The organism is Helicobacter pylori oki112, from assembly GCF_000600085.1.
Taxonomy (GTDB): Bacteria; Campylobacterota; Campylobacteria; order Campylobacterales; family Helicobacteraceae; genus Helicobacter; species Helicobacter pylori_CY.
The window spans coordinates 173,015-288,357 of record NZ_CP006821.1 but is presented as its reverse complement, the minus strand read 5'-3'; the positions used below and the strand labels follow the sequence as shown (position 1 = coordinate 288,357).

General features: G+C 39.2%; 109 protein-coding genes, 1 tRNA gene and 5 pseudogenes (2 of these 115 running past the window's edge). 50 read left to right on the top strand and 65 right to left on the bottom strand.

The window, feature by feature from the left end:
* Positions 1 to 185, top strand: partial view of a Sel1-like repeat protein HcpE gene (hcpE, locus tag HPOKI112_RS01395; RefSeq protein WP_025309619.1) — the 3' end only. Its footprint begins 883 nt before the window's first position; the window shows 185 of its 1,068 coding nt (coding positions 884-1,068); its start codon lies off the left edge, out of view; it ends in the stop codon at positions 183 to 185.
* A 292-nt stretch (positions 186 to 477) separates the two neighbouring features.
* Positions 478 to 600 carry a hypothetical protein gene (locus tag HPOKI112_RS08540; protein ID WP_268744240.1) on the top strand — a complete coding sequence of 41 codons (123 nt, stop codon included), beginning with the start codon at positions 478 to 480 and terminating at the stop codon, positions 598 to 600.
* A gap of 354 nt (positions 601 to 954) precedes the next feature.
* Here the strand turns inward: HPOKI112_RS08540 and HPOKI112_RS01390 are convergent, their stop codons facing one another.
* Genes HPOKI112_RS01390 through dsbK form a run of 4 tightly spaced genes read right to left on the bottom strand, consistent with a single transcriptional unit; the run spans position 955 to position 4,141 of the window.
* On the bottom strand, positions 955 to 1,485 hold the full coding sequence (locus HPOKI112_RS01390) for a PepSY-associated TM helix domain-containing protein (RefSeq protein WP_025309618.1): 531 nt from the start codon (positions 1,483 to 1,485) through the stop codon (positions 955 to 957).
* Positions 1,485 to 2,657, bottom strand: a complete 1,173-nt coding sequence (locus HPOKI112_RS01385) for a glutathionylspermidine synthase family protein (protein ID WP_025309617.1) — start codon at positions 2,655 to 2,657, stop codon at positions 1,485 to 1,487. Before HPOKI112_RS01385 ends, HPOKI112_RS01390 begins: the two co-directional genes overlap by 1 nt.
* A gap of 20 nt (positions 2,658 to 2,677) precedes the next feature.
* The gene (locus tag HPOKI112_RS01380) at positions 2,678 to 3,328 is read right to left on the bottom strand and encodes a UPF0323 family lipoprotein (protein WP_025309616.1); all 651 of its coding nucleotides are present in this window, start codon (positions 3,326 to 3,328) and stop codon (positions 2,678 to 2,680) included.
* A gap of 15 nt (positions 3,329 to 3,343) precedes the next feature.
* Positions 3,344 to 4,141, bottom strand: coding sequence for a protein disulfide-isomerase DsbK (dsbK, locus tag HPOKI112_RS01375; protein ID WP_025309615.1), 798 nt, complete (start codon positions 4,139 to 4,141; stop codon positions 3,344 to 3,346).
* 112 nt (positions 4,142 to 4,253) lie between these two features.
* Here dsbK and kdsB point away from each other — a divergent pair, with 112 nt between their 5' ends.
* The 3 genes from kdsB (at position 4,254) to HPOKI112_RS01360 (ending at position 6,821) form a co-directional block, all read left to right on the top strand.
* Complete coding sequence (gene kdsB, locus HPOKI112_RS01370; protein ID WP_025275615.1) at positions 4,254 to 4,979, top strand: 3-deoxy-manno-octulosonate cytidylyltransferase; 726 nt, start codon at positions 4,254 to 4,256, stop codon at positions 4,977 to 4,979.
* Between the two features lie 194 nt (positions 4,980 to 5,173).
* Positions 5,174 to 6,625: a porin HopA gene (gene hopA, locus HPOKI112_RS01365; protein WP_025275614.1), complete on the top strand. Its 1,452-nt coding sequence runs from the start codon at positions 5,174 to 5,176 to the stop codon at positions 6,623 to 6,625.
* Between the two features lie 121 nt (positions 6,626 to 6,746).
* Positions 6,747 to 6,821: transfer RNA gene (locus HPOKI112_RS01360), tRNA-Asn, on the top strand.
* 34 nt (positions 6,822 to 6,855) lie between these two features.
* Here HPOKI112_RS01360 and HPOKI112_RS01355 read toward each other — a convergent pair.
* Positions 6,856 to 8,013 carry a SulP family inorganic anion transporter gene (locus HPOKI112_RS01355; protein ID WP_025309614.1) on the bottom strand — a complete coding sequence of 386 codons (1,158 nt, stop codon included), beginning with the start codon at positions 8,011 to 8,013 and terminating at the stop codon, positions 6,856 to 6,858.
* 272 nt (positions 8,014 to 8,285) lie between these two features.
* Here HPOKI112_RS01355 and sabA point away from each other — a divergent pair, with 272 nt between their 5' ends.
* Entirely contained in the window at positions 8,286 to 10,373 is a 2,088-nt protein-coding gene (sabA, locus tag HPOKI112_RS01350) for a Hop family adhesin SabA/HopD (protein WP_025309613.1), read from the top strand.
* 252 nt (positions 10,374 to 10,625) lie between these two features.
* Entirely contained in the window at positions 10,626 to 11,426 is an 801-nt protein-coding gene (locus HPOKI112_RS01345) for a sulfite exporter TauE/SafE family protein (protein ID WP_327062196.1), read from the top strand.
* Between the two features lie 293 nt (positions 11,427 to 11,719).
* Here the strand turns inward: HPOKI112_RS01345 and msrB are convergent, their stop codons facing one another.
* From msrB to HPOKI112_RS01315, 6 genes are all read right to left on the bottom strand, one after another.
* A complete protein-coding gene (msrB, locus tag HPOKI112_RS01340) occupies positions 11,720 to 12,799 on the bottom strand; it encodes a peptide-methionine (R)-S-oxide reductase MsrB (RefSeq protein ID WP_025275610.1) in 1,080 nt (359 codons plus the stop codon).
* A 123-nt stretch (positions 12,800 to 12,922) separates the two neighbouring features.
* Entirely contained in the window at positions 12,923 to 14,269 is a 1,347-nt protein-coding gene (gene radA / locus HPOKI112_RS01335) for a DNA repair protein RadA (protein WP_025309611.1), read from the bottom strand.
* Between the two features lie 111 nt (positions 14,270 to 14,380).
* Positions 14,381 to 14,614 (bottom strand): ribbon-helix-helix domain-containing protein, encoded by a 234-nt coding sequence (locus tag HPOKI112_RS01330; RefSeq protein WP_000858680.1) that lies wholly within the window; start codon positions 14,612 to 14,614, stop codon positions 14,381 to 14,383.
* Positions 14,615 to 14,770: 156 nt separating this feature from the next.
* The gene (locus HPOKI112_RS01325) at positions 14,771 to 15,751 is read right to left on the bottom strand and encodes an iron-sulfur cluster assembly scaffold protein NifU (RefSeq protein WP_001052009.1); all 981 of its coding nucleotides are present in this window, start codon (positions 15,749 to 15,751) and stop codon (positions 14,771 to 14,773) included.
* Positions 15,752 to 15,772: 21 nt separating this feature from the next.
* A complete protein-coding gene (locus tag HPOKI112_RS01320; RefSeq protein WP_025276657.1) occupies positions 15,773 to 16,936 on the bottom strand; it encodes a NifS family cysteine desulfurase in 1,164 nt (387 codons plus the stop codon).
* A gap of 172 nt (positions 16,937 to 17,108) precedes the next feature.
* Complete coding sequence (locus HPOKI112_RS01315; protein ID WP_014726967.1) at positions 17,109 to 17,570, bottom strand: helix-turn-helix domain-containing protein; 462 nt, start codon at positions 17,568 to 17,570, stop codon at positions 17,109 to 17,111.
* Between the two features lie 81 nt (positions 17,571 to 17,651).
* Here HPOKI112_RS01315 and HPOKI112_RS01310 point away from each other — a divergent pair, with 81 nt between their 5' ends.
* A complete protein-coding gene (locus tag HPOKI112_RS01310) occupies positions 17,652 to 18,266 on the top strand; it encodes a YbhB/YbcL family Raf kinase inhibitor-like protein (RefSeq protein ID WP_162471593.1) in 615 nt (204 codons plus the stop codon).
* Between the two features lie 180 nt (positions 18,267 to 18,446).
* Here HPOKI112_RS01310 and dxr read toward each other — a convergent pair whose 3' ends face one another.
* From dxr to HPOKI112_RS01295, 3 genes are read right to left on the bottom strand one after another with little or no spacing between them, the layout of a single operon-like run.
* Complete coding sequence (gene dxr / locus HPOKI112_RS01305; protein WP_025276653.1) at positions 18,447 to 19,547, bottom strand: 1-deoxy-D-xylulose-5-phosphate reductoisomerase; 1,101 nt, start codon at positions 19,545 to 19,547, stop codon at positions 18,447 to 18,449.
* The gene (locus tag HPOKI112_RS01300) at positions 19,548 to 20,348 is read right to left on the bottom strand and encodes a phosphatidate cytidylyltransferase (RefSeq protein ID WP_025309609.1); all 801 of its coding nucleotides are present in this window, start codon (positions 20,346 to 20,348) and stop codon (positions 19,548 to 19,550) included. It abuts the gene before it with no gap.
* 12 nt (positions 20,349 to 20,360) lie between these two features.
* Positions 20,361 to 22,019, bottom strand: a complete 1,659-nt coding sequence (locus HPOKI112_RS01295; RefSeq protein WP_025309608.1) for an SLC13 family permease — start codon at positions 22,017 to 22,019, stop codon at positions 20,361 to 20,363.
* A 95-nt stretch (positions 22,020 to 22,114) separates the two neighbouring features.
* Here HPOKI112_RS01295 and mnmG point away from each other — a divergent pair, with 95 nt between their 5' ends.
* From mnmG to hcpA, 3 genes are all read left to right on the top strand, one after another.
* On the top strand, positions 22,115 to 23,980 hold the full coding sequence (gene mnmG, locus HPOKI112_RS01290) for a tRNA uridine-5-carboxymethylaminomethyl(34) synthesis enzyme MnmG (protein WP_025275603.1): 1,866 nt from the start codon (positions 22,115 to 22,117) through the stop codon (positions 23,978 to 23,980).
* 10 nt (positions 23,981 to 23,990) lie between these two features.
* A complete protein-coding gene (gene dapE / locus HPOKI112_RS01285) occupies positions 23,991 to 25,172 on the top strand; it encodes a succinyl-diaminopimelate desuccinylase (protein WP_025275602.1) in 1,182 nt (393 codons plus the stop codon).
* A gap of 85 nt (positions 25,173 to 25,257) precedes the next feature.
* Positions 25,258 to 26,010 (top strand): Sel1-like repeat protein HcpA, encoded by a 753-nt coding sequence (hcpA, locus tag HPOKI112_RS01280; RefSeq protein ID WP_025275601.1) that lies wholly within the window; start codon positions 25,258 to 25,260, stop codon positions 26,008 to 26,010.
* 200 nt (positions 26,011 to 26,210) lie between these two features.
* Here the strand turns inward: hcpA and htpG are convergent, their stop codons facing one another.
* The gene (gene htpG / locus HPOKI112_RS01275) at positions 26,211 to 28,076 is read right to left on the bottom strand and encodes a molecular chaperone HtpG (RefSeq protein WP_025275600.1); all 1,866 of its coding nucleotides are present in this window, start codon (positions 28,074 to 28,076) and stop codon (positions 26,211 to 26,213) included.
* A gap of 103 nt (positions 28,077 to 28,179) precedes the next feature.
* Positions 28,180 to 29,532 (bottom strand): outer membrane beta-barrel protein HofA, encoded by a 1,353-nt coding sequence (hofA, locus tag HPOKI112_RS01270; RefSeq protein ID WP_025309607.1) that lies wholly within the window; start codon positions 29,530 to 29,532, stop codon positions 28,180 to 28,182.
* Between the two features lie 170 nt (positions 29,533 to 29,702).
* On the opposite strand from hofA, the gene HPOKI112_RS08415 reads away from it, so the two are divergent.
* Positions 29,703 to 29,831 carry a glycosyltransferase family 8 protein gene (locus HPOKI112_RS08415; RefSeq protein WP_025309606.1) on the top strand — a complete coding sequence of 43 codons (129 nt, stop codon included), beginning with the start codon at positions 29,703 to 29,705 and terminating at the stop codon, positions 29,829 to 29,831.
* A gap of 13 nt (positions 29,832 to 29,844) precedes the next feature.
* Complete coding sequence (locus tag HPOKI112_RS01260; protein ID WP_235181156.1) at positions 29,845 to 30,948, top strand: glycosyltransferase family 8 protein; 1,104 nt, start codon at positions 29,845 to 29,847, stop codon at positions 30,946 to 30,948.
* Positions 30,949 to 30,961: 13 nt separating this feature from the next.
* Here HPOKI112_RS01260 and HPOKI112_RS01255 read toward each other — a convergent pair.
* Positions 30,962 to 32,202: pseudogene (locus tag HPOKI112_RS01255) on the bottom strand (Mrp/NBP35 family ATP-binding protein).
* Here HPOKI112_RS01255 and HPOKI112_RS08190 point away from each other — a divergent pair.
* Both HPOKI112_RS08190 and HPOKI112_RS08410 read left to right on the top strand, forming a co-directional pair.
* A pseudogene (locus HPOKI112_RS08190) lies at positions 32,167 to 35,342 on the top strand (AAA family ATPase). The pseudogenes HPOKI112_RS01255 and HPOKI112_RS08190 overlap by 36 nt on opposite strands.
* A gap of 15 nt (positions 35,343 to 35,357) precedes the next feature.
* Entirely contained in the window at positions 35,358 to 35,741 is a 384-nt protein-coding gene (locus tag HPOKI112_RS08410) for a hypothetical protein (protein ID WP_025275595.1), read from the top strand.
* Positions 35,742 to 36,372: 631 nt separating this feature from the next.
* On the opposite strand, the gene HPOKI112_RS01240 is transcribed toward HPOKI112_RS08410, so the two are convergent.
* The 10 genes from HPOKI112_RS01240 to HPOKI112_RS01195 all read right to left on the bottom strand — a co-directional run bounded on the left by HPOKI112_RS01240 (position 36,373) and on the right by HPOKI112_RS01195 (position 43,619).
* Positions 36,373 to 36,675: a hypothetical protein gene (locus HPOKI112_RS01240; RefSeq protein WP_001877260.1), complete on the bottom strand. Its 303-nt coding sequence runs from the start codon at positions 36,673 to 36,675 to the stop codon at positions 36,373 to 36,375.
* A gap of 21 nt (positions 36,676 to 36,696) precedes the next feature.
* Positions 36,697 to 37,692, bottom strand: a complete 996-nt coding sequence (fabH, locus tag HPOKI112_RS01235; protein WP_025309604.1) for a ketoacyl-ACP synthase III — start codon at positions 37,690 to 37,692, stop codon at positions 36,697 to 36,699.
* A 24-nt stretch (positions 37,693 to 37,716) separates the two neighbouring features.
* Entirely contained in the window at positions 37,717 to 38,736 is a 1,020-nt protein-coding gene (gene plsX, locus HPOKI112_RS01230) for a phosphate acyltransferase PlsX (RefSeq protein ID WP_025309603.1), read from the bottom strand.
* 77 nt (positions 38,737 to 38,813) lie between these two features.
* Positions 38,814 to 38,960: a 50S ribosomal protein L32 gene (rpmF, locus tag HPOKI112_RS01225; protein ID WP_025275592.1), complete on the bottom strand. Its 147-nt coding sequence runs from the start codon at positions 38,958 to 38,960 to the stop codon at positions 38,814 to 38,816.
* A 15-nt stretch (positions 38,961 to 38,975) separates the two neighbouring features.
* A complete protein-coding gene (locus HPOKI112_RS01220) occupies positions 38,976 to 39,332 on the bottom strand; it encodes a hypothetical protein (RefSeq protein ID WP_025275591.1) in 357 nt (118 codons plus the stop codon).
* A gap of 24 nt (positions 39,333 to 39,356) precedes the next feature.
* On the bottom strand, positions 39,357 to 39,770 hold the full coding sequence (ndk, locus tag HPOKI112_RS01215; protein WP_025275590.1) for a nucleoside-diphosphate kinase: 414 nt from the start codon (positions 39,768 to 39,770) through the stop codon (positions 39,357 to 39,359).
* A gap of 65 nt (positions 39,771 to 39,835) precedes the next feature.
* Positions 39,836 to 40,993 (bottom strand): methionine adenosyltransferase, encoded by a 1,158-nt coding sequence (gene metK, locus HPOKI112_RS01210; protein WP_025309602.1) that lies wholly within the window; start codon positions 40,991 to 40,993, stop codon positions 39,836 to 39,838.
* A 64-nt stretch (positions 40,994 to 41,057) separates the two neighbouring features.
* Entirely contained in the window at positions 41,058 to 42,068 is a 1,011-nt protein-coding gene (lpxD, locus tag HPOKI112_RS01205; protein WP_025309601.1) for a UDP-3-O-(3-hydroxymyristoyl)glucosamine N-acyltransferase, read from the bottom strand.
* Between the two features lie 9 nt (positions 42,069 to 42,077).
* Positions 42,078 to 42,905: an enoyl-ACP reductase FabI gene (gene fabI / locus HPOKI112_RS01200; protein WP_025309600.1), complete on the bottom strand. Its 828-nt coding sequence runs from the start codon at positions 42,903 to 42,905 to the stop codon at positions 42,078 to 42,080.
* Positions 42,906 to 42,914: 9 nt separating this feature from the next.
* Positions 42,915 to 43,619: a triose-phosphate isomerase gene (locus HPOKI112_RS01195; RefSeq protein WP_025309599.1), complete on the bottom strand. Its 705-nt coding sequence runs from the start codon at positions 43,617 to 43,619 to the stop codon at positions 42,915 to 42,917.
* A gap of 214 nt (positions 43,620 to 43,833) precedes the next feature.
* Between HPOKI112_RS01195 and HPOKI112_RS01190 the strand changes: the two genes are divergently transcribed.
* The 4 genes from HPOKI112_RS01190 to clsC are packed head-to-tail and all read left to right on the top strand — an operon-like array spanning position 43,834 to position 49,015.
* Entirely contained in the window at positions 43,834 to 44,601 is a 768-nt protein-coding gene (locus HPOKI112_RS01190; protein WP_025309598.1) for a fumarate reductase cytochrome b subunit, read from the top strand.
* A 9-nt stretch (positions 44,602 to 44,610) separates the two neighbouring features.
* Complete coding sequence (locus tag HPOKI112_RS01185) at positions 44,611 to 46,755, top strand: fumarate reductase flavoprotein subunit (RefSeq protein WP_025275586.1); 2,145 nt, start codon at positions 44,611 to 44,613, stop codon at positions 46,753 to 46,755.
* Entirely contained in the window at positions 46,748 to 47,485 is a 738-nt protein-coding gene (locus HPOKI112_RS01180) for a fumarate reductase iron-sulfur subunit (RefSeq protein ID WP_025309597.1), read from the top strand. The genes HPOKI112_RS01185 and HPOKI112_RS01180 overlap by 8 nt, the downstream gene beginning before the upstream one ends.
* Before the next feature lie 21 nt (positions 47,486 to 47,506).
* The gene (clsC, locus tag HPOKI112_RS01175) at positions 47,507 to 49,015 is read left to right on the top strand and encodes a cardiolipin synthase ClsC (RefSeq protein WP_025309596.1); all 1,509 of its coding nucleotides are present in this window, start codon (positions 47,507 to 47,509) and stop codon (positions 49,013 to 49,015) included.
* Positions 49,016 to 49,020: 5 nt separating this feature from the next.
* Here the strand turns inward: clsC and HPOKI112_RS01170 are convergent, their stop codons facing one another.
* From HPOKI112_RS01170 to HPOKI112_RS01145, 6 genes are all read right to left on the bottom strand, one after another.
* Positions 49,021 to 49,554, bottom strand: coding sequence for a TIGR00645 family protein (locus tag HPOKI112_RS01170; protein ID WP_025275584.1), 534 nt, complete (start codon positions 49,552 to 49,554; stop codon positions 49,021 to 49,023).
* Between the two features lie 513 nt (positions 49,555 to 50,067).
* Entirely contained in the window at positions 50,068 to 50,877 is an 810-nt protein-coding gene (locus HPOKI112_RS01165; RefSeq protein ID WP_025309595.1) for an SPOR domain-containing protein, read from the bottom strand.
* A 21-nt stretch (positions 50,878 to 50,898) separates the two neighbouring features.
* Complete coding sequence (locus HPOKI112_RS01160) at positions 50,899 to 51,441, bottom strand: DUF1882 domain-containing protein (protein WP_000138088.1); 543 nt, start codon at positions 51,439 to 51,441, stop codon at positions 50,899 to 50,901.
* Between the two features lie 10 nt (positions 51,442 to 51,451).
* Entirely contained in the window at positions 51,452 to 52,702 is a 1,251-nt protein-coding gene (locus HPOKI112_RS01155) for a serine hydroxymethyltransferase (RefSeq protein ID WP_025309594.1), read from the bottom strand.
* Positions 52,702 to 54,207, bottom strand: a complete 1,506-nt coding sequence (lysS, locus tag HPOKI112_RS01150) for a lysine--tRNA ligase (RefSeq protein ID WP_025275581.1) — start codon at positions 54,205 to 54,207, stop codon at positions 52,702 to 52,704. Before lysS ends, HPOKI112_RS01155 begins: the two co-directional genes overlap by 1 nt.
* Positions 54,208 to 54,216: 9 nt before the next feature.
* Entirely contained in the window at positions 54,217 to 54,918 is a 702-nt protein-coding gene (locus HPOKI112_RS01145; RefSeq protein WP_025309593.1) for a CvpA family protein, read from the bottom strand.
* 224 nt (positions 54,919 to 55,142) lie between these two features.
* Between HPOKI112_RS01145 and HPOKI112_RS01140 the strand changes: the two genes are divergently transcribed.
* From HPOKI112_RS01140 to pseI, 3 genes are read left to right on the top strand one after another with little or no spacing between them, the layout of a single operon-like run.
* Positions 55,143 to 56,417: an apolipoprotein N-acyltransferase gene (locus tag HPOKI112_RS01140; protein ID WP_025275579.1), complete on the top strand. Its 1,275-nt coding sequence runs from the start codon at positions 55,143 to 55,145 to the stop codon at positions 56,415 to 56,417.
* On the top strand, positions 56,417 to 57,058 hold the full coding sequence (locus tag HPOKI112_RS01135) for an ABC transporter ATP-binding protein (protein ID WP_025275578.1): 642 nt from the start codon (positions 56,417 to 56,419) through the stop codon (positions 57,056 to 57,058). Before HPOKI112_RS01140 ends, HPOKI112_RS01135 begins: the two co-directional genes overlap by 1 nt.
* Positions 57,059 to 57,061: 3 nt before the next feature.
* Complete coding sequence (gene pseI / locus HPOKI112_RS01130; protein ID WP_025275577.1) at positions 57,062 to 58,084, top strand: pseudaminic acid synthase; 1,023 nt, start codon at positions 57,062 to 57,064, stop codon at positions 58,082 to 58,084.
* Between the two features lie 493 nt (positions 58,085 to 58,577).
* Here the strand turns inward: pseI and efp are convergent, their stop codons facing one another.
* The 3 genes from efp to cbf2 are packed head-to-tail and all read right to left on the bottom strand — an operon-like array spanning position 58,578 to position 61,002.
* Positions 58,578 to 59,141 carry an elongation factor P gene (gene efp / locus HPOKI112_RS01125; RefSeq protein ID WP_025276630.1) on the bottom strand — a complete coding sequence of 188 codons (564 nt, stop codon included), beginning with the start codon at positions 59,139 to 59,141 and terminating at the stop codon, positions 58,578 to 58,580.
* Between the two features lie 21 nt (positions 59,142 to 59,162).
* On the bottom strand, positions 59,163 to 60,086 hold the full coding sequence (locus tag HPOKI112_RS01120; protein ID WP_000960439.1) for a class II fructose-bisphosphate aldolase: 924 nt from the start codon (positions 60,084 to 60,086) through the stop codon (positions 59,163 to 59,165).
* A 16-nt stretch (positions 60,087 to 60,102) separates the two neighbouring features.
* The gene (gene cbf2, locus HPOKI112_RS01115) at positions 60,103 to 61,002 is read right to left on the bottom strand and encodes a peptidylprolyl isomerase CBF2 (protein ID WP_000739430.1); all 900 of its coding nucleotides are present in this window, start codon (positions 61,000 to 61,002) and stop codon (positions 60,103 to 60,105) included.
* 150 nt (positions 61,003 to 61,152) lie between these two features.
* Here cbf2 and HPOKI112_RS08405 point away from each other — a divergent pair, with 150 nt between their 5' ends.
* The 13 genes from HPOKI112_RS08405 to HPOKI112_RS01050 all read left to right on the top strand — a co-directional run bounded on the left by HPOKI112_RS08405 (position 61,153) and on the right by HPOKI112_RS01050 (position 72,131).
* Positions 61,153 to 61,371 carry a hypothetical protein gene (locus HPOKI112_RS08405; RefSeq protein ID WP_025275576.1) on the top strand — a complete coding sequence of 73 codons (219 nt, stop codon included), beginning with the start codon at positions 61,153 to 61,155 and terminating at the stop codon, positions 61,369 to 61,371.
* 118 nt (positions 61,372 to 61,489) lie between these two features.
* On the top strand, positions 61,490 to 62,218 hold the full coding sequence (locus tag HPOKI112_RS01105) for an EI24 domain-containing protein (RefSeq protein ID WP_025275575.1): 729 nt from the start codon (positions 61,490 to 61,492) through the stop codon (positions 62,216 to 62,218).
* Entirely contained in the window at positions 62,212 to 62,979 is a 768-nt protein-coding gene (gene fliR, locus HPOKI112_RS01100) for a flagellar biosynthetic protein FliR (protein WP_025275574.1), read from the top strand. Before HPOKI112_RS01105 ends, fliR begins: the two co-directional genes overlap by 7 nt.
* Positions 62,980 to 62,988: 9 nt before the next feature.
* On the top strand, positions 62,989 to 64,164 hold the full coding sequence (locus HPOKI112_RS01095) for a molybdopterin molybdotransferase MoeA (protein WP_025275573.1): 1,176 nt from the start codon (positions 62,989 to 62,991) through the stop codon (positions 64,162 to 64,164).
* 60 nt (positions 64,165 to 64,224) lie between these two features.
* A complete protein-coding gene (gene prfB / locus HPOKI112_RS01090; RefSeq protein ID WP_025275572.1) occupies positions 64,225 to 65,316 on the top strand; it encodes a peptide chain release factor 2 in 1,092 nt (363 codons plus the stop codon).
* 69 nt (positions 65,317 to 65,385) lie between these two features.
* On the top strand, positions 65,386 to 66,102 hold the full coding sequence (gene cheZ / locus HPOKI112_RS01085; protein WP_015427397.1) for a protein phosphatase CheZ: 717 nt from the start codon (positions 65,386 to 65,388) through the stop codon (positions 66,100 to 66,102).
* Positions 66,103 to 66,104: 2 nt separating this feature from the next.
* Positions 66,105 to 67,373 carry a peptidase U32 family protein gene (locus HPOKI112_RS01080; protein WP_025275571.1) on the top strand — a complete coding sequence of 423 codons (1,269 nt, stop codon included), beginning with the start codon at positions 66,105 to 66,107 and terminating at the stop codon, positions 67,371 to 67,373.
* 49 nt (positions 67,374 to 67,422) lie between these two features.
* Positions 67,423 to 67,686, top strand: a complete 264-nt coding sequence (locus tag HPOKI112_RS01075) for a tetratricopeptide repeat protein (RefSeq protein WP_025275570.1) — start codon at positions 67,423 to 67,425, stop codon at positions 67,684 to 67,686.
* Complete coding sequence (locus tag HPOKI112_RS01070; protein WP_025275569.1) at positions 67,677 to 68,147, top strand: CiaD-like domain-containing protein; 471 nt, start codon at positions 67,677 to 67,679, stop codon at positions 68,145 to 68,147. The genes HPOKI112_RS01075 and HPOKI112_RS01070 overlap by 10 nt, the downstream gene beginning before the upstream one ends.
* A 233-nt stretch (positions 68,148 to 68,380) precedes the next feature.
* Positions 68,381 to 69,058 carry an acid response regulator transcription factor ArsR gene (gene arsR / locus HPOKI112_RS01065; RefSeq protein WP_015428601.1) on the top strand — a complete coding sequence of 226 codons (678 nt, stop codon included), beginning with the start codon at positions 68,381 to 68,383 and terminating at the stop codon, positions 69,056 to 69,058.
* A gap of 25 nt (positions 69,059 to 69,083) precedes the next feature.
* Positions 69,084 to 70,427 carry an acid-sensing histidine kinase ArsS gene (gene arsS / locus HPOKI112_RS01060; RefSeq protein ID WP_025309592.1) on the top strand — a complete coding sequence of 448 codons (1,344 nt, stop codon included), beginning with the start codon at positions 69,084 to 69,086 and terminating at the stop codon, positions 70,425 to 70,427.
* Between the two features lie 9 nt (positions 70,428 to 70,436).
* The gene (hemB, locus tag HPOKI112_RS01055) at positions 70,437 to 71,408 is read left to right on the top strand and encodes a porphobilinogen synthase (RefSeq protein ID WP_025309591.1); all 972 of its coding nucleotides are present in this window, start codon (positions 70,437 to 70,439) and stop codon (positions 71,406 to 71,408) included.
* Entirely contained in the window at positions 71,409 to 72,131 is a 723-nt protein-coding gene (locus tag HPOKI112_RS01050) for a YebC/PmpR family DNA-binding transcriptional regulator (protein WP_000532125.1), read from the top strand.
* Positions 72,132 to 72,640: 509 nt separating this feature from the next.
* Here the strand turns inward: HPOKI112_RS01050 and hcpD are convergent.
* Entirely contained in the window at positions 72,641 to 73,561 is a 921-nt protein-coding gene (gene hcpD / locus HPOKI112_RS01040; protein WP_025309590.1) for a Sel1-like repeat protein HcpD, read from the bottom strand.
* Positions 73,562 to 73,712: 151 nt separating this feature from the next.
* Between hcpD and rfaJ the strand changes: the two are divergent.
* Positions 73,713 to 74,817, top strand: a pseudogene (gene rfaJ / locus HPOKI112_RS01035) (HP0159 family lipopolysaccharide 1,6-glucosyltransferase).
* On the opposite strand, the gene HPOKI112_RS01030 reads toward rfaJ, so the two are convergent.
* Genes HPOKI112_RS01030 through recA form a run of 6 tightly spaced genes read right to left on the bottom strand, consistent with a single transcriptional unit; the run spans position 74,814 to position 79,502 of the window.
* Positions 74,814 to 75,770 (bottom strand): PDC sensor domain-containing protein, encoded by a 957-nt coding sequence (locus tag HPOKI112_RS01030; protein WP_000952277.1) that lies wholly within the window; start codon positions 75,768 to 75,770, stop codon positions 74,814 to 74,816. The pseudogene rfaJ and the gene HPOKI112_RS01030 sit on opposite strands and share 4 nt — an antisense overlap.
* Before the next feature lie 21 nt (positions 75,771 to 75,791).
* Positions 75,792 to 76,280, bottom strand: coding sequence for a shikimate kinase (locus HPOKI112_RS01025; protein WP_025275564.1), 489 nt, complete (start codon positions 76,278 to 76,280; stop codon positions 75,792 to 75,794).
* Between the two features lie 4 nt (positions 76,281 to 76,284).
* On the bottom strand, positions 76,285 to 76,881 hold the full coding sequence (locus HPOKI112_RS01020; RefSeq protein WP_025309589.1) for an AMIN domain-containing protein: 597 nt from the start codon (positions 76,879 to 76,881) through the stop codon (positions 76,285 to 76,287).
* A gap of 17 nt (positions 76,882 to 76,898) precedes the next feature.
* Positions 76,899 to 77,174 carry a hypothetical protein gene (locus HPOKI112_RS01015; RefSeq protein ID WP_000146233.1) on the bottom strand — a complete coding sequence of 92 codons (276 nt, stop codon included), beginning with the start codon at positions 77,172 to 77,174 and terminating at the stop codon, positions 76,899 to 76,901.
* Positions 77,167 to 78,447 carry a phosphopyruvate hydratase gene (eno, locus tag HPOKI112_RS01010; RefSeq protein WP_000955622.1) on the bottom strand — a complete coding sequence of 427 codons (1,281 nt, stop codon included), beginning with the start codon at positions 78,445 to 78,447 and terminating at the stop codon, positions 77,167 to 77,169. The genes HPOKI112_RS01015 and eno overlap by 8 nt, the downstream gene beginning before the upstream one ends.
* Positions 78,448 to 78,458: 11 nt before the next feature.
* The gene (recA, locus tag HPOKI112_RS01005; protein ID WP_000952097.1) at positions 78,459 to 79,502 is read right to left on the bottom strand and encodes a recombinase RecA; all 1,044 of its coding nucleotides are present in this window, start codon (positions 79,500 to 79,502) and stop codon (positions 78,459 to 78,461) included.
* A gap of 98 nt (positions 79,503 to 79,600) precedes the next feature.
* Here recA and HPOKI112_RS01000 point away from each other — a divergent pair, with 98 nt between their 5' ends.
* Entirely contained in the window at positions 79,601 to 80,464 is an 864-nt protein-coding gene (locus tag HPOKI112_RS01000; RefSeq protein WP_025275559.1) for a menaquinone biosynthesis family protein, read from the top strand.
* Here the strand turns inward: HPOKI112_RS01000 and HPOKI112_RS00995 are convergent.
* From HPOKI112_RS00995 to ccoN, 8 genes are all read right to left on the bottom strand, one after another.
* Complete coding sequence (locus HPOKI112_RS00995) at positions 80,461 to 81,228, bottom strand: hypothetical protein (RefSeq protein ID WP_025276625.1); 768 nt, start codon at positions 81,226 to 81,228, stop codon at positions 80,461 to 80,463. The two genes, HPOKI112_RS01000 and HPOKI112_RS00995, sit on opposite strands and share 4 nt — an antisense overlap.
* Positions 81,229 to 81,316: 88 nt before the next feature.
* The gene (locus tag HPOKI112_RS00990; protein WP_025275557.1) at positions 81,317 to 81,898 is read right to left on the bottom strand and encodes a hypothetical protein; all 582 of its coding nucleotides are present in this window, start codon (positions 81,896 to 81,898) and stop codon (positions 81,317 to 81,319) included.
* A gap of 12 nt (positions 81,899 to 81,910) precedes the next feature.
* Positions 81,911 to 82,498, bottom strand: a complete 588-nt coding sequence (locus tag HPOKI112_RS00985; RefSeq protein WP_025275556.1) for a hypothetical protein — start codon at positions 82,496 to 82,498, stop codon at positions 81,911 to 81,913.
* Between the two features lie 100 nt (positions 82,499 to 82,598).
* Complete coding sequence (locus HPOKI112_RS00980) at positions 82,599 to 82,805, bottom strand: DUF4006 family protein (protein WP_000670506.1); 207 nt, start codon at positions 82,803 to 82,805, stop codon at positions 82,599 to 82,601.
* 10 nt (positions 82,806 to 82,815) lie between these two features.
* On the bottom strand, positions 82,816 to 83,694 hold the full coding sequence (gene ccoP / locus HPOKI112_RS00975) for a cytochrome-c oxidase, cbb3-type subunit III (RefSeq protein WP_000346803.1): 879 nt from the start codon (positions 83,692 to 83,694) through the stop codon (positions 82,816 to 82,818).
* A 1-nt stretch (position 83,695) separates the two neighbouring features.
* A complete protein-coding gene (locus HPOKI112_RS00970) occupies positions 83,696 to 83,914 on the bottom strand; it encodes a cytochrome c oxidase, cbb3-type, CcoQ subunit (protein WP_001876875.1) in 219 nt (72 codons plus the stop codon).
* 10 nt (positions 83,915 to 83,924) lie between these two features.
* On the bottom strand, positions 83,925 to 84,623 hold the full coding sequence (gene ccoO, locus HPOKI112_RS00965) for a cytochrome-c oxidase, cbb3-type subunit II (protein WP_001847092.1): 699 nt from the start codon (positions 84,621 to 84,623) through the stop codon (positions 83,925 to 83,927).
* A gap of 12 nt (positions 84,624 to 84,635) precedes the next feature.
* Positions 84,636 to 86,102, bottom strand: coding sequence for a cytochrome-c oxidase, cbb3-type subunit I (gene ccoN / locus HPOKI112_RS00960; RefSeq protein WP_025275555.1), 1,467 nt, complete (start codon positions 86,100 to 86,102; stop codon positions 84,636 to 84,638).
* Between the two features lie 169 nt (positions 86,103 to 86,271).
* Here ccoN and HPOKI112_RS00955 point away from each other — a divergent pair, with 169 nt between their 5' ends.
* A complete protein-coding gene (locus tag HPOKI112_RS00955) occupies positions 86,272 to 87,720 on the top strand; it encodes a DASS family sodium-coupled anion symporter (protein WP_025309588.1) in 1,449 nt (482 codons plus the stop codon).
* Complete coding sequence (locus HPOKI112_RS00950) at positions 87,721 to 88,707, top strand: adenine-specific DNA glycosylase (RefSeq protein ID WP_025309587.1); 987 nt, start codon at positions 87,721 to 87,723, stop codon at positions 88,705 to 88,707.
* A 23-nt stretch (positions 88,708 to 88,730) separates the two neighbouring features.
* Here HPOKI112_RS00950 and HPOKI112_RS00945 read toward each other — a convergent pair whose 3' ends face one another.
* Positions 88,731 to 90,386 (bottom strand): L-lactate permease, encoded by a 1,656-nt coding sequence (locus HPOKI112_RS00945; protein WP_025309586.1) that lies wholly within the window; start codon positions 90,384 to 90,386, stop codon positions 88,731 to 88,733.
* Positions 90,387 to 90,440: 54 nt separating this feature from the next.
* Complete coding sequence (locus HPOKI112_RS00940) at positions 90,441 to 92,090, bottom strand: L-lactate permease (protein ID WP_025275551.1); 1,650 nt, start codon at positions 92,088 to 92,090, stop codon at positions 90,441 to 90,443.
* A 220-nt stretch (positions 92,091 to 92,310) separates the two neighbouring features.
* On the opposite strand from HPOKI112_RS00940, the gene HPOKI112_RS00935 reads away from it, so the two are divergent.
* The 4 genes from HPOKI112_RS00935 to bcp are packed head-to-tail and all read left to right on the top strand — an operon-like array spanning position 92,311 to position 95,609.
* Entirely contained in the window at positions 92,311 to 93,039 is a 729-nt protein-coding gene (locus HPOKI112_RS00935) for a (Fe-S)-binding protein (protein WP_000867258.1), read from the top strand.
* A gap of 28 nt (positions 93,040 to 93,067) precedes the next feature.
* Positions 93,068 to 94,513, top strand: a complete 1,446-nt coding sequence (locus HPOKI112_RS00930; protein WP_000417264.1) for a LutB/LldF family L-lactate oxidation iron-sulfur protein — start codon at positions 93,068 to 93,070, stop codon at positions 94,511 to 94,513.
* Entirely contained in the window at positions 94,506 to 95,141 is a 636-nt protein-coding gene (locus HPOKI112_RS00925; RefSeq protein WP_025309585.1) for a LutC/YkgG family protein, read from the top strand. The genes HPOKI112_RS00930 and HPOKI112_RS00925 overlap by 8 nt, the downstream gene beginning before the upstream one ends.
* Before the next feature lie 9 nt (positions 95,142 to 95,150).
* Complete coding sequence (bcp, locus tag HPOKI112_RS00920; protein WP_025287789.1) at positions 95,151 to 95,609, top strand: thioredoxin-dependent thiol peroxidase; 459 nt, start codon at positions 95,151 to 95,153, stop codon at positions 95,607 to 95,609.
* Between the two features lie 226 nt (positions 95,610 to 95,835).
* Here the strand turns inward: bcp and HPOKI112_RS08535 are convergent, their stop codons facing one another.
* Both HPOKI112_RS08535 and HPOKI112_RS00905 read right to left on the bottom strand, forming a co-directional pair.
* Positions 95,836 to 95,970: a hypothetical protein gene (locus HPOKI112_RS08535; RefSeq protein ID WP_001222899.1), complete on the bottom strand. Its 135-nt coding sequence runs from the start codon at positions 95,968 to 95,970 to the stop codon at positions 95,836 to 95,838.
* 288 nt (positions 95,971 to 96,258) lie between these two features.
* A complete protein-coding gene (locus tag HPOKI112_RS00905; RefSeq protein ID WP_025275548.1) occupies positions 96,259 to 97,608 on the bottom strand; it encodes a class II 3-deoxy-7-phosphoheptulonate synthase in 1,350 nt (449 codons plus the stop codon).
* 181 nt (positions 97,609 to 97,789) lie between these two features.
* Between HPOKI112_RS00905 and HPOKI112_RS00900 the strand changes: the two genes are divergently transcribed.
* The 3 genes from HPOKI112_RS00900 to HPOKI112_RS07955 all read left to right on the top strand — a co-directional run bounded on the left by HPOKI112_RS00900 (position 97,790) and on the right by HPOKI112_RS07955 (position 101,019).
* On the top strand, positions 97,790 to 99,031 hold the full coding sequence (locus HPOKI112_RS00900; protein WP_025275547.1) for a serine/threonine transporter: 1,242 nt from the start codon (positions 97,790 to 97,792) through the stop codon (positions 99,029 to 99,031).
* Positions 99,031 to 100,398, top strand: coding sequence for an L-serine ammonia-lyase (locus tag HPOKI112_RS00895; RefSeq protein ID WP_025309584.1), 1,368 nt, complete (start codon positions 99,031 to 99,033; stop codon positions 100,396 to 100,398). Before HPOKI112_RS00900 ends, HPOKI112_RS00895 begins: the two co-directional genes overlap by 1 nt.
* A gap of 441 nt (positions 100,399 to 100,839) precedes the next feature.
* Positions 100,840 to 101,019, top strand: coding sequence for a hypothetical protein (locus tag HPOKI112_RS07955; RefSeq protein WP_162148107.1), 180 nt, complete (start codon positions 100,840 to 100,842; stop codon positions 101,017 to 101,019).
* A 282-nt stretch (positions 101,020 to 101,301) separates the two neighbouring features.
* Here HPOKI112_RS07955 and HPOKI112_RS00890 read toward each other — a convergent pair whose 3' ends face one another.
* Positions 101,302 to 102,162 carry a hypothetical protein gene (locus HPOKI112_RS00890; RefSeq protein ID WP_025309583.1) on the bottom strand — a complete coding sequence of 287 codons (861 nt, stop codon included), beginning with the start codon at positions 102,160 to 102,162 and terminating at the stop codon, positions 101,302 to 101,304.
* Here HPOKI112_RS00890 and HPOKI112_RS08650 point away from each other — a divergent pair.
* Positions 102,086 to 102,267 (top strand): annotated as a pseudogene (locus tag HPOKI112_RS08650) (hypothetical protein); the annotation flags it as partial. The gene HPOKI112_RS00890 and the pseudogene HPOKI112_RS08650 sit on opposite strands and share 77 nt — an antisense overlap.
* 303 nt (positions 102,268 to 102,570) lie before the next feature.
* On the opposite strand, the pseudogene HPOKI112_RS00885 reads toward HPOKI112_RS08650, so the two are convergent.
* The 7 genes and pseudogenes from HPOKI112_RS00885 to HPOKI112_RS08530 all read right to left on the bottom strand — a co-directional run bounded on the left by HPOKI112_RS00885 (position 102,571) and on the right by HPOKI112_RS08530 (position 107,646).
* Positions 102,571 to 103,000 (bottom strand): annotated as a pseudogene (locus HPOKI112_RS00885) (DUF1104 domain-containing protein).
* Between the two features lie 348 nt (positions 103,001 to 103,348).
* The gene (locus HPOKI112_RS00875; RefSeq protein WP_000750186.1) at positions 103,349 to 104,209 is read right to left on the bottom strand and encodes an outer membrane protein; all 861 of its coding nucleotides are present in this window, start codon (positions 104,207 to 104,209) and stop codon (positions 103,349 to 103,351) included.
* Between the two features lie 199 nt (positions 104,210 to 104,408).
* Positions 104,409 to 104,759, bottom strand: coding sequence for a 50S ribosomal protein L20 (rplT, locus tag HPOKI112_RS00870; RefSeq protein ID WP_001264172.1), 351 nt, complete (start codon positions 104,757 to 104,759; stop codon positions 104,409 to 104,411).
* Between the two features lie 94 nt (positions 104,760 to 104,853).
* Positions 104,854 to 105,048 carry a 50S ribosomal protein L35 gene (rpmI, locus tag HPOKI112_RS00865; RefSeq protein WP_001125542.1) on the bottom strand — a complete coding sequence of 65 codons (195 nt, stop codon included), beginning with the start codon at positions 105,046 to 105,048 and terminating at the stop codon, positions 104,854 to 104,856.
* On the bottom strand, positions 105,029 to 105,640 hold the full coding sequence (gene infC / locus HPOKI112_RS00860) for a translation initiation factor IF-3 (protein WP_025275544.1): 612 nt from the start codon (positions 105,638 to 105,640) through the stop codon (positions 105,029 to 105,031). The genes rpmI and infC overlap by 20 nt, the downstream gene beginning before the upstream one ends.
* Positions 105,637 to 107,475, bottom strand: coding sequence for a threonine--tRNA ligase (gene thrS, locus HPOKI112_RS00855; protein WP_025309582.1), 1,839 nt, complete (start codon positions 107,473 to 107,475; stop codon positions 105,637 to 105,639). Before thrS ends, infC begins: the two co-directional genes overlap by 4 nt.
* A 39-nt stretch (positions 107,476 to 107,514) precedes the next feature.
* Positions 107,515 to 107,646 (bottom strand): hypothetical protein, encoded by a 132-nt coding sequence (locus HPOKI112_RS08530; protein ID WP_001892720.1) that lies wholly within the window; start codon positions 107,644 to 107,646, stop codon positions 107,515 to 107,517.
* Between the two features lie 181 nt (positions 107,647 to 107,827).
* Here HPOKI112_RS08530 and ppsA point away from each other — a divergent pair, with 181 nt between their 5' ends.
* The 3 genes from ppsA to HPOKI112_RS00835 all read left to right on the top strand — a co-directional run bounded on the left by ppsA (position 107,828) and on the right by HPOKI112_RS00835 (position 113,078).
* Positions 107,828 to 110,266 carry a pyruvate, water dikinase gene (gene ppsA / locus HPOKI112_RS00845; RefSeq protein WP_025276617.1) on the top strand — a complete coding sequence of 813 codons (2,439 nt, stop codon included), beginning with the start codon at positions 107,828 to 107,830 and terminating at the stop codon, positions 110,264 to 110,266.
* 95 nt (positions 110,267 to 110,361) lie between these two features.
* Positions 110,362 to 111,579, top strand: coding sequence for a DUF874 family protein (locus HPOKI112_RS00840; protein WP_025309581.1), 1,218 nt, complete (start codon positions 110,362 to 110,364; stop codon positions 111,577 to 111,579).
* A gap of 284 nt (positions 111,580 to 111,863) precedes the next feature.
* Positions 111,864 to 113,078, top strand: coding sequence for a DUF874 family protein (locus HPOKI112_RS00835; RefSeq protein WP_025309580.1), 1,215 nt, complete (start codon positions 111,864 to 111,866; stop codon positions 113,076 to 113,078).
* Positions 113,079 to 113,219: 141 nt separating this feature from the next.
* Here the strand turns inward: HPOKI112_RS00835 and HPOKI112_RS00830 are convergent, their stop codons facing one another.
* Positions 113,220 to 114,155, bottom strand: coding sequence for a radical SAM protein (locus HPOKI112_RS00830; RefSeq protein WP_015427360.1), 936 nt, complete (start codon positions 114,153 to 114,155; stop codon positions 113,220 to 113,222).
* Positions 114,148 to 115,343, bottom strand: partial view of a type I DNA topoisomerase gene (topA, locus tag HPOKI112_RS00825; protein ID WP_025309579.1) — the 3' portion only. The gene runs 1,015 nt beyond the window's last position; the window shows 1,196 of its 2,211 coding nt (coding positions 1,016-2,211); its start codon lies off the right edge, out of view; it ends in the stop codon at positions 114,148 to 114,150. The genes HPOKI112_RS00830 and topA overlap by 8 nt, the downstream gene beginning before the upstream one ends.

Below are 115,343 nucleotides of genomic sequence, written 5' to 3'. Positions count from 1 at the left end.
TGAGGAAAGCCCTTGATAATTATGAAAGGGGTTGCGATATGGGCGATGAAGTGGGTTGCTTCGCTCTAGCGGGCATGTATTACAACATGAAAGATAAAGAAAACGCCATAATGATTTATGACAAGGGCTGTAAGCTGGGCATGAAACAAGCATGCGAAAACCTCACTAAACTTAGGGGGTATTGAAAATTTAACCAATCCCCTAAATTATCATCGTGTTTGACTCAAAACTTTTCAAAGATTTGGCTCTGTTTTAAGAGCTGAAGCAGAAACCCACCCTATTAATTTTTAATCTTTAGTGTTTTTAGGGATTTGTCTATTTTCAAAAAGAAAACTTTTTGAATGTTTTTTGCGGTTGTTTGGTTGTGTTTGTAGTGTATTTTTATGGTGTAAATTTTTGTTAGGTTAGCTTGAAGTGGGTTTTAGGTTTAAAAGTCCTATAAAAATGTTTTAGCGTGTTTTTGCACTATGGATAGATATGCGTTTGGTTGTGTTTTTCAATAGCTTTAATTTATGGCTTTTGCGTGGTTATTATTATAAGCACGCTACAAATACGAATTACACGATAACAGAGCGGTATGCACGCTATAAAAAGACTTGATAAAAATAACGAAAAATAGTTAAATTTCAAGCGTTCTTTTAAAAATTGTTGTCAGATGAGACAGATAAAAACGCTTTTAGTTTAAAGATAGAGTTTTAGGGGTTTTTTGTGTTGGTTTAGTTATTCTTTATTTTTTTAAAAAATAGGGTTTTTAAAACTCATAAAAGGATAAGGGGTATTTTGAAATCACTCCCCTACAACCCCCTTTTTTAAAATCCCCCTAACCCCCTAAGAGCGCGTTATGAGAAATTATCGCTCGCTTTTCGCAAGCTTTTTTATTTTGGTTGTCAAAACACCCAAAGGTATTTTTTAGATTTCATGACCAATATCCAAAACAGAGCTGATATTTTAATCCTACAAAGACCAATAGATCGCTCCAAAGAACACCACACTCCCTATCAAAACGCTTACAAACATGCGTTTAGTGTCCTTAAAAGCCACCATTAAAAATGCGCTCAAATAAAACAACAATAAAAACACGCAAAAAATCCCCAAAAGCACCTTAAACACAACGCCCACCTTAGCCTTATGCAGCATGATGAGCGCGCCTAAAAAGCCCCTCTCAATGGTTTTGATTTTTGTTTGATCGCCTTTAGTTTCAAGGTTGATTTCATACAAAGGCATGCCAATGACTAACGCTCCTCTATGCTCTCTAGGCTCTATCTTTTTAGGCATAGCGATATGGTTTTCTTTTAGAAAGTCTTTTAAAAAATCCAATCGTTCTTCTTTTTTTAAGGATTTTTCTAAAACCCACTCTTTGATAGTAGCGCCAGTGTCTTGGCGCACCCCAAAGAGCAATGAAAGCCCGCTAACCGCAAAAAGAAGCGCCAAAGGGAAGAAAAAAGTGGTCGCATAGATGTGAAAATAACGCATCATTGCAGTCATTATTGCAACCTGTGGCTCACGAATTTAGAAAAATTATCCAAAATTAACCCCCCTTTTCTAAACCCTAACGCGCAAGATTCATAAGCAAAAAACACATTAGGCTGATAATACAACCCGTTATGCGAATTGAGCTCGTAAAATTCTTGATAAATGGGTTTGTGGTTAGAATAAACGCCATCGGTTTTTAAAAGCGATTGCATGGAAGCTTCAAAGATTTCACTATTCGCCCCTTCCCTACCAAAAGCCACTTTTTTGATTTGCTTTTTATAGGCTAAAGGCTCATAACTCGTTTCTAACAATAAGGGGTGTTTGGGGTATCTGTCCCATAAAAGTTTTAAAAAACGCTTGGATTGGAAAAGGATCGTATAAGCCGGGTTTAAAAAAATCGTGTTTTTATTTTCCATCATGCCTTGCATCAAAAGGGCTAATTCTGGCTCATCAATAGCGATGTTTTCCCATGGGATCAGTTTGAATAAAAACTCATAATTCAAGCCGTTTTTAAACACGCCCTCTTCTACATTAAACTCCACCTCATCAATGTAAGAAAAATCCGTTTCAAACCCCACGCTCTGAGCAGCGTCTTGCAAAAAACGCATGGTGCACTCTTCTTCAATATTCCCCCTAACGCTTGAAAAAAGGATTTTCCACCCCTCATACATTTCCTCAAAACGGCTCGTGTCTTCGCCTAAAGTTACCATGCGTTTAAAATTCTCGCCAAGCGCTTCATAAAGGTTATTGAATTGCTTGTTTTCATCATAGCCATTCGCTTTGAGTAACGCCCATTGAATCACTGCGGTTTCATAAAGCATGGTGGGGGTATCAGCGTTAAATTCCAGTAATTTAATGGGCTTGCCATCAAGCCCCCCGGCTAAATCAAAACGCCCATAAATGTGCCAATGCACTTCTTCTTCAAAACTCTGTTTGATCATAGGAATGAGCGCGTTAGGAACATCCAATTCAAAAAAGCGATCGTTTTTAATGGCCTCTTCAGCCGTCTCTACAAACATATCATAAAGCTCATTACAAGCATCATAATAAGCGTCCGCTTCTTTTTGAGAAACAACCACCATTTCATCAGCGATATAAGATGACATGTCGTCGTTAGTGTGCCAATCTAAGCCGATTTCTTCTAAGGTCTTATTGTCTAAAGGTTTTAAAGGAATCACTTGCATTTTTTAGCCTTGAATAGATTTTATGAGTTAAAGCCCCTTGTCCCAGAGCTTACCGCCGGCGAGCTAGTAGGCCTATTAGAGCCAAAAAACCCGCTCTGTCCCTTACTCGCTGTGCCCATGCTTGAAGTGCTAGGTGCACTTTTAGAAAAGGAATTTTGAGAGCGTTGGTAAGCTTGTGGGGATTTGTAGGTCCGTTGGGCGTTTTGCTGGTAATTAGGGTTATTGAAAAGCTTATTGCCAATATAACTCCCTAAAATCGCCCCCGCCGCGCTCCCTAAAATCGCGCTCCCCAAGCCAAAGCCTGAGCTTTCATTACTCCCTCCCCCATTATTAGGCTGGATAAGCTTGCTCGTGCCGTTATCAATTTTAGCTTCTTCTTCTTTGATGAGCTTTTGAATCTCTTCATTGCTTAATACGCGTTCATTGCCTTGCAAATCGCGTACTATAATGTGGGTTCTTGAGCTGGGGTATTCTTCAACAACCTTGTAAGATTTATCCTTTTGCTCTTCTAAAATCACAAACGCACCTTTTTGAACGCTTTGACTCAAAGAGCTTTGCTCTTTGGGTTTGTCATCGGCATTGCTCTTACACCCCACAATGCTCACCATCACTAACGCGCTCAAACCACCCACGATCGCATGATCAGAAATCTTTCTGTAGGGTTTTTTCATGAGAGTAACCTTATATCATGCCTTATAATGGTATAAGAAAGGCACGCCTTTAATCACGCCAGATTCAAAAATCTTTTTAGTGGTATTTTCCACTTTAGTGCGTAAATCTTCAGGCTCTTTTTGAGCGTTAATATCGTATTGGGTGGAATAAATCTTTTCAAGAATAGAGATTTTATCTTCCACGCTCGCTCCCCTAGCCCTAGCTTTCGCCATTTCTTCTTGGATTAAAGCCGCTTTTTTAGCCGAATTGACTCCAAGCCACCCCACTACAACCATTCTCACGGTGTTTTCTTTTAAGTGATCCCTGAGTTTAGTGAGCTCTTTTTGGCAATGCGGACACATGGGATCAGAGACAATATAAAGGATTTTATCCTTATTTTCAGCGTTAGTAGAGGGCAACTCTATCACATAATCAGCCGGTATTTCATTAAAAATAGCGTTCAATTTCGCGCTATTTTGTTGGGTGGCGTTAAGGGCTTGGATTTTTTGATTGGTTTCTGCGACTAATTGCACATCTTCGCTTTTATTGCTAAAAAAGATATTGCTAAGCCCTATGATTAAATTACCATCCTTACTCACTACAAGCGGGATATTGTATTTAGTGTCCGGATCTTCAATAACGACCATTTTTAAATCCTGGCTGGATTTTAAAGGTTTGACTTCTAAAATACGCACCTTTTTATTGGTCTGTTTTTCAATCACGCTCACTAAATTATCCTGCATCCGTTTGTCATTAGCTGAAACTGAATGTTTAGGGGTTGCCCCTAAGCCTACAAGAAGTAACGCACTCAACACACTCGCTCTTAATATCATTAAAACTCCTAAAGTTCAATAGCCTAAAACCCCTACAATAAAAGGAATAAGCTTTTAATGGGTATAATACCATAAAATCCCCTATTTTCATAAGGCTTAAAAAGGTTTAAAGATGATTATCATTCCTGCTAGATTAAAATCCAGTCGTTTTGAAAATAAAGTGCTAGAAGATATTTTTGGCTTGCCTATGGTAGTCCGTTGCGCTAAAAATGCGAATCTAGTAGATGAATGCGTAGTCGCTTGCGATGATGAAAGCATCATGCAAACATGCCAAAAATTCCACATTAAAGCGGTGCTAACCTCCAAACACCATAATAGCGGCACGGAACGCTGTTTGGAAGCGGCGCAAATTTTAGGGTTAAAAAACGATGAAAGGGTTTTAAACTTGCAAGGCGATGAGCCTTTTTTAGAAAAAGAAGTCATTTTAGCCTTATTAGAAGCCACCCAAAACGCCCCTTTCATGACGACTTGCGCTAAAGTCATTGATGAAGAGCAGGCCAAAAGCCCCAATTTAGTCAAGGTGGTTTTAGATCATCAAAATAACGCCTTGTATTTTTCGCGCTCCCTTATCCCCTTTTTACGAGATTTTGATGCGAAACGCCAAACCCCCCTTTTAGGGCATATCGGTATTTATGGCTTCCACAATAAAGAAATATTAGAAGAATTATGCGCTTTAAAACCTTGCGTTTTAGAGGAAATAGAAAAATTAGAGCAATTAAGGGCTTTGTATTACCAAAAAAAGATTGCAGTGAAAATCGTTCAAAGTGAGAGCGTGGGCATTGACACCAAAGAAGATTTGCAAAACGCTTTGAAAATTTTTAGCCCCAATCTCCTTTGAGCGCTAAAATTCACTCAAAACATTTTTCACCATCAAAAACCTCTTTTTAAATCCAAAAAAAAAGCAAAATTTCTTAATTTTTGCTCAATTTTATTAAAAATTCAATAAATTTATGGCATAATTTAAACGCATTGTAAATAAAGTTTCAATTTGATACGATTTTGCAAATAAAACATTACTTTAAGGAACATTTTATGAAAAAAACGATTTTACTTCCTCTTATGGCGTCATCGCTCCTTGCTGAAAATGACGGCGTTTTTATGAGCGTGGGCTATCAAATCGGCGAAGCCGCACAAATGGTGAAAAACACCGGCGAAATCCAAAAAGTCTCCAACGCTTATGAAAATTTGAACAATCTTTTAACCCGCTATAACGAACTCAAACAAACGGCCTCTAACACCGATTCAAGCACCGCTCAAGCGATTGACAATCTAAAAGAGAGCGCTAACAGATTAAAAACGACCCCTAATAGCGCCAATCAAGCCGTGTCTTCAGCGCTCAGCTCTGCGGTGGGCATGTGGCAAGTGGTAGCCTCTAATTTAGCCAATGGCACGCTACCCACTGATAAATACAACCAAATCAATGCGATTTCTCAATTGCTCCAAAATACCCTAGAAAATAAAAACAATAATCTCACCATTGCAAATGACTATGACCAGCTTTTAACTCAAGCCAACACCATTATTAGCACCCTTCAAAGCCAATGCCCAGGAATAGATGGGGGCAATGGCAAACCATGGGGCATTAATGCAAATGGGAACGCATGCAATATTTTTGGCAACACCTTTAACGCCATAAACAGCATGATTGATAGCGCCAAAAAAGCCGCTGCAGAAGCCCGAAGAACTAGCCCAGAAAGTCCAAACCAACCAAGCGCGTTTACCAACGCTGATTTCAATAAAAACCTTAATGAAGTATCAAGCGTTATTAATGACACGATCTCTTACCTCAAAGGGGACAATTTAGCAACCATCTATAACACCCTTCAAAAAACGCCCGGTTCTAAAGGGTTTCACAGTTTGGTGAGCCGATCTAGCTATAGTTATTCTCTCAACGAAACCCAATATTCTCAATTCCAAACCACCACCAAAGAGTTTGGCCATAACCCTTTTAGAAGCGTGGGATTAATTAATTCTCAAAGCAATAACGGGGCGATGAATGGCGTGGGCGTGCAACTAGGCTATAAGCAATTCTTTGGTAAAAATAAATTTTTTGGGATCCGGTATTATGCCTTTTTTGATTACAACCATGCCTATATCAAATCCAACTTTTTCAACTCCGCTTCCAATGTTTTCACCTATGGTGCGGGCAGTGATCTTTTATTGAATTTCATCAATGGCGGATCCGATAAAAACCGCAAAGTCTCTTTTGGTATTTTTGGGGGCATCGCTCTAGCCGGCACGACATGGCTCAATTCCCAATTGGTGAATTTAAAAACCACCACTAGCATCTACAACGCTAAAATCAACAACACCAATTTCCAATTCTTATTCAATACCGGTTTAAGGCTTCAAGGGATTCACCATGGCGTTGAATTAGGCGTGAAAATCCCCACCATCAACACGAATTACTATTCTTTCATGGGCGCTAAATTAGCCTATAGAAGACTTTATAGCGTGTATTTCAATTATGTTTTGGCTTATTGATATTGAATCGGTTCTCATTATTAATGAGGACAAAGCCAATTTTTTGGCTCTCAATAAATAACGGCATCATTTTACTTGACTTTTTACAAAAAACACACTAAAATTTCTTTTTGAGCGAAATTCCAGATTAGCTCAGCGGTAGAGTAGGCGGCTGTTAACCGCTTGGTCGTAGGTTCGAATCCTACATCTGGAGCCATACTTTTAACTACCTAACTTTTTATAGCAAAACTTCATGCAATCCCTTTAGATTTGATCCATAACGCATTGACTAAAACCCCCACCACAACCCCTATCGCTAAATTATGCGTGTATAAAACCACTGCCACGACTAAGAGCATGTTTAGCGTGTCATAGGGCTTGATTTTTTTAATGTTAATAATGGATTGGAAATTAAAAGTGGTGAAAGAAATCATCACCATCACCGCCACAACCGCCACAATGGGGATTTTAACCACATATTCATTAAACACTAATATTAGCACCATTAAAGAAAAGCCGGCAAAAAAAGTAGAAAGCCTTGTTTTGGCCCCGGATTTTGCGTTAATGATAGACTGCCCCACTAAAGCGCACCCTGTCATTCCCCCTAAAAGCCCTGAGATGATATTCCCCAAGCCTTGCGCTTTAGTTTCTTTATTTTTATCGCTCACGCCGTCTTTTAAAATAACGTCTAAAGTTTTAGCGGTCAATAAGCTTTCTATCGTGCCAACTAGCGCTAAAGAAAGAGCGTAAGGCAACAATCCTACCAAAATTTTAAAATCCAAATTTTTTGGGATAATGATGAAATGAAAGCCTGAAACCCCTTGCTCAATGCTCCCCAAATTCGGCGCATGCATATCAAAAATTAAAGCGATCGCACTGATTGCAAGGATACAGATTAAATTAGAGGGGATTTTTTTAGTGATTAAAGGGAATAAATAAATAATCAATATCCCAATAGCGAGTAAGATAAACACCCCCAAATTTTGGTTTTGAAGGAATTTGAATTGCTCTGTTAAAAGCAAAATGCCTAGCGCGTTCACAAAGCCATACATCACTGATTGAGGGATAAATTTTAAAAGATTCCCTATTTTCAAATAGCCTAAAAGAATTTGCAACACCCCTGCCATAAGAGTCGCCACGCCCGCGTATTCAAGCCCATAGTTTTTAACCACGCCCACCAAAATGAGTGCCACTGAGCCGGCTGCTGCGCTAATCATCGCCTTTCTAGCCCCAAAAAGAGACAAAACAAAAGCCATGTAAAAGGTCGTATAAAACGCCACGCCCACATCTAAACCCACCATGATCGCAAAACCGGCCGTCTCTGGGATCACAGAAAGCCCCACCACAAAACCAGACAACAAATCTTTTTGAATGTTGCTCAGCCATTCTTTTTGTATCTTTTCAAACATGCCTTTCTTTCTCATTAGAATGGCTTGATTGTAACCAAAGATTTAAAAACCAATTTCAAACCGGATAAAATTCCTTTTCTTAAATCAAGATATATGATATTTTATTGTAAAAAATACTTAAAATTGTTTTTTTTTTTTTTTTCAAAATATAAATTTTAAGCTAAGAATAAGCATTGTGTGGTAAATGTGTGGTAAAATGGCAAAATTTCATAAACATGACTATCATATCATGGGAATGTGAAGAAAAATCTAATCTAATAAAAGGAGAAAACATGAAAATCAAAAAATCCCTCTTACTCTCTCTTTCTCTCATGGCTTCATTATCAAGGGCTGAAGATGACGGATTTTACATGAGCGTGGGCTATCAAATCGGTGAAGCGGTTCAAAAAGTGAAAAACACAGGAGCGTTGCAAAATCTTGCGGACAGATACGATAACTTAAACAACCTTTTAAACCAATACAATTACTTAAATTCCTTAGTCAATCAAGCCAGCACGCCCAGTGCTATCACAAGCGCGATTGACAATTTAAGCTCAAGCGCAATCAACCTCACTAGCGCTACCACCACTTCCCCAGCCTATCAAGCCGTGGCTTTAGTGCTCAATGCCGCCGTGGGCATGTGGCAAGTCATAGCCTTTGGTATCAGTTGCGGCCCTGGTCCCAATCTTGGCACAGAACATTTAGAAAATGGAGGCGTTCGATCGTTTAGTAACACGCCCAACTACAGCTACAACACCGGTAGCGGAACAACCACCACCACTTGCAATGGAGCTAGTAATGTAGGGCCAAATGGTATCCTATCTAGCAGTGAATACCAAGTTCTCAATACCGCTTATCAAACTATCCAAACCGCTTTAAACCAAAACCAAGGAGGCGGGATGCCTGCCTTGAACAGCTCTAAAAATATGGTAGTCAGTATCAATCAAACTTTCACAAAAAACCCCACCACAGAATACACTTACCCCGATGGGAATGGCAATTATTATTCAGGCGGATCATCAATCCCAATCCAGCTAAAGATTAGCAGCGTCAATGACGCTGAAAACCTTTTGCAACAAGCCGCTACTATCATCAATGTCCTTACCACCCAAAACCCGCATGTGAATGGTGGCGGTGGGGCATGGGGGTTTGGCGGTAAGACCGGTAGTGTGACGGATATTTTTGGCGAGAGTTTTAACGCGATTAACGAGATGATTAAAAACGCTCAAGCCGTTTTAGAAAAAACTAAACAGCTTAACGCTAATGAAAATGCCCAAATCACGCAACCAAACAATTTCAACCCCTACACTTCTGAAGACAAAGGGTTTGCCAAAGAAATGCTCAACAGAGCGAACACTCAAGCAGAGATTTTAAATTTAGCTAAGCAAGTTGCGGACAATTTCCACAGCATTCAAGGGCCTATCCAACAAGATCTAGAAGAGTGCACAGCAGGATCAGCTGGCGTGATTAACGACAACACTTATGGTTCAGGTTGCGCGTTTGTGAAAGAAACTCTCAATTCTTTAGAGCAACACACCGCTTATTATGGCAATCAGGTCAATCAAGAGAAAGCTTTGGCTCAAACCATTTTGGATTTTAAAGGAGCCCTTAACACTTTAGGAAGCGACCAAAAAGCGATCAATAGCGCTATCTCTGGCTTGCCTAACGCTAAATCTCTTCAAAACATGACGCATTCCACTCAAAACCCTAATTCCCCAGAAGGTCTGCTCACTTATTCTTTGGATACCAACAAATACAACCAGCTCCAAGCCACCACGCAAGAATTAGGCAAAAACCCTTTCAGGCGCTTTGGCATGATTAGCTCTCAAACCAATAACGGCGCGATGAATGGGATCGGCGTGCAAGTGGGCTATAAACAATTCTTTGGCAAAAAAAGAAGGTGCGGGTTAAGGTATTACGGCTTTTTTGATTATAACCATGCGTTCATCAAATCCAATTTTTTCAACTCCGCTTCTGATGTTTGGACTTATGGGGTGGGTATGGATGCGCTTTATAACTTCATCAACGATAAAAACACCAACTTTTTAGGCAAGAATAACAAGCTCTCCGTGGGGCTTTTTGGAGGCTTTGCATTAGCTGGGACTTCATGGCTTAATTCTGAATTTGTGAATTTGAACATGGTGGGTAATATCTATAGCGCTAAAGTGAATGTGGCTAATTTCCAATTTTTATTCAATTTAGGCTTGAGAATGAACCTCGCTAGGGCTAAGAAAAAAGACAGCGATCATGCCGCTCAGCATGGCGTGGAATTGGGCGTGAAAATCCCTACGATCAACACCAACTATTATTCTTTCATGGGCGCTAAACTCAAATACAGAAGGCTCTATAGCGTGTATTTGAATTATGTGTTTGCTTATTAAAACCCTCTTTTAAAACCCTCTTTAAAAGGGGGCTTGTTTGAAACGCTTAAGGGCATTTTTAAAATTAAGTGCTTTATAGAGAGCTTATTTCTTGCAATCGCTCTTAAACTATAAAACTAAAGTAATCAAAACCCTATTTTTGTAATCATTAAAGAAAGATTTTTTAAAGATTATCACTCTTTTTTGATAAAGTAATAATTTAGAATTTAGGGAGTTTTTATGGAAGAATCAACAGCGTTTATTTTGGCTCTTGTGGGGCTATTCACCGGCATTACCGCCGGGTTTTTTGGGATTGGCGGGGGGGAGATTGTCGTCCCTAGCGCGATTTTTGCGCATTTTAGCTATAGCCATGCGGTGGGTATTTCGCTCATGCAAATGCTTTTTTCTTCAGTGGTCGGCTCTATCATCAATTACAAAAAGGGCTTATTGGATTTGAAAGAAGGCTCATTTGCCGCGTTTGGAGGGCTAATGGGGGCGATTTTAGGGAGCTTTATTTTAAAAATCATTGACGATAAGATTTTAATGGCGGTGTTTGTGGTGGTGGTGTGCTACACCTTTATCAAATACGCTTTTTCTAACAACAAGAAACCAGAACATTTTGAAGAAATGCATTTTGATTTGCATGCGAATAACAAAACGCCAGAAAAAAAGCGCCCGCTCCCTTTTGTGTCTATGGACAGAACGCATGGGGTTTTGATGCTCGCCGGTTTTGTTACCGGCATTTTTTCTATCCCGTTAGGCATGGGTGGGGGGATTTTAATGGTGCCGTTTTTGGGCTATTTTTTAAAATACGATTCTAAAAAAATCGTGCCTTTGGGGCTGTTTTTTGTGGTGTTCGCTTCTTTATCCGGGGTCATCTCTCTTTATAATGGGAGAGTTCTTGATGATATAAGCGTTCAAGCGGGGGTGATTACCGGTATTGGAGCGTTTTTAGGGGTGGGTATTGGCATTAAGCTTATTGCTTTGGCTAATGAAAAGGTGCATAAAATCCTGTTGCTCCTCATTTATGCTTTAAGCATTTTAGCGACTTTACACAAGCTCATCATGGGGTAAAAATCTAAAAACGCTTCAAGGGCATTTTTAAAAATCAAACAGCAAAAGAGCTTGATTTAATCAAAGGATAGCTTTTTAAAAAAGCTTTAATTATCCCTATTTAATGAAAACAAAAAAATACATTTTTTAAATCATTTCTTTTAAGGAATAAAAACCATTTTATAGGGGTTGTTTTTTTGAGAATAAGAATAGTTAAAAAACAATCAGTGGGCGGTTTTTAGCGTTTTTATAAGACAACCCAAACGCTTAAACCCCCTATTTTAACCCCCCTTAGGGGGCTTAGTCATTACCCCTTAATGCGACTTTTTATCTTGGATGTATTTTTTCAATTCACCCTTTTTGATATAAGGGATAAACTCGCCATAACCCTCTTTTTCCATGTCTTTTAAGGGGATAAACCTTAAAGCCGCGCTATTGATACAATACCTTAAGCCCCCTAATTCTTTGGGCCCATCGTTAAACACATGCCCTAAATGCGCCTTACCAATACGGCTTAATACTTCAATGCGTTTCCTATTAAGGCTCTCATCGTCTTCGTATTTCACCACATCTTTATTGATGGGCTTAGAAAAGCTTGGCCACCCGCAACCGGAGTCGTATTTATCCGCTGAAGAAAATAACGGCTCGCCTGTGGTAATATCCACATAAATGCCCTCTTCTTCTTTGTTGTAATACTCGTTTTCAAAGGGTTTCTCAGTGTGTTTGTTTTGCGTCACTTCATACTGGAGTTTGGTGAGTTTTTTCTTTAAAACTTCATCGCTGGGTTTGGTGTATTTATCGCTATCTACAATCACTTCATCCGCCTTTTTCAAATCAATATGGCAATAACCACCGGGGTGTTTTTTCAAATAATCTTGGTGGTATTCTTCAGCTCTCACATAATTTTTTAAAGGCTCTACTTCAATAGCGATTTTGCCTTTCACTTCTTTTTGCAACGCTTTTAAGGCGTTGTCTATCACTTCTTTATCCGCGCTATTGACATAATAAATCCCTGTGCGATACTGCCTGCCCACATCATTACCCTGCTTGTTCACGCTCACCGGATCAATCACTTTAAAATAATAGCGCAGCAACTTGTCTAAACTGATTTTTTTAGGATCATAAACGACTTTCACGCTTTCAGCATGATCGCTTTCATGCAATTTTTCATAATTCGTGCTTGAAGTCTTGCCGTTAGCGTAGCCAGAGCTTGCGTCTATAACGCCATAAATCCTCTCCATATACGCCTCTAGCCCCCAAAAACACCCCCCAGCCAGATAAATCACTCTTTCATCGGTTTTGGGAAGTTTAGATCCCATGTTTTCATTCGCTTGCATGATTGCTCCTATCGCTAGAAAAAGATAAAAATTTTTCAAATAAGATAATACTTTCATTGAATAACCTTTGTTTTAATTTTAATAGTGTCCGCCATTATAACTAAAAAAAATGGTAATTGTTCTTTAAATTGAGTTTAAATTTCAATAAGGCTCTGTTCTATTAGGTAACAAAAGCTCCAATCACATCCATTCAACAATCTTGCCCACCGCATTGGCTTCATAGCATTTGATCGAGGTTTTTTGGCTGGGTTTTTTAGGCAAAATGGCTTTTAAAAAGCCGTAATTTTCCATTTCTTTTAATCTAGCGTTCAAATTGGGGGCTTCTAAAATCCTGCCATTCAAACTCACTTCGCCCAAAAACGCCGTTTTATTGTCAATTTTTCTGTTTTTAAAGCTTGAAAGGATACTGGCAATGACCGCTAAATCGCAAGCCGGCTCGCTAATCTTAATCCCTCCGCTCACATTGATGAACACATCATGACGGTTTAAGGGGATTTCTAGCTTTTTTTCTAATAAAGCGATGAGCATGTTAAGGCGGTTGGTGTCAAACCCGTTTGCTAATCGTTTGGGCGCTCCGAAACTGCACTCGCTCACCAACGCCTGGATTTCTAAAATCAACGCCCTTGAGCCTTCTAAAGTGATGGTGATCGCACTCCCCTCCATAGGCTCTTCTTTGGAAAAAAACAAGCTTGAAGCTTCTTTAGCGCTCACCAAACCCTGCTCTTTCATCTCAAACAAGCCGATTTCACTCGTAGGGCCAAAGCGGTTTTTAAAACTCCTTAAAATCCTTAATTCCCTACTGGGATCGCCCTCAAAATACAGCACGCTATCCACCATATGCTCTAGCACTCTAGGCCCTGCGATGCTCCCTTCTTTAGTGATATGACCGATGATAAAAATAGCAATATCTCTTGTTTTGGCCAAACGCATGAGCTCAAAAGTGATCTCTCGCACTTGCGAAATAGAGCCGGGCGCTGAAGAAATCTCTGGCGAATAAAGCGTTTGGATGGAATCAATCACGCAAGCAAAATAATTTTCGCTTTCTATATTAGCCTTAATCACAGGCCAATTGATTTCATTGAGCAGATACAATTCTTTTTCTATGCAATCCAATCTAATGGCGCGCATTTTAATCTGGCTCAAGCTCTCTTCCCCGCTCACATACAAAACCTTTTGCTGGTTTTTGGCTAAGCCAGAAGCCACTTTTAAAAGCAGAGTGGATTTGCCTACCCCAGGACTCCCCCCCACTAAATACAACCCCCCTTTAGCGATCCCCCCACCTAAGACAATATCCAATTCGCTTTGAGTAGAAGAAAACTTCACCACTTCTTCATGCTCAATTGCAGCGATAGAAACGCTTTTTTGCACTTTTGGGATCGGATTTTTAAGCGTGTTTAAAACTTCCTTTTGGGCTTTGTTCAATTCTATAAAACTCTCCCATGCGTTGCATTGAATGCACTTGCCCAGCCACTTAGGGCTTGTAAAACCGCAATGCTGACACTCAAATAAAGAAGTTTTTTTAGCCAAAATACCACTCTTTTTTAAAATCACACAGCTAAAAACTAGATAAAAACGGGGTTTTGGTTTTGTTCTGTAGCAAAACTCGTAAAGCTAAACTAAAACCAAGTTAAAAAGTTATCAAGCACCATTTTGTTCTATTTTTCTTAAAGCCTTCAAAATATAGCGTTTGATATAAGATCCCACGCTTTCTTCTTCTTCGTTAGCCATTTTCTCTAGTTTTTGGTATTGCTCATCAGAAAAATACAAGCTCACAGCGCGAGTTTTTTTATTAGCGTCTGCTTTTGGTTTGCGTCCTAGTTTATTTTTAGTTCCCCTTAAATGAGTTTCATCTGTGTTTTCTGTCGTTTTCATCAAGTTCCTTCAATCATCATCGCAAATCGCTTCAAAATAGCATGTTAGCATAAAAGTAGCGTATAATGAATAATGCCGCAAGCACTAATCATTCCTCATTCTTGAGTTAATTAGCGCTTCGCTCAAAAAAGGCTTTCACCCCCTAAAAAGAACAAATCAAATCGGTAACACCCTAATACTGCGATCCAATAATTCCTGCAAGGCGTTTTCAATGGCAAATAAAGTCCCGGTAGTCGCGCTCATGCACCCATCGCATGCCCCCATGTAGCGGATATACACATCAATGTAATCATCGCTTTCTTTAATGTCTAAAATCTCTAAATCCCCTCCGTCCATCATAAGCATAGCGCGGATATTTTCATCAATGACTTTATCCACCGCTTTAATCTTTTGAACCATAGTCATTTCCCTGAAAGCCAATTCCCCACTTTGGGATTTATTCGCAGCGGCTTTAAGTTTTTCAGCTTCCATTTCTTCGCGCACTTCTTTAAGAATATCCACCAGGTAATAATCCCTTTTTTCATGCCCTCCAGGCCTCACACAGCTTTTACAGAAAGCACCGGCTTTGGTGTAGTTAGTGATTTCTTCAACGCTTTTTAAATCATTGAGCTTAATCACTTCTTTAATCGTGCCTAAACTCACCCTAGCGCACTCGCACACGATGATTTCTTCTTCAAAATCTTCAGCGTTTTTCCCCAAATACATGCCGGCAGCTTTTTTGATCACATCATACGCCATCACTGAGCAGTGCATTTTTTGCCCAGGGACAGCCGGCGTGTCCGGATCGTCTCTCAAGCCTCTTTCCACATCTAAATTCGTGATTTTTACCGCATCTTGGACTCTTTTATTCAAACACAACTCTACCATCATGTCTGAGCTTGCGATCGCTGTCCCGCAACCAAAGCTTTTAAACTTCGCGTCAACAATCGTATCCGTGCTTTCATCTACAAGCCAATACAACCTCACCGCATCACCGCATGCTTCTGCACCATAATCCGCCACAATGAGCTTAGCGTTTTTGGCTTTAGCCTGCTCTTCGGTGATGACCCCTAAATGCGTAGGGTTGTCCATGCGTCTTTGAACTTCTTTAGAATACGCGTCCCAGAGAACCGAACCCACTAAATCATGTTTTGCCATTTTGATTCCTTTATATTCTTTTTAATAAGAGCTTGAAATGTTTCTCAATCTTATAGCCGCTTGAGAGAAAACTTCAATCGTTTTATCAATTTCAGCTTCCGTGTTAAAACGGCTCAATGAAAGCCTGATAGCGGTATGAGCTAATTCCTTACTCGCTCCAATCGCTACCATGACAGGATTAGCCTCTAAATCCTCACTCGCGCATGCACTCCCTGTGGAAGCGGCGATATTAGAGCGATTCAAATCCCACAGCATGGCCTCTCCTTCAATCCCTCTCACGCTGATTAAAGTCGTGTTAGGCACACGATGGATTCGATCGCCTACCACCATCACATCAGGGATTTTCAAAAGCGCTTCTTCTAATTTATCACGCAACTTCCCTACCACTTCTTTTTCATAGTCTAAATGCTCTACGGCTAATTTCATCGCTTCGCCCATGCCCACAATATAAGGCACATTCAAAGTCCCGCTGCGCCTGCCATTCATATGCTCCCCGCCATGAAAAAGAGGGGTCAATCCCACCCCACTTCTAATATACAATCCCCCAATGCCTTTAGGCCCATGAAACTTGTGCGCACTAAAAGAAAGGAAATCTACATTCGCTTTCAACACATCTACAGGGATTTTACCAATCGCTTGCACCGCATCGGTATGGAACAACACGCCCTTTTCTTTACAGATAGCCCCAATTTCTTCAATAGGGAAAATGAGACCGGTTTCATTATTCGCCCACATCACGCTCACTAAAGCGGTTTTTTCTGTGATCGCTTCTTTGACTTGATCGGCGGTGATACTCCCATGCTCATTAATAGGCAAGTAAGTAACCTCCACCCCCAAGCTTTCTAAAAAATTACAAGTGGATCGCACCGCCGGATGCTCTGCAACCGTGGTTACAATATGGTTTTTGCCCTTTTTCAAACATTCATCAAAATACACGCCCTTTAAAACCCAATTATTGCTTTCTGTCGCGCAAGAAGTGATGATCACATCATCTATATCCCTAGCGTTAATGCCCTTATAAAGCTTATCCAATGCTTCTGCAATGGCCGGGTGGGTTTCTGTGCCAAACTGGTGTAACGAGCTAGGATTCCCATAATGATCCCTTAAAAAAGGATCCATGATCTCTTTAACTTTAGGGTCAATCCTAGTCGTAGCGTTATTGTCTAAATAAATTCGTTGTAACAAATGCGTGTTCTCCTTAAAAATTTTACATAGATTTTCTTATCTAGGTCTAAATTATGATTAAATACAAGATATTTTCTTAATTTTAACTTAAAATAAGATGAATTTTTGAAAACATTTTGAGAAATGCGAACATCCTCCTATCAAAAACCAACAACAGCCACTATCAACCCGCTTAAGGTTTTTTAAGGGGTCTCCCACGCCTGTCTTTTAAAGCGTCTATCCCCCCTTGTTGGTAACGCTTCTCCCACACATAGAGTTTTTGCAATTGCTTCGCTACTTCTTTTTTAGTGGGCTTAATGCCCCTAAGGTTATAAAGAGCAGTAACCATAATGGGCTTTGGGACATTAAACCTTTGAATAAATTCCAAACAATCTTTTTTGAGCTGGGAGTCTTGCTTGTTTTTAGTAATATCCACATGGCTTAAATATTGCAACACATAAAGGCGTTTTTCTTCATCTTCTTGCGCGATTTCTGGGGCTAACTCCATCCCTTGACTAACGCTTTTAAAAAACTTATTTGAAGCCTCTTGGGTGGGATAAACGCTCAAATAAGCTTCTAGTAAAGAAATCACTCTTTTTTGCTGTTCCAATAGTGCGTCTATCTTGGCACTCAAACGATTTATTTTACTTTCCATGCGTTCAATACTAACCACTAAAAATAAATAGCTATTTAATCATTAAAAATGATTATTCTAATACCATGCTCTTAAATTAAGATGTGTTTTTATGATCATGCTACAATAAAAACGCAAAATGATTTCAAAGAAAAAAGGCTTAAAATGAAAACTTTTGAAGTAATGATTCAAACCGATTCAAAAGGGTATTTGGACGCTAAATTTGGCGGTAACGCCCCTAAAGCGTTTCTCAATTCAAACGGCTTACCCACTTATTCGCCTAAAATCTCATGGCAAAAAGTAGAAGGCGCTCAAAGCTATGCGTTAGAACTCATCGATCATGATGCGCAAAAAGTGTGCGGCATGCCGTTTGTCCATTGGGTCGTGGGCAATATTTCTTACAATGTTTTAGAAGAAAACGCTTCCATAATGGATAAAAGGATTACTCAAGGGGTCAATTCGCTCACTCAAGGCTTTATCCGTTCTCCTCTTAGTGAAAGCGAAAAACAACGCTCCAATCTCAATAACAGCGTCTATATCGGTCCCATGCCCCCTAATGGCGATCACCATTACTTGATTCAAGTGTATGCCCTAGACATTCCTAAACTCGCCTTAAAAGCCCCTTTTTTCTTAGGCGATTTGCATGACAAAATGCGCAACCATATCATTGCCATAGGGAGAAAGGAATTTTTATACAAGCAGTTTGTAAGGAAATAAGCTATAAGCTTGTAGGTTTAGTTCAATGAACTTGTTTAACCTTAATATTCTTTCATTTTTTTAAAAAGTGGGGTTTTATGCAACCCTAACGAGATGGATTATAACGCTAAAAATTAAAACTAAAAGCACCAAAAGCTAATTTAACACGCATTAACTCCTTATCAAACCATTCATTCAACGCTACCTATAATTTTTAAAACGATCCCTAACTTCCTTATCTAACGCTAGCACTTCATCTAAAGTAGAAAGCTTGAAAGATTTTTTAGCATACAATTCTAAGGCTTGAGAAATGATTTGGATAAAGCCTCCAAAGGCGATTTCTTGATTTAAAAACTTCTTCATCGCCACTTCATTGCTCGCATTCAGCACCACGCCAAGCTTTGGATTTTCCAACAACAAGTCTTTATAACGCCACAAAGTGTAGCGCTCCATGCTAATGGGTTCAAATTTAATCGCGCTTAAAGCGTATAGATCTAAGGGCTTAATGGAAGCGTTCAAGGAAGCTAATTTGGGGTTAATGGCATAGCTTATGGGTAGTTTCATGTCCGCGCTCGCTAAATGCGCGATGACAGAGTTGTCTTCAAACTCCACCAAAGCATGCACGATAGAGCTTCTTTCAATGAGCGCATCAATCTTTAAAGACGCGCCAAAAAGCCAATAGGTTTCTAGGATTTCAAAAAGCTTATTGACCATGCTCGCTGAATCAATGGTGATTTTAGATCCCATGCTCCAATTAGGGTGCTTGAGCGCGTTTTGTGCGTTTTGAATAGGAATAAATTCTAAAGGCGTGTCCCTGAAAGCCCCACCACTCGCGCTAATGATTAAAGATTTAGGCTTTAAAGTCTTGTTTTGCAACAACGCCCATAAACCAAAATGCTCGCTATCAACGGGCGTGATTTGTGAAATGTCTAATAAATGCCCCGCGCTCACCAAGCTCTCTTTATTCGCTAGGGCTAGTTTTTTGTTCCTTTGCAAGCTTTTAAAGCTCGCCTTTAATCCTGCCACGCCCACAATAGCGTTAAGGACTAAATTTGAGGCACACTCCTCTATCATCGCGTCAATGCCGTCTAACCCCACAAACACTTCCGCACCCAAAGGCTCTAAATTATTCAAATCGTTAGGATCTAAAACCGCCACTTTCTTGGGTTTGAAAACTTTGATTTGCTCATTGATTAAAGCGATATTTTTCCCACAGCTTAAGGCCTCTATTTCTACCTTGAATTTTTTTGCGATTTTTAGGGCGTTTTTCCCAATAGAGCCGGTGCTTCCTAAAACAACCATTCAATCCCCTAAAAACACCGCTGTCTCTTTCCAAACTTCTAAAAAATACAACAACGCATGCAAGCCTAAAGCCCCAAAAAGCATGGAATCCAACCGGTCTAAAACGCCCCCATGCCCGGGTAAAATCTTACCGCTATCTTTGATCCCGACCCTTCTTTTCAAATAGCTTTCATACAAATCCCCAAACACCGCCACAAGAGCGATTAAAAAACTAAATAGAAGCGCCATAAGAAAGCCTCCGCTCAATTTCCCCATGCCCACAAACGATCCTAAAACGCTTGCCAAAACAACGCCAATCAACGCACCCTCTAAGGTTTTATTCGGCGAAGTGGGCGTGAAAGGGGTTTTGCCTAAAAGCTTGCCTCCAAAAAACGCCCCCACATCGCTTGCCGCCACCACGACTAAAAGCCAAATGATCGCCACTGCACCAAAATCCTTATAAACCCCAAAAAGCGCAAAAAACCCAACGCCCGGGTATAAAAAGGGTAAAATGGCTTCGCTATGGTGCGCTTTTTGATAAGCGATAACACTAGCCATGACCATGGCACTGATAAGAGTGCATTCTATGGGGCGCCCGTTAAAATACGCCACTACCCATGACAACACTAAAATGAAATACAGGCTAAAGCTCGCTTTAACTTGAAACAATCTTAACGCTTCAGAAAATCCTACCGCATAAATCCCCCCTAAAACCGCCCAAAACAACAACAAATTGTCCGCATACAAAATCAAGCCTGCTACAATGATTAAAACAAACCCTGTAATGTAACGAGATTTTTCTTTAAATAACTCTTCTTTCACTTTTTTCCTTAATCAATTAAATATTAACGAAACCAAAAAATAGCTAAACATGCTAATCAAAACAACGCCCACCAAATTAAGCCACAAACCGGCTTTAATCATATCCGTTATTTTAACATACCCAGAGCCATAAGCTATCGCATTGGGTGGGGTGGCCACAGGGAGCATGAACGCGCAAGTCGCGCTCAAGGCTACAGGAATGGTCAATAACAAGCTCTGATGGTTTTCATAACCCATGCCCATCGCCACTCCCCCAATCACCGGTAAAAACGCGGTAGCGGTGGCGGTGTTAGAAGTGATTTCGGTTAAGAAAATGACCATTAAAGTGACCATGACAATGATGAATAAAATCGGTAAATGCGAAAAGCCAGAGACTAAATGCCCGATCCACAAACTCAACCCGGTTTTAGAAAATTGCGCACTCAAGGCTAACCCGCCGCCAAATAAAAGCAACACATCCCAAGGGAGTTTTTTAGCAACACCCCAATCAATGAGCCTATCGCCCTGATTGTTAGCGGGCAAAATGAATAAAAGCGCAGAAACCCCCATAGCGATCACGGAATCAATTTTATCTATTTTAATGCCCCAAGATTTTAAAATCGTATCTAAAAAAATCCACCCTAAAGACGCTAAAATAAAAATAACGCCCACAGAGATTTCCGCCTGACTCAAACGGCCTAGTTTGTTTAACTCTGATCTAACGACTTCCTTACCCCCTGGGATTTCTTTAATCTTTAAAGGGAAAATCACATAAGTGAGCAAGAGCCACGCTAAAATGAGCATGATAAAGGCTAACGGCGTCCCAAACACCATCCACTGAGCGAAATCAATTTCAATATTGAAAGCGGTTTTCATATAGCCGGCTAATAAAGCGTTAGGCGGCGTGCCAATCAAAGTGCCTAAAGAGCCAATAGAAGCAGAATAAGCGATGCCAAGCATCAAGCAAATGCTGAAATTCGTGCGATAAATGATCGTCTTTTCTTGAATGACTTGGGTAATATCTTTGCCCTTATGCACGATATTGCCCATAATACCCCCATGCGCCTTGGTGATTTCTTCTTTTTGATACCATGAATTAGAGGCGTTTTCTTTACCCACCAGTTTAGCGACTAATTGCAAAACGCTCATGCCAACAGGAAACATCATCACCGCCGTTGCGGTATTGCTCACCCACATAGACAGAAAACCTGTAGCGATCATGAAACCTAAAATCAACCTCCTAGGGCTTGTGCCTACTAATAAAATAATGCTTAAAGCGATGCGCGTGTGCAAGTTCCATTTTTGCATGCTTAAAGCTAAAATAAACCCTCCCATAAAAAGAAAGATAATGGGCGATGCGTAAGAAGAGCTGACGCTAGAGAATTGATCCACGCTAAAGACGCTAAAAAGCACCAAAGGTAAAAGCGCGGTTGCGGGCAAATCAATGGCTTCAGTCATCCACCATATCCCCATTAAAACAGCCACCCCAGCCACAACAGGCATCGCCTTATAATTTAAAGAACTGAGCTTGGGGATTTCTTCTACAATATGAGGCATTTGAACATTGAGCGCATAGTAGATAACAAGCGCGATTAACGCTCCCCCTATGAGACCCAACAAACGCACGATCTTAGTGCTTTTATCATCGGTGTGCGTATCGGTATGCGTATTGGCATGCGAATGATTTTCCATTTTATTTTACCCTTTAAAATTACTAACCTACATGCTACAATAAAACTTTTTCAAAACTAAGATTTTAGAAAAATCATATCAAAATAGGAAAAAGAGTGGTAAAAGAAAGTGATATTTTAGTGGTTGGTGGGGGGCATGCAGGCATTGAAGCGAGCTTGATTGCGGCTAAAATGGGGGCTAGGGTGCATTTAATCACCATGCTCATAGACACGATCGGTTTAGCGAGCTGTAATCCGGCCATTGGGGGCTTGGGTAAAGGGCATTTGACTAAAGAAGTGGATGTTTTAGGGGGGGCTATGGGGATTATTACGGATCATAGCGGTTTGCAATATCGTGTGTTAAACGCTTCTAAAGGGCCGGCGGTTAGGGGGACTAGAGCGCAAATTGATATGGACACTTACCGCATTTTTGCAAGAAATCTCGTTTTAAACACCCCTAATTTGAGCGTCTCTCAAGAAATGACCGAAAATTTAATCCTTGAAAACGATGAGGTAGTGGGCGTAACCACGAACATTAACAACACTTATAAAGCTAAAAAAGTGATCATCACCACAGGCACTTTTTTAAAAGGGGTGGTGCATATTGGCGAGCACCAAAACCAAAACGGGCGCTTTGGGGAAAACGCCTCTAATTCTTTAGCCTTGAATTTAAGGGAGCTTGGCTTTAAGGTGGATCGCTTAAAAACCGGCACTTGCCCAAGAGTGGCGGGCAATAGCATTGATTTTGAAGGCTTAGAAGAGCATTTTGGGGACACAAACCCTCCCTATTTCAGCTATAAAACCAAAGATTTTAACCCCACCCAACTCTCATGCTTTATCACTTACACTAACCCCATTACCCACCAAATCATTAGGGATAATTTCCACCGAGCCCCCCTATTTAGCGGTCAAATTGAAGGCATAGGCCCAAGGTATTGCCCTAGCATTGAAGATAAGATCAACCGCTTTAGCGAGAAAGAACGCCACCAGCTGTTTTTAGAGCCTCAAACCATCCATAAAAGCGAATATTATATCAACGGCTTAAGCACCTCTTTGCCCCTAGATGTGCAAGAAAAGGTCATTCATTCTATCAAAGGCTTAGAAAACGCCCTCATCACGCGCTATGGCTATGCGATAGAGTATGATTTTATCCAGCCCACAGAATTAACCCACACTTTAGAAACCAAAAAAATCAAAGGGCTTTATTTGGCCGGGCAAATCAATGGGACTACCGGCTATGAAGAAGCGGCGGCTCAAGGGCTTATGGCTGGGATTAATGCGGTATTAGCCTTAAAGAATCAAGCCCCCTTTATTTTAAAGCGCAATGAAGCTTATATCGGTGTTTTGATTGATGATTTGGTTACTAAAGGCACGAATGAGCCTTACAGGATGTTTACCAGCCGAGCCGAATACCGCTTGCTTTTAAGAGAAGACAACACGCTTTTTAGATTGGGCGAACATGCCTATCGTTTAGGGCTTATGGAAGAAGATTTTTATAAGGAATTGAAAAAAGACAAGCAAGAGATACAAGACAATCTCAAACGCCTTAAAGAATGCGTCCTTACCCCTAGTAAAGAAGTGTTAAAACGCTTGAACGAATTAGACGAAAACCCTATCAATGACAAGGTTGATGGCGTTAGCCTTTTAGCACGCGATAGTTTTAATGCAGAAAAAATGCGCTCCTTTTTCAGCTTTTTAGCCCCCTTGAACGAGCGGGTTTTAGAGCAGATTAAAATTGAATGCAAATATAATATTTATATTGAAAAGCAACACGAAAATATCGCTAAAATGGACAGCATGCTCAAAGTTTCTATCCCTAAAGATTTTGTGTTTAAAGGCATTCCAGGCCTTAGCTTAGAAGCGGTAGAAAAATTAGAAAAATTCCGCCCCAAAAGCCTTTTTGAAGCCTCAGAAATCAGCGGGATCACCCCGGCGAATTTAGACGTTTTGCATTTATACATCCATTTGCGAAAAAACTCTTAAAGGATTTTTAATGAACGCTTTAGAAATCACCCAAAAGCTCATCAGCTACCCCACCATTACGCCCAAAGAATGCGGTATTTTTGAATACATTAAATCGCTTTTTCCTGCTTTTAAAACTCTAGAGTGTGGAGAAAATGGCGTGAAAAACCTTTTTTTATACCGCATTTTTAACCCCCAAAAAGATCATGCAAAAGAAAAGCATGCAGAAGAAAGGCATGTAAAAGAAAAGCATGCAAAAGAAAATGTTAAGCCCTTGCATTTTTCTTTTGCAGGGCATATTGATGTCGTGCCTCCTGGAGATAATTGGCAAAGCGATCCCTTTAAACCCATTATTAAAGAGGGATTTTTATACGGCCGTGGGGCACAAGACATGAAAGGGGGCGTGGGGGCGTTTTTGAGCGCGAGTTTACATTTTAACCCTAAAACCCCTTTTTTGCTTTCTATGTTACTCACAAGCGATGAAGAAGGGCCAGGGATTTTTGGCACAAAACTCATGCTAGAAAAACTCAAAGAAAAAGATTTGCTACCCCATATGGCGATTGTGGCTGAACCCACTTGCGAAAAAGTCTTAGGCGATAGCATCAAAATTGGCCGAAGAGGCTCTATTAATGGCAAACTCATTTTAAAAGGCGTTCAAGGGCATGTGGCTTACCCGCAAAAATGCCAAAACCCTATTGATGCGCTCGCTTCGGTTTTGCCTTTGATTTCAGGAGTTCATTTAGACAATGGCGATGAGTGTTTTGACCCTTCAAAATTGGTTATCACCAACTTGCACGCAGGGTTAGGGGCTAATAATGTGACTCCAGCAAGCGTAGAAATTACCTTTAATGCGCGCCATTCTTTAAAAACCACCAAAGAGAGTTTGAAAGAATATTTAGAAAAAGTTTTAAAAAGCGTGCCTCACACTTTAGAATTAGAGTCAAGTAGTTCGCCTTTCATCACGGCTTCTCATTCAAAGCTTACCAGCGTTTTAAAAGAAAATATTTTAAAAACATGCCGCACCACCCCCCTTTTAAACACCAAAGGCGGCACGAGCGATGCGCGATTTTTTAGCGCTTATGGTATAGAAGTGGTGGAATTTGGCGTTATTAATGACAGGATCCATGCCATTGATGAAAGGGTGAGCTTGAAGGAACTAGAGCTTTTAGAAAAGGTGTTTTTGGGGGTTTTAGAGGATTTGAGCGAGAATTAGAATCAAGAGGCATTCAATAAGGCTTCAATCGTCAATATTTGGTTACAATCATAAAGGATTACATTTTTTTAATAGGAGATATATCATGCTAGGAAGCGTTCAAAAAACCCTTTTTGGGGTCTTGTGTTTGGGTGCGTTGTTTTTGAAGGGGTTAATGGCAGAGCCAGACGCTAAAGAGCTTGTGAATTTAGGTATAGAGAGCACAAAGAAGCAAGATTTCGCTCAAGCTAAAACGCATTTTGAAAAAGCGTGTGAGTTAAAAAATGGCTTTGGGTGTGTTTTTTTAGGGGCGTTCTATGAAGAAGGGAAAGGAGTGGGAAAAGACTTGAAAAAAGCCATCCAATTTTACACTAAAGGTTGTGAATTAAATGATGGTTATGGGTGCCGCCTGCTAGGCAATTTATACTATAACGGACAAGGCGTGTCTAAAGACGCCAAAAAAGCCTCACAATACTACTCTAAATCTTGTGAATTAAACCATGCTGAAGGGTGTACGGTCTTAGGAAACCTACACCATTATGGCGTAGGTACGCCTAAGGATTTAAGAAAGGCTCTTGATTTGTATGAAAAAGCTTGCGATTTAAAAGACAGCCCCGGGTGCATTAATGCGGGATACATGTATGGTGTAGCAAAGAATTTTAAGGAGGCTATTGTTCGTTATTCTAAAGCATGCGAATTGAAAGATGGCAGGGGGTGTTATAATTTAGGGGTTATGCAATACAACGCCCAAGGCACAGCAAAAGATGAAAAGCAAGCGGTAGAAAACTTTAAAAGAAGTTGCAAATTAGGCGTTAAAGAAGCATGCGACGCTCTCAAGGAATTAAAAATAGAACTTTAATTTTAATGAAGTTAAGCTAAAGGCTGCGTTTAGCTGGCTTTTACGCTTTTTAATATTTTAAGGAAAGCATAAACCCTACAGAATAATCATTTTTAATGATCATAAAAAGCTTTTATCGCACCCATTCATTGCCGTTTTTAGATTGGCACTTGAAGGGTTTAAGCGAGTTTGTTCAAACCCTTAAAAGGGTTTTTAATCTCCTACAACGCTTTCAACAGCACGCTATTTAGGCGCTCATTAAAACTTTTAGCGTCTTTTAAGGCCCCTTTTTCTAAAAGCTTTGCCCCATCATAGAGCAACCAGATAAAAGCGCTCAACTGCTCTTTATCTTCGCATTTTAAGAGTTTTTGCAAAATCGCATGGTTAGGGTTTAATTCTAAAGTTTTCTTGCTTTCAGGCACGCTTTGGCCCATTTGGCGCATCCAATTAGCCATCATCACATTTTGTTCATCGCCTATTAAAGCCACCGCTGAAGTGAGATGATTGGAAAGCTCTACGCCTTTAATCTCATCTTTAAGATTTTCTTCAAACGCTTTCATTAAATCTTTAAACTGATCTTTTACCTCATCACGGATTTCTTCCAAACCAAGCTCTTTCAAACTCTCGCTATGGCTAGCGTCTTTAAAGGGCGTTTTATCGTATTCATTCACGCCTGGCATCACAAACGCATCAATTTCATCGCTCAATAACAAAACATCATAGCCTTTTTGAGCGTATTTTTCTAAAAGCGGGGACGCCTTTAGTAAGTCTAAATTTTCGCCTAAAAGGTAGTAAATGCTTTTTTGATTTTCTTTTAAATTTTCTTTGTATTCTTTTAAAGAGATCAATTTTTCTTTGTCTTTAGAATAGAATCTTAACAATTCTAAAAGTTTTTCTTTGTTTTCAAAATCCCCATACAAGCCTTCTTTTAACACTTTCCCGAAAGGCTCATAGAATTTATGGTAATTCTTGTTATCCTTGCTCAAGCGCTCAATCTCGCTTAAAATCTTTTTCACTGAAGCCGAACGGATATTGGCTAAAATCTTATTCTGCTGTAAGATTTCACGGCTTACGTTCAAGGGCAAATCTTCGCTGTCAATCACGCCTTTAACAAACCTCAAATAAGAGGGCAACAATTCTTTGTCATCATCAGTGATAAACACCCTTTTAACATAAAGTTTGACCCCGCTTTTATAATCCACCCTAAACAAATCAAAGGGCGCTTTGCTAGGGATGTAAAAAAGCGTTGTGTATTCTAAAGAGCCTTCCACTTTATTATGGATATAACTCAAAGGTTCACTGTTATCATGCGCAAACGATTGGTAAAACTCTTTGTAATCTTTGTCTTTTAATTCGCTCTTATTCATTTTCCATAAAGCGCTCGCTTGATTGATCTGCTCGCACTTTTCTTCTTTAATTTCTTTTTTATTATCCCCTTCGCCCTCAAATTTTGTATCGGTGTAAGTTAAAAAAATAGGGAAAGGGATATGCTCAGAATACTTTTTAACAACGCCATCAATCTCCCAACGGCTCGCAAAATGAGAATCTTCATCTTTTAAAAAGAGGGTGATTTCTGTGCCTTGCTCCTCTTTAACGCATTCGCTGATTTCAAACTTGCCCTTACCATCGCTCACCCATGCATAAGCTTGCTCGCTAGTAACTTTCTTGGTTTGAACGACAATCTTGCTCGCTACCATAAACGCTGAATAAAAGCCCACGCCAAACTGACCAATTAAAGCGCTATCTTTTTTCTTATCCCCACTCAAAGCGCTTAAAAAACTCTTCGTGCCTGATTTAGCGATCGTGCCTAGATGCTCAATGAGATCGTTTTTATCCATGCCTATACCATTATCTTTAATCGTTAAGGTTTTTTTCTGGCTATCAAAACTCAAATGAATGCTAGGCGTGATATTCAGCCCTTTTAATTTTTCATCAGTCAGCATTAAATAATTCAGCTTGTCCAAAGCGTCGCTCGCGTTAGAAATCAACTCTCTTAAAAAAATCTCTTTATTAGAATACAAAGAGTGGATCATCAAATCCAAAAGCTGGTTGATTTCAGTTTGGAAGGTGTATTCTTGATTAGACATTGATCTTTTCCTTTAAATAAAATTTTTAAGATTATACAATAAAAGCGCGCTTAAAAGGGGTATGCTATGGCTTAAAAAATAACATGAAAGAAGGTTTAATTTTTTAAAAACGATAACTCATAGAGCTCATAAAATAGCTTCTGTTTTGAATGGTTTGAGCGAAATTGGGGTTGTAACCGCTTGTAAAAAACCCTACCTTATAGCCCTTATGCATCGTGATTTGATAGCCATTAAACATTAGCATTAAATAGATATGTTTTTTAATGTTATATTTAAAAGTAACCCCTAAGCTTTGCGAATTGGCCCTTGGGGAATAGGTCAATTTCCCATACAATTGCACCAAAAGATTCTTAATACTCTTCCCTATAAAAGCGTTAATGGTCATAGAATTTGCGTTGTAAAAATTGGAATAAGCGTCTTCATAAGGGGTGTCATCTTTAGTGTCATAAAAAGGATCAATTGGTGAGCCGTTCCAGCCTAATTGAGCGCTCCCGTTCCCAAAATTCTTATACACGCTCCAGCCAAAAAGATAAGATCGAAAATGCACCCTTTGAAACACAAACAAACTCGCTGCTTTTTTACCCACTAAAGCGGCTCTGTAATAATCTTTAGACAAATAATCGCTATAAAGGGGGAACCATGCGTAAAAAGTCGTTTGGATGCGCCAACCAGATTTCCAATAAGACTTTGTATCATGGGTGATTTCAAATCCGGGAGCGTTAAAATTCTTAGGGTAAAACCAAATAAAAGGCGCGACCCTAATGTATTTATTTTCGTAAATGAGGTTGAAATTGTGCATGCCGTAGTTGATTTTTTGCTTGTAATTGACAGGGGCGTAAAAATCCCTAATGTATTGCTCATTAGCTAAAGCCCTTCCAAAGGTGCTAAACCACACTATCTTAAACTTTTTCCACCGGTAAAAAACCTCAAACCCTTGATTAAACCCGCTCAAAAACAAAGCCTTAGAGGGGTAACGCCCTAATTTAATCCCAAAAATATCCTTATATTGATAATCTAAATACAAATTGTATAACACATAAGGCCTGGCGTTTTGAGCCTTTTGCTCTCTGGTCCAATTTTGGCTGTGTTGCATCAAATAGCCCTCCCATCGCCCCATGTAATACCAGTTCGCCGGCTGAAACCCTGCCTTAGGGTTGGCTTCATCAATCAAAAATTTCGTGGAATCATAAGCTAGCGCTCCTATTTCGCCCCCCACCCCAAAACCCAGTTTGTGGTTTTCAATCCCTTTAGGGAGCAAACTAGAATCAACTTGTAAAGCCCCGGTAGTGGTTACATAACTCCCTGTAGGATAAATCCCTTTTTTTGAATTGATAACCGACTGATTGAAAGCGATGCGCGAAAATGATCCCACTCTCGCGCTGATTTGATACTCAAAAGCGTTGAGAAAAACCCCATTCAAAGCTAAAAGCCCTAGCCAAACTTTTTGATTAAACATCCTTTTATCAAACACCTTTTTATTGAAGTCTGATATTATGCCATAAACAAACTCGCAAGTTGCCCGCTTATTGTTGTTTTGAAAAAAAAAAAAAAAAAAAAAAAAACGATAAAATCACAAAATATCCCCCTTTTTTTAGCGGGTTCAATTTCAAGATTTAAGGACTATGCATGCAAGAGTTTATCCCTATTGTGGTGGCTTTTGATGACCATTATTGTATTCCTGCTGGCGTGAGCTTGTATTCTATGTTAGCGAACGCCAAACGAGAGAGAGAGAGAGAGAGTAAAACTCTTTTATAAAATCCATTGTTTGGTGGAGAATTTAAGCGCTGAAAATATAGCCAAATTAGAAGAAACGATCGCTCCTTTTAGCGCTTTTTCTAGCATAGAGTTTTTGGATATTACCGATAAAGAATTAGAACCACGCCACAATTACCGCAAACTTGATCCTTTAATAGCGAGTGAAATTAAAAAATTGTATTTAAAACTCAATGCTTTTTCGCAAAAACGCTTTTCTAAAATGATCATGTGCCGTTTCTTTTTTGCTTCCCTTTTCCCCCAATACGAAAAGATGATCATGTTTGATGTGGACACTTTGTTTGTGAATGATATTAGCGAGAGCTTTTTTATCCCCCTTGAAACGCATTATTTTGGGGCTGTGAGAGAAAAAGATTTGATCGCTATGAACAGGAATTCGACTAAGGATTTATACGAATTGCGCCAAATGCACGCAAAAAACATTGGTGTCGCTGACGCTTTCCCTAATTTAAAAGAAGCTCAAATCCTTTTTGACAACTACTTTAACGCCGGATTCTTAGCCTTAAATTTAAAATCATGGCGTAAAGAAAATCTTGAAAACCAATTGATGGGATTTTTCCTTTTGAAAAATGAAAAACTTTTATTTAACGATCAAGATGCTTTGTGTTTTGTGTGCCGTGGTAGGATTTTAGAATTGCCTTATTCATACAACGCCCACCCTAGTTTCCTTGATACGCCCTCATTCCCTAGCATTAAAGAAGCGCGCATGCTGCATTTTTGGGGCGATAAACCCTGGAAACTCTTCAGCGTCATTGGCGCGAAAAAATGGCATGGAGCGTTGATTCAAACGCCGTTTAAAGACGCCTATTTTAACGCTCCCTTTTTGGATCACCTTTTTGAATCCTTTCAAAACAAGGATAATGAGATCAAAAGAAGAGATGAAAGGATCATTGAAGAAGTTCAAGCGGTTCAAGCAAGAGATAAAGAAATCCAAAACAGGGATAAAGAAATCCACGCTCTTAATCAAATCCTGTCTTTTTCAGACAAACGGCATTCTTTTGAATTTCTTCTGCCTAGGCTTTCTTCTAAATTCCTTATAGAATTTTTGCTTTTTAAAGCCAAACAAAAAGTGAAGCGGTTAATTAAAAGGGTTTTTTAAACCCTTTTCAAAATTAATGCGAGCAAGCATGCGTTTGTGTGGGTTGGATGTCCTTATTATCGGCTAATTTTTCCTTTTCTACTCTCTCTAAAAAAACGCTTAAATCTTGTGCCATTTTTTCAAAAATCTTAGCGCTCACGCTATTAGGGTGAGAAATCACAATCGGTTCGCCCTTATCCCCCCCTAAACGCACTTTAGGCTCTAAAGGGAGCTTGGCTAAAATTTGCGTGTTATAAGCCTCTAATAATCCGCTCATGGAATTTGAGCCAAAAATTTCACTCTCTTTCTTGCAATGCTCACACACAAAACTCCCCATATTTTCTACAATGCCCGCAATAGGAATGTGTAATTTCTTAAACATGTCCAAACTCCGTTTAGCGTCATCTAAACTCACTATTTGAGGCGTGGTAACGGTGATTCCTGCGCTCAAAGGCACAGCTTGGGCTAGCGTGAGTTGTGCATCGCCTGTTCCTGGGGGCATATCCACCACCAGCACATCTAAATCCCCCCAAATAATATCGCTTAGCATCTGCTCAATCGCTCGCATAAGCATGGGCCCTCTCCAAATGAGACTCTGCCCTTCATTATACAAAAGCCCCATGCTCATCACAGAAACGCCAAAAGCTTTTAAAGGAATGAGTTTTTTACCGCTAGGATCCATGATCACATCAGCGTTTTGCAAGCCCATCATTCTAGGGATATTAGGGCCATACACATCAGCGTCCAACAACCCCACTTTTTGGTTTAAATTCGCTAAAGCGATGCTTAAATTCACGCTGGTGGTGCTTTTACCCACACCGCCCTTGCCTGAGCTTATCATGACCACATGCTTGATGTTTTTAGCTAGATTTTTAGTGGCGGGCTTTGGGGCTTGGGGCTTTGGCGGGGTTTTAATATCCAAATTCAAAGCTTTTACGCCTATTTCTTGCATCGCTTTGGAGATATTTTCCCTTAAAATTGCGTTCGTTTCTTCAGAGCTTGAGGGGATTTCTATTAAAAGCCCTAATTGATTGTCATGCAAAGCGATGTTTTTGACAAAACCAAAGCTGACAATATCCTTTTCAAAATTAGGGTAAATAATCGTTTTTAACGCGTTTAAGACATCTTCTTGGGTGAGCATTTTAATCCTTAAAATGATAGTATTTGAATTTTCTTTATAGCATGTTTTGTTTAATTTTGCATTATAAATTAAATTTGAGTTTTCAAAAAGGATAGGGCATGAAATTTTATAAGCGTGTTTTGAAATTGCACCATTTTAGGAATTTGGGTAGAAAATCGCCCACAAAATTGCTTTTAAATTCAAGTTTTGAAAAACATGGGGGGTTGGTGATCTTAGTGGGGGAAAATAATGTCGGTAAAAGCAATGTTTTAGAAGCTTTGACAATCTTTAATGATGCGGATATTAAACTTTGTAGTGAAGAAGATTATTTTAAAAACCATAAAAAAGACACCCTTTTAAGTTTAGAAGAAGAAGCAATCCTTGATCACAAAATCACAGGTTTTTCTTGCGTGGATTTGAGGATCCGGACTGAAGAGATTGGCGAGGGATTAAAGGAATTATCAAAAACACTAATCAGTTATCCTTTTGAAAAACATGTAGAAGCTTTAGGGGAACAATGTAGCAACAGCGTTTATATTCCCACTAACAATAACGACTATTCAAATATTTGCACTCTTGTGAGTGATTTTATAAATCTTATAACTTCTTACAATTCATTAGGATTATTTTTACATTTTTACAAAGAAAAATTAAAATTGAGCGAGCTTGTAACTGAATATGCCAACGCAACCAACAATCTGTTTTTCAAAGAATTAATCAAACATGTAAGCGGTAATAGCGAATGGATTAAAAATTTTTGTCAGTGCATCAAAGAAATCATAAAGTGCAATACGCCTGATAAAAAATACAACACAGATGAATTTTTTGTCATGGGGCAACACAAACAAAATCAATTAGCAAAAATTTATTCTTATTTTAAAAAACTTAGTGAAGGTGAAATCAAACCACAAAATGAAGACATCTTAAAAAAGCTAAAAAGTTTAGATGAAATTTTTAAGACTACCGACTTTACAAAATTCACACCAGAAACTGAAGTGAAAGACATTATTAAAGAAATAGATGAAAAATACCCTATCAATGAAAATTTTAAACAGCAATTTAGAACATTCCGGTTAAATATAGGCAACCTTAAAAAGAAAATTAAAAATTCTTTAAAAAACCTTGACAAAATAAGAGAGGATTTTGAGCGAAACAAAGAATCATGGATAAAAGAAATTGGAAATGACTGCAAAAATCAAAAAGTGCTAGAGTTTAATTATGATGTTTTGTTGGATAATATCCAACAAATATGCGAAAAATATATAGCAAGCCATGTTGTTAGCGACGAGTCTAAAGATATTAAATCCATGATGTGTCAGCTTTATTTGAAAAAGATAGATTTATTAGTCAATTCAGAAATCGAACAATACAGATACAGTGATTTTCTTGAATCAGCAAGAAAATTTCTGTGGGAAGACATAAAAACTTTAGATGAAAAGAGTGGCGTTCATTTGTTCCCTAAAAATATTGGTGAAATCAAAGATAAATTTGAAGCAAACAAGGAAAAAGTCAAACAAAGCAAAAACTATTTTGAGTTCGCAGAATATTGCCGAGAGTGTAACCCTTATACAGCGTTTCAAAACTTAAGAAATAAAGTTCAATTCCCTTTAAGCGGTGGTTTATCTTATAAGTCTTACAAACTCGTGCCAACCATGAAAGAATACAAAGAGCCAAAAATCACAGATAACGACTTTAAGGCTGTATTATTTACTTGCATTGATTATTCTTCCCCTTCTGAATTTGACCAATGGGATTGGTTCTTTAGAAATTCATTGTTTAGGAAAATGGGCTTTCACCCCAATACAATTTGGAATTTTTTTTTTGAGCATTTTAAAAGATGGTCAAGCGTTACAAATAATAATGTTTGATAAAAATAATGATTTAGTAATCTATGATTCTGAAAAATCGTTCAATATCCCTGAAAAATACTTGCAAGAAATAGACCAAGAATCACTAAAAGAGATCAGACAATCAAAACATCTTTTTCCAATTGAAGTAAAACGCAAATACAATAATAATGTATGTCAATTTGAATTTTTTAAAAAAGACACAAGCCATCTTTTATTTAAGGTAAATTTTACAGAAATATTAGAAAATCTTGCAGAAATCTTGGAATACAACATGCAATTAAAAATAAATTCTTTGATTACAAAAGAATTTAACAGGCTTTTAGCGATCGCTGAAGATAGTTCTCAAGATAGTTACCAATTAAAAATTCATGTCCGACACAATAATAAGCTTTCTGAAGAGAAGGAATACACGGCATATGAAATAAAACTTGAAGTTTATGATTGCAGAAAGTCCCACGAACAAAATAAACCAATCATCTTGAGCCAGCAAAGCACCGGCTTCCAATGGGCGTTTAATTTCATGTTTGGTTTTCTCTACAATGTGGGATCAAATTTTAGTTTTAACAAGAATATCATCTATGTTATGGACGAGCCAGCCACTCATTTGAGCGTGCCAGCTAGGAAGGAGTTTAGGAAATTTTTAAAAGAATACGCTCATAAAAATCATGTCACTTTTGTTTTAGCCACCCATGACCCCTTTTTGGTGGATACGGATCATTTAGATGAAATAAGGATTGTAGAAAAAGAAACAGAAGACTCTGTAATTAAGAATCACTTTAACTATCCCCTAAATAATGCAAGCAAAGACTCCGACGCCCTAGATAAAATCAAACGCTCTTTAGGGGTGGGTCAGCATGTTTTCCACAACCCCCAAAAACACCGAATCATTTTTATAGAAGGCATCACGGATTATTGTTATTTGAGCGCTTTTAAATTGTATTTCAATAAGCATAATCCACAATTCAAAGACAACCCCATTCCTTTCACTTTCTTACCCATTTCAGGGCTTAAAAACAATCCAAACGAGATGAAAGAAACCATTCAAAAACTCTGCGAGTTAGACAACAACCCCATTGTTTTGACAGATGATGACAGGAAATGCGATTCTGACCAAAACGCAACGAGCGAACGATTTAAAAGGGCTAATGAAGAAATGCATGATCCCATCACAATCCTACAACTCTCAGACTGCGATAGGCATTTCAAACAAATTGAAGATTGTTTCAGCGCAAATGATAGAAAAAAATACGCTAAAAATAAGCAAATGGAATTGGCCATGGCGTTCAAAACAAGGCTTTTGTATGGCGGAGAAGACGATGTAATGAGCGAAGAAACAAAAAAGAATTTTCTATACTTATTTGAATGGATAAAGAAAAGAGTGCAATAACCCAACGATTAAAAAAGAATATATCAAATTTGATTATAATACCCCACAAATATTATAAAGTGAAAGGATTTTGATGTTTAAAAAGATGTGTTTGAGCTTGATTGTTATAAGCGGTGTTTGTGTGGGGGCAAAGGATTTGGATTTCAAGCTGGATTACCGCGCGACTGGGGGGAAACTCATGGGGAAGATGACGGATTCTAGTCTTTTAAGCATCACTTCCATGAACGATGAGCCGGTGGTGATTAAAAATCTTATTGTCAATAGGGGAAATTCATGCGAAGCGACTAAAAAAGTAGAACCCAAATTTGGCGATAAGTTTAAAAAAGAAAAACTCTTTGATCATGAATTAAAATACTCGCAACAGATATTTTACCGCCTGGATTGCAAGCCTAACCAATTGTTAGAAGTTAAAATCATCACAGACAAGGGCGAGTATTACCATAAATTTTCCAAATAAAATTTGGTTTTTGTTCTAATGGGGTGTTGGTAATGAAGTTTAAAAACGCTAAAAACTTTTTTAATATCAAAAAGTTTGTTTAGCAAACGATAGCTTCTTGTAATGCGGTATTATGGGGTTAGGGGGGATTTAGTTGGGGGTTAAAGGGATATTAAAGCACAAAATATCCCCCTATCCCTTTAAGAGTTTGCCATAAAACAAAGCAACCAAAGCCCCCTTTTTTAAAAAAACAGACTAAAGAATATTAATTTCTATATTGGGTTCTCAATTGGTTGTTGGTTGAGTTTTTGGTTGAGACGCTACTAGTCATTGGAAGAATTGGTTTCAAAAAAATATAAAAATTAAAGCGATAACTGAACCAATTATATAAGGAAAAAATATTATTATAGCAACTAGAATAGAGCCGAGATATTCAACGAATTTATCCCATATTCTACTAAAAAACCATCACTCTCAACTTCATCATCATCAGTATCGCCTTTAAATGCCATTATGGTAGCTCTAATAGCTGTTAATACTAACCCAATAAGAACAATAGGCATTAAAATAACTACTAGCCCCTAATCCTTATCTGTCTTTTACTTTAAAATAATTTCTGCTATAAGAAATAAAATCCCTAAAGAAACCCCTTTTATGGAGTCCCTTTTTGAGCTTGCTCTAAAGCCATTTGCGCATGCTTGCAATCCTTTTTAAAAGACTTCGTGATAAAATTAACCTTAAGCGTCGAATCAAAGGCTTGATGGCATTTTTTAAGCTTGTGATCGCGCTCTTGTGGGTCTTGCAAGTAATATTTCACTGAATGCACAAAACTGAAATGAAACCCCATAGGAGGGATACGGCTATCTGGCGTGCCTTCACAAAAATCGCTGCAATAACTGCTTTGCGACTTTAACCCCCCCAACACCACTAAAAATAAAAAAATCACCTTTTTCATCAATACTCCTTCAATCTTTTCTTAACTTCCTCCAAAATACACCAACGCTGAACCCCAAGTCAATCCCCCACCAAAAGCGTCTAAAAGCATTAAATCGCCCTTTTTCAAGCACCCCTCTTCATAAGCTTCACCCATAGCCATAGGGATACTGGCTGCTGAAGTGTTGCCGTATTTATGCACGGTTAAAACCACTTGCTCATCTTTAAAATCCAAATGCTCCCGCACCGCTTGAATGATCCTAAAATTAGCTTGATGCGGGATAAACAAACGCACATCTTCAGGTTTGAGAGCGTTTTTTTCTAAGATCATTTCCACATCTTTTAAAAGCGTTTTTACCGCTAGTTTAAACACTTCATTGCCTTTCATGCACAAAAAAGGCTCTAAAGCTTCTTCTTTAGCGTTAAAGGGCGTGGGTTTTAGAGTCCTTGGCGTATAGAGATAATTAGAAAAATTCCCGTTCGCTGAAATCTGCACATCTAAAATGCTTTCTTTTAAACGCTTGGTTCTGCCTATCACGCACGCCCCAGCCCCATCGCCAAATAAAATACAAGTCCCCCTATCCTTAAAATCTAGCACGCTGCTCGTTTTTTCTGCCCCCACAATCAGCACATTTTCATACATCCCGCTCTCAACATAAGCCTTAGCCACCGATAATAAATAAATAAAACCCGTGCAAGCGGCTGAAATATCAAACGCCGGCTTGTTTTCAATGCCTAATTTCGCGCTCAACACGCAAGCGGTTGAAGGCATGGCCAAAAAATCAGGGCTTAAAGTCGCCACAACCACCAAATCAATGTCTTTTGGGGTTAAATGCGCTCTCTCTATGGCCTGTTTAGCCGCTATTACCCCTAAATCGCTGCTTTTTTCTTCATCGTTAGCGAAACGGCGCTCTTTGATACCAGTCCTTTTTTCTATCCATTCATCGCTGGTATCCAAAAATTGCTGAAACTCTGCATTTTTCACACACTCGCTTGGAACATGCATCGCAATGGATTTAAGAGAGGCGTAAAATTCCATTCAATCCCCTTAAAATAGTCATCTTTAAGCGTCTTGCTGATCACTTTGATGCGCAGAAACGCTAGGCTTTAAGCTCTCAAACGCTTGGGTAATCCTCAAACAAACCTGACTTTCAACAGCGCTAATAGCCTGATAAATCGCGCATTCAACCGCTCTAGCGTTGCTCTTGCCGTGGCTAATGATCACGCTTTTATTCACGCCTAAAAGCGGTGCTCCCCCATATTCAGCGTAATCGGTTTTTTGTTTTAAAATACCAAACGCATTCTTAAGCATCAAAGCCCCCATTTTAGATTTAAAAGAGCTTTTAATTTCATCTTTAAAAATAGAGCCTATCGTGCTAGCGACCCCTTCTGTTGTCTTTAAGACCACATTCCCCATAAAGCCATCGCAAACCACCACATCCACAACCCCTTTGAAAATATCGCTCCCCTCCACATTGCCATAAAAGAAATCATAAGCTTTTAGCATTTTATGCGTTTCTTTAACGAGCATGTTCCCTTTAATATCTTCTTCGCCATTACTCAAAAGACCCACCTTAGGGCTATCATAATGCAACACGCTTTTAGCGTATTCATACCCCATAAGAGCAAAATCAATCAAATATTCAGGCTTGCAATCCGTGTTCGCTCCTGCGTCTAACAGCACGCTAGGGCGTTTGCCAACGCTAGGCATCAAAGTGCAAATAGCGGGCCTTTCAACCCCCTTGATACGCCCTAAACGCAAGGTCGCTAAACCCATAGTCGCTCCGCTATGCCCCGCTGAAATCAAAGCGTCAGCCCCATTTTTCAAAATATCCATACCCAAGTAAATGGAAGATTCCTTACGCTTGATTGCCTCAGTGGCGGCTTCTTCCATTTTAATATAATCTTGCGTGTGGATCATTTCCACTTTGCTGGCTAACTCTTTAGAAATAAAAGGGGTCGCTTTGTCTTTATCCCCCACTAAAACCGCACTAAAACTCTTATTCTCTAAAGCCCTTGAGACTCCCTCAATAACGGGTAAAACCCCATGGTCAGCCCCCATTAAGTCTATTACAATTTTCATCATGCGTCCTTAAAAGGCTTGTTGCAATCCGTTGCAATCCTTTAAAATACTTTCTATCACTAAAGATAGCTTTTATACTAGTATTCTTTAGTAAATTTGTTAATATGGTGGGGAAGCTTCCAAGTGCCATCTTTAGCTTTTATGGGCTTAGCCAACTTAACGCCATAATGCGTACGCCTTTTTGCCGCTCTTGTCTTACTCACTCTTCTATCAGGTACTGCCATAAATTCTCCTTCATTTCAATCTGCATAATGGTAGTCTAATTTAATAGACTCCACTTCAGAGCGTAAAATTTCGCTCAAATCAATAAAACCATTGAAAGATTCAATAACATCTAAATTATCAAAATCCAAACTTTGGCTTTGCGTATCCCACAACCCGTCTGAAATATGCAAAACCAACGACTCATCAAGGCTCTTTTTAAACTCTTTACCGCTTGTATCGCAAATAAGCATCAATTCACCCTTAAGGCACGCTTTCAAGCGGAACAATTTCGCCCCCACTCGCATGACTTCGCCCTCTAAAACCACTCCCTCATGCTCTAAAGAAAACGCTTTAGGCGTATTAAAAGCGATTTTACGCATTTCAAATTGCATGCTTACTTAAAACGCCCTTAAACCTTAAAGATCTCTAGCGGCAAAAAAGAAAGCGATTTCATTATGTGCGTTTTCTAAGCTATCGCTCCCATGCACCGCATTAGCGTCAATGCTTTCAGCAAAATCCGCTCTGATAGTGCCTTTTTGGGCGAGTTTGGGATCAGTCGCTCCCATAAGATCTCTGTTTTTAGCCACCGCATCTTCGCCCTCTAAGACCATAACCACCACCGGACCACTGACCATAAATTCTATTAGATCTTTAAAAAAGGGTCTCTCTCTGTGGATCGCATAAAAGTTTTCAGCGTCTTTAACGCTTAAATGCAAGCGTTTCATAGCAATCACTTCCAAGCCGTTACTCTCAAAGCGATCAACGATTTTGCCTACCACTTTTTTCTTAAGTGCATCCGGTTTAATAATAGACAGCGTTCTTTGTTTCAATTTAAACTCCTTGTGAATTGTTGATTATACAAAAATTTTTTAAAATATTACCCTTAAAATATTTTTTAACGCTTAAAGAACGCTTTAATCTCCTCAGCTTTGTTGGTTTTTTCCCAAGTGAATTCCTCTAATTCGCGCCCAAAATGCCCATAAGCTGAAGTGAGCGAATAAATGGGTCTTAACAAATCCAAGCTTTCAATAATGCCTTTTGGCGTGAGTTTGAAAACCGCTTTCACGCATTTTTCCAACTCCGCACTTGAATACTTGCTCGTGTTATGCGTGTTCACATAAACAGACACCGGCTCTATCACCCCAATCGCATAAGCAAGCTGCACGGTCGCTTTATCGCAAACCCCACTCGCTACCAAATTTTTAGCCACATAGCGGGCCGCATAAGCCGCGCTCCTATCCACTTTACTGGGGTCTTTCCCGCTAAACGCTCCCCCACCATGCGGGCAACTCCCCCCATAAGTATCCACGATGATTTTTCTGCCCGTCAAACCCGCATCGCCTTGCGGTCCACCGATAACGAATTTTCCTGTAGGATTGACAAAAAACTTGATATTATCATGCAAATATTCTTTGGGTAAAACCTTATACACGATCTCTTCAATCACGGCTTCTTTTAAATGTTTTTGCGAAACTTCTGGGGAATGCTGGGTGGAAATGACAATCGTATCAATGCTTACAGGCTTGTTGTTTTCATAACGCACGCTCACTTGAGACTTGCCATCAGGCCTTAAAAAAGGCAGAGTGTTGTCTTTTCTTTTTTGAGCCAAAGCGAAAGTGAGCTGGTGCGCTAAATGAATGGGTAAGGGCATGAGCGTTTCAGTCTCCTTGCACGCATAACCAAACATAAGCCCTTGATCCCCTGCCCCAATCTCGCCATCTTCTCTATCCACGCCCTGATTAATATCAGGGCTTTGCTCGCCAACGCCATTCAAAACCGCCGCACTTCTGTAATCAAAGCCATAAAGAGCGTCTGTATAACCAATCTTTTTAACCACTTCTCTTGCAATCTCTTGCATAGGGGCATAAACAGAAGTTTTTAACTCGCCAGTGATCATGCAAAACCCGTTAGAAACTAAAGTCTCGCATGCGACTTTGGCTTTTTGATCGTGCTCAATGATGTAATCTAAAACCGCATCGCTGATTTGATCAGCCATTTTATCAGGATGCCCCTCGGTTACTGATTCAGAAGTGAAAAGAAAACTATCTTTCATTGATTGTCCTTATTAAAATAATCATTCGTATTCAAAATGGGCTTATTATAGCTTATTTCATTCTTTAAGATTTAAAAAACCCTTTAGCTTTTTGCAACAAACTCGTTTTTTGCTGTTTCCTGAAATTCGTTCTTAAATGAGCTAGGAAATGGTGCCATTCATGGATTTCCATAGCAGGGATCGCTCCGGCAAAATTAGTGTTAGGGGGCAAGTCTTTACCCACTGCACTTTTACCTCCAATTTGAGTGAATTCGCCCACATGCAAATGCCCCCCAATGCCCACTTGACCGCCAAAAACTACATTACGGCCAGTGGTTGTAGAGCCGCTCAAGCCCACTTGAGAGACAACGATGCTGTGCTCGCCTAAAACGCAATTATGCCCGATTTGAACCAGGTTATCAATCTTAACGCCCTCTTTAATCAAAGTCTCGCCAAACACCGCCCGATCAATCGCCGTGTTAGCGCCAATTTCTACATTTTTTTGAATCCTAACAATCCCCACATGCTCAATTTTGACATGCTCTCCTAAAGCGGTGTGTGCATAACCAAAGCCATCGCCTCCGATCACGCTGCCTGCATGGATAGTAACATTATCTTCTAAAATCGTATTTTGATACAAAATGACACGAGGATACAAAACGCAATTTTTACCGATTTTGACCCCATCAGCGATCACCACGCCCGGATAAATCAAAGAATTTTCGCCAATTTCTACGCCCTCTCCAATCACAACATTAGGCATGATCGTTACTTTTTCAAAATGTTTAGGTTCATTCACGCTTTCTGGGTTTTTAAAAAAAGGGATTTTAAAGGCATGCGAAGCTTTAGCAAAGGCTAGATGCGGGTTATCCACGATTAAAGCTTGCATGTGTTTTGGCACTTTAGAAGATTCTTTTTTACGGATAAACACCGCTCCGGCTTTGGAATCTTTTAAAAGTTTAAGGTAACGCGCTTGGTCAATATAGCTAATATCATTAGGCGTGGCCTTATCCAATTCCGCTAAAGCATGCACTTCAAAGTCGTTTGAAAATTCCGTTTCAATAGAATAGGCGCTCAACAATTCGCTTAATTTCATCAATACCCCTTATTGTTCTTTATGCAAATCCCACAATAGCGTAGCTTTATTGTCTTTTTCTTCCACAGCCCCCATGCCCATAACATGATAGCCAGCATCCACAAAATGCACTTCCCCACTCACCCCACTAGACAAGCTAGAGAGCAAATACATCCCGGCATTGCCCACTTCCTCTAAACTCACATTTTTTCTTAAAGGGGCGTTGATTTCATTCCATTTTAAAATCATCCTAAAATCAGCGATCCCGCTAGAAGCGAGCGTCCTTATAGGCCCGGCCGATAGGGCATTCACCCTTATATGATGCTTGCCTAAATCCACCGCTAAATAACGCACCGCACTCTCTAGGGCCGCTTTAGCCAACCCCATCACATTGTAATGCGCCATGTATTTGGTGCTGCCTAAATAGCTTAAAGTCAAAACAGACGCTCCGTTATTTAATAAAGGTTTTAGAGTGTTTGTCAGCTCTATTAAAGAATAAACAGAAATTTCCATAGCGGTGTTAAACGCGCTTTTAGAAGTTTCCAACAAGCTCCCCTCTAAAGCCTCTTTAGGGGCAAAGGCCACGCTATGAACGATAAAATCCAATGAGCCTAAATCCTTTTTAACGCTATTGTATAGCGACTTGAAATGCTCTTCTTTACTCACATCTAATTCATACACATAGGGGCTATTCAATTCCTGCGCGATAGGCCTCACGCGCTTTTCTAAGCTCTCATTCAAATAAGTGAAAGCCAAAATAGCCCCTTGATTGAAGCAAGATTGAGCGATCCCATAAGCGATGGATTTATTATTCGCCACCCCTACAATAAGCCCTTTTTTACCTTTTAAAAATCCCATGATTTTCCTTTATAAAAATGAAATGATTGTTTTAAAATTTTCTAATTCCCAAGACGCACTCCCGATCAATAAGCCATCCACGCTATCAATCCCTAAAATTTCTTTAGCGTTTTGTATGTTCACGCTCCCCCCATACAATAAGGGCGTTTTTTGATTTAAGATTTGTTTTAAAAAACCATGCGTGAGATAAATATCTTCTAAAGAAGCGCTTTTTTTGGTGCCAATCGCCCAAATAGGCTCATACGCCACAATTAAATTGGAATAATTAAGATCAATATTTTCTAATTGCTCGCTTAAAAATTCCTTTACAGCCTTAAAACCCTTTTCTCTGGTCGTTAAATCTTCGCCAATGCAATAGATAATTTTAAAATTTTTATTTTTAAAAAAATCAAACTTTTCTTTCAAAAAGCTAGGGCTTTCCTTTAAAAGTGCTCGCCTCTCGCTATGCCCTATTAAAAGCGTGTGGATTTTGAGTTCTTCTAAATGCTTTGAAGTGATTTCACCGGTAAAAGCCCCACAATCTCTAGGGTAAGCGTTTTGCACCCCTAAAGTGAAATGCAAAAACGAATTAGGCAATAACCCCAAAAAATCAGGGAATACAAACACCCTGTCAAAATGCTGCGGTTTTAAAGTCTTTTCTAATTCTTTTAAATACGCATGGCTTTTAAAAATAGGCATAGCGGATTTAAAATTAGCCATGGCAATTTTTGTCATTGAATGATCCTTATTCTATAGGTGGTAACTATCCCTTATTATATCTAATAGCGTTTAAAAAATGTAAATTTTAAACAATAGCCCCCTTGAATTGAATTTTTTCCCAATTTAGGTTTTGTTTATAAGGAAAATTATTTCAAATGTAGTAAAATTAAGGCAGTGTTTTTGCGTCAAGCGATTTTAGGTTAATTTTGAGTTTTTAGGAGCAGTTTTTATGCAACAAGAAGAGATTATAGAGGGTTATTATGGCGCTAACAAAGGGCTTAAAAAGAGCGGTATTTATGCTAAGCTGGATTTTTTACAGAGCACTACGGGCTTGATTTTAGCGCTCTTTATGATAGCGCACATGTTTTTGGTCTCAAGTATCTTGATTAGCGATGAAGCCATGTATAAAGTGGCGAAATTTTTTGAAGGGAGCTTGTTTTTAAAAGCGGGCGAGCCGGCTATTGTGAGCGTGGTTGCAGCAGGAGTTATTCTTATTTTAGTCGCACATGCTTTTTTGGCGTTAAGGAAATTCCCTATCAATTACAGGCAATACAAGGTTTTTAAAACCCATAAGCATTTGATGAAACATGGCGATACGAGTTTGTGGTTTATTCAAGCCTTAACCGGGTTTGCGATGTTTTTCTTAGCGAGTATCCACTTGTTTGTCATGCTCACAGAGCCTGAAAGTATTGGGCCTCATGGCTCAAGCTATCGTTTTGTAACGCAAAACTTTTGGCTTTTGTATATTTTCTTATTGTTTGCCGTAGAATTGCATGGCTCTATCGGGTTGTATCGTTTAGCGATTAAATGGGGGTGGTTTAAGAATGCGAGCATTCAAGGCTTGAGAAAAGTCAAATGGGCGATGAGCGTGTTTTTTATTGTTTTAGGGCTTTGCACCTATGGGGCTTACATTAAAAAAGGTTTAGAAAATAAGGACAATGGCATTAAAACCATGCAAGAAGCCATAGAAGCTGATGGGAAATTCCACAAAGAATAAGGGTAGAAAATGAAAATAACATATTGTGATGCGCTAATTATTGGAGGCGGATTGGCCGGGTTAAGGGCTAGTATCGCATGCAAACAAAAGGGTTTAAACACCATCGTTTTAAGCCTAGTGCCTGTCAGGCGTTCACACTCTGCAGCCGCTCAAGGGGGCATGCAAGCGAGCCTTGCGAACGCTAAAAAAAGCGAGGGCGATAATGAAGATTTGCACTTTTTAGACACGGTTAAGGGGAGCGATTGGGGGTGTGATCAGCAAGTGGCTAGAATGTTTGTAACCACTGCCCCTAAAGCCATTAGGGAATTGGCCAGTTGGGGGGTGCCTTGGACTAGGATTAAAAAGGGCGATAGGCCTGCGGTCGTCAATAGTGAGCATATTATCATTACCGAAAGAGACGACAGGCATGGTTATATTCTAAGCCGTGATTTTGGCGGCACTAAAAAATGGCGCACATGCTTTACGGCTGATGCTACAGGGCATACCATGCTTTATGCGGTCGCTAACGAAGCCTTACACCACAAAGTGGATATTCAAGACAGAAAGGACATGCTCGCTTTCATCCATCATGACAATAAATGCTATGGGGCGGTGGTAAGGGATTTGATCACAGGCGAAATTTCAGCGTATGTTTCTAAGGGCACGCTTTTAGCTACCGGAGGTTATGGGCGCGTGTATAAACACACCACTAACGCCGTGATTTGCGACGGAGCCGGGGCGGCGAGTGCGTTAGAAACCGGCGTGGCTAAATTAGGCAACATGGAAGCGGTGCAATTCCACCCTACCGCTTTAGTGCCAAGCGGGATTTTAATGACCGAAGGTTGCAGGGGCGATGGTGGCGTTTTAAGAGACAAGTTTGGCAGACGCTTCATGCCCGCTTATGAGCCGGAGAAAAAAGAGCTTGCGAGTAGGGATGTGGTTTCAAGGCGGATTTTAGAGCATATCCAAAAAGGCTATGGAGCCAAATCGCCCTATGGGGATCATGTGTGGTTGGATATTGCTATTTTAGGGCGTAACCATGTGGAAAAAAACTTAAGGGATGTGCGCGATATTGCCATGACTTTTGCCGGCATTGATCCGGCCGATAGCGAAGAGCAAACCAAAGACAACATGCAAGGAATGCCCGCAAATGAGCCTGAATACGGGCAAGCGATGGCTAAGCAAAAAGGCTGGATCCCCATAAAGCCCATGCAACACTATTCTATGGGTGGGGTTAGGACAAACCCTAAAGGCGAAACCCATTTAAAAGGCTTGTTTTGCGCGGGCGAAGCGGCATGCTGGGATTTGCATGGGTTTAACCGCTTGGGGGGAAATTCTGTGAGTGAAGCGGTGGTCGCTGGCATGATCATAGGGGATTATTTTGCCTCGCATTGTTTGGAAGCGCAAATTGAAATCAACACGCAAAAGGTTGAAGCCTTCATTAAAGAAAGCCAGGATTATATGCATTTTTTATTGCATAATGAAGGCAAAGAAGATGTGTATGAGATTAGAGAGCACATGAAAGAAGTCATGGATGAAAAAGTGGGCGTTTTTAGAGAAGGCAAAAAATTAGAAGAAGCCCTTAAAGAATTGCAAGAGCTTTATGCGCGCTCCAAAAACATTTGCGTGAAAAACAAGGTTTTGCACAATAACCCTGAATTAGAAGACGCTTACCGCACCAAAAAAATGCTCAAACTCGCACTTTGCATCACCCAAGGAGCGTTACTGCGCACTGAAAGCAGAGGGGCTCACACAAGGATTGACTACCCTAAAAGAGACGATGAAAAATGGCTTAATCGGACTTTAGCGAGCTGGCCTAGCGCTGAGCAAGACATGCCCACGATTGAATACGAAGAATTAGATGTGATGAAAATGGAAATCAGCCCTGATTTTAGGGGCTATGGCAAAAAGGGCAATTTCATTCCTCACCCCAAAAAAGAAGAGCGCGACGCTGAGATTTTGAAAACGATTTTAGAATTAGAAAAGCTTGGGAAAGACAGGATAGAAGTCCAACATGCGCTCATGCCTTTTGAATTGCAAGAAAAATACAAGGCTAGGAACATGCGTTTAGAAGATGAAGAAGTCAGGGCTAGGGGGGAACATTTGTATTCTTTCAATGTCCATGATTTATTAGACCAACACAACGCTAACCTAAAAGGAGAACACCATGAGTGATAATGAACGAACGATTGTAGTTAGAGTGTTAAAATTTGACCCTCAAAGCGCGGTGAGTAAGCCGCATTTTAAAGAGTATCAATTGAAAGAAACGCCATCCATGACGCTCTTTATCGCTTTAAATCTCATTAGAGAGCATCAAGATCCAGATTTGAGCTTTGATTTTGTGTGCCGCGCTGGGATTTGCGGCTCTTGCGCGATGATGGTTAATGGGAGACCGAGACTGGCTTGTAAAACCCTAACTTCTAGCTTTGAAAGCGGGGTGATCACGCTCATGCCCATGCCCAGTTTTACGCTCATTAAGGATTTGAGTGTGAATACAGGCGATTGGTTTGGCGATATGACTAAAAGGGTGGAGAGCTGGGCGCATTCTAAAGAAGAAGTGGATATTACTAAGCCAGAAAAAAGGATTGAACCTGATGAAGCCCAAGAAGTCTTTGAACTAGACAGGTGTATTGAATGCGGGTGCTGTATCGCTTCTTGTGGGACTAAGCTCATGCGCCCTAATTTCATTGGAGCTGCTGGCATGAACAGAGCCATGCGTTTTATGATTGACAGCCACGATGAAAGAAGCGATGACGATTTTTATGAATTAGTGGGCGATGATGATGGTATTTTTGGGTGCATGAGCTTGATCGCTTGCCATGACACTTGCCCTAAAGAATTACCCTTGCAAAGCAGTATCGCTACTTTGCGTAATAGGATGTTGAAAGTGGGTAAAAGCCGCTAATTTCTTTTTAGTGGGTCGTTTTTGAAAATCTTTTTAGTCCTTTTAAGCGTCTTTTTTTTTAATGGGTGCTTTGGGTTAGTCTATAAGACTCCCATTTCAAGCCCCCCTATCTCTTATGATCCCTACACTACCGCTATTGGGAGCTTGTATGCCAAAAAATTAAAAGAAAACCCTAACCATAGCGCGGCCATTCTTTTAGAAGACGGCTTTGACGCTTTGTTACATAGAGTGGGACTTATCAGAATGAGCCAAAAAAGCATTGACATGCAAACTTATATCTATAAGAACGATCTCTCTTCTCAAGTGATCGCTAAAGAACTTTTAAATGCGGCCAATCGTGGGGTAAAAGTGCGCATCCTTTTAGACGATAACGGAGTGTATTCCGATTTTTCAGATATTATGCTCTTAAATTTCCATAAAAACATTGAAGTGAAAATTTTTAACCCCTACTATATCCGCAATAAAGGCTTGCGTTATTTTGAAATGCTTGCGGATTATGAGCGCATTAAAAAACGCATGCACAACAAGCTTTTCATCGTGGATAATTTCGCTGTCATTATAGGGGGGCGCAATATTGGGGATAATTATTTTGATAACGATTTAGACACGAATTTTTTAGATTTAGACGCTTTGTTTTTTGGGGGGGTTGCTTCAAAAGCCAAAGAAAGCTTTGAACGCTATTGGAGGTTCCACCGCTCTATCCCTGTTTCATTACTAAGAACCCATAAAAGACTCAAAAACAACGCTAAAGAAATCGCTAAACTCCATGAAAAAATCCCTATCAGCGCTGAAGACAAAAACCATTTTGAAAAAAAAGTCAATGATTTTATAGAACACTTCCAAAAATACCAATACCCCATTTATTATGGGAATGCCATTTTTTTAGCCGATTCACCCAAAAAAATTGACACGCCCTTGTATTCGCCTATTAAAATCGCTTTTGAAAAAGCCCTTAAAAACGCTAAAGACTCCGTTTTTATCGCTTCATCGTATTTTATTCCAGGCAAAAAGATGATGAAAATCTTTAAAAATCAAATTTCTAAGGGGATTGAATTGAATATTCTTACCAATTCCCTTTCATCTACTGATGCAATAGTGGTCTATGGGGCATGGGAAAGGTATCGCAACCAATTAGTGCGAATGGGCGCGAATGTCTATGAAATACGAAACGATTTTTTTAACCGCCAGATTAAAGGGCGCTTTAGCACCAAACATTCCTTACACGGCAAAACGATTGTTTTTGATGACAATTTAACGCTTCTAGGGAGTTTTAATATTGATCCGCGCTCTGCATACATCAACACTGAAAGCGCGGTTTTGTTTGACAACCCGTCTTTTGCCAAAAGGGTGCGTTTGTCGCTTAAAGATCATGCCCAACAAGCATGGCATTTGGTGGTGTATCGGCATAGAGTGATTTGGGAAGCGGTGGAAGAAGGCATTTTAATCCATGAAAAAACTTCGCCTGACACTTCCTTCTTTTTGCGCTTGATTAAAGAATGGTCTAAAGTCCTTCCTGAAAGAGAGCTTTAAAACTTTTAATGCGCTTTATTTTGCGAAAAAGCGATGTTATTGGTAACAGCGGCTAAAAGTGCTGAACACACAAACACCAAATGGATCACCACTTGCCAAAAAATGGGGTTATGCGATAAGGGCGTGTCCTTAGGGATACTGGATAGAACGTCTTCTAAACTCATGTAGCGTTTGAGCAAGAAAATCGCCGAAATCGCTACAATGGAGAGTGAAACCTTTAATTTTAAAGCGTTAAAATCCGTGTGCTTTAGCCAAGTGATTTCACTGGCATCTACCTTGTCTAATTTGGAAACAAAGCTTTCATAACTGGCGAGCAACACCATTAAAACAAGCCCGGCCATAAACAACAAATCCACTAATCCTAAGGCTGATAAAACCAAATCCGTTTCGCTGATCGTGTTTAAATGGCTTAGCATGTGCCACAACTCTTTCATGAACGCATAGCCTAAAACCACCAGCACTAACGACATGGCAATGCATAAAGGGGCTAGCAACCAACGAGTGGCAAACAACACTCTTTCAATCAATTTTTCCAACATCTCAACTCTTTTAATTATGGCTTTTTGAAGCCTTGATTATAGCTAATTTTAAAAAACCTATTAAAATGACTGATGCTTTCTTTTTGGTAAAATCATATGGATTGATAGTCTTAAAAGCTGTTTTAATCTTTTTTATATTACAATTCTTTCATGCGGTCTGGGTTTGTTACTTCTCCTTGACTGCTAGTAGTGGGTATGAATGTTTTATCTAAAACGCATGTTTTTCCATTTTTTACCTCTTACCCCTACTTTACTAAATGCTATTACTTTGTTTTAGCTGTCTTATATTTTGCTCGCTATTAAAAAGCTGTCATATTCTTTGCTATCCATTAAATTCATAACGCTCTTTATTTCTTTAAAAATGGGATTACTTTATTTTAGTTTTATACAAAACTCTTAAGAAAATAGGGGTATTTTGCAAACTCTCCCCCATAAATCCCTCTAACCCCTAAGAGTGCATCACAAGAAATTATCGCTTGACTAACGCTAATCTCTTTTAAGTTTGTAAAGCCCTTAACGAATCTCTATGACAACCGGTTTAGTCATTTTTTTGCTGACTTCATCAGCATGCATTAAGGCTTCTTGTTTGCTCTTATACGGGCCTATGAGATAGCGCTTCGTTGCTCCCCTATCTTCAATCTTATGGGGGAATTGGTTAAACTCTTGTAAAAACGCTTTATTGGGCGTGTGCGCAAAAACCCCCACTTGCAAATAATGCCCTTTAATAAGATTGGTTTTAGAATTGGCTTTTTTAGGAACTTCTTTATGAGCTTCTTTTTTGACTTTTAGCTCTTTAACCGCATGCTTAGCTTTATCTTTATGAGCTTCCTTATCTTTAGGCGTTGCTTTAGGCTTTTTATGGGGGGTTTCTTTTTTAGCCACAGCTTGAGATTCTTTTTGAGCGATTATAGGAGTGTGTTCAACAACTTTTAATTCTTTTTGAGCTTCTTGGGTTTCTTCTGTTGTTTTCATCTCCGTTTGAGTTTGATTGGTTTGAATGGGCATTTTAAACGCATCGCTTTCTTGTTTTTTAACATTATCCGCCACTTTGTCCAGATCGCTTTCTTGTTTGGAAGGATCCAAATTCAAGCTTTCAAACGCATCGTCTTTTTTCTCGTCTTTAGTGTTGCCTATTTTTTGCATGCCGCTATCGGTTTGTAAAAAAGTCTCTTTAGGAGTGACTCTCGTGCTTTTCCAAAACACCATTAAAAGCACCGCTAAAATGATAATGGCTATAGCCACGATCAAAAACACTTTTTTAGTGCCGCCCCCATTATTTTCTTCTTCTAAGATCACTTCATTCAGTCTTTCTTTTTCTGACATCAAAAATCCTTTCAAAAATTGTTATAAATGCTTCGCCCAAGAGCTCCCTCGCTCTTTTGCAAACACTTCATAAGGTAAAGCTAAAATATTAAATTCCTTAGGCCATTCATTGCTAGGGAAGACCCTCCATTCTTTAGGCAACCCTTGTGCTAATTTCATAGACAAAGTTTTAACCAACCTTTCACCCTCGCCCAATTCCGTATGCCCCTTATGCACATACAAATGCAAATGCCCTGGAGTCTTTGTGTTATAAGCGGTAAAATTCATAAAACCTTCCTCACGAAGCAATAACTGTGCCTTATGATAAAAACGCTCTGGATTCCTCCCGTTATAATCAAACACAATATTTTCCACCTTATCGTTACGCAAGATGAGGTTGTGCGCGATTTCTATCTCCCTTTTCAAATGCTTTTGAATGAGCGAGCTTGTGAGCATGGCATTCACTCTTTGGAATTTATTATAGAAGCAACGCCCCGCATAATCCACCCTCTCCCCCAAGCCTGGTTTTTTTTCAAAATAATGGCTTGTGTCTATCTTAATGAGCTTTAATTCCATTTCTGTCATCTTGACTCCCTTAAAAAATAGGTTGTTGATACACAGGGAATTGATTAGCCATGGCTTTCAATTCTTCTTTCACATGCAATTGCAAACTAACATTATTAATATCATTCAAAATATCTGATATTTTATCCCCTATGATTTCAAATTCTTTAGCTCCCATGCCCCTTGCGCTCAATGCCGCTGAGCCAATCCTTATCCCGCTCGTTACAAAAGGGCTGCGCGTTTCGCCAGGAATGGTGTTTTTATTCACGGTGATTCCGGCATTCCCTAATGCAATATCAGCGTCTTTCCCGCTATAAGGCTTATCTAAGAAATCCATCAAAAGCAAATGGTTAGAAGTGCCACCGCTCACTAACTTATGGTTTTTTTCTTTTAACGCTTTAGCCAAAACTTGCATGTTAGATTTCACTAATTTTGCATAAGCTTTAAATTCTGGTTTTAGATTCTCTTTAAACCCCACCGCTTTAGCAGTAATCGCATGCATCAAAGGCCCGCCTTGAGTCCCTGGAAAGATCGCTTTATCAATCTTAGCCGCTATCTCTTCATCATTAGTTAAAATAAGTCCCCCTCTAGGCCCTCTTAAGGTCTTATGAGTGGTGCTTGAAACCACATGGCAATGCGGGAAAGGATGGGCATGCTCATTAGCGACCACAAGCCCTGCCACATGGGCTATATCGCCTAATAGTAACGCCCCCACTTCATCAGCGATTTCTCTAAATTTCTTAAAATCAATCTCCCTTGGATAGGCTGAAAACCCGCACACAATGATTTCTGGCTTAACGCTCTGAGCGATTTTTAGTGCTTCTTCATAATCAATATAGCCATCCAAATTCACGCCATAAGAAAAGCTCTGATAATGCTTGCCGGTTAAACTCACTTTAGCGCCATGCGTTAAATGCCCTCCACAGCTTAAATCCATGCCTAAAATCTTGTCATAAGGCTTTAAAAGAGCGTGATAGACAGCGTTATTGGCTTGTGAGCCTGAATGCGCTTGCACGTTAGCGAACTGGCAATTAAAAAGCTTTTTAGCCCTTTCTATGGCTAGGCTTTCTATTTTATCCACCACTTCACAGCCTCCATAATAGCGCTTGTTAGGATAGCCCTCAGCGTATTTATTCGTTAAAATGCTTCCCATAGCTTCCATAACACTAGGAAAAGTGTAATTCTCGCTCGCTATCATTTCTAAATGCTCATTTTGCCGCTTATATTCTTCAAAGATCAATTCAAAAATTTCACTATCCGTTTGTTCTAAAAAATACGCCATTATTCTCCACTCTCAATATTAAAATCGTTTTTAACAGGACGCATCGCTGGGAATAAAATCACATCTTTAATGCTTTTAGCTCCAGTGAGTAACATCACTAATCGGTCAATACCTATGCCTTGCCCTGCAGTGGGGGGCATTCCATGGGCTAGGGCCCACACGTAATCTTCATCCATGTATTGGGCTTCTTCATCGCCTTTCTCTTTTTCAGCCACTTGATTTTTAAAGCGTTCTAATTGATCTAAAGGGTCGTTCAACTCGCTAAAGCCATTAGCGATTTCTTTTCCTGCAATGAACAATTCAAACCTGTCAGCAATATTAGGGTTACTATCGTTGCGTCTGGCTAAAGGGCTAATTTCAATGGGATATTCGGTTACAAAAGTGGGGTTAATGAGTTGGTGCTCTACAAAATGATCAAACGCTTCAGCGAGTAACTTGCCATAAGTGAGATTGGGCTCTACTTTGACGCCTCGCTCTAACAAATAAGCCAAAAGCCTGTCTTCTTTTTCTAAAATACCCTTACTAATGCCCCCTATTGTTTCTAAAGCGTCCAAATAGGAAATCACGCTCGTTTGGTTGAAATCCACTTCCATATCGTTATAGATGATTTTTGAATCCAAATTTAAAGTCTTTAGCAAGTAGTCAAACAGCCTCTTACTGAGTTCAATCAAATCTTCATAAGTGTGATACGCCCAATAAAATTCAATCATCGTAAATTCGGGGTTATGGCTGTGATCCATGCCCTCATTCCTGAAATTACGATTGATTTCAAACACCGCTTCAAAACCCCCCACAATCAAGCGTTTGAGGTATAATTCTGGAGCGATTCTTAAATACCTCTCCACCTCTAAAGCGTTATGATAAGTGATAAAAGGCCTTGCGTTCGCCCCGCCAGGAATGGGGTGCATCATGGGGGTTTCCACTTCTAAAAACCCTTCCATTTCAAAGAATTTCCGCACGCTAGAGACAATCAAACTGCGCTTTTTAAACACATCTTTAACGCTAGGATTGACGATCAAATCCAAGTAGCGTTGGCGGTAACGCAATTCTATATCGCTCAGTCCGTGAAACTTTTCAGGTAAAGGCACAATGGTTTTGCTTAAAATATGAAATTCTAGGGCATGAATGCTTAATTCACCGGTTTTGGTAGCAAAAGGGAAGCCTTTCACCAACACAATATCGCCCACTTCTAAATGCTTTTTCAAACTTTTAAACTCATCGTTCAATTCATTTTGCGAAACATAAGCTTGCAAAATCGTGCTTTCATCTTCAATTTTAATAAAACATGCCTTGCCCATTAAACGCAAAAGCTTGACCCTCCCTACAATACTCTCGCATTTTTCTTTGTCTTTAGGCTCTTCTAAATCCTTAACATAAGCGTATTTTTCTAAAAAAGCAGCGTTTGTAAGGCTTCGTTTCAAGCCATTTTGATAAGGGTTTTTCCCTTCTTCTCTCAAGCTATTGGCTTTATGGATGCGTTGCTGGATGTATTGGTTAGAAAACATGTGATGCCTTTATAGGGGTTCTTTATTAGATGGGGTGGGGTTTGGTGGGGTTTGGTTAGCTTTTGGATCCAGCATGTTTTTAGGCAAGTCTTTAGCCTTTTCCTTTAAAGCTTCCACGCCCTTATCCATCGTTTTATCAAAAGATTGTTTATTTTTATTAAAAGATTCTTTATTTTTGACTTCATCGCTCATTTCTTCAAGGTTGTCTTTAAGGTTTTGCTCCACATGTTTGACGCCATCAAGGCGCATGATCTTACTAGCGACGCTTTTTATGGTAGAAAAAAAAGCGCTTTTTTCTTGCAAATAGGCGTTAGCGTCTTTCATCACTTCCATTTTAGAGAGCGCATAAAGGATGAAAGAAAGCACTAAAAAAGTCTTCAAGCATGAAAAAATAAACCCTAACGCTTTGTCTATAATGCCTAACCCGCTAAAGACTAACACCTTGCCTAGCAACACTCCAAAAGCTAAAAAAAACACCCAAATAGACGCTAACACCAATAAAAAACCGATGAGATTCGTCATGGTTTCATTTCTTAAATCATACAAATGCTCTGAAAATAAATTCCCAACAGCCACAGAATAGCGAGACGCTAAATACACGCCAAGCACAATCCCTAAAGTCCCCGCCACTTCACTCACGAAGCCATGATAAAATCCTCTAATCCCAAAGGCCACCACCACCACAAGTAACGCCAAATCAATATAGTTCAAACCCTAAACCCAAACCTTTCTCTCATATATCTCGCATAAAGATAGTGAGCGCTCAAAAACACCCATTACTCTTAAATCATGCCAATTCACACTCTTTAGACTTGAAATTTGAAAATAATAACACAACTTAAAAAAAACTACCCTTAAAAAAATCAATCTAAAATTCTTAAATTAAAATATAGCTATAATACACTAAAACAATCTCAAGGTTTCAAAATTTAACCATGCGTCTTCTTCTATTCAATCAAAACGCTTTTTTATTGGCGTGCATGTTTGTTTCAAGCGTGTATGTGAATGTTTTTTTAGACGCTTATGCGGTTGAAAACCCCTATATTCCTATCATACTCACAAGCCTATTAGCCCCTTTAAGCATGTTGGCGTTTTTAAAAACCCCTAGAAATAGTGCTTTTGCTTTGGGGTTTTTCGTAGGAGCGTTATTGTTTTATTGGTGCACTTTAAGCTTTCGCTACTCGGATTTCACTTATTTATTGCCCTTAATCATTGTTTTAATAGCGTTAGTTTATGGGGTTTTATTTTATTTGTTGCTCTATTTTGAAAACCCCTATTTCAGGCTTTTGAGTTTTTTAGGCTCTGGTTTTATCCATCCTTTTGGTTTTGATTGGTTAGTCCCGGATAGCTTTTTTTCTTATAGCGTGTTTAGAGTGGATAAGTTATCGCTAGGGCTTGTTTTTTTAGCTTGCATTTTTTTGAGTGCTCAAAATCTTAAAAAATATAGGATCATAGCGGTTTTATTGTTACTTGGCGCGTTGGATTTTAATGGTTTCAAAACAAGCGATTTAAAAAAGGTTGGAAATATTGAATTAGTCTCTACAAAAACGCCCCAAGATTTGAAATTTGACTCAAACTACCTTAATGATATTGAAAACAATATTCTTAAAGAAATCAAGCTCGCTCAAAACAACCAAAAAACCTTGATTGTTTTTCCAGAGACCGCCTACCCCATCGCTTTAGAAAACTCCCCCTTTAAAGCCAAGCTAGAAGATTTAAGCGATAATATTGCTATTTTAATAGGGACATTACGCACCCAAGGCTATAACCTTTATAACAGCTCGTTTTTATTTTCTAAAAAGGGCGTTCAGATCGCTGATAAAGTGGTTTTAGCCCCCTTTGGCGAGACCATGCCTTTACCCAAGTTTCTTCAAAAACCCCTTGAAAAGCTCTTTTTTGGCGAGAGCGCTTATTTATACCGCAACGCTTCTCATTTCAGCGATTTTACATTAAATGATTTTACTTTTCGCCCCCTGATTTGCTATGAAGGCACTTCCAAAGCCGCTTATTCAAACAGCCCTTCAAAAATTTTTATCGTAATGAGCAATAACGCATGGTTTAGCCCAAGCATTGAACCCACCTTACAAAAAACGCTTTTAAAATACTACGCAAGGCGTTATGGTAAAATCATCTTGCACAGCGCGAACTTTTCAACTTCTTACATTTTAAACCCTAGTTTATTAGGCGATATTCTTTTTAGGAAACGATAATGATTAAAGCGATTAATATTTCTCATGCTTTTGAAAAGCCTCTTTATAATGGCGTGAATTTGTGCATCAAGCCCAAAGAAAGCCTAGCGATTTTAGGCGTGAGCGGGAGCGGTAAAAGCACGCTTTTAAGCCATTTAGCCACCATGCTAAAACCCAATAGTGGGACGATTAGTTTGTTAGAACACCAAGATATTTATGCCTTAAATTCCAAAAAGCTTTTGGAATTACGGCGCTTAAAAGTGGGCATAATCTTCCAATCGCATTACCTTTTTAAGGGTTTTAGCGCTTTAGAAAACTTGCAAGTCGCTTCCATCCTAGCCAAGCAAGAAATAAATCATTCCCTTTTAGAACAATTAGGCATAGCCCACACCCTAAAGCAAGGCGTGGGTGAATTGAGCGGTGGCCAGCAACAACGCTTAAGCATCGCCAGAGTGCTTTCTAAAAAACCCAAAATCATTATCGCTGATGAACCCACCGGGAATTTAGACACCACTAGCGCTAATCAAGTCATCAGCATGCTGCAAAATTACATTACAGAAAAAGAAGGATCGTTAGTTTTAGCCACGCATGATGAGCATTTGGCTTTCACTTGCTCTCAAGTCTATCGCCTAGAAAAAGAAGTTTTGATTAAGGAAAAATAAGAAATGTTACAACGCCCTAAAATTGTCGCTGAATTGAGCGCTAATCATAACCAGGATTTAAACCTCGCCAAAGAAAGCCTTCATGCCATTAAGGAAAGCGGCGCGGATTTTGTCAAGCTCCAAACCTACACGCCAAGCTGCATGACTTTAAACTCTAAAGAAGATCCTTTCATCATTCAAGGCACTTTATGGGATAAAGAAAATTTGTATGAATTGTATCAAAAGGCTTCTACCCCCCTAGAATGGCATGCGGAATTGTTTGAATTGGCTAAAAAGCTTGATTTAGGCATTTTTAGCTCGCCTTTTAGTTCAAAAGCCTTAGAGCTTTTAGAGAGCCTAAATTGCCCCATGTATAAGATCGCTAGTTTTGAAATCGTTGATTTAGATTTGATTGAAAAGGCCGCTCGCACACAAAAGCCCATTATCCTTTCTAGCGGTATCGCTACAAGCGTTGAATTGCAAGACGCTATCTCGTTGTGCAAAGGAGTGGGTAATTTTGACATCACCCTTTTAAAATGCGTGAGCGCTTATCCCAGCCAAATAGAAGACGCTCATTTATTGAGCATGGTTAAATTAGGTGAAACCTTTGGCGTTAAATTTGGCTTGAGCGATCACACGATTGGCTCTCTTTGCCCCATTCTAGCCACCACTTTAGGAGCGAGCATGATAGAAAAGCATTTCATTTTAAACAAATCCTTACAAACCCCAGACAGCGCTTTTAGCATGGATTTTAACGGATTTAAAAGCATGGTTGAAGCCATCAAACAAAGCGTTTTAGCCTTGGGCGAAGAAGAGCCTAAAATCAATCCAAAGACTTTAGAGGAGCGGAGATTCTTTATGCGCTCTTTATTTGTCATTAAGGATATTCAAAAAGGCGAAGCATTGACTAGCGATAATATCAAAGCCTTACGCCCCAACCTTGGCTTACACCCTAAATTCTATAAAGAAATTTTAGGCCAAAAGGCATCAAAATTCTTAAAAGCCAACACCCCTTTAAGCACTGATGATATAGAACGCCCATTGTAGGTTTGTTTTGATTAAAAATGGGATTTTTAAATTTTGTTTTATGGTTTTAGATTTGATTTTAAACTCATTTTCTTTATTTTAAACTCTTAAGGGGATAGGGGCATCGCTCTCATCAAATGTTACAACTAGAACCTTATTTGAATTCCAAAATAAAAACAGGATTACTTTGTTGCTATCGTTTTAAACTTTATAATAAAACCCATTTTTTAAGGGAATATTTTGCGTTTAATCCCTAACCTCCAATCAAATCCCCTAACCTCCAGAGAATGCTTTTTTAAGAGATTATCCGCTTGATTAAATCAATCTCTTATGTTTAATCTTAAAAAATGCCTTTGAATATTTTTATTGGCACTCAATAAAAAAGTCAATCCATTTTAAATAATTTTTAACCACAGATTTCACACACGCTTTAAACAAAGCCCAAAAAAGGGGCTAATAACACCCCTTATGACAAAAAGCTGTGCCTAAAGCACTAGATCAATAAAAAATAATCTCATTTCACCTTTTCAAGATACTCTTCTGTTTCCGTATTGACTTTAATCACCTCACCCTCTAAAACATGGAAAGGCACTTGCACGACCGCACCGGTTTCTAAAGTCGCTGGTTTTTTGCTCGCACTGGAAGTATCGCCCTTAAAATTAGGAGCCGTTTCCACAATCTTTAAAGCCACAACTTGCGGCACATCCACTGAAATCGCCTTGTCATTATACAATAAAACCTGCACTTGCATGCCGTCTAGCATCCATTTAGAAGCCTCACCCACTTGAGAGTCGTTCAAAGCGATTTGCTCATAGCTCTCTATATCCATAAATTGGTATGTGTCGCCATCGTGATAAAGGTATTGCATCGTTTTTTCAACCAGATTAGGCTCTTCGCACTTATCCCCCGCATGGAAAGTCTTCTCAATCACCTTACCATCTAAAAACGACTTGATTTTCGCGCGCACAAAAGCCGCACCCTTGCCGGGCTTGACATGCTGGTATTCTACGATCCTATAAGGCACACCACCCAATTCAATTTTCAAGCCCTTTTTGAGCTCGCTCATCCCAATTGCCATGTTATATTCTTTCCTTGTTGATTAAATTTTATTAGCGCTGCCCAAAAGTTTCATGCGCTCTTTGACCACATTTTTAAGCGCTAATTGGGCCGGAGAAAAAAACTTCCTCAAATCAAATTGACTCTTATCTTCGTTAGCCACCTTGCGCACTTCTGCGATAAAAGCGATCCTTAAGTCCGTGTCGGTATTGACCTTATTGATCCCCCCTTTTATAGATTCTTGTAAAAATTCAAAAGGCACGCCCTTAGAGCCTTTCAAATCGCCTCCAGCGTCCAAATAAGATTTCCTCACATCATCTGGTATCGCGCTCGCTCCATGCAAAACTAAAGGGATATTAGTGAGCCTTTTGACTTCTTGCAAGCGTTCAAAATCCAATTTGGGCTCGCCCTTAAACTTAAACGCTCCATGGCTTGTCCCAATGGCTGGGGCTAAGTAATCCACTTGAGATTCTTTGACAAACTGCTCCGCTTCTTTAGGATTCACTAACACCGCGTCTTTTTCATCCACTGAAATATTGTCTTCAATCCCCATCAAACGCCCCAACTCCGCTTCCACGCTCACTCCAGCGTTATGCGCCATTTTGACCACTTTAGAAGTCAATTCCAAATTTTCTTCAAAAGCATGATGAGACGCATCAATCATCACAGAAGTGAAACCCGCTTTCACGGCTTTTTCGCAGCTTTCAAAAGTCGTGCCATGATCTAGGTGTAAGGCCACAGGAATGTGTGGGTAGCGTTCGCACATGATTTTCACCATGCCCACCGCCATATCAATCCCCATGTATTTGATCGCTCCTTCACTCGCTTGAATGAAAAGCGGGGAATTTTCCTCATTTCCTGCTTCAAAAATAGCGTTTAGCATTTCAAAATTCACGAAATTAAACGCCCCTACCCCATAACCTTCTTTATGGGCTTTCAATAAGATTTCATTGCCTTTAACTAACATGATAACACCTCATCAATTACTTGTTGATAACAATTTTAGCGTGCTTCCTTAATTCCTCGATTCGTTGATTCATGCGTTCTTGGAAAAGCTTTTCTTGTAACATCCCCTTAATGGTAGGTTTAGCCTGTTCATAAGTATAAGTTACAGGGCTATCTTTAGAAATCAAATAGATAATATGATAACCAAACTCTGTTTTAACAGGGGTTTTAGTGTAATTCCCAGGAGTTAAAGCGAAAGCGGCTTTAGAAAAATCCGGAGCCATCTGGTTTTTTTGGAATTTCCCTAAATCACCGCCATTTTGCGCATTCTTGCTGTTAGGATCAATCGTATCCCGATTGGCTAACTCAATGAATTTGGCTTCTTTTTTAGTCTTTGGCTGTTTGTCAATCTCAGAAATAATCCGTTTAGCCTCATCCTCGGTTTTCACTAAAATATGCCTAGCATGGGCTTCTTGCTTGACAAAAAGCTGATCTTTATTAGCGTTGTAGAAATCCTGCATTTCTTTTTCTGGGATTTGGATTTTTTTCACTTCTTCAGCCTGTTTTTTAGCCCAAAATTCCACCAAAGCCTGTTTTTTAACCGCTTCCATCATCGCTTTAAATTCTGGAGTCTGATCGAGCTTTTCTGCTTTAGCTTCATTTTCTACAAGTGCGGTGCGAATGGCTTGCTCAATCAAGGCTTCTTTTTCTTTCTCTTTAAGCTTGTCAAAATCAAAATTAGGATTTCGTTGCTTAATCATGTCAAAATCGCTTTTGGTGATAGGCCTGCCATCCACTGTCGCTAACACGCCTGCTGAAGAATCAGTCGTTTTTTTCGTGTTATGTGTAGCGTTATTTGCGTTATGAGCCGGCTTAGCCATCAAAAACGACGCACTCAACGCGCCCACTAACGCTAAATTTAAGATATTTTTTTTCATTGTGTGTTCTCCACTCTAAACTAATTTTCATCATTAAATTTACATTATAGCAAATTTAAAACAAAATCAGCTATCATGATCACAGAAAACTCACATTCAAAGATCAAGAAACGCTTAAAGTTATTCATTCCATGTAAAAGTAGGCAAAAAGTGTTCGCCTCAGATGTTGTAATAATATTTATTATCTTTTTTGATGTTAGTTTTATTCTTTTTGGAAAGGAAAAGAATGTTAAAAAGGATTCAAAAATCCTCGATGCAATTATGAATATAATATTCGTAATTATTGTTGTATGTATTCTCTTTCCTTGGTTACCAGGGTTATTATTCTATATATTTGGTTTTTTAGCATTACATGTTATTCCATATTAAGTATTAAGTAATTTCTATACCTTTAGTCAATCTCATATTGACAAGCTTACTATGTAAGATTAAGGGACTTTGCGCTTAAATTACCCCCAACAAAGTGAGTGAAGAAGGATTTCAAGTTATGGTTTTGTCTTTATCTATCCTTAAAAAAAGCTTTAATGATTTTTTAAGCGCTAGAATGCTTTTAATCAATCTTGGCCCTATCCTTTTAAGTCTAGCGTTTTTTGGAGCTGTTTTTTATTACAATGGCGCAAGTATTGTGGGTTATTGCCAAACTTTATTACCGCAATCTTTGAATGACTATTCCCATTCTCAAGGCTTTTTTGCTAGTATGTTCGCATGGGTTTTTAAAGCGTTAGTGTATTTTCTTGTTTTTTGGATCGTGATTCTTTTGAGTTTGGTCATCAATATTTTTGCATCCATTTTTTACACCCCTTTAGTAATCTCTTATTTACACCAAAAATATTATCCCCATGTTGTTTTAGAAGAATTTGGCTCTATTTTTTTTTCTATTAAATATTTTTTAAAATCGCTCATTTTTATGCTTTTATGGATGGCGGTTTTAACGCCCTTTTATTTCATTCCCTTTATAGGGGTCTTTGGGGTCTTTTTTTCCATAATTCCGCATTTTCTTTTTTTCAAAAACACCATGAGTTTGGATATAGCCAGCATGATTTTTAACCATCAAAGCTATCAAAATTTACTCAAACAGCACCGGTTAAAACATTATCGTTTCTCGTTTTTTTGCTATCTTTTTTCCTTAATCCCTTTTTTTAATCTTTTTGCCACTTTATTGCAAACCCTAATGCTAACGCACTACTTTTTTATCCTTAAAGAAAAAGAATGCTAGATTTCATTCAAGAGCTTAGCACCCCCCATGTTAGGGATTTTTTCTTGTTGTTTTTAAGGGTTAGCGGCGTGCTGTCTTTCTTCCCTTTTTTTGAAAACCATTTAGTGCCTTTGTCGGTGCGTGGGGCTTTGAGCTTGTATGTGAGCGCGATTTTTTACCCCACTTTAGAGTTTTCAAACGCCGCTTACACGCCAGAGGGTTTTATTATTGCTTGCTTGTGCGAGCTGTTTTTAGGGGTGTGCGCGTCTATTTTTTTACAAATCGTCTTTGCAAGCTTGGTGTTTGCAACCGATAGCATCAGCTTTTCTATGGGGCTTACAATGGCGAGCGCGTATGATCCTATTTCAGGATCGCAAAAACCCATTGTAGGGCAAGCCCTTTTATTGTTAGCGATTTTAATTTTATTGGATTTATCGTTCCACCATCAAATCATTTTGTTTGTGGATCACAGCTTAAAAGCCGTCCCTTTAGGGCAATTTGTCTTTGAGCCAGCGTTGGCTAAAAACATTGTCAAAGCCTTTTCGCATTTGTTTGTCATAGGGTTTTCTATGGCGTTCCCTATTTTATGCTTGGTGTTATTGAGCGATATTATTTTTGGCATGATCATGAAAACCCACCCTCAATTCAACCTGCTTGCTATCGGGTTTCCGGTTAAAATTGCTATCGGGTTTGTGGGCATTATTTTAATCACTTCGGCTATCATGGGGCGTTTTAAAGAAGAAATCAGTTTGGCGTTTAAAGCCATTAGCAAAATCTTTTAAAGGATCAATATGATTAGTTTTAAAGAAGCTCTAAAAATCCATTCTAGCATTCCCCTAAAACCCTTAGAAATAGAGGTTATCTCTTTGTTTGAAAGCATAGATCGCATTCTGGCAGAGGATATTATTTGCATTCACGCTTTGCCTAAATTCAATCAAAGCGCAATGGATGGCTATGGGTTTAAGATGCAAGATTTAGGCCAAAAAACTCAAGTCGTTCAGCGCATCTTTGCCGGGGATGATGTGAGCGCTTTAGAAGTTAAAGAGAATGAATGCGTTAAAATCATGACTGGAGCGATGGTGCCAAAGGGAGTAGAAACGATTGTCCCTATAGAATGCATGCTAGAAAGCCATGAAAATTTTGCCCTAGCTCCCAAAGATTTTAAAATAAACGCCAATATCCGTCAAAAGGGCGAAAACGCTTCTTTAAACAGCGTGTTAGTCCCTAAAAATACCCGTTTGAATTACGGGCATATCGCGCTCATTGCCTCTCAAGGGTTCAAAGAAATCAAAGCGTTTAGAAAATTAAAAATCGCTTTATTTAGCAGTGGCGATGAATTAGTGCCTTTAGGGCAAAACGCCCTAGAATGCCAGGTTTATGATGTGAATTCAGTGAGTGTTTTTAACATGCTTAAAAACTACAACACGCATTTTCTAGGGGTTTTAAAAGATGACAAAAATTTACAGCTTAAAATACTTGAATTGCAAGACTATGATGTCATCCTTTCAAGCGCGGGGGTGAGTGTGGGGGATAAAGACTTTTTTAAAGACGCCTTGAAAGAAAGAAACGCCCTTTTTTATTACGAAAAAGTCAATCTCAAACCTGGAAAACCGGTAACTTTAGCCCAACTCAATCAAAGTATTATTATAGGTTTGCCGGGTAATCCTTTAAGTTGCTTATTGGTTTTACGAGTTTTGATTCTACCCTTATTGGAGCGCTTATCTTTAAATAAAGATTTTAAGCTAAAGCTCTTTAAGGCTCAAATCAATGCCCCTTTAAAGCTTAAAGGCGAACGCGCGCATTTAATTTTAGGCAACTATTCAAACCACCAATTCATTCCTTACAACAACAACCGCTATGAATCAGGAGCGATTCAAGCCCTTGCGCGAGTGGATTCTATCGCTTTAATTGATGAAGGAGTGGGATTGGTTCAGGGCGAAATTGAAATTTTAAGGTTTGAAAATTAAAATGGCTTTCAACAATGCTATAATGACAAGTTTAAAACCCCACTCATAAAGGTTCTGTTTGTGGATAACTACACCTATAGCGAATTGTTAAAAAGCTTGCAAAACAAATGCGATAATATCGCTTTAATCATCAAGCCTGAAAAGATCAAACAAGAATTAGAACGCATTGAAAAAGAGCAAGAAGACCCTAATTTTTGGCAAGATGTCTTAAAGGCTAGAGACACCAATAAAGAAAAAGTGCGCTTGAACCGCTTGCTAGAAACCTATCAAAAAACCAAAAATTCTTTAGATGAAAGCGTGGAATTGTTTGAGCTCGCTCAAAACGATAACGATGAGACTACTTTATCCTTGCTCTATGAAGAGGCTCCTATTTTAGAACACAGCGTCCAAAAAGTGGAAATTGAAATCATGTTAAGCGGTGAAAATGACGCTTCAAACGCTATTATCACCATTCAGCCTGGAGCGGGGGGAACAGAGAGCCAGGATTGGGCGAGTATTTTGTATCGCATGTATTTGAGATGGGCAGAAAGAAGGGGCTTTAAAAGCGAGATTTTGGATTATCAAGATGGCGAAGAAGCGGGCATTAAAGGGGTCGCCTTTATCATTAAGGGCGAAAACGCTTATGGCTATTTGAAAAATGAAAACGGGGTGCATAGGCTTGTAAGGATTTCGCCCTTTGATGCGAACGCCAAACGGCACACGAGTTTTGCGAGCGTGCAAATTAGCCCTGAATTAGACGATGATATTGATATAGAAATTGATGAAAAAGATGTCCGTTATGATTATTACAGAGCCAGTGGGGCAGGCGGTCAGCATGTCAATAAAACAGAAAGCGCGGTTAGAATCACGCATTTCCCTACCGGCATTGTGGTGCAATGCCAAAACGACAGGAGCCAGCATAAAAACAAAGCGAGCGCGTTAAAAATACTTAAATCCAAGCTTTATGAATTGGAATTAGAAAAGCAGCAAAGCAGCGCCAAAAATGAAGAAAAAAGCGAGATCGGCTGGGGGCATCAAATAAGAAGCTATGTCCTAGCCCCCTACCAGCAAGTCAAAGACGCGCGCTCCAATATTGCTTATAGCAATGTGGAAGCGATACTAGATGGCGATATTGATGCGATTTTAGAGGGCGTTTTGATTGCTAAAGCTTAAGTGCGCTAAAATGACAGCTAAGAATTATGGTTAAAAACGCTTTTTAAAACCAATTGGCAAGGAACAACAATGACACAAGAAGAATTAGACGCTTTGATGAATGGTGGCGATTTAGAAAATTTGGAAGCCTTAGAGACTAAAGAGGGAGCTAAAGAGGTTAAAGAAGAGGCTAAAGAAGAAAGCTCTAGCCAAAAAATGACCGTCAAAAAAGAAGACGCTGAAAAATACGGTAAGATTAGCCCCAATGAATGGCCTCCCCCTCCCCCCACTGAAGAGCATAAAGTCGTGCATCAATTAGACGATGTTACAAGAGATTCTGAAGTGAAAGCCACGCAAATTTTTGATCAATTGGATTTGATTGGGGCTAGTGCTGAAAAGATCGCTAAAATGGTTAAAAAAATCCAAGAACCTTTGCAAAAACACCAAGAAATTTTTGACAATTTGCATGGCCATTTCCCCCATGTGGAATCTTTTAAAACCGCACTCAATGAGCAACAAGAAATCCTAAACGCCCTTAAAAGCATTGAAGAAGAAGCCGCTAATTGCTCTGATAGCTCCATGCAAGCGATGGATATTATGCAGTTTCAAGACATCCACCGCCAAAAAATTGAACGAGTGGTCAATGTCATGCGAGCGCTCAGCCAATACATGAATTCGCTTTTTGAAGGCAAAATTGATGATTCTAAGCGCGTGAGTTCAGCAACTTTTATCACCGGCGATGACGATAAAGATTTAGCCAGCGCGGACGATATTGAAGCCTTGATCGCTTCTTTTGGAGCCAAGTAGTTTTGAGTCAAGTTGAATTACTCTCTCCAGCTGGTAATTTAAAAAAACTTAAAATCGCTCTCAACTATGGGGCTGATGCGGTTTATGGGGGAGTGAGCCATTTTTCTTTACGCAATCGCGCAAGCAAGGAATTTACTCTAGAAACTTTCAAAGAAGGGATTGACTACGCCCATGCGCTAAATAAAAAAGTCTATGCGACCATCAATGGTTTCCCTTTCAATTCACAGCTCAAACTTTTAGAAGAACATATTCATAAAATGGCAGAATTAGAGCCAGACGCTTTTATTATCGCTGCGCCTGGTGTGGTGAAACTCGCTTCAAAAATCGCCCCGCATATCCCTATCCATTTATCCACGCAAGCGAATGTCTTAAATTTGCTAGATGCGCAAGTGTTTTATGATTTAGGGGTTAAACGCATTGTGTGCGCTAGGGAATTGAGCCTGAATGATGCGATTGAGATTAAAAAAGCCTTACCCGATTTGGAATTAGAAATCTTTGTGCATGGGAGCATGTGCTTTGCCTTTTCAGGGCGTTGCTTGATTTCGGCCTTACAAAAGGGGCGCGTTCCTAATAGAGGGAGTTGCGCGAACGATTGCCGGTTTGATTATGAATATTACGTGAAAAACCCTGATAACGGCGTGATGATGAGATTAGTTGAAGAAGAGGGCGTAGGCACGCATATTTTTAACGCTAAAGATTTGAACCTCTCTGGCCATATCGCTGAAATTTTAAGTTCAAACGCCATTAGCGCGCTTAAGATTGAAGGGCGCACCAAGTCCAGTTATTACGCCGCGCAAACCACGCGCATCTATCGTTTAGCGGTTGATGATTTTTACCATAACACCTTAAAGCCGAGTTTTTATGCTAGCGAATTGAACACGCTTAAAAACAGGGGTTTCACGGATGGCTATTTGATGCGAAGGCCTTTTGAAAGATTGGATACTCAAAACCACCAAACAGCCATTAGCGAAGGGGATTTTCAAGTCAATGGCGAAATCACAGAAGACGGGCATTTTTTTGCATGCAAATTCACCACGACCACTAACATTGCTTATGAAATCATCGCTCCCAAAAATGCGGCTATCACGCCCATAGTCAATGAAATTGGCAAGATTTACACCTTTGAAAAACGCTCTTATTTAGTGCTTTATAAAATCCTTTTAGAAAATAACACCGAGCTAGAAACTATCCATAGCGGGAATGTGAATTTAGTGCGACTGCCCGCACCCTTGCCGGCTTTTAGTTTTTTACGCACCCAAGTCAGAGTCTAAAAATGGCGTTTAGAGATTGTTAGGGATTAAAAACGATTAAGAGAAACGCATGCCATTAGAAACGATCACGCTCGCTCGTATTTATGAAGAACAAGGGTTTTTTGAAGAAGCGTTGCAAATTTATACTAATATTTTAAAAAAAACCCCTGACCATGCAGAGGCGTTAAAGCAAATGAAGCGTTTGGAAAAAATCCAAAAAAATTGCGCTCCTTTCAAACACGATGCATTGTTAGAGCGGCACTATTTGAATTTTATCAAAGGGGATTTTTTGAGCGTTGAGAATTTGGAAAAATGGCTGGTAGAATGGAATTGAAAAACATTATTTCAGAAACCCTTAATGAAATTGAGAAAATGGCTAAAACCATTGATGATGGTTTTAATACGGCACAAAAAACGCCCTCTTTTTTCAAAACGCCCTCTCATTTGCAAAACACCACAAAAAATGCTAACACCCTTTTAGAGCCAAAAAACGCTGCTAAAATAGAAACGCAAGAAAAAATCACAGAAGAAAATACAGAAGAAAAAGAAGAAGAAGCAAAAGAAATCATTACAGAAGAAATCGCGCAAGAAACCCCCACGCAAGTGTTAATTCCAAACGAGCGGGTTTTTTTAAAAGGCTTATTAGAGAGAACCTTAGTGTTGTTTAAAGGCATGCAAGCTTTAGAAGAAAAAGAAGCCATGAAGCGTTTGGATTTGGTGGCGCGTTTCTTGCAATACCAATTGAGTGCGCTTGAAAAACGATTAGAATCTTTGGAGCGAGAAAACACAGAGTGAAAAATGAGCAAAGGAATTTTTTAAAAACATTAAAAAATAAGACTTTAATTTTCAATATTCCATGAAAACAAAGCCTTAATTCCATTAATAACTATGATAATGTTTTGAATTTTTATTTTTAAGATATTTTCAAGGTATCTTTAATAATAAAATGCTAGAATTAGTCCCTTAAAATATTAACAAAGTTAATCGTTTTTAAAGTTGCAAAAATCATTGAAGGAGTTAATTGAAGTATGATAGAAGTTTTAATGATAGAAGATGATATAGAATTAGCCGAGTTTTTGAGCGAGTTTTTGCTCCAACATGGCATTCATGTAACCAATTACGATGAGCCATATACTGGCATTAGTGCGGCTAACACACAAAATTATGATTTGTTGTTATTGGATTTAACTTTGCCTAATTTAGATGGGCTTGAAGTGTGTAGGCGCATCTCCAAACAAAAACATATCCCTATTATTATTTCTTCAGCAAGAAGCGATGTGGAAGATAAGATTAAAGCGCTAGATTATGGGGCTGATGATTACCTCCCTAAACCCTATGATCCTAAAGAATTATTAGCTCGCATCCAATCGCTACTCAGGCGTTCTCATAAAAAAAAAGAAGTGAATGAGCCAGGCGATGCGAATATCTTTAGGGTGGATAAGGATAGCCGAGAAGTGTATATGCATGAAAAAAAGCTAGACTTAACTAGGGCTGAATATGAAATCCTTTCGCTTCTCATTAGCAAAAAAGGTTATGTGTTTAGCCGTGAAAGCATTGCGATTGAGAGCGAGAGCATCAACCCTGAAAGCTCTAATAAAAGCATTGATGTGATCATTGGCCGTTTGCGATCTAAGATTGAAAAAAATCCTAAACAACCGCAATATATCATCTCTGTTAGAGGGATTGGTTATAAATTAGAATACTGATATTCTAATAAGGAGTTAAGGGGTTTTGCGTTTCTCTATCTTTTTTAAAGTTATCGCTTTGTTTATGGTAACGCTCTTTAGTTTTGGAGCGTTCGCTTACTATTTCGTGTCTTCTCAAATCAATCACGAAAACTATCAAAACGAAGTGCGTCATTATCAGTTTGTTACCACTATCAATGAAATTTTAAATAACTACTCTGATTATAGAGCCATAGAAGATTATCTCTATAAAATTGGTTTTAGAGAAACCACAATAGAAAATTTAGAAAAGATTTTAGCCAAAAGACGCCACCAGTTGCACCATAGAAATATTGGGTATGCTGAAGTGTTTAAATTCAGCGATATGGTTTTTATCCTTTTAAAAAAGGATGAGCATTTTGTGCTTTATAAAGATTTGCATTCGGTTTCTTACAGGAATTATTTCTTAGCTATTACGGTGGGTTTATTATTGATTTTATTCCTCTTTTTATTTGTTTTGCAGAGTTTATTGCCCTTAAGAGAGTTAAGATCTCAAGTGAAACGCTTCGCTCAAGGGGATAAAAGCGTGAGTTGTAAAAGCAAGCAAAAAGATGAAATAGGGGATCTGGCTAACGAATTTGACAATTGCATCCAAAAAATCAATGCGATGAATGAATCTCGGGTTTTATTTTTGCGCTCCATCATGCATGAATTACGCACCCCTATCACTAAGGGCAAGATAATAAGCTCTATGCTCAAAGAAGAGCTGTCTTACAAACGCTTTTCATCCATATTTGATCACTTGAACATGTTGATTGAGCAATTTGCCCGCATTGAGCAGCTCGCTTCCAAAAATTATGGGAGCAATAAAGAAAAATTTTTAATGAGCGATTTGATAGACAAGATTGAAAAAATGCTTTTAATTGATGAGGATAAAAAAAGCCCTATCCATGTATCCTCTTCAAATTACATCATTGAAGCGGATTTTGAATTGTTTTCTATAGCGTTAAAAAACATGGTAGATAATGCGATTAAATACAGCGATGACAAACAGGTGTTTTTGGATTTCATAGGAAATAATTTAGTGGTGTCTAATAAAAGCAAACCTTTAAAAGAAGATTTTGAAAAATATTTGCAACCCTACTTCAAATCTTCTAACCCCAGCCAAGCCCATGGTTTTGGGTTAGGCATGTATATCATTAAAAACGCTTTAGAGGCTATGGGATTGAATTTGAGCTATCATTACAGCAATGGAAGAATTTGTTTCACTATCCATGATTGCGTTTTTAATAGTTTTTACGATTTAGAAGAAGATGATGAAGAGCTACCCCCCCCCCCCGAAAATTTGAAAGAGGTGAGCGGAATGAAGGGGATAGAAAAAGCCAATTGTGGGGTTAAAGAAAAACAATAAAGAGAGAACATGTTCAAACGATTGAGAAGATTACGAAGCAACGAAAACTTAAGAGCGATACTAAGAGAAACGCGCCTGAATATTGATGATTTCATCGCTCCCTTATTTGTCATAGAAAGCGATAGTTGTATTAAAAATGAAATCAGTTCCATGCCTGGCGTTTATCAAATGAGTATAGAGTCTCTTTTAAAAGAATGCGAAGAATTAGTGGGTTTAGGCATCAAAGCCGTTTTATTGTTTGGCATTCCTAAACATAAGGACGCTACAGGAAGCCATGCGTTAAGTAAGGATCACATTGTCGCAAAAGCCACCAAAGAGGTTAAAAAACGATTTAAGGATTTAATCGTTATAGCGGATTTGTGTTTTTGTGAATACACCGACCATGGGCATTGCGGGATTTTAGAAAACGCTTCTGTATCTAACGATAAAACGCTAGAGATTTTAAACCTTCAAGGGCTTATTTTGGCTGAAAGCGGTGTGGATATTCTAGCACCAAGCAACATGATGGATGGGAATGTTTTGAGTTTGAGAAAAACGCTAGATAAGGCCGGCTATACCCACACGCCCATCATGAGCTATTCCACTAAATTTGCGAGCAGTTACTATGGGCCTTTTAGAGATGTGGCAAACTCTGCGCCGAGTTTTGGCGATCGCAAAAGCTATCAAATGGATTACGCTAATAAAAAAGAAGCGCTTTTAGAAAGTTTAGAAGATGAAAAACAGGGTGCGGATATTTTAATGGTGAAACCGGCTTTGGCGTATTTGGATATTGTTAAAGAAATCAGGGATCACACTTTGCTCCCTTTAGCGCTCTATAATGTGAGCGGGGAATACGCCATGCTCAAACTCGCTCAAAAACACAACCTGATCAACTATGAAAGCGTTCTATTAGAAACGATGACTTGTTTTAAAAGAGCGGGAGCGGATATGATTATTAGCTATCATGCTAAAGAAGTGGCTAACTTATTACAAAGGAATTGAATGGGACGAGCGTTTGAATACAGAAGAGCGGCTAAAGAAAAACGATGGGATAAGATGAGTAAGGTTTTCCCCAAGCTCGCCAAAGCGATCACTCTAGCGGCAAAAGAGGGCGGGAGCGAGCCGGACACGAACGCCAAACTACGAACGGCGATTTTAAACGCTAAAGCGCAAAACATGCCTAAAGACAATATTGACGCAGCGATTAAAAGAGCGAGCAGTAAAGAGGGGAATTTGAGTGAAATCACTTATGAGGGTAAGGCGAATTTTGGCGTGTTAATCATTATAGAATGCATGACTGATAACCCCACTAGAACCATTGCCAACCTTAAAAGCTATTTCAATAAAACGCAAGGGGCAAGCATCGTGCCTAATGGCTCTTTAGAGTTTATGTTTAACCGAAAAAGCGTGTTTGAATGCTTGAAAAATGAAGTGGAAAATTTAAAACTCAGCCTAGAAGATTTGGAATTCGCTCTCATTGATTATGGTTTGGAAGAATTAGAAGAAGTGGAAGACAAGATTATTATTAGGGGGGATTATAACAGCTTCAAACTCTTAAATGAGGGGTTTGAAAGCTTGAGATTGCCCATTTTAAAAGCGAGTTTGCAACGCATCGCCACAACGCCCATTGAATTGAATGACGAACAAATGGAGCTTACCGAAAAATTACTAGACAGGATTGAAGACGATGATGATGTGGTCGCGCTTTATACGAATATTGAGTGAAATGCAAAAAGGCTCAAAGGATTTTTAACAAAACCAACAAAAATTTTTGTTGCTATAGGCTTGTAAAATCCTATAAAAAGTTATAAAACTCCTTTTTTATTGGATTTTAACCTTATTTTGATTGAATAAAGGTTTTTGTTTTGTTCAAATATGAAAGCTTTATTCAATATTCTTTTTTAAAAAACTTGTTTTTAAGCTTTTTGATAGTTAATTTTTGTTTTGTGGTGAAGTTATTTTTTAAAGCGCATAGGGGGATTTTAAAATAACACCCCCCTTTAACCCCATTAAATCCCCTAAAGAAGTGCTTTAAAAAATTATCGCTTGTGTTTATTTGTTTTAAAACGCCTTTGAGTGTTTTTATTACCAACATGAGAACAAATCCAAACCCTAGATTTGCAGATTTTTAATCTCAATGCCCATCAATAGAGACGCTTAATCCCTATTTGATAACAAGAAAATAGAAAGATTTCTATAAGATGAGTTTTAATCATTAGCCCCTAAACTCTGGCTTATTGCGTATCATCTTGCGTGTCGTTTTGCGCGTCATCTTGCAAATCATCAGACTTCTTGCCAATCACTTCTTCTAATACCTTACAGCTACCACTAAAGCCTAGAGTGCAACCTTTCTTATAATACGAAATGGCTTTATCTAAATCCTTTGGAGTGCCCTTACCGGTGTAATACATCACCGCCACATTATGACAACCGCTCCCCCTTTTTAAATAACAACCCTTCTTATAAAGATTCAAGGCTTGCTCTCCATTTTGTCTGACATCCATACCGACTTCATACATGTATCCCAAGCTCACACAGCTCGCTCCGTCTTTTAAATGGCACCCTCTTTTAAAATTCGCAAGGGCTTTTTTCAAATCCTTCTCTACGCCTTTGGCGTTCCTATACATATACCCTACAAAGTTACAACTAATGCCGTAACTCAAACTGCAAGCGTATTTAGAAAGAGAAAGGGCTTTGGCATAATTTTGCTTAACGCCCGTGCCATTAAAATACATAAAACCCAAACTCCCGCAACTCACCCCACCCTTTAAGTGGCACCCTCTCCTATAATAATAGAGAGCCTTTGGAAGATTTTTTTGAACGCCATTGCCATCTTCATACATAGAGCCTAAACTCGCACAAGCGAGATGATTCCTTAAATTGCACCCTCTTCTGTAATAAAAAACGGCTTTTGGAATATCCTGATCCACGCTATCGCCATCTTCATACATAGAGCCCAAACTCGTGCAACCAACCCCCACCCTTAAATTACAGCTCCTCTTATAAAAAGCCACCGCTTTATGGTAATCCCCTCTCTTAAGGGCTTGATTAGCCATCTTAAAATATTTCTCACCGGTTGTAGCCACCAAATAACTGGAACAACTTGCCATTAAAAATAAAATCAAAACCCACTTTTTAGTCCAACTCTTTATCATCTCATTCCTTACAAAACTAAGCCAAGGCTCACACAAAGAAAAATCAGTAAAACCCCAATCTAATTGGTTATTATAGTATAATATTGTCAAAAAATAAATTCAACTTTGGATTAAATTTAATTAAAAACCTATTTTAGGAAAACCACTTAAAATGAGCATTATTATTCCTATTGCCATCGCTTTTGACAATCATTATGCCATCCCGGCTGGCGTGAGCTTGTATTCCATGCTAGCTTGCACTAAAACAGAACACCATGATAAAAAACTTTTTTATAAAATCCACTGCCTTGTGGATAACTTAAGCCTTGAAAACCAGCACAAACTAAAAGAGACTCTAGCCCCCTTTAGCGCTTTTATTAGCGTGGATTTTTTAGATATTTCAATCCCTAATCTTTACACCCCTTCAGTAGAACCCTCTGTGATTAATAAAATCCATGAAGCTTTTTTGCAACTCAATATTTACGCTAAGACTCGCTTTTCTAAAATGGTCATGTGCCGTTTGTTTTTGGCTTCTTTATTCCCGCAATACGACAAAATCATCATGTTTGATGCGGACACTTTGTTTTTAAATGATGTGAGCGAGAGTTTTTTTATCCCGCTAGATTCTTATTATTTTGGAGCGGCTAAAGATTTTTCTTCTCCTAAAAGCCTTAAACATTTCCAAACAGAAAGGGAGAGAGAGCCTCGCCAAAAATTTTCTCTCTATGAGCATTACCTTAAAGAAAAAGACATAAAAATCATTTGTGAAAACCACTATAATGTTGGGTTTTTAATCATGAATCTAAAGCTGTGGCGTGCTGATCATTTAGAAGAGCACTTATTGAACTTAGCCCATCAAAAAGGCCAGTGCGTGTTTTGCCCTGAACAGGATCTTTTAACGCTCGCATGCTATCAAAAAGTTTTACAATTACCTTATATTTACAACGCCCACCCTTTCATGGCCAATCAAAAACGCTTCATCCCTGACAAAAAAGAAATCGTCATGCTGCATTTTTATTTTACAGGAAAACCTTGGGTTTTACCTACTTTTTCGTATTCTAAAGAATGGCATGAGACTCTTTTAAAAACCCCTTTTTATGCTGAATATTCCGTGAAATTCCTTAAGCAAATGACAGAATTTTTAAGCCTTAAAGACAAACAAAAAACCTTTGAATTTCTTGTCCCCCTACTCAATAAAAAAAACCCTTTTAGAATATGTCTTTTTTAGATTGAATAGGATTTTCAAACGCTTAAAAGAAAAATTTTTTAACTCTTAGCGTTCTCGTTTGGGCAACACGCTATAAGCGAATTTAACATAAATCGCTAAACTGATCAAAAGCACTGCCACACCAACAGCCAAATACACCGCATAAGTGATTTTATCCGGTTCGCTCACGCTGAATTTAAACACCAACATTAACGCTTCAATGGCTAATGCGATAATGATAGAGCCTAAAAACCTGATCATCGTGCGGTGGATCGCATGGTGGTTGTCCCCGCTATTTTTACCCAAAACTTCCTCTTCAAAAATCGCCTTGACCAGATCAAAGGTGGCTAAAGCTAGAGTTAAAAGCACAATGGGGTGGAACACTTCTTTAATGTCAAAACTGCTGAAATTGACAATCGCTGTCCAAAAACTAGAAATGCATTTCACAAATAAAAGCAACGACACTAAAGTGAGCATGATAGAAATCATAAAATACATGACCATGCTCCCTTCGCTAAAGGTCCTAAAATACTTTGAAGGCGAGCTGATTTCAATCGCCACCCTCAAAGGGATTTGCAAGCACACCACAAACGCCAAATCGTTATTTTGATCATACACCGGGTAAGACGCGCTCACTACCAAATGGTTTCCTTTTTTAGAAGGATAGGGGTCGGTTAAAATGCAACGCTTTTCACTCACGGCTTGATAAAAATAATACTTATCGCTAAAGTTGGCATGCGATTCTAATTCAATCCCTTCTGTTAAATCATGCTCTAATATCCCTTCCTTATGCCCCTGCTCTTTAAGTTGGCTTGGCTTAAGAATGAGCATGCCCTTAGCGTCTAACACAAAAAAACTTTTTGCCATTTTGATTTCAGCATGCATTTTTCTAATCTGTTTGTTTAAATAATCCAAAGTGATTTCAGGGAGATGGTTGCGGATATTGTGCGAAAACAAATAGGTAAGATAAGCGTATAACTCGGTGCGGATCTTGGAATATTGGACAATGTCTCTACTTAACATCAAAAGGCCTTTAAAAAAAATTTATGCGATGAATTGTAGCACTTGTTTTAAAGAATTATTTAAACCACCCCTTGAATCAATGATAAAGGAGGCGTTTTTTTCATAGAGGGCTTGGCGTTTTTCAAAAAGCTCTTTGGCTTGAGTGAGATCGTTCAAAAGGGGGCGTTTTTCTCTTTCTTTTTGATTCAAACGCTTAATCAAGGTCTCAAAATCCATTTTGAGATAAAAAGTTGTGCCTAAACCCTTAAGGTTATCATGCATCACAATGCCCCCACCGGTAGAAATAACATGGGGGGTTTTGAGCGTTTTTAATTCATCAATCAAATTTTTTTCAAACATCCTGAAATTGTCTTCGCCAAGCTCTTCAAAAATTTCTCTCACGCTCAAGCCCACCCTCTCGCTAATGATCATATCCGTATCCAACACTTCCAATTTCAAAGCAAGCCCCAATTCTTGTGCTAAAGAGCTTTTACCGCTCCCCATAAAACCGATTAAGACTAAATGCTGCATGCTTTTATTTCAATTTTAATTCATACGCCCCGTTTTTTTCTTCCAAAAGATAGCGGTATTTCCCGTCTAAAATGAGCGTGATGCGGTAATAATCTTTGTGCGTGCCGACTTTAATGTGAGAAAAAAATTTCTGGTTTAAATCCCTATTTTGATAAATATCCAAAGGGCCTTTTTGCATGTCTAACACGATTCTATAAGGATTGACTAGCACAAAAGAGCGCAAAATTTTATAAGGGGAACGCAAAATCATCGTGTTGTTTGCCATTAAAAAATCAAAATCTTGGATCTGGTAGCGTTTTTCAAAGGAGGCTTGATTAAGGGTGTGTTGGGAGAGCTTTAAGGGGTAGTGCCAATCAATGCTTTTATCAATGCCCACGACTTTAGAATGGATAGAGCCATCAATATCCTGGTAAGTGAGCGTGATTTGTTTTAAAATCCTAGCGCTCGTGGGCAAATCCATATGGATTTCTTTAAAATAACTATCATAGATCCCATTAAAGCCCCCTTGCAAATTCTTGGAATTGATTTCAGACTCAAAAGGGTTGTCTCTAGCCAATAAAACGCTTAAAACCACCACCAAACCTATCATCTTTTTTAACACTACCATTTTCCTTAAATCTAATCTCTAGGCCGTAATTCCTTCAACTCAAACAAACGCTTTTGCAAACGCACATTCTTGCTTTGCAATTCGGTGATTTCTTGTTGCAATCGTTCATGCTTGTCCCTTAAATCCAAATAAACTTCTAAAGAAGAGCCCCCAAAAAGCAACTTCCCTAAATAATACCCAAACCCAAGCAGTAAAAGGAAAAAGACAATAAGGGAGCTATGACTATAGAAAAAATCTCGCGCTTTGTTGTCTTTGATTTTATCGTTTTCAAAAAGGCCACTAGCCATGCTTAAACAACTCTTTACCGATATAAATCCCCCCTTTTAATTCATGCTCAATCTCTAAAAGGCGGTTGTATTTGGCGATCCTTTCACTCCTTGCGGTGGATCCGGTTTTAATCTCTCCCGTATTCAATGCGACTGCAAAATCAGCGATAAAGCTGTCCTCACTCTCCCCGCTTCTATGGCTCATCACGCATTGATAGGCATGGTGTTTGGCTAATCTTATGGTCTCTAAAGTCTCACTAATGGTGCCGATTTGATTGGGTTTGATCAAAATGGCGTTTGCGATGTTTTTTTCAATGCCTTTTTGCAAGAGGCTTGCGTTCGTTACAAACAAATCATCGCCCACTAACTGGATTTGACGCCCTAATTCCTTGCTTAAAAACGCCCAACCCTCCCAATCGTCTTCGCTCAAACCATCTTCAATAGACACAATCGGGTATTTTGCCACCAACTTTTTATAATAAGCCACTAATTCATGCGAATCTAGAATCTTATTTTCACCCTTTAAATGGTAATTGAAATTTTCATCCACCAACTCGCTGCTCGCTACATCTAAAGCGAGCGCTATTTCTTCGCCTAATTTATAGCCGGCTTTTTCAATGGCTTGAGAAATGACTTCAAGGGGTTCTACATTGTTGTTAAAATTAGGTGCAAAACCCCCCTCATCGCCCACGCTTGTGAGTTGATTCTTCCCATCTAAAAGTTTTTTAAGCGTGTGATAGACTTCCGCGCTCGCTCTTAAGGCTTCTTTAAAACTCTCAAACCCTAAAGGCATGATCATGTATTCTTGAAAGTCTATGGAATTATTCGCATGCGTTCCGCCGTTGATGATATTGAGCATCGGCACAGGCAAAGTCAAAGCGTTAGCCCCCCCTAAATAGCGGTATAATGGCAGATTTAAAGCCTTTGCGCTAGCCCTTGCTAACGCCATAGAAACGCCCAAAACAGCGTTCGCCCCTAAATTAGCGTAATTAGGCGTGCCGTCTAAAGCCCTTAACCTCTCATCTACAAAGGCTTGATTGATCGCTTCAAGCCCTATTAAATGGTGTTTGATCACGCTATTGACATTTTCGCATGCCCTTAAGACCCCTTTACCCAAAAAACGGGTTTTGTCATTATCCCTTAATTCTAACGCTTCCCTTTTACCGGTGCTCGCCCCGCTAGGCACAATCGCACTCGCTTTAGTGTTATCGCTTAAAATCACGCTGGCTTGAATGGTAGGATTGCCCCTACTATCCATCACTTCTAAAGCATGAATATCTTTAATGGTTAGCATCAAAATCCTTTCTATTCCATTTCTTCTAAAGGCTCATCCGGTAAGGGCATGATCTCTTCATTAGAGCCAATACTCTCTTTAATCTTAAGAGTGATTTCATCCGCTAGGGCTTTGTCTTCTTTGAGTAAGGCTTTAGCGTTTTCTCGGCCTTGCCCTAGCTTTTTATCCTGGTAGCTAAGCCATGCCCCACTCTTATCCACAATGTCTAATTTCACGCCATAATCAATGATTTCGCCCTCTTTAGAAATCCCTTCCCCAAACATGATGTCAAATTCCGCTTCTCTAAAGGGCGGAGCGACTTTATTTTTAACCACTTTGGCTTTAGCTCTGTTACCGATATGTTGTTCGTTTTGTTTTAAAGCCGCAATCCTTCTAATATCAATCCTAACGCTCGCATAGAATTTTAAAGCATTACCTCCGGTTGTGGTCTCTGGACTCCCATAACCCATCATGCCAATCTTCATCCTGATTTGATTGATAAAAATTAAAGTAGTGTTCATCTTGTGCAAAACACCGGTGATTTTTCTTAACGCATGGCTCATAAGCCTTGCTTGCAAGCCCACATGCTGATCGCCCATATCCCCATCAATCTCCGCTTTAGGCGTAAGAGCCGCTACGGAATCCACCACCACTAAATCAATCCCTCCGCTTCTGGTGATCGTTTCTAAAATCTCTAAAGCTTGCTCGCCTGTATCAGGTTGGGAAACGAGTAGATTTTCCGTATCCACGCCCAATCTCTTAGCGTAATGCACATCTAGGGCATGCTCAGCGTCAATGAACGCGCACACGCCGCCATTTTTTTGGCATTCTGCAATAATATGCAAACTTAGAGTGGTCTTCCCGCTTGACTCTGGCCCATAAATTTCAATGATCCTACCCTTTGGAACGCCCCCAATCCCTAAAGCCAGATCCAACCCTAACGAGCCTGTAGAAATAGCGTCAATCTTTTCTACTTGCTTATCCCCAAGGCGCACCAACGCCCCCTTACCAAAAACCTTATCAATTTGTTTGATCGCTAAAGAAATCGCTTTTTGTTTGTCTTCATCTATTGCCATTAAATTACCTTATTGAATTTGATTTGTTTATTCTATCAAATCCTAGCCTAAAATCTATTATAATAAAAGGACTTACCCTATCACAAAAGGATTTTACTTTGATTAGTGTCGCTCATAGCCCTGATGCTGATGATATTTTCATGTATTATGCGATTAAGTTTGGCTGGATAGATTGCCCCATTAAGAATAAAACATTCCACAATATTGCTTTGGATATTGAAACCCTAAACCAAGAAGCCCTAAAAAACACTTATGATGTGAGCGCAATCAGCTTTGGGCTATACCCTAAAATTGCGAACGACTACGCCTTGCTCCCTACAGCGACAAGCTTTGGGAATGGCTATGGGCCTAAATTAGTGAAAAAAAAGGGCGTGAAATTGAAAAAAGATTTTAGAGTCGCACTCAGTGGGGAGCACACCACCAACGCTCTCTTGTTTAAGATCTATTACAAACATGCACGCATCGCTTATATGAATTTTTTAGACATTGAAAAAGCGGTTTTGGAAGAAAAAGTGCATGCAGGCGTATTGATCCATGAAAATATTTTGGATTTCCATAATGAATTAGAAGTGGAAAAAGAATTGTGGGATGTTTGGAAAGAACTCATTAAAGTGGATTTGCCCCTGCCTTTAGGGGGCATGGCGATTAGGCGCTCTATCCCTTTGTATCGCGCGATTTTGATTAAAAAGGCTTTGATTAAAGCGGTTGAAGTCGCGCTAAAACATCAAAATTTACTCTCTGAAATGCTGTTAGAGCGCTCGCTCATTCGTGTCAATAAAGAGCAGCTACAAACCTATTTAAGCTTGTATGCGAATGAAACTTCAACGCACTTAAGCGAGATTCAAATTCTCGCCATAGACAAGCTTTTTGAATTGGGCTATCAGCATGGGTTTTATGCCAGTTTGTTAAAGACTAAAGATTGCTTGCTCACTGATGAATATTTAAAATACCGTTTTTCTTAATCCAATTCTAGTTTATGCATAAGCAAGTAACGGATCATCCCATATAATAAAAGGATTTTTAAAAAATCCACCCCCCATAAAAGGTAGTATTTGTTTTCTTGCAATTCTTGTTGTTGCAAGAAATAATAAAATCCCTCATTAATGCTTAAACTAGAGCTCATTAAGGGCAGTAACGAATTAAACGCTAATTCCAAAATAACCCCCACAAGAATGAATAACAGCCCCCCTAGTAAAAAACGCGCTTTTTTGATCCTAGCAGCGTTTAAAACGCTCAAAACAAATAAAAATTTCATTAAAACAAGCCCTAAAAACAGTGCAACGCCTATAGTTTTAGTGGGTTTTAACACAAAGGTTTTTAAAGCGGTGTGCAAGATAAACAGCACACTGGATTGCGCGTTAAAAAGAGAATAGCCCAAACGCACGCTCGCCACAAACCAGAACAAACTGAAAATAAAAAACACCATAGGGAGCAAGATTTTAGGGAGCAATAAAGACTCTAAACTAACGGGTAAAGAAAAGCTTAAAACCCCCCTTTTAGAAAAAAGCGCGTTGAGATTTTTGATCGCTCCCACACTGATTGCAATCAGTAAAAACGCCCCCAAGACAAAAAAGAGCGTGTAGCTTAGGGTGAGCATGGTCGTTTCTTCAGCGTTTTGAGAGGAAAAACAAACCGCTAAAATAGTGAGCGTTATTAAGAAATTCCCCACAACAACATTCCCTAATTGCCCCAAAGCATCATGTTTAAAAACTTTTAAAAAACCCATAACCTTATTATATCCTTTGGATAGAAAATTCAGGCTTTTTTAATGATTGAGTGTTAATAAAAAACGCTAAAGGCATTTTTTAAACGCACTACTTTAAAAAAGCCAGTTGCTCCAAAATCAATTCTTCTTTATTTTTAAAAACAAATTTAAAAAGGATCTTATAACGCCCCATTTTGTCGCTCTTTAACAAATCAAATTTTAAAGGTTCGCATGCGCTTCTACAATCAAGCGTCCCTAATAATCTGGGCTGTGATGGGCTGGGATAAAACGCTAAATACACTTGAATATTTGGCGGATCTAAAGCGGGTTTGAGCGGTTGCAATTGCGCATAAAGCGTGTTGGATTTTTCCAAAATCAAAGCGTTGTTTAAAAGGGTTTCTTGGAGTTTTTTATCCCCATGCGTGCCTTTAGAAAAATAGGGCAAAATGGGGGTTTTAGGGCTTTTAGTAAGGGGCTTTAAACCCACTAAAAAACGATAATTGGATTTAAAGTTTTCATAGGTTTTAAGCATAGCGTTAAAGTTTAAATCCACTTCGTTATGACCCTTAAAATACACTAAATCGTTTTTAGGCGAATTTTTTAGGGCAAACACCACCAAAAACACCACGATCCCAAGCCCAAGAATAAGCACGCTCATGATCCCTAAAGGCCAAAAATTTTTTTCTTTCATTGATTTTCCCTCTTAAGATTTTTTAAAAAAATAAAGCCCCAAAAACGCGCCCAAAAGCGTCAATAACAAAATATAAATGATCACCTTTACAAAAGTTACTCCCTTAGGAGCGTTAAAATTCTGCGCGATATTCACATGATATTTTTCCGCTAAAGCATCTACTGCGACCGAATAGCCGTTAATAAGCATGGCTGAAATCCTTTGGGGCGTGTATTCTTTAGCGTTTGTGGGGAGTAAGGGAGCGATTTTTTCAAAAAAGATTTTATCAGTGTCTAACAAATCTTTAGGGTTAGCCACTAATTCTATTTTTTGAGCGTCATGGTAGAAAAAGAATACCACAAAAGGGGGTTTGAGCTGTTTTAAAAAGCCCTCTTGATACTTTTGGCGTTCCTTTTTATCCGCCAAAGCGATAGGATTTTTTTCAAAATCCGTCATATCAATCGCAAAACGCACGCCTGTTTTAAGATAAAGCTCTTTAGAAACGCCCTCCACAAACGCAACGCTTTTTTCTACCAAACGCCCTTTAGCGTTATTAAAAACATAGGACTCATTAGCCCCCAAACAACAAACAAAGGCTATTACAAGCCATAAGATCCTCATGTGCTAAACAAAAACAAGTTAGGCACAAAAGAAATAATAATTGTCATTAAAATGGTCGCTACTACCATTAAGGCTAAGATTTTTTCCAAAGTGGTGAATTTCATTTTTTACTCCCTTGATTGACTAATTCATAGTTAGCCCGGTTTTGGGTGTTTTTTGTCTCTAAAGCGTTAATATCCTTATAGCGGTAATAATTGGTGGCTTGCTCTTTTTGGATATGGATCGCTTTGAGCGTAAAAAAAACGGCCACACACAATAAAATAACCACAATCAGTAAATTCCCTGCTAATCCGTTTAAAAATTTCATCTCTTTTCCTTTAATCTTCTAAGGGTTTTAGCGATTGGATAAATTCGGCTAACGCTTTAACTTGTAAATCGCTAAAGTTTTTATACTTGAATGATGGCATATGCCCTATATTGCCCTTTTTGCCATGCGTTAAGATATTTCTCAAAAAATTCTCTGTGCCGTAAGCGGTCAAATCGGCTGCAAACACTTGATTTTCTTGCAAGCCCTTACCATCATTGCCATGACAGCCTGTGCAACCCATGCTTTCAAACAATTCCTTGCCTTTATCAATGAGTTGAGGGTTTTTCGTCTTTTTAACGCTAGAAATTTCTGCCATCACATAGCTTGCGATCGCTTTAGCGTCTTTTTCGTCTAATTCCATAGCGGGCATTTCCCCAGCGAGATAATCCATGCCTTTAGAGCCATGCTTAATGGTGTCCATAATGCCCTCTTCTTTACCCCAACGCACCAGATTTTGAGCGCTCCCATGCAAGCCCTCAGCAGTGATTCCATGGCATTGCGAACAATGGACTAAAAAGATGCCTTGCCCCATATCCACCAATTCCTTTTGACCCAAATGCTTCCATTTGGCCTCAAATTTTTGGTTGTGCGCTTTAACCTCTTCATTGTATTGCCCGATTTGAGAAAAGCTATTCAGCGGATACCCAAAGAAAAAATACCAAAAAGCCCACACAATCGTGCACATAAAGCTTGCGATCCAGCCTACTGGCACATTATTGGCGAACTCCCCTATCCCATCAATCAAATGCCCGTTTCCTATAAGCTCACCTTGAGATTTGCTGTCGCGCATTTCTTTAATGAGCGAACTGGATTCATAGATGGTTAAAACTAAAATCACAAGCGCTGCAATCAAGCCAAAAACATTTATATGGTCGTTTAAAAAATCCATTTCAACTTTCCTTTATGCCCTTATCATGAACTTCTTTATGGCGTGGTTCAATCAACTCATCTTCTAAAGCATCATTTAACGCTAAATACCCGTATCGCTCATAATCCACGATGCCCTTTTTTTGCTTTCTATACATGCTAAAAATATAAGCGTACAAAAAGAGCGTAAAAAGAATGGTGAAAAACGCATACGCAAAACCTCTCAAACTTTCTAAATCCATCACTCACCCCTTATTTAGCGTTTTGATTAGCGTTGATCCTGGAATTACCCAAGCTATTCAAATAAGCGATCAAAGCCACAATTTCTAACACTTCACCTCTTTGAATGGCGTCTAGCACCCTCTTGTCTTTCATGTCGGCTGTGATTTTTTTAGCTTCTTCTAAATAGGCTTTTTTCGCTTCTTCTACGCTCCCTAATTTCACGCCGTTTTCGGTGTCATAAGGCACGCCAAAAACCTTTTTTTGCGTCAAAGCTTCTGCATAGGCGGTGTCAAAATCGCTCTTTTTTGTAAATAAATGCTTATAAGCGGGCATGATGCTGTGCGGCACAACGCTTTTAGGATCAAACATGTGCTTTTCATGCCAATCGGTTGTGCGATAATCCCCCACCCTGTGCAAATCAGGGCCAATCCTTTTAGAACCCCATAAAAATGGCCTATCATACGCATATTCCCCACTCAAACTATACGCGCCATATCGATCCACCTCAGCTTGGAAAGGGCGAATAAGCTGGGAATGGCAATGATAACAACCTTCTTGGATATAAATTTGCCTCCCCGCTGTCTCTAAAACCGTATAAGGCCGTAAGCCTTCAATCGGGCGAGCGGATTTGAAGAAGTTAGGCAAAATCTCCACCAAGCCCGCGATCGCAAACACAAAAATAAACGCAAGAGTGAAAAAGAACGGGTTTTTCTCTAAAAAACTAAACATCTCCAACCTCCCCTATCGAGACATAGGCGTGGCGTAATTGGGCTCACGCTCTAATTTTTTGCCTGCTGTGATTGTCATAAAAATATTGTAGGCAAAAATAATAAATCCAATAAAATACATAAGACCCCCAACGCCTCTAATATTGTAATAAGGGATTAACACCTTAACCGTGTCAATGAATTGGTAAGTGAGATTCCCATACTGATCCACATCCCTCCACATCATCCCTTGCGTGATCCCTGCAATCCACATGGACGAAAAATAAAGCACAATCCCTAAAGTCATGATCCAAAATTGGAAATCCACAATCCTGCCTGAATAAATCTCTCTTTTGAAAAGCCTAGGCGTCATGTGATACATGCTCGCGATTAAAGTGAAGCCTACCCAACCAAGCACGCCGTCATGCACATGCCCAATGATCCAATCGGTAAAATGCGCTAAGGCGTTCACGCTTTTGATAGCTTGAATAGAGCCTTCTAAAGTGGAAAGCATGTAGAAAGTTGAAGCTAAAACTAAGAATTTGATCAAAGGGCTTTCTTTGAGCTGGTGCCATTGCCCTCGCATCGTTAAAAGCATGTTAATAGCTGTCCCCCACGAAGGCAAGATTAACACCACTGAAAACACGCTAGAAAGGGTTTGCACCCAATCAGGCACAGTGGAATAAATCAAGTGGTGCCCGCCTGCCCAAATATAAACAAACATCAAGCTCCAGAAAGAAAACAAAGTGAGTTTGTAAGAAAAGATAGGCTGACCGCTCTCTTTAGGCAAGAAATAATAAATCGTGCCAATCACCCCACTCGTAAAGACAAAAGCGACCGCATTATGCCCCCACCACCATTGAATGAGCGCATCATTACTGCCTGAATACATAGAAATAGAATGCCAAACACTCCCCATATCAGCGACAAAATAAGTGGGGACAGAAAGGTTATTGAAGATATACATCACCGCTATACCCACATAAGTAGCGATGTAATACCATAAAGACACATAAATGGTATTCTCTCTCCTAACGCTCATGCTCCCAAACATATTAACCCCCCATAGCACCCATGCCACAACCACAATAATATCTAAAGGCCACATCAATTCAGCGTATTCTTTAGATTGAGTAAGACCAGCAAACAAGCTAATGACCCCTAGAATTAAAAGAATAATCCAAAGCCAAAAATGCAATAACCCTACAATTTTCAAAAAGGGGTGTTGGTAATAAGTGATTTTAAGCACCCTTTGACCGATATAATACCAACTCGCCCAAATCCCCCCAAGAGTGAATCCATAGATCACCGCATTCGTGTGTAAAGGGCGTAAGCGGCCAAAAACGCCATACTCCCCTGCAATGTAATTCAAGTTAGGGAAAGACAATTCAAAGGCTAACACGATCCCTATTAACATGCCTATTATCCCAAATGCAACCATCGCATAAAGAAACAATTTGCTAATGGAATAATCATAACTCAAAGGCACATTTTCTTGCATGCAATACTCCTATTTGTAGTAAATTCAACAAAGATAAACATAATTATAAAATTTTATCTTTTTCAAAAAGCTTAATTTTTAATCTTTTTCTGTAACATTGTAATAACTCAATCCCATTTGAATGGCATTTTTAAGCCAAATTGCTACTATCTTTGGCTAAAGGTTAAACATGACTAAACAAACCCTCATCATTCTTGCCCCTTTTTTTATCGCAACGCTGTTGTATTTTTTAGGCGCACCGGATGGGCTAAACCCTAACGCATGGCTTTATTTTTGTATTTTCATGGGCATGATTATAGGGCTAGTTTTAGAGCCGGTGCCATCAGGTTTGATAGCGTTGAGCGCGTTAGTGCTGTGTATAGCGTTAAAAATTGGAGCGAGCGATGAGGTAGCGAGCGCTAATAAGGCTATTTCATGGGGTTTGAGCGGGTATGCGAATAAAACGGTGTGGCTTGTGTTTGTCGCTTTTATTTTGGGTTTAGGGTATGAAAAAAGCTTGTTAGGGAAACGGATCGCTCTTTTATTGATTAGGTTTTTAGGGCAAACCCCTTTAGGTTTAGGCTATGCGATCAGCTTGAGCGAATTGTGTCTAGCCCCCTTTATCCCTAGCAACTCCGCTAGAAGTGGGGGTATACTCTATCCAATCGTTTCATCTATCCCGCCTTTAATTGGTTCTGCTCCCAATAATAACCCTGACAAAATCGGCGCATATTTGATGTGGGTCGCTTTGGCTTCAACTTGCATCACTTCGTCCATGTTTTTAACCGCGCTCGCTCCTAACCCCCTAGCAATGGAAATCGCTGCCAAAATGGGCGTGAATGAAATCTCATGGTTTTCGTGGTTTTTAGCGTTCTTGCCTTGTGGGGTGGTTTTGATCCTGCTTGTGCCTTTATTAGCGTATAAAATCTGCAAACCCACCTTAAAAGGCTCAAAAGAAGTGATTTTGTGGGCCAAAAAAGAATTAGAGGGCATGGGGAGGTTTTCTTTAAAAGAAATTTTAATGCTCAGCCTCACTTTATTGGCTTTATTGGGTTGGATTTTTGGCAAACCTTTAGGCTTGCATGCGAGCGCGACGGCTTTGATTGTCATGGTTTTAATGGTGTTTTGTAAGATTGTAAGCTATGAAGACATCATTAAAAACAAGAGCGCGTTCAATATTTTTTTATTGCTTGGATCGCTGCTCACGATGGCTGGCGGGCTTAAAAATGTAGGGTTTTTAAATTTTATCGGCAATGCGGCTCAAAATTTTTTAGAGCATGCTCACTTGGATCCGTTAATAGCGGTATTGTTTATTGTAGCTCTCTTTTATCTGTCGCATTATTTTTTCGCAAGCATCACCGCTCATGTGAGCGCGTTATTCGCGCTTTTTGTAGGGATTGGTTCGCACCTTCAAGGGGTCAATTTGCAAGAATTGAGCTTGTTTTTAATGCTTTCTTTAGGGATTATGGGGATTTTAACGCCCTATGGCACAGGCCCATCCACCATTTATTACGGGAGCGGGTATATTCCAAGCAAGGATTTTTGGAAATGGGGGTTTATTTTTGGCTTTTTGTATTTAATCGTGTTTTTAAGCGTGTGCACACCTTGGGTCAAATTCATCGCTTACAGGTGGTTGTAGTTGGAAACTTTACACAACGCCCTTTTAAAATGGTATGAAGAATTTGGGCGCAAAGGTTTACCTTTTAGGAATTTAAAGGGCATTAACGCTCCTTATGAAGTCTATATCAGCGAAGTGATGAGCCAACAAACCCAAATCAACACGGTAATTGAGCGTTTTTATTCCCCTTTTTTAGAAGCTTTCCCCACTTTAAAAGACTTAGCGAACGCTCAATTAGAGGAGGTTTTATTGCTTTGGAGAGGGCTTGGCTATTATTCAAGGGCTAAAAATTTAAAAAAAAGCACTGAAATTTGCGTTAAAGAACATAACTCACAATTACCCAATGATTATCAAGGCCTATTGAAACTCCCAGGAATTGGTGCATACACGGCTAATGCGATCTTGTGTTTTGGCTTTAGAGAAAAGAGCGCATGCGTGGATGCTAATATTAAACGAGTGCTTTTAAGGCTTTTTGGTTTGGATCCTAATATCCACGCTAAAGACTTACAAATTAAGGCGAATGACTTTCTCAATCTTAATGAAAGCTTTAATCATAACCAAGCCCTAATTGATCTAGGGGCTTTAATCTGCTCCCCTAAACCCAAATGTGCGATTTGCCCTTTCAATCCTTATTGTTTAGGTAAAAACCACCTAGAAAAACACACGCTTAAGAAAAAACAAGCAATCATTCAAGAAGAGCGTTACTTGGGCGTTGTGGTCCAAAATAACCAAATCGCTTTAGAAAAAATAGAGCAAAAACTCTATTTGGGGATGCACCATTTCCCCGACTTAAAAGAAAATTTAGAATACAAACTCCCCTTTTTAGGCACCATCAAACACAGCCACACTAAATTCAAGCTCAATTTAAACCTCTATTCAGCTGCAATAAAGGATCTAAAAAGCCCCGTTCGTTTTTATAGCCTTAAAGACTTAGAAACTTTACCCATAAGCTCTATGACGCTTAAAATCTTGAATTTTTTAAAACAAAAAAATTTATTTGGGGGTTAAACCCTGCCAAATTTAAAATAATTCTACTTTATCGCAGGCACCACTTCAGGGATCAAATACGCAATCGTGCTAATCACAACTCCCATGATCGCTACAAAAATAAGGGAGTATTTAACCGTGAATTTGAATAAATCGCTCTCTTTCCCGGCTAACCCCACCGCCGCACAAGCGATAGCGATACTTTGAGGGCTTATCATTTTTCCTAAAGTGCCTCCAACGGTATTAGCCGTTAGGGTTAAAACCTCAGGGAGGTGCAATCGTTGGGCGGTGAGTTGCTGTAAAGAGCCAAACAAAAGATTAGAGCTCGTATCGCTCCCGGTTAAAAACACGCCTACCCACCCGATCAAGGGCGAGAAAAAAGTAAAAGCCAAACCCGTATGGGTGAGTGCTAAGGCTAGAGTGGAAGAAATCCCGCTGTAATTAGACACATAGGCAAAGCTTAAGACTAAACCAATGGTAAGAATGGGATAGCGCATTTCTTTTAAAGTCTCGCCAAAGACGCTCAGCGCATCGCTCGCTCGCACCCTTAAAACGAGCATGCTAATGAGAGCGGCTAAAAAAATGGAAGTGCCAACCGTGTTGATTAAGAGAAATTTAAACACCACCGGAAAACTCACGCTTTGATTGGCTTCTACAAAAGGCGGGCTTTTAAAGATGTGGTTACTGATGTTATTGAATTCAAAATAAAAATTAGAAAAAGCTAACAAGCCGTCTTTTTCAAATAAAGCCTTAAAAAAAGGCTGTATCCATAACACAATCACTAAAACCAAAATCACAAAAGGAGACCAAGCGACATAAACCTTACAGATATGATGGTTACTCTTAGTGAATGAGGCCGCTTTGCCGTCGCTTCTAAAAATGACTTTAGGCTGCCAGAATTTCAAAAAGAGCGCCGTTGCAACGAGTGAAACAAGGGCTGAAATAATACCGGGCAATTCTGGCCCTAAATAATTAGAGCTTAAAAATTGCGCACCAGCGAAAGAAAAAGCCGCGATAAAAACGGCCGGAAAAGTCTCTTTAATCCCCTTAAAGCCATCCATTAAAAACACAATGAAAAACGGCACTAACAAGCTCACAAAAAAGAGGATTTTACCCGTCATGGCTGAAATTAAAATCGCTGGCACCCCTACCGCGCTCGCCATCGCGCTTATAGGGATACCCACCGCGCCAAAAGCCACAGGAGCGGTATTAGCGATTAGGCACAATCCGGCAGAATACAAAGGGCTTAACCCTAAGCCCACTAAAATCGCCGCTGTTATAGCAATAGGCCCTCCAAAGCCGATCGCCCCTTCTAAAAACGAGCCAAAACAAAAGCCAATCAAAATCACTAAAATCCGGTGATCTAAAGTGATGGACTGGACGCTTTCTTTTAAAATTTCAAAATAGCCGGATTTAACGCTGAGTTTGTATAAAAAAATCGCCGCAATAATGATCCAAGCGATCGGCCATAAGCCATAGAGGAAGCCATAAAGAAAGCTTGAACCCACCATGCTAACAGGCATTTTATACACTAAAACCGCAATAATGGCTGATAAGGCCACGCTCAAAAAGGCCGCTGTATAACCTTTGAGTTTAAAAACCATTAAAGATAAGAAAAATAACAAAATCGGCAATAAAGCTACAAGAGCACTCAGCCAAATATTACCCAAAGGGTCATAAATTTGATGAAATTCTAGCACTAAAAATCCCTTTTTAAAATATTCTCTTAGCGCTAGATCTCTTTAAAAACCCCCTTATTTAGGAATGATGGGGATAATAAAGGGGAAGACATAAGCAATAAGAGTGAAGACAATCCCCATAATGATTGCCAAAGCGATAGAGTATTTTACTGTAAATCTGAACAATTCGCTCTCTTTCCCCACTAGCCCCACCGCCGCGCAAGCGATAGCGATACTTTGAGGGCTTATCATTTTACCCACAACACCCCCTGAAGTGTTTGCCGCTAAGAAAAGCACTTCAGGCAAGCCAAGCTGTGTAGCGATGAGCATTTGCAAAGAGCCAAATAAAAGATTAGAACTCGTATCGCTTCCGGTTAAAAACACCCCAAGCCAGCCTACAACAGGCGAAAAGAAAGTGAAAACATGCCCAGTATCCGCTAACGCTAAAGCGAGCGTGGCGCTCATGCCGCTATAATTAGCCACATACGCAAACGCTAAAACCACGCCAATGGTTAAAATCGGCAAACGCATTTCTTTTAAAGTAGCCCCAAACACCCCTATCGCATCGCTGATTTTCACGCGCAACAAAAACACGCTTAAAAGAGCGGCTACAAAAATGGAAGTGCCTGTCGTTAGGATCAAGGGGAATTTGAACACGACGGGAAAATTGGTCGCTTCAGTAACAATGGGAACGGTTTTAAAAATCTTTTGACTGATAGAATTAAATTCAAACGCAAAGCTAGAAAACGCCAAAGCCCCGCCTTCTTTAAAGAGCGCTTTAAACCAGGGTTGCGTCCATATGATAATCGTAATCGTGAGCAACACAAAAGGCATCCACGCCACGACCACCTTACAAATATGGTGTTTTTCTGTGTTTATCGTGGGTTCTTTGCCATTGCTGGTGAAAATGCGTTTGGGTTGCCAGAATTTTAAAAACAAAGTGGTAGCAATCAATGACACTAAAGCTGAAATAATATCCGGAAGCTGTGGCCCTAGATAATTAGAGCTTAAAAATTGCGCGATAGCGAAACTAAACCCGGTAACAGCCACTGCAGGAAAAGTCTCTCTAATCCCTCCAAAACCATCCATTAAGAACACGATGAAAAAAGGAATACCAATGGAAAAAATGGGTAACACTCTGCCCACCATTTGAGAAATCTCTAACTCAGGGATACCCACCACGCTAGCCATTGCCGTAATAGGGATACCCACCGCGCCAAAAGCTACAGGAGCGGTGTTAGCGATCAGACACAATCCGGCAGCGTATAAGGGGTTTAGCCCAAGGCCGACTAAAATCGCCGCTGTGATCGCTACCGGGCCTCCAAAACCAATCGCTCCTTCTAAAAACGAGCCAAAACAAAAGCCAATCAAAATCACTAAAATGCGATGATCCGGAGTTAGGGTTAAAATGCTTTCTTTTAAAATCTCAAAATACCCGGATTTCACTGAAAGGTTGTAAAGAAAAATCGCAGCGATCACAATCCAAGCGATCGGCCACAAGCCATAAAGAAAGCCATAGAAAAAACTCGCGCTCACCATTTGAGCGGGCATTTTATACACAAATAACGCAATAAGGATTGAAAGCAATAAGCTTAAAAACCCAGCGCTATACCCTTTAAGTTTAAAGACAATAAGAGAAATAAAAAAGAGCGCAATAGGCGATAGCGCCACTAAAGCACTCAGCCAAATATGGCCTAATGGGTCATAGACTTGATAAAATTCCATAAATTTTCCTTGAATAATTAAAAGTATTTTTTTATCTTACTTAAAAGAAAAAACTAATTTTAAGTAGCATTTAATATTAAGTCAAATTTAATGGGTTTGTGGTTTATTTTAGTAACAATGTTTGAGCGAGTGGGTTGATCAACTTGTGGTTACAATCTTACTAATTTTGAGTATTATATTGTGCTTGAAACTCTTAATTTAGAATTTTAAGGAGCCTTCTTTGAAAGTCAATTTCTTTGCTACTTGTCTAGGAGCAGCCATTTATAGCAACGCATCGCTTAACGCTATCAAATTACTCCGTAAGGAAAATTTGGAAGTGGTTTTTAAAAAAGACCAGACATGTTGTGGCCAGCCAAGCTATAACTCAGGATACTATGAAGAGACAAAAAAAGTCGTTTTATACAATATCAAACTTTATTCCAATAACGACTACCCTATTATTTTGCCTAGCGGTTCATGCACAGGAATGATGCGACATGATTATTTGGAATTGTTTGAAGGGCATGCGGAATTTAACATGGTTAAAGATTTTTGCTCTAGGGTGTATGAATTGAGCGAATTTTTGGATAAAAAATTGCAAGTCAAATATGAAGATAAAGGCGAACCCCTTAAAATCACATGGCATTCTAATTGCCATGCCTTAAGGGTGGCTAAAGTGATTGACTCGGCGAAAAACCTCATCAGACAGCTTAAAAATGTGGAACTCATTGAATTGGAAAAAGAAGAAGAATGCTGCGGGTTTGGGGGGACTTTTTCGGTCAAAGAGCCTGAAATTTCAGCGGTTATGGTCAAAGAAAAGATTAAAGACATAGAAAGCCGTCAAGTGGATGTGATTGTTTCAGCGGATGCTGGGTGTTTGATGAATATCAGCACCGCTATGCAAAAAATGGGCTCTCTAACAAAACCCATGCATTTTTACGACTTTTTAGCCTCAAGGCTTGGGCTTTAACATTAAAGAATTATTTTAAGGAATGATCATGGAAAAATATCATAGCGACCAAGAATACGAAGAAATCATCACCGACCAATTAGGCGATATGCAATTAAGGGAAAATTTGCGTTCTGCAATGGATACCTTACGGGCTAATCGTAAGAATCTGATTAAAAATCGTTACAGCGAGTGGGAAAATTTAAGGGAATTAGGCAAAGAAGTCAAGCTTAAGATTTTATCTAGGCTTGATGAGTATTTGGAATTGTTTGAAAAAAACGCCACTCAAAACGGCTTTAAAATACATTACGCTAAAGACGGCGATGAAGCTAATGAAATCATTTACAACCTCGCTAAAGAAAAGAATATCAAGCGCATTTTAAAGCAAAAATCCATGGCAAGCGAAGAAATTGGCTTGAACCATTACTTGAAAGAAAAGGGCATTCAAGCGCAAGAAACGGATTTGGGCGAATTGATTATCCAACTCATCAATGAACACCCTGTGCATATTGTCGTGCCGGCTATCCATAAAAACCGCAAGCAAATCGGTAAGATTTTTGAAGAAAAACTCAACGCCGCTTATGAAGAAGAGCCTGAAAAGCTTAATGCGATCGCCAGAAAACACATGCGCAAAGAATTTGAAAGCTTTAAAATGGGGATCAGTGGGGTTAATTTTGCTATTGCTAATGAGGGAGCGATCTGGTTAGTGGAAAATGAAGGCAATGGCAGAATGAGCACCACCGCATGCGATGTGCATGTCGCAATTTGTGGGATTGAAAAATTAGTAGAAAGCTTTGATGATGCGGCGATTTTAAACAATTTGCTCGCCCCAAGCGCGGTGGGTGTGCCTATCACTTGCTATCAAAACATTATCACAGGCCCCAGAAAAGAGGGCGATTTAGACGGCCCTAAAGAAGCCCACATCATTTTATTAGACAACAACCGCTCCAATATTTTGGCTGATGAAAAGTATTACCGCGCTCTTTCATGCATTCGTTGCGGGACTTGTTTGAACCACTGCCCTGTGTATGATAAAATCGGTGGGCATGCCTATCTTTCTACTTATCCTGGCCCTATAGGCGTGGTGGTATCCCCCCAACTCTTTGGCCTGAATAATTACGGGCATATCCCTAATTTGTGCAGTCTTTGCGGGCGTTGCACTGAAGTTTGCCCCGTAGAAATCCCTTTAGCCGAACTCATTAGAGATTTACGATCGGATAAAGTGGGCGAGGGCAGGGGCGTAATTAAGGGGGCTAAAAGCACCCAACACAGCGGGATGGAAAAATTCTCTATGAAAATGTTTGCCAAAATGGCAAGCGATGGGGCTAAGTGGCGTTTCCAATTGAAAATGGCTCAATTTTTCTCGCCTTTAGGCAAGCTTTTAGCCCCCATACTGCCTTTAGTCAAAGAGTGGGCGAGCGTTAGGACCTTACCCAATATGGACACAAGCTTGCATGCAAAAGTCCAGCACTTAGAAGGGGTGATTTATGAGTAAAGAGCTTATTTTAAAGCGCATTAAAGAAGCCAGAGCCAAGCATGCTATTCAAGGAGCAAACCCTATTTATAGAAATATCATTAAAGTGGAGTTTGAAGACTTAATGGAAGAATACAAGCATTTCCAGGTGTTGAATAAGGCTGAAGTCATTGAAAGCGCTAAAGAAAATTTAGAGCAAGCAATCTTAAAGGCTTTAGAAAATTTTCAAAGCAAAAAAGTCTTACACTCTACGGATTTGGATTTGAATTTTGAAGCGTTTAAGGATTTTGCTTTACAGCCTTATGATAAAGAAATTGAAGCGATGCGTGAAGAGTTGTTTGAGATTGATACGGCTTTATTGCATGGGGTTTGTGGGATTTCAAGCTTGGGCATGATCGGAGCGGTTTCTTCGCATGCAAGCCCACGATTGCTTTCACTCATCACCCTTAATTGCATTATCTTATTAAAAAAAGAATCCATTGTGCGCAATTTGAGCGAAGGCATGCAAGCTTTAAAAAACCAAAGCCAAAACGGCGTCTTACCCACAAACATGCTCCTTATTGGCGGGCCTAGCCGGACAGCCGATATTGAATTAAAAACCGTTTTTGGGGTGCATGGGCCTCAAAAAGTCGCTATCATTCTCTACTAAAGGATAAGGATGGAAAAATTAGAAGTAGGGCAATTAGCCCCTGATTTCAGGTTGAAAAACAGCGATGGCGTAGAGATTTCTTTAAAAGATTTGCTCCATAAAAAAGTGGTGCTGTATTTCTACCCTAAAGACAACACCCCCGGATGCACTTTAGAAGCCAAAGACTTTAGCGATCTGTTTAGTGAATTTGAAAAGAAAAACGCTGTTGTCGTAGGCGTAAGCCCTGATAACGCTCAATCGCATCAAAAATTTATCAGCCAATGCTCTTTGAATGTGATTTTGCTCTGCGATGAAGATAAAAAAACCGCCAATCTTTACAAAGCTTATGGCAAACGCATGCTTTATGGGAAGGAGCATTTGGGGATTATCCGCTCCACTTTCATTATCAACACGCAAGGCGTTTTAGAAAAATGCTTCTACAATGTCAAAGCGAAAGGCCATGCTCAAAAGGTTTTAGAGAGTTTGTAGTTTAAATATCAAGCTTTCGCCCGTTTTAATTTTAAGCTTTTTAGCTACTCTCTCACTTTTAAAAACTTGTTTTTTAAACTTCGTTTGATAATAAACTTCATAAGGGATAGGGGGTGTTTTTGAAATCATTCCCCCCACAACCCTAAGATCGCTTTACAAAAAACTATCACCCACTAGCTTTTTGATTGTGTTATTTTAAAAACGCTTTTGAGTATTTTTACAATTTTTATTTTTGTTCAGGCTGCCAAATGGTTTTTTCTGAAGGGGTGCTATCGGCTTCGTTTTGTAAGATTTGTTTTTTAGTTTCGTGGCAAGCCACAAACAATAACGCTAAAATTACAGCTAAAAGAGAAATTCTCATTCCAAGCTCCTTTGAATATTAAAATGCTTACGATAATTATAAAGAAAAAGAGTTAAAGATAGATTAATATTTGGCTCTGTTTTCATCAAATGTCGGCACTCAAAACCTTATTTAACCTTATTATCCTTTAATTTTTAAAACTTTATTTTACACAAAACTCATTCTCTTAAGGGGATAACTGGGGTATTTTGAAATAACTCCCCCCCTACAACCCCAACTAAATCCCCCTATAGAACGCATTACAAGAAACGATCGCTTGACTAAAGCCTCTTATTATCTTGATTTCAATCAAGTGCGTTGTTTTTTAAGCATGTCAGCGATTAAGAAAGCGAGTTCTAAGGCTTGAGTGGCGTTTAGTCTTGGATCGCATTGCGTGTAGTAATGGCAACTCAAACCCTCTTCGGTGATCGCTTGCGAGCCACCGATACATTCTGTAACATTCTCACCTGTCATTTCCAAATGAACCCCTGAAGCCAAACTCCCTTCAGCCCTATGGATTTCAAAAAAGCTTTTCACTTCATCTAGCACGCTATCAAAAGCCCTTGTTTTAACCCCCAAGCTGGTTTTGACCGTGTTGCCATGCATGGGATCAATGCTCCATAAAATATGGCGTTTTTCTTCCAACACCCCTTGTAAAAGTTTAGGCAAACGCTCTTTAATCATCTTAGAACCCATGCGCACGATCAGATTCAAACGCCCCTTAATGTTGCGCGGGTTTAAAACATCGCACAATTCTAACACTTCGCTCACGCTCGCGTTAGGCCCGATTTTCACGCCAATAGGGTTACAAACCCCCCTTAAAAACTCCACATGCGCACCCTTTGGATCTCTTGTCCTTTCGCCAATCCACAGCATGTGCGCGGAGCAGTCATAAAACTGGTTAGTCAAACTATCCTTACGCACCAAAGGCTCTTCATAATGGAGCAGTAACGCTTCGTGGCTGGTGTAAAATTCCACTTCCCTAAGAATAGGCGTTTTTTCTATCTCCACCCCGCATGCTCGCATAAACCCTAAAGCTTGCGTGATCCGGTCAGCGATTTGCTGGTATTTTTGCCCAAAGTCGTTGTTTTTGACAAAATCCAAATTGAAACGATGCACTTGCTCCAAATTCGCTAACCCGCCTTGAGCAAAGGCTCTGATAAGGTTTAAAGTCGCTACGCTTTGATGGTAGGCTTTAAGCATTCTTTCCGGCTTTGGCTCTCTTTCTTTTTTGGAAATCCCGTTGATAATATCCCCTCTATAACTCAACACTTCTTCATTATCTAGTATTTCAATCGCATTAGAGCGAGGCTTGGCAAATTGCCCGGCAATGCGCCCCACTTTCACGATCGGTATAGAGCCAGCAAAAGTTAAGACAATCGCCATTTGCATCACCACTTTAAACATGTCTTTAATCCTGTTAGCGCTAAATTGAGAAAACGACTCCGCGCAATCGCCCCCTTGCAACAAAAACGCCTTATTGTCAATGGCTTGGGCTAAACGCTCTTGCAAGTTCCTCGCTTCGCCAGCAAACACTAAGGGAGGGTAAGAGTGCAATTCTTTTTTGACCCTTTCTAATTCTTGCTTATCTTTATAAGTGGGGTGTTGCTCTATCTTAAAAGAATGCCATGAAGTGGGCGACCAAGTTGTGTTTGACATTTCTACAATCCTTTATTAATCTTTTTTTAAGCGTTATTATAGCTTGTGCGGGTTAAATCGTGGATTTTAGAAAATAAATGCACGCTAAAAACCACCCCCCTAATCTCAAAAAACCCCAATCATAAAAAGCTTTATGCTACAATGAGAACTCTTTAACACGATAAAAGGGCGGTTTAATAGCATGGCACAAGAAAAAGCGGTCATAAGAGATCCTAAAAAACTCAACGCGTTTGATTTGCGTTGGATGGCGTCCTTATTTGGCACGGCGGTTGGGGCTGGGATTTTATTTTTGCCTATTAGAGCCGGTGGGCATGGGGTATGGGCTATTGTGGTGATGAGCGCGATCATCTTCCCTTTAACTTATCTGGGGCATAGAGCTTTAGCTTATTTCATAGGATCCAAAGATAGAGAAGACATTACCATGGTCGTTCGCTCTCATTTTGGCGCTCAATGGGGTTTTCTTATCACTTTGCTTTATTTCTTGGCGATTTATCCTATTTGTTTGGCTTATGGGGTGGGTATCACTAATGTGTTTGATCATTTCTTCACTAACCAGTTGCATTTAGCGCCTTTTCATCGGGGCTTACTAGCTGTAGCGTTAGTCTCTTTAATGATGTTGGTGATGGTTTTTAACGCTACGATTGTTACGCGCATTTGTAACGCTTTAGTGTATCCTTTATGCTTGATTTTATTGCTTTTTTCTTTGTATCTTATCCCTTATTGGCAAGGCGCTAATCTTTTTGTGGTGCCGAGTTTTAAAGAATTTGTGTTAGCGATTTGGCTAACCTTACCGGTGCTTGTGTTTTCGTTCAACCATAGCCCCATTATTTCCACCTTCACTCAAAATGTGGAAAAAGAATACGGCGCTTTCAAAGAGTATAAACTCAATCAAATTGAATTAGGAACATCGCTGATGCTTTTAGGGTTTGTGATGTTTTTTGTGTTTTCGTGCGTCATGTGCTTGAATGCTGATGATTTTGTGAAAGCAAGGGAACAAAACATCCCCATTTTAAGCTATTTCGCTAACACTTTAAACAACCCTTTAATCAATTATGCGGGGCCTGTGGTGGCTTTTTTAGCGATTTTTTCATCTTTTTTTGGGCATTATTATGGGGCTAAGGAGGGTTTAGAAGGCATTATCATTCAAAGTTTAAAATTGAAAAAAGCTTCTAAAACCTTGAGTATTAGCGTAACGATTTTTTTATGGCTGACTATCACGCTTGTGGCTTATATTAACCCTAATATCTTGGATTTTATTGAAAATTTAGGCGGTCCCATTATCGCGCTCATTCTGTTTGTGATGCCCATGATAGCTTTTTATAGCGTTTCTAGTTTGAAGCGTTTTAGAAACTTTAAAGTGGATATTTTTGTGTTTGTCTTTGGGAGCTTGACGGCTTTGAGCGTGTTTTTAGGACTATTTTAATGGCTAGTTTTTCTATTTTATCCATTTTTAAAATCGGCGTGGGGCCTAGCTCTTCACACACCATAGGGCCTATGGAAGCGGGAGCGAGATTTTGCGGGTTGTTAAAAGGCATTTTAGAGCAGGTTGAACGCGTTCAAATCACCTTGCATGGCTCATTAGCTTTAACCGGTAAAGGGCATTTGAGCGATGAGGCGGTTTTAATTGGCTTGCATGGTATTTACGCTAACGAATTGGAGGTAACAACCAAAAAAGCCTTATTGCATGAAGCGCTTGAAAACAAGGTTTTAAAACTCGCTAACCAGCATCATATCCCTTTTGATTATGCTAAAGATTTGATTTTTGACAATAAGCCTTTAGCCAGACACCAAAACGCTCTCATTCTAAAAGCTTTTAACTCTAAAAATGAGGTTTTAAAAGAAGAGACTTATTATTCTGTTGGTGGAGGGTTTGTCTATACTGAAAAAGAATTAGACAACTTGTCTGAAGAGGGCGGGAATGAAAGCATTGCCTATGATTTTTCAAGCGCTAAGGAGTTGCTAGAATTGTGCCAAAAACACCAAAAAAGCATCGCTGAAATCGTGCGTTTGAGAGAAAATGCCCTGAAAAACCACCCTGATGCAACGATGACTAAAATCTATCATGCGATGCTTGAGTGTTATCATAATGGGGCTAATTCTAAAGAAAGGTATCTGCCTGGTTCTTTGAGAGTAACACGATTAGCCCCAAGCGTTAAAACGCGCCTAGAAAAGCACCCCACAAGCGGGAAAGACCCCTTAGCCTTGATTGATTACATTTCGCTTTACGCTCGCGCCATTGCCGAAGAAAACGCTAGCGGAGGCAAGGTGGTAACCGCCCCCACTAATGGAGCGTGCGCGGTGGTGCCAAGCGTGCTTTTATACGCTAAAAACCATTTGTTTGAAAATTTATCGCAAAAGGCCATCAATGATTTTTTACTCACTAGTGCGGCGATTGGCTATCTTTACAAGAAAAACGCTTCCTTGAGCGGTGCAGAAGCGGGGTGTCAGGCTGAAATTGGCGTGGCAAGCTCTATGGCTGCGGGGGGGTTAGCCCATTTGTGCCAAGCGACCACGCAACAGGTTTTGATCGCTAGTGAAATCGCTATGGAGCACCATTTAGGATTGACATGCGATCCGGTGGGGGGCTTGGTGCAAATCCCTTGCATTGAACGCAATGTTTTAGGAGCGATTAAAGCGATCAGCGCTTCTAAACTGGCTTTAGAAGATGAATACAAGCCTAAAGTGAGCCTAGATGAAGTGATTGCTACGATGTATGCGACCGGAAAAGACATGAATGAAAAATACAAAGAGACCTCGTTAGGGGGATTGGCCAAAACCTTAAAATGCTAAGGGATAGTTCTTAACTTTAGGGGCTTTAAGTTCGTAAAAAAGGCTTTGTTTTTAACAAATACAAATAAGCCCTATCCAACTTTAATATCCTTCAAAAATTTTTAAACATAGGGTTTTAAAATTTTGTTTCATCGTTTTTAAATTCCATTTAATAATAAAACTCATTAAGTTTATTTGAACTCATAAGAGAATAGGGCATTTTGAAATCATTCCCCTACAACCCCCTTTTTTAAAATCCCCTAAGAGCGTGTTATGAGAAACTATTCACTTGCTACGCAAGCTTTTTTATTTTGATTGTGAAAAACACTCAAAGGTATTTTTTAAATTTGATTACTAATATTCCATTAAAATAAAACCAAAAATTTTTACACGCTTTCATAAAATGCGTTGAAATATCGTGAAGCACCCAATCGCCAAAGACGCTTTGGGCTTCCTAGACTGATGTTAGGGAGAGTTTGGTTCTCACTCTGTATCCCTATCGTAGAGATTTTACAGAGTTTAAGCTCCAACGCATTCTCTCTCACACATCATATCTCCAAAGGCGTAACTTTTCACACTTCCTATACTAGATACGAATGGGGATATTACTATGAATTAAGTGGCATTCATTCCAAACGCTAAAGACGATTGGGATTTCTGCTAAGGAGTTTTAAAAGGAGATTATTTTTAACTCTATCAACCATTATATTCAAAGATTTTTGCGTAACAAAACCTTAAGCTAATTGTTACCAATCGTTACCACAAAAGAAAGCCAAAAAGCTTAAAGGCTTTAAAAAAGCGGTGGCTTTTAAAAGAGATAGTCCTAACACAGGACGGAGTGATAGGGAGCTAAAAGCCTAAATATAAAGCCTAAAAAGGAGCGTTGAAACTCATTTAAAGCCCCCTACTAAAAAAGTAAGTTAGCTATTTTTCAGACTTACTAGAGTCGCTAATTTGTTTTTCAAACTCTTGTTGCAAGGCTTGTTGTTGCCTTTCTTGCTTTGAAAGGTGGCGTTTTTTCTTAGGTTTTTTCTCTTTCTTTGAAGAAGTCTCCGGCTCTTTTGAAGCTGTTTCTTTGAGCGTGTTAGCGTTAGTCGTAGGATCTAGATCCGGATTAGAAGCATCCTGTGCTTTCTTAGAAGAGCTTATAAATTCAGGGCTATCAGTATGGCTTTTAAGCTCCCCACTGCTCCTCTTTTGAAACGCTGCCTTAGTGTCTTTCTCAGCTTGATCTTCCATTTTTTTAAGAGTGACTGCATCCAGTTTTCTAGCCTTTTCTTTTTGGCTTACTCTAACCATGCTGATCAAATATTTGATATACCCATCATACATATCCCCAAACTGCTCATGCAAAGCCCCAAAATCCGAGCCTTTGTAAAGCCAGTTAAACAAAGGGAGTGAAAGCTCTGTCCCTAAGTCTTTAAGCACATGTTTATAAAACTTCTCCCTGTCATTCACCACAAAAGAAACCTTGCCGTCTTTATGCTCATAATAACAAACCTTTTGCTCCACACAGCTTTCCAAACTCCCCTTAAAGAAAGCTCCAAAAGCGGATAAGTCGCCCTTACTCATCTTGGTTTCAGAATACTGGTTAAAATTCTTCACGCGCTCTTTTTCCAAATTAACCATACTCTTTAAAACCCTCTTGCGGTCTTTTTTCACATTCCCTGTGGAGCTTTCAGAAAACATAACATTGGGATCAACTGTAGTGTTAATAGTGGCAGAATCCGTTTCTGCTCTCAACAAAAAAGTCGTAGCTACTAAAAAAAATAAAATCCGTTTCACACCAAACTCCTAATTAATATATAGCCGCAACAAAAATAGATACCGTTCTTCATAAGCTCTCTTTTGAAATTTCTTCTATTGATAAAAAACCACCTTAGAATTCAAGCCATTTTAGTCATCTTAAAATACAGACTTCAAAGGGTCTTTACTATTGGATATGATACTATAAATATCCAAAAAATACAAACACTCCAAAAACTTTAACCCTAAAAAATTAACATGCCCTTCACAGCTAAAGGATTTTAGAATCAACAAAGCCCACCCACCAAGCAGGCAACCTCTATTTTAAGTGCCTAAACGCTATGATAGAATTATAACAAAAAAAACGCCTTATATCCCCTAGCCAAAAGCTAGAAACTTACGGCGTTGATTTCACAAAAATCAAAAAAAATTAGCACACCTTAAGCGCTAATGCTTATGATGGCTTGGTTTTTTCCCTTTTTTTCTTTTTTTCATGATCATGAAAAGGGCCTTCACACGCGCAATCATGCAAATCTAGCCCCTCTTGGCGGTATTCTTTCATGGTCATTGTTTTCTTTTTGTTAGCAATCGCTTCAAGAATTTCTTTTTTACGCTTGTTGCGATCTTCTTGGCTTAAAGAAGCTAAATTTTTATCCATCGCTTTCTTAAAATCCGCTTTATAATTTTTACGCTCTTCTTCTTTCATCACTTTTAATCGTTTATTGACTTCTGCGCGAAACTCTGGAACTTCGCTAGGAGCAACTTTCCCTGCTTGCTCTAATAGTTGCTTATTATCCATGCTCTTAAAATCGCTCGCATTCAAAAAAAGCCCCAAAAAAGTCCCCGTAAATAATAAAGAAACCGCTAATTTTTTCATCAAATGCTCCCAATTCAAAAATAAAGAATAAATTCTATCATTTGATTGATTAAAGATAACTTATAGCGTTTTAATAGCAAATTGATTTTTAGATTTTATGATCAGCACTCCATTAACACAGCTAACTTATATCCCTTATTTTTAAAAATAATCAATTTATTTTTGATTTTTCAAAGATTTGTTTGTGTGCGGTTGTTAGTGAGTTCAATTGCTTGTAAGGATTGCGATTTAATTTTTGCCAAGTAGCCGTATTGATTTTTTAAAGCCTTTGACACAAGAAAATCATAAAAGGCCATAAAGAGCAAAAGCCCTTTTCTATACCCCCCCATAAATTAACCCTAAAACACCTTAAAAGCTTACAATGTAACGCCAATAAAAGGCATAGGGGCGGTGAAAGGTGAATTTATAAGTAACCCCTTCAGGAACATTATCCGCACTAGCGGTATAATAATTGTTGCGAATGGTTTGGATTTTCAAGCCGATTTCAAAACCTTGGTGTTTAGTGCCTAAGCGGATCCCACCATTCACTAAGACCTGGAAATTTGATGGGTGGAAACTCCCTCTGTATTCATCAGCTAAGTCCTTAAAATAATAGTTTGTTGGACCCCAAGAGGTACCACCAATCGCAACGCCAAGAAAAAACCCAAAATGCAAGTTCTCACGATTGAAAATAGCTGGGTTAAACAACACATCTGTGCCAGCCCCATAGCCAAACATGAAACTTTGAGAACCCTTGCGAGCGTCTCTCATGCCGTAATCATTATAAGTGTAATACTTATAATAAGAGCTTGCAAAATCAAAGAATCCGTAATAACGCATTCCAAATTGTGGAGATTTCTTAAAAAAATGCTTATACCCTACAACAAACCCAAAACCATTGATAGCGTATTGTTGGTTGCTTAAGCCTTTATACCCACGAGTCCCTAGAGCGCCATGAGTAAGGCCTCCTGTTGGGTTTGACGCTGTAGGCATGTTAGGCGTATTAGAGCCATAAGCCCCACTTTGATTACCATTACAATTCCCATGGGAACAATTTTGAGCGGTAGTGCTAAGCATACCCAACTGGTAATCAATCCCTATAAAAGCAGCATTTCTTTCACCTTTTTTGGTAGGGCTAGTCTTAATAGCTTTTTCTTGCTTAGGGGTCTCTGCTGACAATAAGCTTGTCATTGCTAGAGAGATAGCACCTACTATAACAGATTTCTTCATGTATTCCTTCCTTCTACATTTTCTCTACTTGAGTTCTTAATGCCACATTCTACTATAAAATTGCTTTCTTTTTGATTAAAAATAGCGATTGAATGAGAATAAATTGAAACAAAAATCAATTTTAGGAACTTTTTAGTAAAAAGTCCTAAATCCTCTCACCTTTTTTAGGCTAAAACTAAAACCTAACAGCCAATAGAGATTAAAGATGCTCTTTCACGCTCTCTAACACGCTCTCAAAAGCTTGCATGTCATTCATCGCCATGTCTGCTAAAACCTTGCGGTCTAACTCCACGCCAGCCACTTTTAAGGCATGCATGAAGCGCGAATAACTTGTGTTATGCATTCTGCAAGCCGCATTGATCCTTACCACCCACAAACTCCTGAACTCTCTTTTCTTTTGTTTGCGATCCCTAAAGGCGTAATACATGCTTCTTTCAAGCTGTTCTTTAGCCTTTCTAAAATGCTTTCTTCTGCCACTATAAAACCCTCTAGCGAGTTTTAAGACTTTTTTATGGCGTCTTCTGCGTACAACGCCTGTTTTAACTCTCATTTCTTTACCTTTCTTTTTAAAATATTTTTAGGTGCGTTTTTACAACGACTTTCCCTTAAATAAGGGGATTAACTCCACTTTCTAATGAGCATTCTCAAGCCCTGCAAAGCAACGACATGACAGAATGCGCGTTAGTGTGATGCACATGTTTTGGCGCGTTTAGATTGGCTTTGCGTTTGGGGCTTTTTTTAGTCAAAATATGGCTTTTAAAAGCACTGCCACGCTTAATCAAGTTTTTTTTAACTTTGAAACGCTTAGACGCGCCGCGATTAGTCTTCATTTTTGGCATGATTTTCTCCTTTCATAAGGTTAATACGATTAAAAGGCGGGTTATTTTCTTTGGTTTTCTTTTCGTTTTTGGGGGCTTCTTTAGCCTTAGGCACAAACATCCACGAAACAAAACGCCCCTCGGTTTTTGGCTCTTTTTCAGGGTTGGCTAAATCCTCCATCATTGTTTGGACTCTCAAAAGCACATCAAGCCCAGCTTTTGAATTTTGGCTCTCCCTGCCCTTTAAAACCACCTTGAATTTGACATGCTTATTGGCTTCAATAAATTCTCTCGCATGCTTGACTTTATAGTTAATATCGTTTTGCGCGATTTGAGTGGAAAGCTTGATCTCTTTGATTTCAATTTGTTTTTGCTTTTTCTTGGCTTCCTTGATTTTCTTTTCATTTTGGTAGCGGAATTTATTATAATCCATCACCTTACACACGGGAGGTTTCGTGCTCGCTGAAATCAAAACCAAATCCAAACCTAAATTTTGAGCGATATTGAGCGCTTCTTTGGAAGAAATAATCCCATACACTTCGCCATTATCGCCCACGCAACGCACTTCTTTAAAATTAATGTCTCCGTTTAACAACACTTCGCTTCTACTCAAAAACTAACCTCTTGCATCTTAGATTCAACCATGTTTAAAAACTCCTTTAAGGGCATTTTATACTGAGCTTGTTTTTCTCTGTCTCTAATGGATAAAATTTCGCTCTCCACCTCTTCATTCCCTAACACTAAAATCATAGGGATTTTTTGCTTTTCGGCTAATCGCACCTTTTTATTCAAGCTGTCGTTTTTATCCAGCACTTCTACAAAAATATCGCGCTTTTTTAATTCCTCTTTTAATTTCAAAGCAAAAACATGATGCTCTTCATTAATAGGAATGAGAGCGATTTGAGTGGGCGCAACAAAGAAAGGGAAATTCCCCCCAAAATGTTCGCTCAAAATCGCAATAAACCTTTCAAACGAGCCTAAAATCGCCCTGTGGATCATCACCGGCTGCTCAGCGTGATTGTGTTCATTAGTGAAAGCGAGTTTGAAGCGTTCAGGCAAATTCATATCCACCTGAATCGTGCCGCACTGCCATTTACGCTTTAAAGCGTCAGTGATTTTAATGTCAATCTTAGGCCCATAGAAAGCCCCTCCTCCTTCATCAATCTTATAATCAATGCGGTGCTCTTTTAGGGCTTCTTTTAAAGCGCTAGTGGCCTTTTCCCAAACTTTATCATCGCCTATGGATTTAGCCGGCCTTGTGGATAATTCCATTTCATAGCTAAAACCAAACGCTTGCATGATTTTGTGCGTAAAATCTAAAATCGCGCTCACTTCGCTTTGGATCTGTTCAAAAGAGCAAAAAATATGTGCATCATCTTGGGTAAATTCCCTAACCCTTAAAAGCCCATGCAACACACCGCTTTTTTCATGCCGATGCACCACGCCGTATTCATAAAACCTTAAGGGCAAATCTCTGTAGCTGTGCAAAGCGCTTTGATAGACTTTAATATGCCCCACGCAGTTCATAGGCTTTATGCCGTATTCTTGCTCATCAATCGTGGTGAAATACATGTTTTCTTTATAGTTGTCATAATGCCCGCTGATTTTCCACACATCGCTCTTTAAAATCTCAGGGCCTTTAACCGGCTCATAGCCTCTTAAAAGTAACGCTTGACTCAATAAATCTTCAATGCGCTTTCTGAGTCTTGCCCCTTTAGGCAGCCATAAAGGTAAGCCTGCCCCTATCTCATCATCAAAACTAAAAAGCCCTAGCTCCACGCCTAGCTTTCTGTGATCTCGTTTTTTCGCTTCTTCTATTTGGAAAAGATAGTCTTTTAAACTCTCTTTGGTGGCAAAAGCGATGCCATAGATTCTAATGAGCATTTCATTGTTTTCATCGCCACCCAAATAAGCCCCAGCCAGTTTAGTGAGCTTGAAATGGTTTAAAAAACGAGTGTTTGGGAGGTGCGGCCCCTTACACAAATCTTCAAACTCGCCTTGTTGGTACACGCCAAAGGCATCGCCACTGATTTTACTCATCACCGCATGCTTTAATTCATCGCCCTTAAAACGCTCCAAAGCTTGCTCTCTGGTTAAAACCTCTTTAGTGATAGCGAGCTTTGATTTCGCAAATTCTTTCATTTTCGCTTCAATTTTAGGCAAATCCTCTTCGCTGATTTTTGAAGCGGTCTTGAAATCGTAATAAAACCCCTCTTCTACCACAGGGCCTACAAAAAATTTCGCGTCCGGATAAAGGGCTTTCAAGCTTTGCGCAAGCAGATGCGCGCATGAATGCCTGATCACTTCTAAAGCCAAAGGCGAATCATCAAAATATATCGGCTCTGTCCCTTTTAACGCTTTAATCCCATCGCTCAGCCCTAAGACTTTCGCACTCTCTAAATCTATTATTTGCTCGTCTTTATAAACAGCAATCAGTTCCGCACTCATTCTTTAAAACTTATGTTTCCTTTCTTCAAACCTTAAAATTTAGCAATCTTTTGAGCCAAACCCGCATTGCACTTGCGAATCCACTTTCTCAGCTTTAGGGTCGCTCATAGGCTTTAAACACGCTTGTAAAAACACCATACAAAGCAAATTCAATAACAACCGCCTATACAAAACCACCCTTTCTGTTCAAAAATACCTAACTAACCGCCTACTATACAATAAAATTATAAACCAAATACACCCCTTATTAAAAAGCTTAGTAATACAAACTAGCTAAAACTAAAGCTCTATCATGCTATCATTATTATATTTTTGTTTTAAGAGACTTAATGATCATTTTTAAGGGAGTTTTGTGCGATATATCAAGTTTTTCAAAGAGTTGAACAATAAGAATGTGAATCTGGTTGGGGGCAAGAACGCTAGCATTGGCGAGATGTTTCAAGAATTAGTGCCAATTGGTATTAAAGTGCCTGATGGCTTTGCGATCACCAGCGAAGCGTATTGGTATCTTTTAGAGCAAGGGGGGGCTAAGCAAAAAATCATAGAGCTTTTAGAAAATGTTGATGCCACGGAAATTGATGTGTTAAAAATCCGCTCCAAACAAATCAGAGAGCTTATTTTTGGCACGCCTTTTCCTAGCGATTTGAGGGATGAGATTTTTCAAGCTTATGAGATTTTAAGCCAGCAATACAACATGAAAGAAGCCGATGTGGCTGTAAGGAGTTCCGCTACTGCAGAAGACTTGCCGGACGCTTCTTTTGCCGGGCAACAAGACACTTATTTAAACATTAAGGGTAAAACAGAATTGATCCACTATATCAAATCCTGTTTAGCGTCGCTTTTTACCGATAGAGCGATTAGCTATAGGGCGAGTCGTGGGTTTGATCATTTAAAAGTCGCGCTCAGCGTGGGGGTGCAAAAAATGGTGCGAGCGGATAAAGGCAGCGCGGGCGTGATGTTTTCTATTGACACTGAAACCGGTTTTAAAGACGCGGTGTTTATCACTTCAGCGTGGGGGTTGGGCGAAAATGTGGTGGGAGGCACGATAAACCCTGATGAATTTTATGTGTTTAAGCCCACTTTAGAGCAAAACAAACGCCCCATTATCAAACGCCAACTCGGCAATAAAACGCAAAAAATGGTCTATGCCCCAAGGGGTAGCGAACACCCCACCAGAAACATTAAAACCACCAAAAAAGAATGGCAATCCTTTTCATTGAGCGATGAAGACGTGCTGATTTTAGCCAAATACGCTATTGAAATTGAAAAACATTACTCTAAAGAAGCCAAACAATACCGCCCCATGGATATAGAATGGGCTAAAGATGGCGAGAGTGGGGAAATCTTTATCGTTCAAGCGCGCCCAGAAACCGTTCAAAGCCAAAAAACCAAAGAAGAAAATCAAGTCTTTGAAAAATTCAAATTCAAAAACCCTAACGAAAAAAAAGAGATTATCTTACAAGGCAGAGCGATTGGGAGTAAAATTGGCTCAGGGAAAGTGCGCATCATCAATGATTTGGAGCACATGAATTCTTTTAAAGAGGGCGAAATTTTAGTTACGGATAACACCGACCCAGACTGGGAGCCTTGCATGAAAAAAGCGAGCGCGGTTATCACTAATCGTGGAGGGCGCACTTGCCATGCGGCGATTGTGGCGAGAGAAATTGGCGTGCCAGCCATTGTTGGGGTGAGCGGGGCGACTGATAGCCTTTATACCGGCATGGAAATCACGGTTTCTTGCGCTGAGGGTGAAGAGGGCTATGTGTATGCGGGCATTTATGAGCATGAAATTGAAAGGGTGGAGCTTTCTAACATGCAAGAAACTCAAACAAAAATTTACATCAATATTGGAAACCCTGAAAAAGCCTTTGGCTTTTCTCAGCTCCCTAATCACGGCGTAGGGCTAGCCAGAATGGAAATGATTATTTTGAATCAAATCAAAGCCCATCCTTTAGCCTTAGTGGATTTGCACCACAAAAAAAGCGTGAAAGAAAAAAATGAAATTGAAAACCTTATGGCAGGCTATGCTAACCCTAAAGATTTTTTTGTGAAAAAAATCGCTGAAGGCATTGGCATGATCAGCGCAGCGTTTTACCCTAAACCTGTGATTGTGAGAACGAGCGATTTCAAATCCAATGAATACATGCGCATGCTTGGCGGCTCTAGCTATGAGCCTAATGAAGAAAACCCCATGCTTGGTTATAGAGGGGCTAGTCGGTATTATTCAGAAAGCTATAATGAAGCGTTTTCGTGGGAGTGTGAAGCCTTAGCGTTAGTGAGGGAAGAAATGGGCTTGACCAACATGAAAGTGATGATCCCTTTTTTGCGAACCATTGAAGAGGGTAAAAAAGTCCTAGAAATCTTAAGAAAAAACAATTTAGAATCCGGTAAAAACGGGCTTGAAATTTATATCATGTGCGAATTACCGGTGAATGTCATTCTGGCTGATGATTTCTTAAGCTTGTTTGATGGCTTTTCTATTGGCTCTAATGATTTAACCCAGCTCACTTTAGGCGTGGATAGAGACAGCGAATTAGTCAGCCATGTCTTTGATGAAAGGAATGAAGCGATGCTAAGAATGTTTAAAAAAGCGATTGAAGCTTGTAAAAGACACAACAAATATTGCGGGATTTGCGGGCAAGCTCCGAGCGATTACCCTGAAGTGACAGAGTTTTTAGTCAAAGAGGGCATCACTTCCATTTCTTTAAACCCTGATAGCGTGATCCCCACTTGGAACGCTGTAGCCAAGTTAGAAAAAGAATTGAAAGACCATGGCTTAACTGCGCATTGATAATAAAGGGGTTGATCTAACTTGAGTGGATTTTTCGTATTGGTTTCCATATAGTTTTGATGGGTAAGATTGTTTTTAAAAAAAAAAGGTTGGTAATGGAATCAGTGAAAACAGGAAGAACAAATAAGGTTGGCAAGAACACAGAGGTGGCTAACACAAAGACAAATAAAGAGACTCATTTTAAACAAGCGAGTGTCATTACAAATACGCTCCGATCAATTGGTGGGTTTTTTACAAAAATTGTAAAGAAAGTTAGAGAGCTTTTCAAAAAACACCCCAAGAAAAGCAATGCGGCATTAGTAGTATTAACCCATGCTGCATGCAAGAGGGCAAAAGAATTAGACGATAAAGTCCAAGATAAATCCAAACAAGCTGAAAAAGAAAATCAAATCAATTGGTGGAAATATTCAGGATTAACAATAGCGACAAGTTTATTGTTAGCCGCTTGTAATGTTGGTGATATTGATAAACAAATAGAACTAGAACAAGAAAAAAAGGAAGTTGAAAACGCTAGGGATAGAGCGAACAAGAGTGGGATAGAACTAGAACAAGAAAAGCAAAAGACAGAACAAGAAAGGCAAAAGACAAATAAGAGTGAGATAGAACTCGCTAATAGTCAAATAAAAACAGAACAAGAAAAACAGAAAACAAATAAGAGTGGGATAGAGTTAGAACAGCAAAGACAGAAAGCAGAACAAGAAAAACAAAAGACAATTAATACACAAAGAGATTTGATTAAAGAACAGAAAGATTTCATTAAAGAAACAGAACAAAATTGCCAAGAAAAACATGGCCAATTGTTTATTAAAAAAACAAGAATTAAGACCGGTATTACTACTGGCATTGCTATAGAAATAGAGGCTGAATGTAAAACCCCTAAACCTGCAAAAACAAACCAAACCCCTATCCAGCCAAAACACCTTCCAAACTCTAAACAACCCCGCTCTCAAAGAGGATCAAAAGCGCAAGAGCTTATAGCTTATTTGCAAAAAGAGCTAGAATCTCTGCCCTATTCGCAAAAAGCTATCGCTAAACAAGTGAATTTTTACAGGCCAAGTTCTATCGCTTATTTAGAACTAGACCCTAGAGATTTTAATGTTACAGAAGAATGGCAAAAAGAAAATCTAAAAATACGCTCTAAAGCTCAAGCTAAAATGCTTGAAATGAGAAACCCACAAGCCCACCTTTCAACCTCTCAAAGCTTTTCAATCATTCAAAACATCGTTGCTGATATTAGTAAAGAAATAGAAACAACGGCTAATACTGAAAAGAAAGCAGAAAAAGCGGGTTATGGTTATAGTAAAAGGATGTAGGCATAAGAAAATAAGAACACTATAAAATCGTTCTTATCTTCTAGAAGACATCAGTCAGTTTCTTGCCATAGAAAAATCGCTTATTAGTTTGCTCCCTTTAAAAGGGTGTGAGTTTGGGTATCAAGGAAAACTTGTATCAAGTTTTATTGGAATGGATTAGAAAAATCTGATTGGATTGCCCCTTACAATTTTTCAAACCAATCGTTTAATAGCGATTAAATATGACTATATATACTACAAGAATAAGATTTTGATGGGTAAGATTGTTTTTTGAAAGGATTTAAATGCCTGTTATAAGAGTTTTAGTAATGCTTGCAACAATGATGATGAAATTAGTAAAAACGGCAAAAGAAAAGAAAGTTTTTAAGAATGTGGGAGTGTCTATAATGGGGATTACTTTTTGGGAAGCGATAAAAGACTCAATAAAAAAACAAATTAAAAAAAGCGATTGGATATGTGGGAATGTTAAGACTGCAGATGATTATTTAAAAACGCACCCTAACTCATGGCTTAATTCAACAATAGGTGTAGTAACGATAACAACCATGCTCATGAATGTGTGTTTTGCTGATGACCAATCCAAAAAAGAAGTGGCTGAAACTCAAAAGGAAGCTGAAAACGCTAGGGATAGAGCGAACAAGAGTGGGATAGAACTAGGACAAGAAAAACAAAAGACAAGCAATATAGAGACTAATAACCAAATAAAAGTAGAACAAGAAAAACAAAGGACAAGCAATATAGAGACTAACAATCAAATAAAAGTAGAACAAGAACAACAAAAGACAAGCAATATACAGAAAGATTTGGTTAAAGAACAGAAAGATTTGGTTAAAGAACAGAAAGATTTGGTTAAAGAACAGAAAGATTTGGTTAAAGAACAGAAAGATTTGGTTAAAGAACAGAAAGATTTGGTTAAAGAACAGAAAGATTTGGTTAAAGAACAGAAAGATTTGGTTAAAAAAGCAGAACAAAATTGCCAAGAAAATCATAGTCAATTCTTTATTAAAAAAGTAGGAATTAAGGATAGTATTGCTATAGAAATAGAGGCTGAATGCAAAACCCCTAAACCTGCAAAAACAAACCAAACCCCTATCCAGCCAAAACACCTTCCAAACTCTAAACAACCCCGCTCTCAAAGAGGATCAAAAGCGCAAGAGCTTATAGCTTATTTGCAAAAAGAGCTAGAATCTCTGCCCTATTCGCAAAAAGCTATCGCTAAACAAGTGAATTTTTACAGGCCAAGTTCTATCGCTTATTTAGAACTAGACCCTAGAGATTTTAATGTTACAGAAGAATGGCAAAAAGAAAATCTAAAAATACGCTCTAAAGCTCAAGCTAAAATGCTTGAAATGAGAAACCCACAAGCCCACCTTTCAACCTCTCAAAGCTTTTCAATCATTCAAAACATCGTTGCTGATATTAGTAAAGAAATAGAAACAACGGCTAATACTGAAAAGAAAGCAGAAAAAGCGGGTTATGGTTATAGTAAAAGGATGTAGCGATTAAAACATTACACCAAGTTTTTAATTATCTGTCGGCTTTTGATTTTTTATGGTGGCGTTATTTGGTAATAAAAGAGAACTTTTTTAAAAGCTTAAGCTCCCTTAAAGTAAGGTAAAACTATGTGTTACCAATGGAGGTTAAAACGCGCAATAAAACTCCAAAGAGCCGACTTTTTTAATCGTAATTTGCTTGTGGTTTAATAAAGTTTCTAAATGCTTAAAGGTGTTAGGATCTAGTATTAGGGGGGCTTCTTCTGCGCTTAAAGGGCGCCTGGAAATTAAAGCGAGCAATTCATCTATACCGCAAGAAATCAATTTTTTGGCTTGATCAGCTTGAGCAGTGGATCGTTTAGGCAAACTCACGCAAAGCCCTTCAAAAAATAAAGAGCATTTTAATAATTCATCTTCGCTCAATTTAGGGGCTTTAAAGCTTGAGGGCCTGTCTATGGTGCTTAAATCCACTCTAGCGACATTGATTTTTTTTAAAAATGCAGCGATGAGTTTTAAGTTGTTCGCGCTATCATTCACGCCTTTAATCAACAGCACTTCAGCCACCAGTTGCCCTTGATAAATTTGAGAAAAGCACAAAATCCCCTCTAAAATCTTGTTAATGTCTTTAGAATAGGGCTTATCCACTCTTTCAAAGGCTTTCAAATCAATAGCGTCTAAAGAAAATTTAACGATGTCAAATTCCTTTAAGGCTTGCTGGACCTTTGGCTCATAAAATAGTGAACCGTTGCTTAAGATCAAAGTTTTAACGCCCTTTAAAAAAGGCTTGACGCTTTGGATAAGCTCTAATAAATGAGGGTATAGAGTGGGTTCGCCATTAGCGGTAATGGTTAAAACATCAATGGGGGTGGTGAGGTTGTTTAGGGCGTTTTGAATGGCGCTAATCAAGATTTCTACTTTTATCACTTCTTCCATGCACTCAATTGGCTTGGCTTTGCCCAACTCGCAATAAATGCAATTGTAATTGCATTGTTTTTTAGAGGGCGATAGATCCACGCCCAAAGACTTCCCAAAACGCCTGGATAAAACAGGCCCAAAAACGACAGGCGGATTTTCTTTAGCCATTATCTTCCTCTAAAAACACGCGCTCTTTGCATTTAATGCATTCATGCGCCTTTTTTTTGCGATAGATTCTTTCGCTCATCAAATAATGGCATTTTTCACAACGCTTGTTGATGGGCTTATGGTTGGATAAAAAATGGCATTTAGGGTAATTGTTACAGCCATAAAACGAGCCTTTCTTACTCCTTTTTAAGGCAATATCCCCTCCGCATTCTGGGCATTTCACGCCTTCTATTATTTCTTTTGCGTTAGGGGTGTTTTTTAACGATTTGGTGTTTTTGCATTCAGGGTAGTTGTTGCAAGCCAAAAACGCCCCGTTTCTGCTGAATTTTTGCACCATTTCCCCTCCGCATTTTTCGCACAATTCTTGCTTGGCTTCATTATTAGCGTTCTCAGTTTGTTTGATATATTTGCATTTAGGGTAATTGTTGCAAGCGATAAACTCCCCATAACGGCTATTCTTTTTGACTAATTCTCCTCCGCATTTAGGGCATGATTGGCCGGTTTTTTCATGCACTTTTTGAGAGATGATATTCTTTTTCCCGGCTTCAATTTTATCCATAAAAGGGTAGTAAAAGTCCTTTAAGACTTGCTGGTAGTCGGCTTTATTTTGAGCGATATTGTCCAGTTCCTCTTCTAAAGAAGCGCTGAATTTGGAATCCACAATCTCTTCAAAATGCTTTTCTAAAATTTCTATCACTTTAAAAGCGCTCTCTAAAGCACTGATTTGCTTTTTTTCTACCTTGATGTAGTCTCTGTTTTGTAAAAGAGAAATCGTTGGGGCGTAGGTGCTAGGCCTGCCTATGCCTAAACTTTCTAAAACTTTAATCAAACTCGCTTCTGAATAGCGCGTTGGAGGCTCTGTAACATGGGCGTTGCTCTCTAGTTTTTCTAATTTAATGGGGTCATTTTCTTTCAAATTGGGGAGCAATTTGTCCTTATCGTCATTGCCTAAAATTTTATAATAGCCATCAAAAAGGAGTTTTCTGCCACTCGCTTTAAACTCGCCTTTTTCGCAAGCCACAACCACGCTTTGGCTTTCAAAAAGAGCGTCTTGCATTTGAGAAGCTAAAAAGCGTTTGTAAATTAAAGTATAGAGCCTTAATTCTTCAGGCTTAAGGTAGTCTTTTAAAGCGTTTGGCTCTAAAATAATAGAAGTGGGCCTGATCGCTTCATGGGCTTCTTGGGCGT

Coding starts and splice junctions, on each gene's coding strand:
- HPOKI112_RS01070 (WP_025275569.1), top strand. CDS start 67,677: ATGGAATTGAAAAACATTATTTCAGAAACCCTTAATGAAATTGAGAAA.
- HPOKI112_RS01030 (WP_000952277.1), bottom strand. CDS start 75,770: ATGTTAAGTAGAGACATTGTCCAATATTCCAAGATCCGCACCGAGTTA.
- HPOKI112_RS00980 (WP_000670506.1), bottom strand. CDS start 82,805: ATGAAATTTTTAAACGGATTAGCAGGGAATTTACTGATTGTGGTTATT.
- metK (WP_025309602.1), bottom strand. CDS start 40,993: ATGAAAGATAGTTTTCTTTTCACTTCTGAATCAGTAACCGAGGGGCAT.
- HPOKI112_RS01240 (WP_001877260.1), bottom strand. CDS start 36,675: ATGAAAAAGGTGATTTTTTTATTTTTAGTGGTGTTGGGGGGGTTAAAG.
- HPOKI112_RS00995 (WP_025276625.1), bottom strand. CDS start 81,228: ATGGGTTTTTTAAAAGTTTTTAAACATGATGCTTTGGGGCAATTAGGG.
- lpxD (WP_025309601.1), bottom strand. CDS start 42,068: ATGAAATTAAGCGAATTGTTGAGCGCCTATTCTATTGAAACGGAATTT.
- HPOKI112_RS01170 (WP_025275584.1), bottom strand. CDS start 49,554: ATGTTGGAAAAATTGATTGAAAGAGTGTTGTTTGCCACTCGTTGGTTG.
- hcpA (WP_025275601.1), top strand. CDS start 25,258: ATGCTAGGAAGCGTTCAAAAAACCCTTTTTGGGGTCTTGTGTTTGGGT.
- HPOKI112_RS08415 (WP_025309606.1), top strand. CDS start 29,703: ATGCAAGAGTTTATCCCTATTGTGGTGGCTTTTGATGACCATTATTGT.
- HPOKI112_RS08410 (WP_025275595.1), top strand. CDS start 35,358: ATGTTTAAAAAGATGTGTTTGAGCTTGATTGTTATAAGCGGTGTTTGT.
- kdsB (WP_025275615.1), top strand. CDS start 4,254: ATGATTATCATTCCTGCTAGATTAAAATCCAGTCGTTTTGAAAATAAA.
- HPOKI112_RS00875 (WP_000750186.1), bottom strand. CDS start 104,209: ATGAAGAAATCTGTTATAGTAGGTGCTATCTCTCTAGCAATGACAAGC.
- eno (WP_000955622.1), bottom strand. CDS start 78,447: ATGCTAACCATTAAAGATATTCATGCTTTAGAAGTGATGGATAGTAGG.
- HPOKI112_RS01025 (WP_025275564.1), bottom strand. CDS start 76,280: ATGCAGCATTTAGTCTTAATCGGTTTTATGGGGAGCGGTAAAAGCTCT.
- HPOKI112_RS01155 (WP_025309594.1), bottom strand. CDS start 52,702: ATGGCGTATTTTTTAGAACAAACGGATAGTGAAATTTTTGAATTGATC.
- htpG (WP_025275600.1), bottom strand. CDS start 28,076: ATGTCTAATCAAGAATACACCTTCCAAACTGAAATCAACCAGCTTTTG.
- HPOKI112_RS01315 (WP_014726967.1), bottom strand. CDS start 17,570: ATGGAAAGTAAAATAAATCGTTTGAGTGCCAAGATAGACGCACTATTG.
- sabA (WP_025309613.1), top strand. CDS start 8,286: ATGAAAATCAAAAAATCCCTCTTACTCTCTCTTTCTCTCATGGCTTCA.
- ccoP (WP_000346803.1), bottom strand. CDS start 83,694: ATGGATTTTTTAAACGACCATATAAATGTTTTTGGCTTGATTGCAGCG.
- thrS (WP_025309582.1), bottom strand. CDS start 107,475: ATGAGTGCGGAACTGATTGCTGTTTATAAAGACGAGCAAATAATAGAT.
- HPOKI112_RS00940 (WP_025275551.1), bottom strand. CDS start 92,090: ATGGAATTTTATCAAGTCTATGACCCATTAGGCCATATTTGGCTGAGT.
- HPOKI112_RS00985 (WP_025275556.1), bottom strand. CDS start 82,498: ATGAGGATCTTATGGCTTGTAATAGCCTTTGTTTGTTGTTTGGGGGCT.
- HPOKI112_RS07955 (WP_162148107.1), top strand. CDS start 100,840: ATGTTAGGGAGAGTTTGGTTCTCACTCTGTATCCCTATCGTAGAGATT.
- HPOKI112_RS00925 (WP_025309585.1), top strand. CDS start 94,506: ATGAGTAAAGAGCTTATTTTAAAGCGCATTAAAGAAGCCAGAGCCAAG.
- HPOKI112_RS00835 (WP_025309580.1), top strand. CDS start 111,864: ATGCCTGTTATAAGAGTTTTAGTAATGCTTGCAACAATGATGATGAAA.
- HPOKI112_RS01330 (WP_000858680.1), bottom strand. CDS start 14,614: ATGAAAACGACAGAAAACACAGATGAAACTCATTTAAGGGGAACTAAA.
- HPOKI112_RS01105 (WP_025275575.1), top strand. CDS start 61,490: ATGGTTTTGTCTTTATCTATCCTTAAAAAAAGCTTTAATGATTTTTTA.
- bcp (WP_025287789.1), top strand. CDS start 95,151: ATGGAAAAATTAGAAGTAGGGCAATTAGCCCCTGATTTCAGGTTGAAA.
- cheZ (WP_015427397.1), top strand. CDS start 65,386: ATGACACAAGAAGAATTAGACGCTTTGATGAATGGTGGCGATTTAGAA.
- HPOKI112_RS01295 (WP_025309608.1), bottom strand. CDS start 22,019: ATGGAAAATCATTCGCATGCCAATACGCATACCGATACGCACACCGAT.
- HPOKI112_RS01355 (WP_025309614.1), bottom strand. CDS start 8,013: ATGTTTGAAAAGATACAAAAAGAATGGCTGAGCAACATTCAAAAAGAT.
- HPOKI112_RS08535 (WP_001222899.1), bottom strand. CDS start 95,970: ATGAGAATTTCTCTTTTAGCTGTAATTTTAGCGTTATTGTTTGTGGCT.
- cbf2 (WP_000739430.1), bottom strand. CDS start 61,002: ATGAAAAAAAATATCTTAAATTTAGCGTTAGTGGGCGCGTTGAGTGCG.
- HPOKI112_RS01185 (WP_025275586.1), top strand. CDS start 44,611: ATGAAAATAACATATTGTGATGCGCTAATTATTGGAGGCGGATTGGCC.
- HPOKI112_RS01050 (WP_000532125.1), top strand. CDS start 71,409: ATGGGACGAGCGTTTGAATACAGAAGAGCGGCTAAAGAAAAACGATGG.
- HPOKI112_RS01190 (WP_025309598.1), top strand. CDS start 43,834: ATGCAACAAGAAGAGATTATAGAGGGTTATTATGGCGCTAACAAAGGG.
- arsR (WP_015428601.1), top strand. CDS start 68,381: ATGATAGAAGTTTTAATGATAGAAGATGATATAGAATTAGCCGAGTTT.
- HPOKI112_RS01380 (WP_025309616.1), bottom strand. CDS start 3,328: ATGAAAAAACCCTACAGAAAGATTTCTGATCATGCGATCGTGGGTGGT.
- HPOKI112_RS01310 (WP_162471593.1), top strand. CDS start 17,652: ATGTGTTTTTATGATCATGCTACAATAAAAACGCAAAATGATTTCAAA.
- recA (WP_000952097.1), bottom strand. CDS start 79,502: ATGGCAATAGATGAAGACAAACAAAAAGCGATTTCTTTAGCGATCAAA.
- HPOKI112_RS01135 (WP_025275578.1), top strand. CDS start 56,417: ATGATTAAAGCGATTAATATTTCTCATGCTTTTGAAAAGCCTCTTTAT.
- HPOKI112_RS00955 (WP_025309588.1), top strand. CDS start 86,272: ATGACTAAACAAACCCTCATCATTCTTGCCCCTTTTTTTATCGCAACG.
- hofA (WP_025309607.1), bottom strand. CDS start 29,532: ATGTTTAATCAAAAAGTTTGGCTAGGGCTTTTAGCTTTGAATGGGGTT.
- HPOKI112_RS01195 (WP_025309599.1), bottom strand. CDS start 43,619: ATGACAAAAATTGCCATGGCTAATTTTAAATCCGCTATGCCTATTTTT.
- HPOKI112_RS01325 (WP_001052009.1), bottom strand. CDS start 15,751: ATGGCAAAACATGATTTAGTGGGTTCGGTTCTCTGGGACGCGTATTCT.
- HPOKI112_RS01165 (WP_025309595.1), bottom strand. CDS start 50,877: ATGTCAGAAAAAGAAAGACTGAATGAAGTGATCTTAGAAGAAGAAAAT.
- HPOKI112_RS00900 (WP_025275547.1), top strand. CDS start 97,790: ATGGCACAAGAAAAAGCGGTCATAAGAGATCCTAAAAAACTCAACGCG.
- fabI (WP_025309600.1), bottom strand. CDS start 42,905: ATGGGATTTTTAAAAGGTAAAAAAGGGCTTATTGTAGGGGTGGCGAAT.
- HPOKI112_RS00905 (WP_025275548.1), bottom strand. CDS start 97,608: ATGTCAAACACAACTTGGTCGCCCACTTCATGGCATTCTTTTAAGATA.
- dsbK (WP_025309615.1), bottom strand. CDS start 4,141: ATGATATTAAGAGCGAGTGTGTTGAGTGCGTTACTTCTTGTAGGCTTA.
- hemB (WP_025309591.1), top strand. CDS start 70,437: ATGTTCAAACGATTGAGAAGATTACGAAGCAACGAAAACTTAAGAGCG.
- rpmF (WP_025275592.1), bottom strand. CDS start 38,960: ATGGCAGTACCTGATAGAAGAGTGAGTAAGACAAGAGCGGCAAAAAGG.
- HPOKI112_RS00970 (WP_001876875.1), bottom strand. CDS start 83,914: ATGGATTTAGAAAGTTTGAGAGGTTTTGCGTATGCGTTTTTCACCATT.
- dxr (WP_025276653.1), bottom strand. CDS start 19,547: ATGGTTGTTTTAGGAAGCACCGGCTCTATTGGGAAAAACGCCCTAAAA.
- rpmI (WP_001125542.1), bottom strand. CDS start 105,048: ATGCCAAAAATGAAGACTAATCGCGGCGCGTCTAAGCGTTTCAAAGTT.
- HPOKI112_RS01220 (WP_025275591.1), bottom strand. CDS start 39,332: ATGCAATTTGAAATGCGTAAAATCGCTTTTAATACGCCTAAAGCGTTT.
- HPOKI112_RS01095 (WP_025275573.1), top strand. CDS start 62,989: ATGATTAGTTTTAAAGAAGCTCTAAAAATCCATTCTAGCATTCCCCTA.
- HPOKI112_RS00895 (WP_025309584.1), top strand. CDS start 99,031: ATGGCTAGTTTTTCTATTTTATCCATTTTTAAAATCGGCGTGGGGCCT.
- hopA (WP_025275614.1), top strand. CDS start 5,174: ATGAAAAAAACGATTTTACTTCCTCTTATGGCGTCATCGCTCCTTGCT.
- lysS (WP_025275581.1), bottom strand. CDS start 54,207: ATGTTTTCTAACCAATACATCCAGCAACGCATCCATAAAGCCAATAGC.
- HPOKI112_RS01120 (WP_000960439.1), bottom strand. CDS start 60,086: ATGTTAGTTAAAGGCAATGAAATCTTATTGAAAGCCCATAAAGAAGGT.
- HPOKI112_RS00840 (WP_025309581.1), top strand. CDS start 110,362: ATGGAATCAGTGAAAACAGGAAGAACAAATAAGGTTGGCAAGAACACA.
- ccoO (WP_001847092.1), bottom strand. CDS start 84,623: ATGTTTAGTTTTTTAGAGAAAAACCCGTTCTTTTTCACTCTTGCGTTT.
- plsX (WP_025309603.1), bottom strand. CDS start 38,736: ATGAAAATTGTAATAGACTTAATGGGGGCTGACCATGGGGTTTTACCC.
- HPOKI112_RS00830 (WP_015427360.1), bottom strand. CDS start 114,155: ATGGCTAAAGAAAATCCGCCTGTCGTTTTTGGGCCTGTTTTATCCAGG.
- HPOKI112_RS01160 (WP_000138088.1), bottom strand. CDS start 51,441: ATGACAGAAATGGAATTAAAGCTCATTAAGATAGACACAAGCCATTAT.
- HPOKI112_RS01390 (WP_025309618.1), bottom strand. CDS start 1,485: ATGACTGCAATGATGCGTTATTTTCACATCTATGCGACCACTTTTTTC.
- rplT (WP_001264172.1), bottom strand. CDS start 104,759: ATGAGAGTTAAAACAGGCGTTGTACGCAGAAGACGCCATAAAAAAGTC.
- fabH (WP_025309604.1), bottom strand. CDS start 37,692: ATGGAATTTTACGCCTCTCTTAAATCCATTGCGATGCATGTTCCAAGC.
- HPOKI112_RS01180 (WP_025309597.1), top strand. CDS start 46,748: ATGAGTGATAATGAACGAACGATTGTAGTTAGAGTGTTAAAATTTGAC.
- HPOKI112_RS00930 (WP_000417264.1), top strand. CDS start 93,068: ATGGAAAAATATCATAGCGACCAAGAATACGAAGAAATCATCACCGAC.
- HPOKI112_RS00990 (WP_025275557.1), bottom strand. CDS start 81,898: ATGAAAGAAAAAAATTTTTGGCCTTTAGGGATCATGAGCGTGCTTATT.
- HPOKI112_RS01385 (WP_025309617.1), bottom strand. CDS start 2,657: ATGCAAGTGATTCCTTTAAAACCTTTAGACAATAAGACCTTAGAAGAA.
- efp (WP_025276630.1), bottom strand. CDS start 59,141: ATGGCAATTGGGATGAGCGAGCTCAAAAAGGGCTTGAAAATTGAATTG.
- hcpD (WP_025309590.1), bottom strand. CDS start 73,561: ATGATAAAGAGTTGGACTAAAAAGTGGGTTTTGATTTTATTTTTAATG.
- HPOKI112_RS08540 (WP_268744240.1), top strand. CDS start 478: ATGCGTTTGGTTGTGTTTTTCAATAGCTTTAATTTATGGCTTTTGCGT.
- dapE (WP_025275602.1), top strand. CDS start 23,991: ATGAACGCTTTAGAAATCACCCAAAAGCTCATCAGCTACCCCACCATT.
- HPOKI112_RS01015 (WP_000146233.1), bottom strand. CDS start 77,174: ATGGCTAGTGGCCTTTTTGAAAACGATAAAATCAAAGACAACAAAGCG.
- fliR (WP_025275574.1), top strand. CDS start 62,212: ATGCTAGATTTCATTCAAGAGCTTAGCACCCCCCATGTTAGGGATTTT.
- msrB (WP_025275610.1), bottom strand. CDS start 12,799: ATGAAAGTATTATCTTATTTGAAAAATTTTTATCTTTTTCTAGCGATA.
- ccoN (WP_025275555.1), bottom strand. CDS start 86,102: ATGCAAGAAAATGTGCCTTTGAGTTATGATTATTCCATTAGCAAATTG.
- HPOKI112_RS01140 (WP_025275579.1), top strand. CDS start 55,143: ATGCGTCTTCTTCTATTCAATCAAAACGCTTTTTTATTGGCGTGCATG.
- pseI (WP_025275577.1), top strand. CDS start 57,062: ATGTTACAACGCCCTAAAATTGTCGCTGAATTGAGCGCTAATCATAAC.
- HPOKI112_RS01075 (WP_025275570.1), top strand. CDS start 67,423: ATGCCATTAGAAACGATCACGCTCGCTCGTATTTATGAAGAACAAGGG.